The organism is Nocardia sp. NPDC005825 (assembly GCF_040630175.1).
Lineage (GTDB): Bacteria > Actinomycetota > Actinomycetes > Mycobacteriales > Mycobacteriaceae > Nocardia.
Map to the genome: position 1 here is coordinate 282,429 of NZ_JBEXXC010000006.1, position 115,343 is coordinate 397,771.

Sequence of the window (115,343 nt, forward strand, 5' to 3'; positions counted from 1 at the left end):
CTCGTACGTGGTGCCCGGCGAGGACGGTCCGCGCCGCGGCCGGACCGCGGACCCGGTCGACCGCGACGTCTCCGACTTCCCGCACGTGCTGGAGGGCAGCGATTTCGCGACCGTCGGGGAGATCTTCTCGGCCGCCGCGAACCCGGATCGCAAGAAGCCGTTCGACATTCGCACCGTGATGCGGGCGCTGGCCGACCAGGACCACGAGGTGCTGGAGCGGTGGGCGGGCATGGCCGACGCCGAGACCTCCGTCGTCTTCGACGCGCGTCTGGGCGGAATCCCGGTGTGCCTGTTGGGTATCGAGTCCAAGAGTGTGGGGCGGCGCGGCTTCCCCGCCACCGACGGACCCGACACCTACACGGCGGGAACGCTTTTCCCGCAGTCGTCGAAGAAGGCGGCGCGGGCGATCAACGCGGCCAGCGGCAACCGCCCGCTGGTGGTGCTGGCCAACCTGTCCGGCTTCGACGGCTCGCCGGAGTCGATGCGCAAGGTGCAGCTGGAGTACGGCGCCGAGATCGGCCGGGCCATCGTCAATTTCGACGGTCCGATCGTGTTCTGCGTGATCTCCCGCTACCACGGCGGCGCCTTCGTGGTGTTCTCGAAGACCCTGAACCCGAGCATGACCGTGCTGGCGCTGGAGGGCTCGTTCGCCTCCGTGCTGGGCGGCGCCCCCGCCGCGGCGGTCGTGTTCTCGGGTGAGGTCAGCGCGCGCACCGAGGCCGACCCGCGGGTGCGCGACTTCGAGCTGCGCGCGGCGAACGCCTCCGGCACCGACCGCGCCACCCTGACCGCGGAGCGCGACGAGCTGCGCTTCTCGGTGCGGGCGGAGAAGCTGGGTGAGGTGGCCGCGGAGTTCGACCGCGTGCACAACATCCAGCGCGCCGTCGAGGTGGGTTCGGTGGACGCCATCATCAGCACCGTCGAGATGCGCCCGCGCATCATCGCCGCCATCGAGGCCGGGCTCGCCCGCCGCTGATCGATCAGACGAGAAACGCCCCGGCAGTCCGAACTGCCGGGGCGTTTCTCGTGCTGTGGGGAAGCTCAGAAGCCGCGCAGGCGGTCCGGGGTGATGCGGACCGGGACGGAGTAGTCGGCGAAGAACTCTTCGCGGGTCATGCCGATCTCGACCAGGCCCTTGGCGTACTTCTCGACGTAGGCGTCGAGCTCGGCGGGGGTCGGGTCGGTGGTGTCGACGCGGGCGGGGCCGTTGAAGACCACGACCTGGCCGCCGCTGGCGGTGCTGTTGAGGTTCAGCGACACCCGCGGGTCGGCGGCGATATTGCGGAGCTTGGGCGTGCCGGGCTGGGTGAAGATCAGGAACTCACCGTTGGCCCACTGGAACCAGACCGGGTTGGGTTGCGGCGTACCGCTGGGGCTCACGGTGGTCAGCCAGACAATGCCATCCTCCGCCAGACGTTTGGTGACCAGGGCACCGAATTCGGTGTCGGTGTCGATGAGCGGCGAGGAAGCGGACATGCGGTCTCCTTGCGAGGTGTGGGTCGGTTCGATCCATGACGGTCAACGCCCCACTGTCCGTGGGCATTCCGCGTTTCAGACGATCTTTTCGGGCCACAGTCCGGTGCCGTCGGTGAGCAGCATGGCCTCGGCGACCGCCTCGTCGATGACCTGCCGGGTCTGCCGGTCGGTGGTGATGCGGGCGAACTCGGCCACCGAGACGCGATGGCCGGTGTCGGTGATGGCGCCCTCGCGGTCGAATTCGGCGGCGAACCGTTCGGGTCCGAGCGCGGTGCGGGCCCGGGCGGTGATGCGGTCGACGTCCATGCGCTCCCCGCTGGCCAGGGGCGCGCCGGTGGAGGCCCGCGCCTTGGTCGCCGCGCCGAGCAGGCGGGCGGCCCGCTCGTAGTCCTCGGTCATCGCCGCGGCCCCGGCCAGCCCCTCGACGGCCAGCGCGACGGCCCGGATGTCACCGGCGACGGAGGCGGCCGACAGGCTCTCGGTGTGCAGGGTGCGGGCGGCGTCGGCGTCGCCGCGCAGTTCGGCGATGAAGCCGAGTTCGGCCAGCACCAGCGCAACGCCGTTGTGGGCCTCGATGGCGGCGAGCCAGCCCAGCCACCGGTTGAGGTGCTTCTCGGCGTCCTCCAACCGGCCCTGGCGCCGCGCGCTCAGGCCCAGCCCGATCTCGGCGAACCCCTCCCCCAGCCGGTTGGCGTGGCTCACCGCGAGCCGCATGGCCCGGTGATGGAGTTCGTCCGCGGTCCGGAATTCGCCGCGCAGCAAGGCGATTCGCCCCAGTAGCGCGAGTTTGTGGGAGGTCTCGGTCCAGAGCCCGAGTTCCTCCACGATCTGCAGTCCCTCGTAGTGCAGGTCGTTGGCCTCGTCGTAGCGGCCCTCGAATTCGGCGAGCACCGCCAGCGCCTCGATGGCCTTGAGCCGGCCCCAGCGGTCGCCGACCTCGTCGAAGATGGCCGCGCTCAGCTGCGCGTGGTCTCGGACGGTGGCGAGGTCGCTGCGGGCGGTGTTCTGGGCGGCGCGCAGGCTCAGCGAGGCCGCGATGCCCCAGTTGTCGTCGAGGGTGCGGAAGGCGGCCAGGGCCCGGCCGACCCGGTCCTGGCTCTCGGGCAGCGCGCCCGAATACCACTGGGCGTAGCCGAGAAACCATTCGCTGCGCGCGAGCGCCCGCAGTTCGGCGTCGGTCTCGTCGCCGTCGAGCGCGGGTGAGGGGCTGACCAGCTGCCCGGCCTCCCCGATGAGCAGGGCCATACCGGCCCGCCAGCGCAGGATGGTCGCGCGTTCGACCGGCCGCAGCTGCCCGGCCATGGCGCTGACCGCGGTCAGGTAGCGGTGCGCCTCGATCAGCCGTCCGCGCAGGAAGCCGAACCAGATCAGCGAGTTGACCAGTCGCATGGCGAGCCGGGCATTGCGGCACACGATGGCGAAGTCGGCGGCCTTGCGGATATTGGGCGACTCCACGTCGAGCTGTTCGAGCCAGCGGCGCTGGTCGGGCCCGTGCAGTTCGGCGCTGGCGTGCTCACCCCGGTCGGCGTAGTGCATGGCGTGCCGCAACCGCAGCTCCAGCAGGGAGCCGGTGGCCTCGAGGTATTCGACGCAGTAGGCCGCGATCGATTCCAGCAGCCGGTAGCGGGGGCCGTGCCGCGATTCCTGCATGACCACCAGGGATTGGTCGACCAGCCGGGTGAGCACGGCGAGGATCTCGCCGTCCTCGCCGGGATCGCGGATGAGGGCGCGGGCGGCCGCCAGCGAGCAGTCCTCGGCGTGAACGGCCAGCCAGCACAGCACATTCCGTTCGACGCGCGACAGCGGCGCCCAGCTCCAGTCGATGGCGGCGCGCAGCGTGCGGTGCCGGTCCGGGGAGTCCCGGAAGCCGCCTTCGAGGACCTGGAAGCGCCGGTCGAGCTGGACGAGCAGTTCGTGCACCCCGAGTACACGTACCTTGGTCGCGGCGAGTTCGATGGCCAGCGGGATGCCGTCGAGGCGACGGCAGATGGCGATGATGTCGTGGATATTCGAGTTGTCGACCCGCAGACCGGGCGCCCGGGCGGCGAAGAGCTGGACCGCGCTGGCGGTGGCGAGCGATTCGGGTCCGGTGGGGTCGGCGGGCGGCAGGTCCAGGGGTTCGACGGCGCTGATCAGCTCGCCGCGGACGGCCAGGGGCGCGCGGCTGGTCGCCAGGATCCGGCAGTTCGCGGATTCGGCGAGGATCGCTTCCACCAGGTGGGCCGCCGCCTCGACGACGTGCTCGCAGTTGTCGAGCACCAGCAGGGCGCGGCGCGCCCGCAGGAACGCCACCACCCGGTCCACCGCGTTGCGGCCGGGCGACAGGGACTTGCCGCCCGATCCGGGTGGCGCGTTGACGTCTATGGTCAGCACCGAGAGCACCGCGTCCGCCAGCACTTCCGGCCCGTGCGAGCGGTCCAGGGCATCGAATTCCACCAGCCAGATGCCGTCCACGAAGCTGTCGACCAGGCTGTGCGCCACCGCCAGGGCGAGCCGGGATTTCCCGACGCCACCGGGGCCCACCAGGGTGACGAGCCGATCCGAGGCGATGTCGGCCCGCACCTCGTGCACCGCCGCGTCCCGCCCGATCAGCGCGTTGGGCGGGGAAGGCAGGTTGTGCCCGAAGGTGCGGCCCGCCACCAGGACCGGTTCGGGTTGCAGGTCGGCGCGCTGTTCGAGGATGGCGCGGTGCAGGTCGACGAGTTCGCGGCTGGGGTCGGCGCCGCGGGTCTCGGCGAGCAGGGCGCGCAGTTCGTTGAAGCTGTCGAGGGCGTCGGCGGCGCGGCCGGAGCGGTAGAGCGCGCGCATCTGGATGGACCGCAGGCGTTCTCGCAGCGGGTGTTCGCGGACCAGTTCGTTGATCTCGGCGATGAGCGTGCGGTGTTCGCCGAGTTCGAGGCGGGCTTCGACGAGTTCGCTGCGGGCGGCGATGCGGGTCTCGTTCAGCGAGGCCGAGCTCTCCTCGCCGAAGGGCAGGTCGATGAAGTCGGCGAAGGCGGGTCCGCGCCACAGCACGAGCGCCTCGCGCAGCAGGTCGGCCCGCACTCGTAGGTCGGTCGAATACTGCGCGCGCGCAACGAGGTCCACGAATCGGGTCGAGTCCAGCCGGTGCGGCTCCACCCGGAACAGGTAGCCGGCGGGGGTGGTGACGATGTGTTCTCGCCCACCCGGTTCGGCGTCTTCGAGGGCCCGGCGGAGCTGAGAAACCTTGGTGTGCAACGATCTTGTCGGATTGGTGGGCGTGGATTCGGGCCACAGGTCCTCGATCAGCCGGTCGGTGGAGACCGGGACCCCGACATGGGCGATGAGATCGGCGAGCAGCGCCCGCACCAGCGACTCCGGTATCGACACCGGGTCGCCCAGATCCGTAGCGACCTCCAACGACCCCAATACCGCGAACTGCACGACTCGATCCTATCTAATTCACTTTTCAATCAGGTGATCGGAAACCCTCACGGCCCCTGCGGAAGTGGGCCCGAAGCGAACCCGAAGGACCTTCCGACAGAATGGTCCCGAACGATCGACCAAGGCCACGACGGCGAGGGAAGGGATCGCCGCCAGGGGCCCGATTGTTCATGTCGTGCGTGTCACGATCGGCGTTAATGCGCGCCGGTCAGGTCTGGCCGCTCGGGCCTGGGGAGGACTCCGAGGCCGAGACCGACACCGCACCAGCGCCTCCATTGCCGTAGGCGCTCGGACAACAGGGTTCCGCCAGTGTCCCAGGACCCCTGCCGTTCCGCCGCGTACCCCCAGCGACCGCCCAAATTGGTTGGCGCCGTACGTGTCCGGAAACCGGACGTCCGTGATTCAGCACCGTCAGGGACCAAAGTACCAGGGGATATCGTGTTGTTCAGCCTTCTCGGACCGCTCGAGGTCCGGCACCAGAACCAGCCATTGCGACTCGGTGGCGTGAAACAGCGGGCAACCCTCGCGTACCTACTTCTGCATCCCAATACCGTCGTCCCGGCCAGCCGACTGCTCGACGCCCTGTGGCCCACCGAAACCATGCCCACCTCGGCCCGCAAGATCCTGCACAACGCCGTGTGGTCGCTGCGAAATCTGTTCCCGGAGGACAACAGTGGGCCGGTCGCGCTGATCCGGCGCCCGCCGGGGTACGTGCTCGAGGTCGACACCGACCTCATCGACCTGCATCGCTTCTACCGCCTGGCCGACAGCGGCCGCGCCGCGGCCCTGGCCGAGGACCTGGACACCGCCGCCGCTCGCCTGACCGAATCGCTGTCGCTGTGGCGCGGTTCACCGCTGTCCGATCTCACCGAGCACGGGGTCGACTGGCCCGAGCTCGCCGCCGCCGCGGACGCCCGGATGTCGGTGTCGGAGGACCTGTTCGAGATCGAGCTGGCGCGCGGCAATCACGCCCGGGTGGTGGACGCGCTCAGCGCGCTGGCCGATTCCGGGCAACTGCGGGAACGGTCCTGCGGACAGCTCATGCTCGCGCTGTACCGCGGCCGCCGCCCCTCGGACGCGCTGGCCGTCTACACCGCCTGGCGCAATGCCCTGATCGAGAACTACGGGCTGGAACCGGGTTCGGAGCTGCAGACGTTGCAGCAGGCCATCCTGAACCAGAGCCCGTCGCTGCTGCCGGACGCCGAACCGGTGCGGCCCGCGCCGGTGGTGGTGGTCGCCCCGGCCGACCGGGTGACCCGGTCGACGGTGCTGTCGGTCCGGATCGAGGCGGCTGGGCCGGACGCGGCCGAGGCCGACCCGACCATGGGCGAACGCTATCTTCCGGCGATCCGGGCGACCGCGGAGTCGTTGGGCGGCACGGTGGTCGGCGTCATCGGCTCCACGGTGATGACGGCGTTCCCGGAGCCGTGCGAGGTGGCCGAGGTGGTGGCCGCCGCGATCCGGCCGCACGAGTGGATCACCGCGGCGCGCACCGAGTTCGGGTCGCGGCCGGAGCCCCGGTTCCGGGCCGCGGTCGTGACCGGTGAGGCCGAAGGCCGTGTCCCCCGGGCGTATTCCGACCTGCGCACCTCGAGCCGTTACGCCGACCTGTTCGACGAATGCGACCGGCTGCTGCTCGACGCGCCCACCGGCTCGGTGACCGTGTGCGAGCGCACCCGTCGCGAGTCGGAGACCGTGATCCGCTATCGGCAGCGCCCGACCGGGCACTGGTACGCGGCGGGTCTGGAGGTCGCGGACGATTCCGAGGCCGAGATCGATCCGGATGTGCGGATGCTGCTGGGTCTGCGCGAGCGGGTCCAGCATCGGGCGGCGTCGCATCTGGTGGCGGTGGTGGCCCCGGCCGCGACCAGTGCCAGGCGGGTGGCGCGCGCGTTCCGCTCCACCGTGCGCGCGCAGAGCGATGCCGAGCTGATCCTGTGCGCCCGTTTCGGTGACGGGGATCGGCTCGACACCCATCGCGCGATGCTGGCCACCGCGTGCGGTTTCCAGGTGGGTGACGCGCCCGCGAGCATCGCGGCGCGGCTGGCCGAGGCGGCGGGTCATCCGCTGCGTCCGCCGGTGGCGGCGCGCAAGCTGGCCGAGGCCCTGTACCCGCTGGCGACCGGAACCCGGTCCGGCGATCCGGCGCAGGTCCGGCAGATGCTCACCGCCTGGACCGAATTGTTGTGCGCCAAGGCGGGTCTGGGTCCGATGACCCTGATCTTCGAGGACGCCCATCTGGCCGACCACGCCAATCTGGACTTCCTCGAGACCCTGCTCGACAGTGCCGAGTGCGCGCCGCTGCTGGTGGTGCTCACCGGTGAGGGTTCGCTGGCGCACGGCCGTTTCGCGCGCATCGCGGGCACCCGCGAGTCCACGCTCATCACCTCCGATCTGCGGCCCGGTCGCCGGCCCGCGCAGCGGCGGCGTCCGGCCGCGCTGCTCACCGCCACCGCCGACCGGCATCCGGCGGCCTTCGCCGCCAGCTGATCCGACCTGCCCTCCGCGGCAACCACACTCGACGAGGAAGTGACCTGATGACCGAATCGCTGTTGATCCGCCCGGACGACGCCCGCTATCGCGGGCTGATCTCCGGTTCCAATACCCGATGGGTGGGCACACCCGACTACATCCGCCTGGCCCTGACCACCGAGCAGGTCGTCGAGGCCCTGCAGCAGGCGGTCGACGACGAGCTGCGCGTGGTGGTGCGCAGCGGCGGCCACTGCGACGAGGACTTCACCGCCAATGGCAAGGTGCGGGCCGTCATCGACGTATCCGCCTTGGACGCCGTGTATTTCGACGCGCAGATGGGCGCGTTCTCGGTCGGCGCGGGCGCGACCCTGGGCCGGGTCTATTCGACGCTCTACAAGCGCTGGGGCGTCACGCTGCCCGGCGGCACCTGCCCGACGGTCGGCGCGGGCGGGCATGTGGCCGGCGGCGGCTACGGCGCGCTGTCGCGGCTGCACGGGCTGATCGTGGATCACCTGTACGCCATCGAGGTGGTGGTGGTCGACTCCGACGGCCGGGTGCGTCCGGTCGTCGCGACCCGTGCGGCCGACGACCCCCACCGCGACCTGTGGTGGGCGCACACCGGCGCGGGCGGCGGCAATTTCGGCATCGTGACCCGCTACTGGTTCCGCTCCCCGGAGGCCACCGGCGACGACCCGGCGCGCCTGCTGCCCGCCCCGCCCGCCGAGCTCATCGTCTCCGATGTCTCGTGGTCGTGGGACGAGCTGGACGAGGCCGGATTCGCCCGTCTGGTCAGCAATTTCGGGGCCTGGCACGAACGCCACTCGGGTCCGGAGTCCGCGCACCTGAGCCTGTACAGCCAGCTCAAGCTCCAGCATCGGTCGGCGGGCTCGTTCCGGATGAGCACCCAGATCGACGCCGACGAGCCCGACGCCGAGCAGACCATGGACGCGTTCCTGGCCGCGATGGCCGAGGGTACGGGCGCGACCTACACGGTCAACGACCGCAGCCGGGTGCCGTGGTTCTACGCGGTGAAGGAGTGGTTCGGCTTCGTGGAGGCCGCGGTGGCGCGCTGGAAGGTGAAGTCCACCTACATGCGCCGGTCGCTGCCCGAACCGCAGCTGGACGCGCTGTACCGGCAGCTGACCCGCGAGGACTACCCGCACCCGTTCGCCATGGTGGCCCTGGTCAGCTACGGCGGCCGGATCAATGCGGTGGAGTCGGACGCGACCGCGGCGGCGCAGCGGGATTCGATCATCAAGATGCTGTACGTGACCCTGTGGACGGATCCGTCGGAGGACGAGCGGCACGATCGCTGGATCCGCGAATGCTATGCCGACGTGTACGCGGCGACCGGTGGCGTGCCGGTGCCGGGTGAGGCGACCGACGGCTGCTTCATCAACTACGCCGACGCCGATCTGGCCGATCCGGCCCTGAACGACTCGGGCGTGCCGTGGCACCGCCTGTACTTCAAGGACAACTACCCGGCCTTGCAGGCCGTGAAGGCGAAATGGGATCCGCGCGAGGTGTTCTCGCACGGCCTGTCCATCCGGGCATGAAAAAGGTCCCGATGGGCGGCCACGCTGCCGCTCATCGGGACCCGGGTCAGCGGGACTGACCCCGATGCCGCCACGAGACGGGCGGCTGCTGTGTGGGCGCGGGCAGGGTCCAGGCCGCCGCCCGGACCGCCGCCGTTCGTCGCGCCGGTCGGGTGACGGCGGTCAGGGCCAGGACCAGGGCGACGAGTTCGTCGTCGCCCGGCCGGCCCGATTCCACGGCCAGCACCCCGGTCTCGCTCGCGAGTACCCCGGTCTCGCCGCTCATGCGGGCGGGTTCCCGTGCTTGCGGGCCGGGATGGGCGCGTGTTTGGCGGCGAGCATGGCCAGGCTGTCGATGAGCACGGCCCGGGTGTCGGCGGGGTCGATGACATCGTCGACCAGACCGCGTTCGGCGGCGTAGTAGGGATGCATCAGCTCCTGCTGGTACTCCTTGATCCGTTGCGCCCGAACCAGATCCGGGTCCGGAGCGGAACCGATCTCGCGCCGGAAGATCACCTGCGCGGCTCCCTCCGCGCCCATGACGGCGACCTCGTTGGAGGGCCAGGCGAAGGACAGATCCGCGCCGATGGATCGCGAGTCCATGACGATGTACGCGCCGCCGAAGGCCTTGCGCAGGATCACCTGCACCCGCGGGACGGTGGCGTTGCAGTAGGCGTAGAGCAGTTTCGCGCCGTGCCGGATGATGCCCGCGTGTTCCTGGCCGGTGCCGGGCAGGAAGCCGGGCACGTCGACCAGGGTGACGATGGGGATGTTGAACGCGTCGCAGGTCTGCACGAAACGCGCGGCCTTCTCGGAGGCTTCGATGTCGAGCACGCCGGCCAGCACGCAGGGCTGGTTGGCGACGATGCCGACCACCTCGCCGTCGAGGCGGGCGAAGACGCAGAGGATATTGCGGGCCCAGTGCGCGTGCACCTCGAAATACTCTCCGTCGTCGACGATCTCCTCGATGACGGCCCGCATGTCGTAGGCCTGGGTGGAGTCGGCGGGCACCAGGTCGGCGAGCGCGTCGTTGCGCCGGTCGGGTGCGTCGGCGGTCTCCACGGCGGGCGGGCGTTCGCGATTGTTGGCGGGCAGCAGCGAGATCAGGTAGCGCACCTCCTCGAGGCACTCCTCCTCGGTGTCGTACACGAATCCCGCGACGCCCGAACCGGAGCCGTGCACGTCGGCGCCGCCGAGTTCGTCGTGGGACACCTGCTCACCGGTGACGGTGCGCACCACATCCGGTCCGGTCACGTACATCTGGGAGATGCCGCGCACCATGAACACGAAATCGGTGAGGGCGGGCGAGTAGGCCGCGCCGCCCGCGCACGGCCCGAGCATCACGCTGATCTGCGGGATGACGCCGGAGGCGCGGACGTGGCGGCGGAAGATGCCGCCGTATCCGGCCAGCGCGGTCACGCCCTCGTGGATGCGCGCGCCCGCACCGTCATTGAGGCCGACCAGCGGCGCGCCCGCGGCCTCGGCCAGGTCCATGAGCTTGTGGATCTTCTCCGCGTGCGCCTCGCCGAGCGAGCCGCCGAAGATCCGGAAGTCGTGGCCGTAGGCGAAGACGGTGCGGCCGTGCACCTTTCCCCAGCCGGTGACCACGCCGTCGGTGTGCGGTTTGCGGTCGGCCATGCCGAAGGCGGTGGCCCGGTGCCGGCGCAGCTGGTCGACCTCGCGGAAGGTGCCCGGATCGAACAGCAGCTCCAGCCGCTCGCGCACGGTGAGCTTCCCGATCGAGTGCTGCCGTTCGGTGGCGCTCGGCGGGATTCCGTGCACGGCTTCGTGTTTGACGCCGTGCATTTCCTCGACCCGGGATCGCAGCCGCGCGGGCGCGATGGCGACGGGCCGTTCGACGAGTTCGGTCATCAGTGCTCACTCCGTTCCGGCGCCGGGAAATGGCCCGACTCGATGAAGAATTGGACGTAGGTGCGGAAGAGGTCGCCGGACACCGGCGGGCACCCGATGCCGGTGCCGGTCAGCATGGCCTCGGTCGCGGACACGTCGATGGCCGGGTAGAAGGCGGCGGTGTCGCCGATCATGGCCTCGAAGGCGTCGAGCAGCGGGACCAGGGCATTGTCGGTGTTCGCGCCGATCTCGGCGAGCCAGTCGGCCCGGTCGCGGTCCTCGATCGGATAGCCCATGGCCCGCAGCCGCTCGACCAGTTCGGGCAGTGCGACCCGAAGCGGGTTGTGCAAGTGGAAGGTTCGCTCGGCGGCGTCGGGGTTCGCGGCCAGGGCGACGATGGCCGCGCTGACGTAGTCGACCGGCGCCAGGTGGAAGTAGCCGTCGCCGACGGGCGGCACGGCCCGCGCCTGGATGATGCCCTTGAGGGTGAGCCAGACGAAGTCGCGGGTCTGGCAGGCGCCGTGGCGCTGGTCGCCGGAGATCACGTCGACGCGGTACACCGAGACCGGCAGGCCGCGGTCGCGGGCCAGTCCGATGTTCTGTTCGGCCACCCATTTGGTGCGCAGGTAGCCGCTGGGCAGCACCTCGGGCGGACCGGTCGGGTCGTCCACGGCCAGCGGCGCGCCGTCCGCGGGTGCGCCCGGGAAGACGCCGACGGTGGACACGTAGTGCACCGGGACCGTCCGGTGGCGGGCGGCAAGGCGCAGGATCTCCTCGGTACCACCGACATTGGCGTCGCGCAGCAGCGGGTAGGGCTGGAGCCAGTGCACGGTCGCGCCCGCGTGGAACACCACGTCGACCAGTTTCGCGAGGTCGTCGAAATCGGTCTCGGACAGACCGAGTCGTGGCGCCGCGAGGTCGCCGACGATGACCCGGACCCGGTTCAGGTCCACCTCGCCCGACACCCGGTAGAACTCCAGGTTGGCGATCAGCCGCTCGGTCGCGGCGGCTTCGTCCGCGCCGCGGATCACGCAGTGCACCACGGCCTCGGTGGTCGCCATCAGGTCGCGCAACATGAACGCGCCGAGGAATCCCGATGCGCCGGTGAGCAATACGTGGCCGGGATCGGTGGCGACGCGGACGACGGTGTCCGCGGGCCGGATGTCGTCGGCCAGGCGCACTTCGGCGGCGAAGTCGATGGCCCCGGTCGCGCCGTCGCCGGATTCGGCGAGGATGAACGCCGCCAGCGCCTCGGGGGTCGGGTGGTCGTAGGCGACGGTGGCGGGCAGCCGGGTTCCGAACGCGGCCTGCAGCCGGTTGCGGAATTCGACGGTGGCCAGCGAGTCGAAGCCCGCTTCGCTGAATTCCCGGGTGCTGTCGAGGGCTTCGGTGCCCTGGTGGCCGAGGACAGCGGCGGCCTCGCGCAGCACGAGGTCGAGCACCAGGGCGTGCTGTTCGGCCGGGGTGCGGCCGCGCAGCAGTTCGGTGATCGAGACGGCGGCCTCGGCATTGCCCGCCACCGCGCGCTGGGTGGGCAGCAGGCCCGAGAGCAGCCGGGTCGGCCGAGCCCGGATGGCGGACAGTTCCAGCGGGGTGGCCACGACCAGGGTCCGTTCCGATCCGGCGGCCGCGTCGAGCAGGGCCAGACCGGATTCGGCGGGCAGGGCCGGGAAGCCGCCGCGCGCGATCCGCTGCTTGTCGGCGTCGTCGAGGTGGCCGCTGATGCCGCCCTCCTGTTCCCACAGGCCCCAGGCGATGGAGGTGGCGGGCAGGCCGAGTCCGGCGCGGTGGGCGGCGAGCGCGTCGAGGAAGACATTGGCCGCGGCGTAGTTGCCCTGGCCCGGGCCGCCGATGATCCCGGCGACCGAGGAGAAGAGCACGAACGCGGTGAGTTCACGGTCGAGGGTGAGCTCGTGCAGCAGCCAGGCGGCGTCGGCCTTGGGGCGCAGGACCGCGGCCAGGCGGTCCGGGTCGAGGTCGCGCAGCAGGCCGTCGTCGGTGGCGCCCGCGGTGTGGACGACCGCGGTCACCGGGTGCGCGACGAGCACGGCGGCCAGGGCGTCGCGGTCGGCGGCATCGCAGGCGACGATGTCGACCCGTGCGCCGGCAGCCGTCAGCTCGGCCCGAAGCGCCTCCGCCCCCGGGCTTTCCAGGCCGCGGCGGCTGAGCAGCACGAGCCGGTCGACGCCGCGCTCGGTGACCAGGTGGCGGGCGAGCATCGCGCCCAGCGAGCCGGTGCCACCGGTGATCAGCACGCACTCCCCCGCCCACTGGGCCGGGGCGGGCAGGGCGACGCGGTGCAGTCGCGGCACGAAGACGCGGCCCTGGCGAATCATGACCTGCGGTTCCCCGGCCGTGACGACCGCGGACAGGGCGGCGGTCGAGGCCGGGTCGTCGTCGATGTCGGCCAGCACGATACGGCCGGGCAGCTCCGACTGGGCCGAGCGCAGCAGACCCCACACGCTCGCGGCGGCGATGTCGGTGGCCCCGGATCCCATGGCCCGCTCGGTCACCACGACCAGCGGTGCGGCGGTGCGGTCCTCGACGGCGATCCACCGCTGCACGAGAGCCAGTGCGCGCCGGGTGAGTTCGTGCGCGCCGAGTACCGGGTCGCCGGTCGTCGCGGCGCCGATCGGGGCCAGGATGGCGTCGACCGGCTTGTCCGCGGTGGCGGCCTCGGCCAGGTCCGCGAACAGGGTGGTCTCCCCCGCCTCGGGCAACCGCTCGGTGCCGGAGACCGCGCCCCAGCGGATGGCGCGAGCGCTGACGGCGGCGGGCATCCAGTCCACGGTGAAGGACATCTCGTCGATATCCGGCCGCGCCGCAATCGATTCCGCGGGTGCCGTCACCGCGCGCAGGGTGGCGACGGCCACGCCCGCCCGGTCGGCGAGCAGCAGCGTGGTCGAGCCGTCGCCGCCGGTGCGGGCCAGCACCCGCAGGGCCGTCGCACCGGTCGAGAACAGCCGGACGTCCCGCAGCTCGCGCACCGTCCCGGGGGCGACGGCGGCCAGCGCGGCGTCCAGCAGCACCGGATGCACCCCGAAAGCGGCTGCCCCGGCGGCGAATTCGTCCGGCAGCGCGACCTCGGCGTGGGTCTCGCCAACGGGCGCCGCGGGCGGCCATTCGGTGAGCTCGAAATCCGGTGCGCCGATGCGCAATCGGACGGTGCCGCGGGCGTGCGGGATCCACGGTCCCGAGGAGCCCGAGGCCCGGGAGTGGATCGACACCGTGCGGTCGCCATTGTCCAGCAGGCCGCCGACGCGGGCCTGGATGTGCAGGTCGGCTCCGGCGGGCATGGTCAGCGGGGTGCGAACGGTCAAGGCGGACAGTTCGGTACAGCCGAGTTCGTCCGCGGCGCGGGTGGCCAGTTCCACCAGGACGGCGGCGGGAACGGGCGCGCCCGGTTCGATCCAGCGCTGCCGCCGGGACAGGCGGCCGGTGGCGACGACGCCGTCGGCGGCGCTGTCGGCCAGGTCGACCGCCACCTCGAGAACCGGGTGGCCGAGGGCGGATCCGGTGCCCGCGGCCCCGATGGCGGTGTCGCCCGCCCAGTGCCGGGTGCGCTGGAAGGCGTAGGTGGGCAGGCTGATCCGGCGGGCGCCGGTGCCCGCGAACACCTGTTCCCAGTCGACCCGCACGCCGTTGGCGTGCAGGGCGGCGACGGCGGCGAGGGCGGTCTCGTCGTCCTCGGCGGTGCGGCGCAGCACGGGGATGGAGACGTGCGGGCGGTCCTGGAGGGTTTCGTCGACCAGGGCGCTGAGGATGGCGTCGGGCCCGATCTCCACGAACTTGGTCACCCCGGCCGCGGCCAGGGCGGCGACGCCCTCGGAGAAGCGGACGGTGCCGCGAATGTGGCGCGGCCAGTACGCGGGATCGGCGTGGTCGCCGGGGGCGGCGAGCGCGCCGGTCAGATTGGACACGATGGGCGTGCGGGCGGGCTGGAAGGTGAGTCCGCGGGCCACCGCCTCGAACTCGTCCAGGATCGGGTCCATGTGGTGGGAGTGGAAGGCGTGGCTGACGGCCAGGCGGCGGGAGCGGATCCCGCGCTGTCCCAGAGTGTCCGCGATGGCCGCCAGGTCCTCGGCCGATCCGGCCAGCACCACCGACGCGGGTCCGTTGACGCCCGCGAGGCTCACGCGATCCGAGAGCTGGTCGCGCACGGCGTCCTCGCCCGCGCGCACTGCGAGCATGGCGCCGCGCGGCAGCGAGTTCATGAGGCGGGCCCGCGCGGCGACCAGGGCGGCGGCGTCGGCCAGGGACAGCACGCCCGCCTGCTGGGCGGCGACGAGTTCGCCGACCGAGTGGCCGGTGAGGTAGTCGGCGCGAATGCCCCAGGACGCCACCAGCTTCGCCAGCGCGTACTCGACGGCGAAGAGGGCGGGCTGGGTGACGGCGGTTTCGTCGAGCCGCTCGCCGGAGGCGATCTCGTCGCGCAGCGGTCGGTCCAGCAGCGGGTCCAGGTGGGCGCAGACCTCGTCGAACGCGGCGGCGAAGGCCGGGAAGGCGTCGTGGAGGCGCAGACCCATGCCCGGGCGCTGGGCGCCCTGACCGGTGAAGACGAAGGCGGTCTTGCCGGTTCGGGTGGAGGTGGGGTCGGCGGTCAGACCGGCGAGCAGTTCCGCGCGGTCGCGGCCGACGGCGACGGTCCGGTGCTCCAGCTGGGTGCGGGTGGTCGCGAGCGAGTAGGCGATGTCCAGGTCCCGAGCGTCGGCGCCGGCGGCGAAATCCGCCAGCGCGGCCGCCTGCGCCCGGGCCGCGGCCGCGGACTTGCCGGACACCGGCCAGGGCAGCACCGGCAGCCGAATCGGCCGCGGCGCGGCGGATTCCGGCGACTCCACCGAATCCGGTCGCGATTCCCCAGCTTCCGGTGCGGGAGCCTGTTCGATGACGACGTGGGCGTTGGTGCCGCTGACGCCGAACGAGGACACCGCGGCCCGGCGCGGCGCCCCGGTCTCGGGCCAGGGCTGGGCTTCGTTCAGCAGGCGCACCGTGCCCGACGACCAATCCACGTCCGGGTTGGGCGTTTCCGAGTGCAGGGTCTTGGGCAGCACGCCGTGGCGGATGGCTTCGATCATCTTGATGACGCCGCCGACGCCCGCCGCCGCGACCGTGTGGCCGATATTGGATTTCATCGATCCCAGCCACAGCGGCCGCGCCGAGGTGCGTTCCCGGCCGTAGGTGGCCAGCAGCGCCTGGGCTTCGATCGGGTCGCCGAGCCGGGTGCCGGTGCCGTGGCCTTCCACGGCGTCCACCTCGGCGGCGGAGAGTCCGGCGTCGGCCAGGGCGGCGCGGATCACGCGTTCCTGGGAGGGGCCGTTGGGTGCGGTGAGCCCATTGGACGCGCCGTCCTGGTTGACCGCGGACCCGCGCAGGACGGCGAGCACCTCGCGACCGGAAGCGACGGCGTCCGAGAGGCGTTGCAGCGCGAGCAGACCCACGCCCTCCGACCAGCCGGTGCCGTCCGCGCCCGCGCCGTAGGACTTGCAGCGGCCGTCGGCGGACAGGCCGCGCTGCCGCGAGAATTCGATGTAGCCGCCGGGGTGTCCGTAGACGGTGACGCCACCGGCCACCGCCAGGTCGCATTCGCCGCGGCGCAGCGCCTGCGCCGCCAGGTGCACGGCGACCAACGAGGACGAGCACGCGGTGTCGACGGTGAGGGCGGGCCCCTCGAACCCGAAGGTGTAGGCCAGCCGTCCCGAGACCACGCTGCCCAGTCGCCCGGTCATGGCGTAGCCCTCGAGGTCCGGCGGCGCGGCCAGGTCGAGGTAGCTCTGCTCGCCGGCGCCGACGAAGACGCCGGTGCCGCTGCCGCGCAGCGATGTCGGGTCGATGCCCGCGGATTCGAAGAGTTCCCAGGCGGTTTCGAGCACGACCCGCTGCTGGGGGTCCATGCCGAGGGCCTCGCGCGGGGAGATGCCAAACAGTCCGGCGTCGAAATCGGTGGCGTGGTCGATGAATCCGCCGTAGCGGGTGGTCGAGGTGCCGATGTGCTCGGGGTCGGGATCGTAGAGGGCCGCGACGTCCCAGCCGCGGTCGGCGGGCCATTCGGTGATGGCGTCGGTGCCGGTGTCGACCAGGTCCCACAGCTGGGCGGCGGAGTTCACGCCGCCCGGGTAGCGGCAGGCCTGCGCCACGACCGCGATGGGTTCGGCCGACGCGGCTTCGAGTTCGGTGATGCGGCCCTTGGCCTTGGTGAGTTCGGCTGTGGCCCAGCGCAGGTACTCGACCAGTTTTTTGTCTTCAGGCATTGCCGGTGTCCTCTTTCAGCCCAGCTCGTGGTCGGAAATGCGGCCGAGTTCGCCGTCGATGAAGCTCAGGAGTTCCTCGGCCGAGGCGGTGGCGAGGTGTGCGTCGACGGCCTCGGTCGCGGGGTTCTCGGTGGCGGGGGTCGTCGCCCAGCGTCCGGCCAGCTCGCGCAGCCGCTCGGCGATCCGGTCGCGGTCGGCCTCGCCCAGGTCGTCGGCGACGCGTTCCCACCGGTCCAGCTCCGCCCACAGCACGTCGGCGGGGGCGGGCGGGCGCAGGGCGTTGAGGACGAACGCGGCCAGGTCGGCCGGAGTGGGCCGGTCGAAGACGGCGGTGGCGGGCAACGTGGTTCCGGTCGCCAGGGAGAGCCGGTTGCGCAGCTGCACCGCGGTCATGGAGTCCATGCCGAGTTCCTGGAACGGACGGTCGGCTTCGATGCTCAGGGGGTCGGCGATGCCGAGGACCGCGGCCAGCTGGGCGCGAACGGTGTCCACCACGGCGTCGAGCTGCCGGGTCTCGTCGAGATCGGCGAGCCGGGTCCGCAAGACCTCGGCGGTGTCGGCGGTGACGGCTGCCGGGCGAACCGGCGCGGTTCGCACTGTGTCGCTGCCGGTTTCACCGTCGATGCCGAGTTCCAGGGTCCGGAGTTCGACAGCTTCGGCGCTGAACACCGGGTTCCCGGCCGGATCGGTCAGATACGCGGTGACCGCGTCCCCGTCCACCGGTCGCACGTGGGCCCGGACCGCGTCCGCGCCCGTGGCGTACAGGCGGACGTTCCGCCAGATGACCGGTGCCAGCAGTGAATCCGCGCCGAGGGTGCTCGGCAGGGCCGCGTCCAGCAGTTCCGGGTGCAGGGCGAATCCGGTGGCCTGCACGGCCGATTCGGCGGGCAGGTGATGCTCGGCGGGCTGGTCGGCCAGCACCGGGGTGCCCGGATCGCCGCCGCGGGCCAGGGCGCCGGTGGCGATGGCGGTCCAGGTGCCGCCCGCGGATCTGGCCCGGATTCCCGCGGTGCGGCGGCCGGTGTCGTCGGCCGCGCCGATGACCACGTGCAGCTGGGCCTCCTGGCCCGCGGGGACGGTGAGCGGGCGGGTCAGTTCCAGCTGTTCGATGTGGTCCGCGCCGACTTCGTCGCCGGCCCGCAGCATCAGGTCGATGAGGACCGCGGGCGGGACCAGGGTGGTGGCGGGCGTGCTGTGGGAGGCCAGCCAGGGCAGCGCGTTCGGGTTCAGGCCGCCGGTGAGCAGCACGCTGTCGGCGTCGGGCAGGTGCAGGACGCCGGTCAGCACGGGGTGCTCGATCGGGTCGAATCCCGAGGTGGCGGTGGGAGCGGTCGGGTGCAGCCAGTACCGGTCGCGCTGGAACGCGTAGGTGGGCAGGGCGACCCGGCGCGCGCCGGTGCCGGTGAAGAACGCCTCCCAGTCGACGGTCGCGCCGAGGGAGTGCAGCTGCGCCACACCCGCGATGAGGGTGTGGGCCTCGTCGGTGTCGCGTCGTTGCAGGGCGATGGCGGCGGTGTCGGTGACCTGGTCGGCCAGCGGTGTGAGCACCGCGTCGGGTCCGACCTCGGCCAGCACGGTGACGTCGAGCGCGGCCAATGTGGTTGCGGCATCCGCGAACCGGACCGGCCGGCGAATCTGGTCGACCCAGTACCGCGCGGTGGTGGGCTCGGCGATCCGACCGGTGACGGTCGAGACGAACGGGATGGCCGGTGTGGAGTAGGTGACCGATTCCGCGACAGCGCGGAACTCGTCGAGCATGGGGTCCATCAGGGCCGAATGGAAGGCGTGGCTCACGGTCAACCGCTTGTGACGGCAATCCAGCCGAGCGACAACCGCCAGAACGGCGTCCTCCGGGCCCGACAGGACCACGGACTCCGGACCGTTCACCGCCGCGATCGACACCTGATCGCCCAGCAACGGAAGCACCGTCGCCTCCGACACCGAGACCGCGACCATCGCGCCACCCGTCGGCAGCGCCTGCATCAACGCGCCACGCGCGGCCACCAGACGAGCCGCGTCGGCGAGCGAGAGCACACCGGCCACGTGCGCGGCCGCGAACTCACCCACCGAATGCCCGGCGACGTAGTCGCAGCGAATCCCCCAGTGCGCCAGCAGTCGCGCCAAGGCGACCTCGACGGCGAACAGCGCGGGCTGCGCCATCCCGGTGCCGTCGAGACCGTCGCCGGTGGTGATCAGCTCGCGCAGCGACCGGCCCAGCAGCGGGTCGAGGTGCGCGGCGGCCTCGTCGAACGCGGCGGCGAAGACCGGGAAGCGTTCGTACAGGCCCATTCCCATGCCGAGGCGCTGCGCGCCCTGGCCGGTGAAGACGAAGGCGGTGCCGCCCGATCGCGCCGTGACCGGCAGGGTGTCGGCGAGCGCGGCGACCAGTTCCCCGGTGTCGCCGCCGACCACGGCGGCCCGGTGCTCGAAGGGGGTGCGTGCGGTGGCCAGCGAGTACGCGATATCCAGTTCCCGCCCGGTCGAATTCGCGAGGAACTCCCGCAGCCGGGCCGCCTGGGCGTCGACCGCGGCCGGCGTGCGGCCGGAGATCAGCCACGGCACCACCGGCAGTTCCAGCGAGACCGCCTGCGGCTCGGCCGCTTCCGGATCCGGGGCCTGTTCGACGATGACGTGCGCGTTGGTGCCGCCGAAACCGAACGACGACACACCGGCCCGGCGCGGTTGACCGGTCTCGGGCCAGTCCCGCACCTCGTTCAGCAGTTCCACCGACCCGGCGGACCAATCCACCTCGGGCGACGGGGTTTCCGCGTGCAGGGTGCGCGGCAGCACGCCCCGGCGCATGGCCTCGATCATCTTGATCACGCCGCCCACGCCCGCGGCCGCCTGCGAGTGCCCGAAGTTGGATTTGAGCGAGCCCAGCAGCAGCGGACGGTCCCCCGCCCGGTCGCTGCCGTAGGTGGCGAGCAGGGCCTGGGCCTCGATCGGGTCGCCGAGGCGGGTGCCGGTGCCGTGGCCCTCGACCGCGTCGACCTCGGAGGCGAGCAGGGCGGCGTCGGCGAGCGCGTCGCGGATGACGCGTTCCTGGGAGGGGCCGTTGGGCGCGGTCAGCCCGTTGGACGCGCCATCCTGGTTGACGGCCGAGCCGCGCAGCACGGCCAGCACCTCGCGGCCCTCGCGGCGCGCGTCGGAGAGTCGTTGCAGCGCGAGCAGTCCCGCGCCTTCGGCCCAGCCGGTGCCGTCGGCGCCCGCGCCGAAGGACCGGCATCGGCCGTCCACGGACAGACCGCGCAGCCGGGAGAACTCCACGAACGCCTGCGGCGTGGACATGACGGTCACGCCGCCGGCCAAGGCCAGATCGCATTCGCCGCGGCGCAGGGACTGCGCGGCCAGGTGCAGCGCCACCAGGGACGACGAGCAGGCCGTGTCGACCGAGATCGCGGGTCCTTCCAGGCCCAGCGAGTATGCCAGGCGGCCCACCGCGATGCTGCCCGCGCTGCCGGCGAACAGGTAGCCCTCGTGTTCGCCGCCGACGCCGGGGCGAGCGCCGTAGTCGGAGTACATCACGCCCGCGAACACGCCGGTCCGGGAGCCGCGCAGGCTGCGGGGCACGATGCCCGCGGATTCCAATGCTTCCCAGCCGGTTTCGAGCAGCATGCGCTGCTGCGGGTCGACGGCCAGGGCTTCGCGCGGGGACAGCCCGAAGAAGCCCGCGTCGAACAGGTCGGCGTCCATCAGGAATCCGCCGCCGCGGCTGTAGGACCGTCCGGCCTGTTCGGCGTCGCTGTCGAACAGGGAGCCCAGGTCCCAGCCGCGGTTGGTGGGGAATTCCGAGACCGCGTCGACGCCGCGGAACACGAGGTCCCACAACTGTTCCGGATCGGTGACGCCGCCGGGGTAGCGGCAGCCGACGCCGACGATGGCGATCGGTTCGTCGTCCCGGGCGGCCACCGTGGCCGTCGCCGCGGCCCTCGGCTTCGCGCCGACCAGCTCACCGGACAACCGCTCCGACAGGGTGGCGGGCGTCGGGTAGTCGAAGACCAGGGTGGCGGGCAGGCGCACGCCGGTGGCCTCGGCCAGCCGGTTGCGCAGTTCGACCGCGGTCAGCGAATCGAACCCGAGATCCTGGAAGGACCGGTCCGCGCCGACGGCACTGGAGCCCGAATGTCCCAGGACCGCCGCGGCATTGGTGCGGACCAGGTCCAGCAGGGCCGCGGCGCGCTCGGTCTCGGACAGCTGGGCCAGGCGGGCGGCGAAGCCGTCGCGCGGAGCCTTGCGGGCGCGGGTCGCGGGGGCCAGGCGGCGGAACATCGTCGGGACGTCGCCGGCGGACCGCAGGGCGGCGATGTCGAGGCCGGTGACCGCGAGCAGCGGGACGTCGAGGGCCGTGGCGACATCGAAGGCGTGCAGCCCGGCGGCGGTCGGCAGCGGCAGGACGCCGATGCGGCGGATGCGCTCGCGGTCGACGGCGCTCATCTCGTCGGTGATGCCGCTGGCCTGCTCCCACAGGCCGTAGGCGAGGGACACCGCGGGCAGCCCGAGCGAGCGGCGGTGCTCGGCGAGCGCGTCCAGGAAGGTGTTGGCGGCGGCGTAGTTCGCCTGGCCCGCCGTGCCGACCAGACCCGCCAGCGACGAGAACAGCACGAACGCACCGAGATCCAGGTCGCGGGTGGCCTGGTGCAGCGCCCACGCCGCGTCGACCTTGGGCCGCAGCACACCGGTGACCTGGTCGGGGGTCAGCGATTCCACGATGCCGTCGGCGAGCACGCCGGCGGTGTGCACGACCGCGTGCACCGGGTGCGCGGCGACGACGGCGGCCAGCTCGGCCGGATCGGTGACGTCGCAGGCCAGGATCGTGACTTCCGCTCCGTGCTCGGTCAATTCGGCCCGCAGGTCGGGCGCGCCGGGCGCGTCGGGTCCGCGGCGGCTCAGCAGCAGCAGCGAGCGAGTGCCGTGGGTATCGACCAGATGCCGGGCGAGGGCCGCGCCGAGGGTGCCGGTGCCGCCGGTGATCAGCACGGTCCCCTGCGTCCACGGATCGGTGTCGACGGTGGCGGCGCGGGCGCGGATGAGGCGCGGGACATGCAGCGCCCCGGCGCGAATCGCCACCTGCGGCTCACCGCTCGCGATGGCGGCATCGAGGGCGTCCCACGAACCGGGTTCCGCGTCGACGTCGATGAGGGTGAAGCGGTCCGGGTGTTCGGTCTGGGCCGCGCGGACCAAGCCCCAGGCTCCGGCCTGCGGCAGGTTCGCGGCGGCAGGACCGGCCGCGGACTCGGTGAGGAACACCAGACGGGAATTCGCGAACCGCTCGTCGAGGATGGCGGTGCGCACGACCGCGAGGGTGCGATGGACGACATCGTGTGCGGCGGAAGGAATCTCCGCGCCCTGGTCGGCGGCGGGCAGCTTGACCACGACGACGGCGGGTGTGCCGGTGACCTGGTCCAGCTCGGCGTATCGGGTCGCCACGCCCGGCACTTCGCCGACCGCCGCCCACCCGCCGCGATCCGATATCGCGGCGGGAGTGGGGATTTCGCTCCACTCCAGCTCGAACAGCGTCTGGTCCGCACCGGCGGCGGCCTGGGGGCGCAGGGCCAGGGCGTCCACGGCGATGAGGGTCGCGCCGGATTCGTCGGCGATGAGCATGGCGACCGCGCCGCGCCCGGCCGGGATGATCCGGACCCGCAGCGCCGTCGCCGGGAAGGCGGGGATCGTGACCCCGGACCACGAGAACGGCAGTAGCGCGGGCCGATCGGTGTCGGAGATGCCCGGGACCAGGGCGTGCGCCGCGGCGTCGAGCAGGGCGGGGTGCACGGTGAACCGGTCGGCCCCGGCGGCGTACTCGTCGTCGAGGACCAGTTCGGCGAACAGGTCCTCGCCGCGACGCCACAGCTTGCGCAGACCGTTGAACACCGGGCCGTACTCGTAGCCGTGGTCGGCCGCGCGATCGTAGGCCCCGGTGAGGTCGACCTCCTGCGCGCCGCGCGGGGGCCACTCCCCGATGACACCGGGGTCGATGCTCGGGTCGGCCTCACCCAGCAGGCCGGTGGCGTGCAGTCGCCAGTCCTGGCCGCCCGCCACGCGGGAACGGATCTCCACCGGTCGCTTGCCGTCGCCGTCGGCGGCGGCGACGCTGACCCGGATCGTCACCGGCTGATCGGTGAGTTCCAGGGGCGCGGCGATGGTGAATTCCTCGACCCGGGAGGGTTCTTCGGCGATTTCGGCGGCGGCCCGGAAGGCCAGCTCGAGCAGCAGGGTGCCGGGGACGATGGTGGAGCCGTCGATGGTGTGCTGGGTCAGCCAGGGCTGGGTATTGGGGTCGAGCACACCGGTGAGCAGCGCGCCGTCGATATCGGACAGGTGCAGGACGCCGGTGAGGATCGGGTGGTCGACCGGGTCGAAACCCGAGGCGGCCGAGGCCGTGTTCGGGTGCAGCCAGTACCGCTCGCGCTGGAACGCGTAGGTGGGCAGCGCGACCCGGCGGGCGCCGGTGCCGGCGAAGAACGCCTCCCAGTCGATGCCGATACCGTGCGTGTGCAGGCCCGCGAGGCCGCGGACCAGGGTGTCGGCTTCGGCGCTGTCGCGGCGCTGCAGCGCGATCGCGGGGGTGTCGGTGACGGCTTCCAGCAGCGGTGTGAGCACGGCGTCGGGGCCGATCTCGGCGATGGCGCCGACGCCGAGCCCGGCGAGCGTCGTCGCGGCGTCGGCGAAGCGGACGGCCCCGCGCACCTGGTCCACCCAGTAGTCCGCGCCCGCCGGCTCGGTGACCTGGCCGGTGAGCGTGGAGACGAACGGGATGGTGGACGGCGAGTAGGTGATGGTCTCGGCGGCCGCGCGGAACTGCTCGAGCATGGGGTCCATCAGGGCCGAATGGAAGGCGTGGCTCACGGTCAACCGCTTGTGACGGCAATCCAGCCGAGCGACAACCGCCAGAACGGCGTCCTCCGGGCCCGACAGGACCACGGACTCCGGACCGTTCACCGCCGCGATCGACACCTGATCGCCCAGCAACGGAAGCACCGTCGCCTCCGACACCGAGACCGCGACCATCGCGCCACCCGTCGGCAGCGCCTGCATCAACGCGCCACGCGCGGCCACCAGACGAGCCGCGTCGGCGAGCGAGAGCACACCGGCCACGTGCGCGGCCGCGAACTCACCCACCGAATGGCCCGCCACCGCACGGACATTCACGCCCCAGGAGCGCAGCAGCCGCCACTGGGCGACCTCGACGGCGAACAGCGCGGGCTGCGCCATCCCGGTGCCGTCGAGTCCTTCGCCGCTCGTGATCAGTTCCCGCAGCGAGCGGCCGAGCAGCGGGTCCAGCAGGGCCGCGATCTCGTTCAGGGCCTCGGCGTAGACCGGGAAGCGGGCCGCCAGTTCCGCGCCCATGCCGATCCGCTGCGCGCCCTGGCCGGTGAAGACCACGCCCAGCCCGCCGTCACCGGCGACGATGGGCGCGGTGTCGGCGGCGTCCGCGCCCGGCCACAGCACGGTGCGGTGCTCGAAGGCGGTGCGCGCGGTGGCCAGTGAGTAGGCGATATCCAGTTCGGTGGCGGGCGAACCCGCCACGTACTCACGCAGTCTGGCGGTCTGCGCTTCCACGGCCTCGGGGGTGCGGCCCGAGACGAGCCACGGCACCACGGGCAGTTCCACCGTGACCGGTTGCGGCTCAGCGGCTTCCGGTACCGGTGCCTGTTCGACGATCACGTGCGCATTGGTGCCGCCGAACCCGAACGACGACACACCGGCACGGCGCGGCTGACCCGTCTCGGGCCAGTCCCGCGGCTCGACGAGCAGCTCCACCGCCCCCGAGGACCAATCCACTTCGGGGGTGGGGGTTTCCGCGTGCAGGGTGCGGGGCAGCACGCCGTGCCGCATGGCCTCGATCATCTTGATCACGCCGCCCACGCCCGCGGCGGCCTGGGAATGCCCGAAGTTGGACTTCAGCGAGCCCAGCAGCAATGGCTGCCGATCGCCCCGATCGCTGCCGTAGGTGGCGAGCAGGGCCCGCGCCTCGATCGGGTCGCCGAGCCGGGTGCCGGTGCCGTGGCCTTCCACGGCGTCGACCTCACCGGCGGACAGGCGGCTGTCGGCCAGGGCCGCCCGGATCACGCGCTCCTGCGCGGGGCCCGACGGCGCGGTCAGGCCGTTGGACGCGCCGTCCTGATTGATCGCGCTGCCGCGGATGACCGCCAGGACTTCACGCCCCGCCGCCACCGCGTCCGACAAGCGTTGCAGCACCAGCAAACCAGCGCCCTCGGCCCAGCCGGTGCCGTCGGCGCCGGCGCCGTAGGAGCGGCAGCGGCCGTCCTCCGACAGACCGCGCAGGCGGGAGAACTCCACGAACGCCTGCGGCGTCGACATCACCGTGACGCCACCGGCCAGCGCCAGGTCGCATTCCCCGCGCCGCAGGGATTGCGCCGCCAGGTGCAGCGCCACCAGCGAGGACGAGCACGCGGTGTCGACCGAGATCGCCGGACCCTCCAGACCCAGCAGATACGCCAGGCGGCCCACCGCGATACTGCCCGCGCTGCCGGCGAACAGATAGCCTTCGAACTCCCCGCCCACACCGGGCCGCGCCCCGTAGTCGGAGTACATGAGACCGGCGAACACGCCGGTCTGGGTGCCGCGCAGCGCACGCGGCACCAGCCCCGCCGATTCCAAAGCCTCCCAGCCGGTTTCGAGCAGCAGCCGCTGCTGCGGGTCCATGGCCAGCGCCTCGCGCGGGGACAGTCCGAAGAAGCCCGCGTCGAACCGGTCCGCGTCGAGGAGGAATCCGCCGCCGCGGCTGTAGGACCGGCCCGCCTGCGCGGCGTCGCTGTCGAACAGCGAGCCCAGGTCCCAGCCGCGGTTGGTCGGGAATTCCGAGACCGCGTCCGCGCCCCGGGTGACCAGGTCCCACAGTCCCGCCGGGTTCACGACCCCGCCCGGATAGCGACATCCCAGTCCCACCACGGCGATCGGCTCGCGCATCGATTCCTCGACGGCGGCCAGCTGCTTGCGGGCCTGGTGGGAATCCGCGATCGCACGCTTGAGGTATTCGCGCAGCTTCGCCTGGTCGGACATCGGCCGCCGCCTTTCGGTTGAGGTCGGAAGAGGAAGGGAGGTAGGGGAATTCAGTCGAGCTCGTCGATGAGCGCGTAGAGCTCGTCGTCGGTCGCCGCGTCGAGATCGCCCTCGAAGCCGGTGTCGGCGGTGACCAGGCTCAGCAGTTCCCGCAACCGGGCCGCGATGGCCGCGGCCTGGCCGGTGGCGGTGTCGGTCAGCGCGGCCGTGATGGACGGGCGCAGGCCGTCGATCAGTTCGAGCACGGGCACTTCGGTGGTGCCGGTGTCGAATCCGAGCTGTCCGGCCAGGTGTTCGGCCAGGGCCGCCGGGTTGGCGTGATCGAAGATCAGCGTGGCGGGCAGCGCCAGGCCGAGCGCCTTGCCGATGTCGTTGCGCAGTTCGACCGCCATGAGGGAGTCGAATCCCAGCTCCTGGAAGGACCGGTCCCGGGTGACGGCGGAGTCGTCGTCGTGGCCCAGGGCCGCGGCGGCGCGGGCCCGGACCAGATCGGCGAGCGCCTGGATGCGCGCGTCGGGGTCGAGTCCGGCCAGCCGGGCCGACAAGTCCGGTGCGGCCGAGGCCGCCGCGGCGGCGCGGCGCGCCTTGGTGCGCACCAGGTCCCGCAGCGGTGCGGGCACCCCGGACTCGTTGGCGCGCAGGGCTTCCTGGTCGATTCGGGTCACCGCGAGCACCGGTTCCCCGGTGCGGACGGCGGCGTCGAACAGATCCAGGGCCTCGGCCGGGTCGAGGGGCAGCAGACCCGAGCGGGCGAGCCGCCGCAGGTCCACGTCCTCGAGGTGGCCGCTGAGTTCGCTGCTCCCGGCCCACAGGCCCCATGCCAGCGAGGTCGCGGGCAGGCCTTGGGCGTGCCGGTGTTCGGCGAGACCGTCCAGGTAGGTGTTGGCGGCCGCGTAGTTCGCCTGGCCGGCGGTGCCGAGCAGGCCGGCCACCGAGGAGTACAGGACGAAGGCCGAGGGCTGGTGGGCGAGGGTGAGTTCGTGCAGGTGCCAGGCCGCGTCGAGCTTGGGCCGCAGCACCCGGTCGAGTTGTTCGCGGGTGAGGGCGGTGACCACGCCGTCCTCGGTGAGGCCCGCGGTGTGCACGACCGCGCCGATGGTGCGGTCGCCGATGGCGGTGGCGAGCGCGGCGCGATCGGTCACGTCGGCGGCCACGATGGCGACCCGCGCACCGAATTCGGCCAGCTCCGAGCTCAATTCGGCCGCGCCGGGAGCGGCGGGGCCGCGGCGGCTGAGGAGCAGCAGGTCCCGGGCGCCGTGCTCGGCCACCAGGTGGCGGGCCAGCAGGGCGCCCAGGGTGCCGGTGCCGCCGGTGATCAGGACCGTGCCCCGCGACCAGTCCGGGGTCTCCCCCGCCACCTGCCGCATCCGCTCGAGGCGGGGCGCGAACAGTTCGCCGTCGCGCACCACGACGTGCGGTTCACCCGTGGCGGCGGCCTGGTCCAGGACGTCGCGCGAGCGTTCGGACTGGTCGATCTCGACGACGGTGACCCGGCCCGGGTTCTCCGCCTCCGCCGACCGGACCAGGCCGCGGATGCCCGCGTGGCCGAGTTCGCCCGCGGCGGTGACGATCGCGAGCCGCTGCCCCTCGGACTGCGCGAGCCAGTCGCGGATGGTCTCCAGGGTGGCGTGCAGCACGGCCTTGGGCGAGCCGGTGGGCGCTTCGATGATCTGCACCCCGACGCCGTCGCCCGCGGTCCGCACGGGCCGCAGTCGCGGCACGAGCAGCCCGTCCACCTCGGTGGCGGCCGTGACGGCGGTGCGGGCCCGCAGGACCAGTGAATCGACGGTGGCCACCGGCGCTCCGGCCGGATCGTCGGCGTGCAGCGATACCCGCAGCGCGTCGGCGCTGGCGTCCTCCACGTCGATGCGCACCCGCAGCGCGGTCGCTCCGGTCGCGTGGATCCGCACGCCGCTCCAGGCGAAGGGCAGCCACGACCGGGCCGACTCGTCGGTGACGCCGGGCAGCAGCGCGTGCAGCGCGGCGTCGAGCAGGGCCGGGTGCAGGTCGACGTGGTCGCCGTGCCGCGCCTCGGGGAGTTCGACCGCGACGAACCGGGATTCGTCGGTGCGGCGCACCCGCTTCAGCCCCTGGAACGCGGGACCGTACTGGTAGCCGAGGTCGTGCAGCCGCTCGTAGACGCCGGTGAGGTCGAATTCGGAGTCGTCGATCGCCCCGACCGTGCCCGCGCTGCGGTCCTCGGTGCGGGCGACCACGAATCCGCTCGCGTGCGTGACCCATTCGCCGTCGTCGCCGCGGCGCGAATGGACTTCGGCACTGCGGCGGCCCAGTTCGTCGGGCAGCCCGATGCCGACCTGGACGGTGGCGCCGCCCGGCGGCAGCACCAGCGGGGCGCCGATGGTGAGTTCGGCCAGTTCGTCGCAGCCGACCCGGCCCGCGGCGTGCAGGACCATGTCGACCAGCGCCGTGCCCGCCACGACCGGCAGGCCGTCGAGGGCGTGATCGGCCAGCCACGGCACGGATTCGACACTCAGGCGCGTGGTGAACCGGACCTCGTCGCGATTGGCGATCGGGACGGCCGCACCCAGCAGCTCGTGGTCGGCGGCTCCCAGGCCCAGACCGGCGAGATTCAGTGTCCGGCCCGCAGGTTCGAGCCAGTACCGCTTGTGCTGGAAGGGGTAGGTGGGCGCGGCCACCCGACGCGCGCCGGGGTACAGGCTGTCCCAGTCCACGCGATGGCCGCGCATACCCGCGATCGCCACCGCCGCGGTCAGGGTCTGCCGCTCCGAACGGCCGCGACGCAGCACGGGCGCGGCGAAACCGTCGGTGGCGGTGAGGGTCTGCTGCGCCAGCGCGGAGAGCACCCCGTCGGGCCCGATCTCCACGAAGTCGGTGACGCCGGCGCTCTCGAGGTAGCGGATGCCGTCGAGGAAGCGCACCGCGAGGCGGATGTGGCGGACCCAGTACCCGGGATCGGTCACCTCCTCCACCGTGGCCAGGGTTCCGGTGACATTGGAGACCAGGGGAATGGTCGGCGGCCGGAAGTCCAGATGCGCGATGGCGCGGTGGAATTCGTCGAGCACGTCGTCCATGTGCGGGGAGTGGAAGGCATGGCTGACCGGCAGCTGCCGCACCTTGCGGCCGCGTTCGCGCCACAGCTCGGCGACCGCGGCGGCGGCGTCGGCGTCACCGGAGATGACGGTCGAACGCGGGCCGTTGATCGCGGCGATCACCACGGCGTCGCCGTATCCCGCCAGGTCCGGGGCCAGCTCCGCCTCGGTGGCCTCGACGGCGATCATCGCGCCGTGCGAGCGGGCCGCCTGCATGAGCCGTCCGCGCGCCGAGACCAGCGTCGCGGCGTCGGCCAGGTCGAGCACCCCGGCCGCGTGGGCGGCGGCGACCTCGCCGATCGAGTGGCCGGTCAGGTAATCCGGTCGCAGACCGTGACTTTCGACGGTCCGGTACAGGGCCGTCTCGACGGCGAACAGCGCGGCCTGCGCGAAATGCGTCTGGTCGAGCAGCGCCGAGTCGGCGGAGTCCTCCGGAGCGAACAGCACTTCGCGCAGCGGGCGCGCCAGACCGGGGTCCAGCAGCGCGCAGATCTCGTCGAAGACGCCCGCGAAAACCGGTGAGGTCTCGTACAGTTCGCGGCCCATCCCGAGCCGCTGACTGCCCTGCCCGGTGAACAGCATGCCCAGCTTCCCGCGCGATCCCCGCTGCGCCCGGGCGACGGCGGTGTTCGGCCGGTCCGCAGCGATGTCGTCGAGGGCCCGGGCCAGCTCGGCGGGCTCACCGGTGATGGCGGCGCGCACATCGTGCCGCGCGCGTCCGGTCGCGAGGGTGAGGCCGAGATCGGCCGGGCGAGCGTCGGTGTCGGCCAGGTGGTCGCGCAGCCGGGCGGCGACCTCCCGCAGTCCGGCGTCGTCCTTGGCGGACAGGATCCAGGGCACCGGCTGCTCCGGGGCGACCGCGACGGCGGTCCGCGGGGCGGGCTGCTCGAGAATGACGTGCGCGTTGGTGCCGCTGACACCGAACGACGACACACCGGCCCGGCGGGGCTGCCCGGTCTCCGGCCACGGCCGGGCCTCGGTCAGCAGGCGCACCGCGCCCGAGGACCAGTCCACGTGCGGGCTGGGCGTTTCGGCGTGCAGGGTGCGCGGCAGCACGCCCCGGCGCATGGCCTCGATCATCTTGATCACGCCGCCCACGCCCGAAGCCGCCTGCGAGTGACCGATATTCGACTTCAGCGATCCGAGCCACAGCGGCCGGTCGGCGGCGCGGTCGCTGCCGTAGGTGGCGAGTAGCGCCTGCGCCTCGATCGGGTCGCCCAGCCGGGTGCCCGTGCCGTGCGCTTCCACGGCGTCCACCTCGGCGGCGGACAGTCCGGCGTCGGCCAGGGCCGCGCGGATCACCCGTTCCTGCGCGGGGCCCGACGGCGCGGTCAGGCCGTTGGACGCGCCGTCCTGGTTGACGGCGGTGCCGCGCAGCACGGCCAGCACCTCGTGCCCGGCGGCGCGGGCGTCGGAGAGTCGTTGCAGCACGACCAGTCCCACGCCCTCGGACCAGCCGGTGCCGTCGGCGTCGGCGCCGAACGCCTTGCAGCGGCCGTCGGCGGACAGGCCGCGCTGCCGGGAGAACTCGACGAAGGTGTTCGGGGTGGACATGACGGTGACGCCGCCGGCGACCGCGAGATCGCATTCGCCGCTGCGCAGCGACTGCGCGGCCAGGTGCATGGCCACCAGCGAGGACGAACAGGCGGTGTCGACCGTGATCGCGGGACCCTCGAAGCCGAAGGTGTAGGCCAGGCGACCGGAGATCACGCTGGACAGGTTGCCCGCCAGCAGCAGGCCCTCGAATTCGCCCGCCGCGCCCTGCACCCGGATGGCGTAGTCGTCGTACATGGCGCCGGTGAAGACGCCGGTGCGGCTGCCGCGCAGGGTCGCCGGGTCGATGGCCGCGTATTCCATGGCCTCCCAGGCGGTTTCGAGCAGCAGGCGCTGCTGCGGGTCGGTGGCCGTGGCCTCGCGCGGGGAGATGCCGAAGAAGTCGGCGTCGAACAGGTCGGCGTCGTAGAGGAAGCCGCCGTTCTTGGTCGAGGAGGTGCCCGGCCGTTCGGAGCGCGGATCGTAGAGCTCGTCCACGTTCCACCCCCGGTTGACCGGGAACTCGCCGATGGCGTCGACACCGTCGGCGACGAGCTGCCACAGGTGACCGGGTGTGCGGACGTCGCCGGGATAGCGGCAGGCCATACCGACGATCACGATCGGATCGTCTTGGGCAGCACGGGCTTTCACCGCCACCGTGGCGGTGGCGGGCTGCTTCGGCCGCAGCAGTTCCCCAAGGTGGGTGGCCAGCGCGGTCGGCGACGGGTGGTCGAAGACGACGGTCGCGCCCAGGGTGAAACCGGTCTCGGCGCCGATCCGGTTGCGCAGTTCGAGCCCGGCCAGCGAGTCGAAGCCCAGTTCCCGGAAGGCGCTGTCGGCGTCGAGGCCGGAGGCCGAATCATGGCCCAGCACGGCAGCGCTCACGCTCAGCACGTACTCCAGCAGCGCGTCGGCGCGCCGGTCGTCGGCGAGGGCGGTCATGCGGTCGGCCCAGGTGCCGCCCGCGGTCCGGTTCCCCCGGCGCACGGGTGCGCGCAGGATGGCCGGGGCGGCCGCGGCGGGCACGCCGTAGTCGATGGTCGCCGCGACCACGACCGGTTCGGGGCTGCCGAGCGCGGTGTCGAACAGCGCCAGGCCCGCCTCGACGGTCAGCGGCGGTGCGCCCAGGCGCTTCCAGCGCTCGATATCGGCGGCGGACAGACCCGTCCCCATGCCGACCGAGGTGTCCCACAGGCCCCACGCCAGGGAGCGCGCGGGCAAGCCGGCGGCGGCGCGATGGGCGGCGAGGCCGTCGAGGTAGGCGTTGGCGGCGGCGTAATTGCCCTGTCCCGCCGTGCCGATGGTGCCCGACAGCGAGGAGAACAGGATGAACGCGTCGAGATCCAGTGCGGCCGTGGCCCGGTGCAGCTGCCAGGCGGCGTCGACCTTCGGGCGCAGCACGGTGTGGATCTGCTCGGCGGTCAGCGTGTCGATCATGGCGTCGGCGAGCGTGCCCGCCGCGTGCACGACCACCCGCAGCGGACGGTCGGCGGGGATCGCGGCGAGGACCCCGGCGACGGCATTCGGATCGGCCATATCGGCGGCGAGCACCTCGACGGTCGCACCGGCGGCGCGCAGGTCGGCGGTCAGCTCCTCGGCGCCCGGGGTGGCCGGGCCGCGGCGGCTGACCAGCAGCAGGTGGCGCACACCGTGTTCGACGACCAGGTGGCGGGCGAACAGCGCGCCGAGTCCGCCGGTGCCGCCGGTGATCAGCGCGGTGCCGTCGGCGCGGATCGGGGCGTCGGTGAATTCGGTGGTGCGCGTGGCGACCCGGGGGATGTGCAGCGCGCCGTCGCGGACGGCGAGCTGGGCTTCCCCGGAGGCGGCGGCGCGGTTCGGCCAGTCCCCGATCTCGTCCCGCGCCGGGATGTCGAGCACCAGCACCCGTCCGGGGTGTTCGGTGGCGGCGACGCGGGCCAGGCCCCACACGGCGGCGCCGGCGAGATCGTCGACCCGCTCGCCCGCGGTGGTGGCCACCGCGCCGCGGGTGACGAGGACGAGCGGCGAGCTCGCCTCGGCCAGGTGGCGCTGGATCGATTCGGTGGCCAGGATCGTGGCCGCGTGCACCTGTTCGGGAGTGTCTCCGGGTTCGAGGACGAGGGTCTCGACTTCGGTTCCGGTGGACTCGGATTCAGGCAGCGGCTGCCAGGCCAGGGCGTACAGCGGCGGCCTGGTGACCAAGCCCGCGACGGCGGTGGGCCGGAAGTCCAGCGCCCCGATGACGGCGACCGGGGTGCCGTCATCGGTGGTGACGGTGATCTCGGCCGACGTCCGGCCGGTGCGGATCAGCCGGGCGCGCAGCGCGCTCGCGCCCGGAAGGCTCACGCGCACCGCGGAGAACGCGTACGGCAGCAGCATCTCCCGGAGCCCGGCGGCATCGGCCAGGTCCAGCACCAGCGGGTGCAGTACGGCATCGAGCAGCGCGGGATGGAGACCGTAGCGACCGGCCTCGTCGATGCGGGCATCGGGCAGCCGGACTTCCGCGAACAGCGCGTCGTCGGTGCGCCACCAGCGGGTCAGGCCACGGAAGGCGGCGCCGTACTGGTAGCCGAGGCCGGCGAGCCGGTCGTAGGCGTGCTCGATCGGCTCCTCGACGGCATCCGGCGCGGGCCACTCGTCGCCGAGGCCGGGGGCGGGCACGGCGGCGAGGTCGAAGAATCCGGAGGCGTGCCGCGACCAGGGCGCGTCCTCGGCGGTGCGGGCGTGGATCGTGAAGGGCCGCCGCTCGTTCGCACCGGCGGCCCCGGCGATCAGCTGCACCTCGACCGAACCGTCGAGCGGCAGTGCGGCTTCCACCACGACTTCGGACACCTGTTCGGCGCCCAGCAGATTCGCCGCGGCGACGGCGAAGTCCACGAAGGCGGCGGCGGGCAGGATCGGCGCACCGGCGATGACGTGGTCGCGCAGCCAGCCGTGTTCGGCGGTGGTCAGGGTGCCGCTGAAGAGCACCTCGTCCCGGTCCGCGCGGTCCACCCGGGTGGTGAGGATCGGATGTCCGGCGGCGGGACGCTCGGTGCCGCCGCGCAGCCAGTAGCTGCCGCGCTGGAACGCGTAGGTGGGCAGTTCGACCGTGGCCGACGGCGATTCGACCAGGGCGGTCAGGTCGGCGGGCGCGCCGTGAACGTGCGCGGTGGCCAGACCGGTCACGAAGGTGTCGTCCTCGGGGCGGCCGCGGCGGAGCAGGGGCACCGCGATCGAGGCCGGGGCCCCGAAGGATTCGCGGGCCATGGCGGTGAGCACGGCGTCGGGGCCGATCTCCACGAACAGCCGGATGTCGTCGTCCTCGAGCCGGCGCACGGCGTCCAGGAAGCGCACGGTGCCGCGCAGCTGACGCACCCAGTAGTCGGGCGAGGTGAGGTCGGCCTGCTCGGGCGAGAGCGCGGACACCACGGGAATCACGGGGTCGGTGAAGGACACCGACTCCGCGACGGCCCGGAACTCCGCCAGCGCGGAATCCATGTGCGCGGAATGGAAGGCGTGGCTGACCCGCAGCGTGTGCGTGCGGTGACCCGCGGCCCGCCACCGCTCGGCGACGGCCTCGGCGGCGTCGGTGTCACCGGAGATCACCACGGAGGCAGGTCCGTTCACCGCCGCGATGTCCACCGCGTACCCGTCGAGGGAGGCGGCGACCTCCTCGGCGGGCGCGCCGATGGCGATCATCGCCCCACCCGCTCGCGCCGCCTGCATCAGCCGACCGCGCGCGGCGACCAGCTTCGCGGCATCGGCCAATCCGATACCGCCGGCGACGTGCAACGCCGCCAGCTCACCGATCGAATGACCGGCCACCGCATCGGGAATCAGGCCCAGCTCGCGGCACAGCGCGGCGAGCGCCACCTCCACCGCGAACAGGGCGGGCTGGGTGTACTCGGTCCGGTCCAGGGCGTCGGCGTGGTCGCGAACGACCTCGCGCAACGGCAGCGCCAGCCACGGGTCGAAGGCCGCGCACACCTGGTCGAAGGCCGCGGCGAACGCAGGGAAGGCGGCGTAGAGCTCCTGCCCCATACCGAGACGCTGCGCGCCCTGACCGGTGAACAGGAACGCCGTGCGCACCGCACGGGCGGCCCGGCCCGAAACCAGCTGCGGCGCATCGGTTCCGGCACGCAGGGCAGCCAGACCGGCTCGGAAATCCGCGTGGGTGCGGCCGACCACGACCGCGCGTTCGGGCAGCAGCGCCCGGGTCCGCACCAGCGACTGTGCGAACGCGCCGATCGACGCGTCCGGCCGGGCGGCGAGGAACTCGTCCAGCTTGCCCGCCTGGCCGACCAGGGCCTGACGGTCGCGGCCGGACACCAGCCAGGCCACCGGCCCGGAGGCCGTCGCGGGGATCGTGGTTGCCGGGGAATCGGGTTCGGCCTCTTCGAGGACCAGGTGGGCGTTGGTGCCGCTGATGCCGAACGAGGACACGCCGGCGCGGCGCGGCTGCTCCCCGCGCGGCCAGTCGCGCGGCTGGGCCAGCAGTTCGACGCTGCCCGCCGACCAGTCGACGTGCGGGGTGGGCGCGTCGAGGTGCAGGGTGCCGGGCAGCACGCCGTGCCGCATGGCCTGCACCATCTTGATCACGCCGGCCACACCGGCGGCCGCCTGCGCGTGGCCGATATTGGATTTCAGCGATCCCAGGTACAGGGGCCGGCCCGAGTCACGCTGTGCGCCATAGGTCGCGAGCAGGGCGTCGGCCTCGATGGGGTCGCCCAGCGCGGTGCCGGTGCCGTGCGCCTCCACCGCGTCGACCGCGCCGGCGGTCAGCCCGGCGTCGGCGAGGGCCTCGCCGATCACGCGCCGCTGCGCGGGACCGTTGGGCGCGGTCAGGCCATTGGACGCGCCGTCCTGGTTGATGGCGGTGCCGCGAATGACACCGAGTACCCGGTGGCCGTTGCGGCGCGCGTCGGAGAGCCGTTCCAGCAGCAGCACGCCCGCGCCCTCGGCCCATGCCGTGCCGTCGGCGGCGGCCGCGAACGGCTTGCAGCGGCCGTCGGGCGCGAGGCCGCGCTGGCGCGAGAACTCCACGAACATGCCGGGATTGGCCATCACGGCCGCGCCACCGGCCAGCGCCAGGGCGGACTCCCCCGCGCGCAGCGAGCGCACCGCGAGGTGAATGGCGACCAGCGACGAGGAGCACGCGGTGTCCACGGTCAGCGCCGGGCCGAGCAGGCCCAGCTGGTAGGCGATGCGACCCGACATCACGCTGTTGGCGGTACCGGTCAGCACGTAGCCCTCGGTGCCCGCCGCTGGCGTGTGCATGCGCGGGCCGTAGTCCGAGACGGTCGCGCCGACGAAGACGCCCGTGCGCGAACCGGCGAGCGACTGCGGATCGATGCTCGCGTGTTCGATGGCCTCCCAGGAGGTTTCGAGCAGCAGCCGCTGCTGCGGGTCCATGGCCAGCGCCTCGCGCGGCGAGATGCCGAACAGGCCCGCGTCGAACTCGTCGGCGTGCTCGAGGAAGCCGCCGAGCCGCACGTAGCTGCCGCCGGGCCGGTCCCCGTCGAAGAGGGCCTCGTCCCACCCGCGGTCGGCCGGGAATTCGGTGATGGCGTCGATGCCGTCGGCCACCACCCGCCACAGGTCGTCGGGTCCGGCGATGCCGCCGGGATAGCGGCAGGCCATGCCGACGATGGCGATGGGTTCGTCACCGGCGGCCGTGAACGCCTCGGCCGCAGCGTCGTTCGCGGTGCCGGTGAGCGCGGCGTTCAGGTAGTCGATCAGGGCCGCGGGCGTCGGGTAGTCGAACAGCAGTCCGCCGGGCAGGCTCAGGTCGGTGGCGCGGGCGAGGGCCTTGCGCAGCTCGACACCGAGCAGGGAATCGAACCCGAGGTCACGGAAGCGGGCATGGTGGTCGACGCGTTCGGTGGCGTCGAAGCCGAGCACGGCCCGGATATGGCCGGTGACCAGCGCGTCCACGTCGATCCCCGCCATGGCGCGAGCGGCGACCGCCGCCTCCTCCGGCCCGGCGGTAGCCGTCGCCCGCGAGGTCGCCGCCGGAGCGACAGCTGGTACGACAGCACCGCCCAGCAACGGGTACCGGCGACGCTGGAACGGATACGTCGGCAGGTCCACGACCCGCGCACCGGACCCGGAGAACAGTGCGGGCCAGTCGATCCGCGCGCCCCGGGTGAACAGCTGCCCCGCCGCGGTCACGATGGTGGCGGGTTCGTCGCGATCCGGGCGCAGCGCCGGGACGGCGGTGATCCGCTCGGCGTCGACGGCCGCGTCGGCGATCATGGCCGAGCACACCCCGTCGGGGCCGAGCTCGAATGCCTGTGTCACGCCGTAGGTTTCGAGGGCCCGGACGGCGTCCATGAAGCGCACCGGCTGCCGGATGTGCTCCACCCAGTAGTCCGCCGACGCCCACTCCTGCGCGGGTCCCCCGGTCACCGAGGACACCGCCCGCAGGGTCGGCTGTGCGAAGGTCAGGGTCCGCACCACCGCCGCGAAATCGCCGAGCATCGGCTCCATGAGCGGCGAGTGGAAGGCGTGGGAGACATTGAGCCGCTTGGTCTTCCGTCCCATGGCGGTCACCAGGGCGGCGACCTCGACCGCGCCGGGCTCCTGTCCGGCGATGACGACCGCGCGCGGCCCGTTGACGGCGGCGATGCCCAGCTCGGGCAGTCCGGCCAGCAGCGGCGCAACCTCGTCCTCGGTGGCTTCCAGCGCGATCATGGCCCCGCCGCTCGGCAGCGCCTGCATGAGCCGTCCGCGCGCCGCCACCAGGGTGGCCGCGTCGGCGCGCGACAGCACCCCCGCCACATGCGCCGCGGCGATCTCACCGATGGAGTGTCCGGCGACGAAATCCGGTGTGATACCCCAGGATTCGACCAGCCGATACAGCGCCACCTGCAGCGCGAACAGCGCGGGCTGCGCGTAGCCGGTCCGGTCCAGGTCCTCACCGGTGGCGATGAGGTCGCGCAGCGGCCGGTCCAGGAGCGCGGCGATGGCGTCGAATTCCGCGGCGAAGACCGGGAATTCGCGGTAGAGCTCCAGGCCCATCCCGATCCGCTGACCGCCCTGGCCGGAGAACACCACCGCGAGCTCGCCCGGCTCGATCGAGCCGGTCACCAGCTGCGGGGCGGGCAGCCCCGCGGCGAGCGCCTCGAGCGCACGCTGGCGGGCCGGGCCGTCGCCCGCGGCGACCACGGCGCGGTGGTCGAACGTCGTCCGGGTGGTGGCAAGCGACCAGCCCACATCGGCGGGATCCCGCGCGGTGAGTTCCGCGAGCCGCGTCGCCTGGTCGGCGAGCGCTTCGGGCGTGCGCGCCGAGAGCACCCACGGCGCGACCGCGAGCGGACGGCCCGCCTCGGCCACCGGCTCGGTTGCCGGCGCTTCACCGACCACGAGGTGGCAGTTGGTGCCGCCCATCCCGAACGAGCTCACCCCCGCCAGCAGCGGCACGGAAGGCTCGGGCCACTCCGAAAGCTCGGTCTGCACAGCGAGATTCAGCTCACCGAACGGGATCGCGGGGTTCGGGTCCGAGAAGTTCAGGCTCGGCGGCAGCTGCCGGTTCCGCAGGCACAGCAGCACTTTGAGCAGTCCGGCCAGCCCGGCCGCGCCCTCCAGGTGCCCGATATTGGTCTTCACCGAGCCGATCGGCAGCGGCCGGGTCCGGCCCGACCCCAGTACCGCGCCCAGCGCGGCCGCCTCGATCGGATCGCCGACCGGCGTCCCGGTGCCGTGCGTCTCGACGTACTGGACCTGCGCCGCGGACACCCCGGCCCGCCGGTACGCCTCCCGCAGGACCCGCTCCTGGGCGGCCTGCCCGGGCACCGTGAGTCCCTCGGTCGCGCCGTCGTTGTTGACCGCGCTGCCGTGGATCACACCGTGGATGCGGTCACCGGCGGCGATGGCGTCGGCCAGTGGCTTGAGCAGCAGCGCGACCGCGCCCTCACCGCGCACGAATCCGTCGGCGCGCGCGTCGAAGGCGGCGGAGGTGCCGGTGGGCGAGAGGCCGCCGAAGCGCTCGGTCGCGACCGCGGTCGCCGCGGACAGGTTCAGGTTGACGCCGGCCACCAGGGCGGTGGACGCCTCTCCGGTGCGCAGGCTCTGGCAGGCCAGATGCACCGCCACCAGGGCCGAGGACTGCACCGAGTCGACGGTCAGGCTGGGCCCGTGCACGCCGAGGAAGTAGGAGACCCGGTTGGCGATCACGCCGCGGCTGGCGCCGGTCAGGCTGTGCTGGGTGATGGCGTCCTCGGGCAGGGTGCCGAGCAGGGCGGCGTAGTCGTCGCGGTGGGTGCCGACCAGTACCGCGGTGTCGCCGCCGCGCAGCCGCTCGGGCCGGGTGCCGGCGTCTTCCAGGGCCTCCCAGGCGAGTTCGAGCACCAGCCGCTGGCGCGGATCCATCGCGGCCGCCTCGCGCGGCGAGATCCCGAAGAAGGGTGCGTCGAAGCCCTCGACGTCGGCCAGGAACGCGCCGCGCCGCTCGGGACGGTCACCCGCCCCGGCGTACGCGGCGCGGTCGTCGGGCCAGGAGGAGATGGCGCTGGTGCCCGAGCTCAGCAGTTCCCAGAACTCGGCGGGGTTGCCCGCGCCGGGTAGGCGGCACGCGAATCCGATGACGGCGATCCCGGCATTATCGGTGGCGTTGTTGGAACTCAAAACGGCTCTCCCCCTTGCCTATTCGGCACGTGGTGTGGAAGTGACGCCATCAGAAGGCGTGATTTCAACGTAGCCGCGCGGTCGGAACAGGTTGGTAATCCGTTGGTAATTCAGTTATTTCGACCACATGGCGGTGCCGGTGGCCCGGTCCCGGATCTCCGCGTGCAGCGCGGCGACGTGCTCGTTGAGGAAGAAATGGCCCCCGCGAAACTCGCGCAACTCGAACTCGCCGTGCGTGTGCGACCGCCATTCGGCCATCTCGGCGACGGTGGTCTTGGGATCGAGGTCCCCGGTGAACGCCGTTATCCCGCAGCGCACCCGGGGCCCGCCGGTCCACCGGTAGCGTTCGATGGCGCGGTAGTCGCCGCGGATGACCGGAAGCACCATGGCGGCGATCTCCGGATCGGCGAGCGCGGCGGCGTCGGTCGCGCCCAGCCGGACGACATCGTCGAGCAGCTCCGCGTCATCGGCCAGGTAGGTGCGCTCGTCGCGGCTGGTGGCGGGCGCGCGCCGGCCGGAGACGAACAGTTCGGTGAGCCGGTTCCCGGAGCGTTCCAGTCGCAGCGCGACCTCGAAGGCGAGGATCGCTCCCATGCTGTGGCCGAAGAACGCGGTGGGCCGGTCCAGCCACGGAAGCAATTCCGCGGCAATGTGATCGGCGAGCCGGTCGATATCGTCGACAACCGTTTCGGTGCGACGTTCCTGGCGGCCGGGATATTGCACGGCGAGTACGTCGATTTCGGGTGCGAGGGCCCGCATCCATTGGAAGAAATAACTCGCGGATCCACCCGCGTACGGAAAGCAAACCAATCGGTGCGGGGCGTCGGGCGCCGGACCGAATCGGCGAATCCACGCGTTCGGAGAAGGGTTGCCGGACAGACGTTTTTCCATCACACGAATTCCCTTGTCGTATACCCAACGGTTTCGCGCCGGGCACCGGGGAGGGGTACCCGGTGCCCGGCGCGAACCGATCAGGAGGAGTGTCAGCCCATCAGGCCCAGCTGCTGCGACATCTCGAAGTTGTCGTAGCTGATGCGCCAGTAGCTGATCAGGCCGTCACGGAACTCGTAGGTGTCCATGCCCTCCAGATCGAACTTGCGCCCGGTGGCCGCGACCGGCTCCTCCGGGTGCTCCGGCGGCCAGCCGGAGATGCCGCCGGACAGGGTGCCCGTGCCGTGCCAGGGCACCACGATCCGATTGCCGTCCAGGGCCACCAGCGGCGCGCCGGTGGCCTCGAACCGCATGTCCGGGAACGCCTTGTAGGTGATCTGGGCGAAGAGGCGGAAGTCCTCGTGCCCCTTGCTGAACCGGCCGAACATGGCCGGGTCTTCGACCAGGATGTCGTCGGTGCACATGGCCAGCTGCGCGTCGATGTCGGCGGAGTTGACCGCCTTGTACCACGCGCCCATGAAGTCGCCGATGGCGTCGGCGGCGGGCAGCGCGCCGCCCAGCTCGGCGCGGGCCTTGCGGTAGCGGTCGTCGAAGTACTCGATCTTCTCGAGCGATGTCATCGGATGCCTCCAGGGTGATCCGGTAGTGCGGTCAGTTGTCGCCGCGAACGGCCAGGGCGTGGGTGAAGTGGCCGCGCGGATCCCACGTCGCCTTGATCTCCCGCAGGCGCGGCAGGGCGGCGCCGAAGTACAGCTCCTGCCACGGAATCGGCGCGGTGTGCAGCGCCGGGTCCAGCGGATCGGTGTCGGTGTAGTTCAGGACCGCGCCGTCGTTGGCGCCGCCCCGGCCCGGCACTCCACCGGTCGCGGCGTACACGTCGGCGTAGAAGCGGCGCAGCCAGGCCAGCTGGGCCGCGTCCTCCTCCGGCGTCGCCCACATCACGATGTAGAGCATCTTGATGATCGAATCACGCTGCGGGGACGCGGTTTCCGCGGCCTCGACGGTGTTGACGTGGCCGCCGTACCCGGCGATCTCCACCAGGGTGGCGGGGTTGTCGAACGCCGGATCGGTGAGATTGCGGTACAGGGCCGCCACCTGGTCGGCGGGCAGCGCGGTGCGCAGGTAGGCCGACTTGGCCTTGAAGCGCCCCTTGCCTTCCCAGCCGTCGCCGCCCAGATCCGCCCACGCGGTGACGTGGGAGATCCACTCGACCCGCTTGCGCGCGTCCACCCGGTAGGTGATGCCGGCGCCCTCGGCCATGGCGGCCAGGAACTCGTCGAGCAGCCGGTCGGCGTCCGGGGTGGCCGCGTCGATCTGCGAGGACATCAGGAACTCACCGGCCGAGATGTGCCGCGGCTTCAGGGCGCTGAACAGATTCACGTACGGCGAGTCGACGCCCGCGTGCTTCTCGTGCCAGGCGGTGAAGGTGGTGAGCAGCTTCCCGAAGGCGTCCTCGGTCAGCTGATCCCAGGACCAGACGACCTCGGACACGATCAGTTCCCGTGGAGCCGAGGGCAACTGGCCGGCCGGTTCGGTGCCCGTCGCGCCGGGCGCGCGCAGCCAGAACTTGGTGGCCAGCCCGTAGGTGCCGCCACCGCCGCCGGTGTGCGCCCACCACAGGTCCCGGTTCGGGTCGTCGGCCCGCCGGGTCGCCACGACCGTACGGGCCTTGCCGTCGGCGTCCGCGACGACGACCTCGACCGCCTCGAGGTAGTCGACGAGATGCCCGAACTGACGCGACAGCGGACCGTAGCCCGCGTTCGTCATCTGCCCGCCCAGCGCGACCGGCGGACCGATCCCGGCCGGGACGGTGACCTGCCAGCCGTCGTACAGCTTCTGGTACAGGTCGGCGGTGCTGACGCCGGGGCCCACCGCGAACGCGGACAGCTCGGCGTCGTACTCGACCGAATTCAGTTGCGACGCACTGATGATGACCTGGACATCGGGGTTGACGATCAGGTCCTCGTAGCACGCGCCACTGCTCTGCAGCGCGAACCGCACGCCGCGATCGAGCACGTGCTGCACCGCCGCCACGGCCTCGTCGGCCGTCTTGGGCAGCAGCACGTACTCGGGCGCGCCGCTCCATCGGCCGTTGAAGCTGGCCGCGAGCACGCCGTAGCGCTCGTCGTCCGGGGTCACCCGTTCGACGTCGAAGGTTTCGATCATGGTGTGCCTCTCCTTTCAGGCGATCGGCGCCAGGCGGGCGCCCTCCGCGTCGCGAATCTCGAGGCACACGTCGCGCAGGGCGACGATCAGCCGTTCGATATCGGACGTGGTGAGGTTGACCGACGGCTCGAACCGCAGGGTGTACACCGCGCTGGAGGTGGGGAAGGTGCGAATGCCGTACTCGCGCAACAGGAAACCGGACACGTAGTAGCCGAAGAAGCCACTGCCGTCGAGATCCCGCAGCACCTGCGAGTCCGCCTCGGCCAGGTTCGCGAACTCCAGTCCGGCCATCAGGCCGCGGCCGCGCACGTCCGCGATCACGGTCGGGAACTCGTCGCGCAGCCCGCGCAGCGCGGTCAGAAGTTCCGAACCACGTTGCGCCGCGGTGCGATACACCTCGCCGTCGTTCGCCTCGAGCAGGCCGAGCACCTTCTCCGCCATCAGGCAGGAGAAGCTGTCCTTGGCGAAGGTCGAGCTGTGCATCATCTCGAAGTCGCGCAGGTACCGCGACTCGCGCACCAGCAGCACCGCGGCCTTGGCGATGCCGCCGCCCAGGCTCTTGGCCATGGCGTAGTAGTCGCCGCGCAGGCCCAGGTGGCTGCTGGACAGGAACGCGCCGGTCCGGCCCATGCCGGCCTGGATCTCGTCGACGACCACCGGGATGCCGAGGTCGGCGGCGACCCGGTTGACGTCCTTGGCGAATTCCACCGGCACCTCGTGGATGCCGCCCTCGCCCAGGATCGGTTCCAGCACCAGGGCGCAGAACACCGGGAAGGACCGCGGCGTCACGCGCACCCGGCCGTCGGCGATCTCCAGGTCGTGCAGGTCGCGCCGCTCGGCGGCGACGATCTCGTCGAGCGCGCCGGGCTGGTCCATCGGGACGAACCGGGCCTGGGCGGCCAGCGCCGAGAACACCGACCGGTAGATCGGGTTGTAGGTGAGCTGGACGCTGCCCGCGAGCTTGCCGTGGAAGGATCCGACGGGGCTCAGGAACAGCGGCGTGCTCGCGAACAACGCGTCGTTGTGCGCGGTCGCCGCGGCCACCAGGGCCTCGACGTCGCCCGACGCCCGCCCGTCCGCGACGGCGGCGCGCGCGGCCTCGACATTGGCCTCGAGTTCGGCCCGCAGCCCGGCGATCCGCGCGAAGCGTTCGAACTCGGCGTGCTTCATGGCGGCCTCGATGGCCTCCGCACCGCTGTTGGCGAAGATCGCGAAGTAGTTCTCGTCGTCGTCCAGCTCCCGCCGGATGATCGAATTCAGCTGGGACACCACGCGATTGGCGTACGAGTGGCGGGAGAACTGGGCGTGGATCGGCGTCTGCGCGGCCAGCAGTTCGCGGGCGTGCTCGATCAGCTCGGGATTGCTGTGCCCGAGCAGCGTCGAGCCGTAACCGCCGACGAAGTCGAGAACGGCGATCTCCTGACCGTCCTTGCGGTAGTACAGGGTGTCGGCCTCACCGCGGGTGTACTCGACATCGAGCCCGGCCGTGGCCAGCACCCCGAGCAGATGCGGTTCGGCGTAGTCCTGTGCGTTCTCGATCGTGGTCATCGGCTCTGGACCTCTCCGGCGCGTACCAGGTTCAAGATCTCTCCCGCAACGGTTTCCGGCGCCTGCTGCGGCTGCCAGTGCGAGGTCTTCTCCAGCGTGACCAGCCGGTACGGGCCGGTCACGTGCTGAGCGGTCTCGGTGACCGCGAGCTTGCTGACGGCGGTGTCGGTGACGCTCCAGACGAAGGTCGTCGGGACGGTCACCGGGCCGAAGCCGAACGGCTCACCGAGCAGGTTGTTGGCGCGGTACCAGTTCAGCGCGGCCTCGAGCACGGCCGGGTCGCTGTGCTTGGTGACGTAGCGGCTCACCTGTTCCGGGGTCAGCACGCCCTCCCCCGCCTGGGCGAACCACGCCCACAGCTGGGCGGCGTCGTCGGCGAGGAACTGCGCGCCCGAGTCGGCCGACATGAGGAACTCGACGTACTGCGAGCTGTGCTGCTGCTCCTCGTCGACCCGGTAGGCGTGCTGGTAGGCGTCCAGGTGCGGGATGGCCAGCGCGACCAGGCTGCGCACCCGATCCGGGTGGCGCGCACCGAGATACCACGCGACCGCGGCGCCCCAGTCGTGACCGACCACGTGCGCGGACTCGACGCCCAGCGCGTCCAGGATGCCGAGCGCGTCGGCCACCAGGTTCGGCAGCGCGTAGTCGGCGACCTCCGCCGGCCGCGCGCCGTCGGAGTACCCGCGCTGATCCGGGGCGATGGTGCGCAGCCCGGCCTCGTGCAGGATGGGCGCCACCTCGTTCCAGGACTCGCGGCTGTGCGGGAAGCCGTGCAGCAGGAGCACGGCGGGGCCGTCGGCAGGACCGGCGGCGTCGACGTCGAAGGTGAACTCGCCCAGGCTGATTCGTTCCACAGTCATGACTACTCCGCGAAGATCTTGGCTTCGAGGGCGGGCTCGTGCAGCACCGTGGCGGGATCGGCCAGGCCGATGACGCGCTGGTAGGCACGCGACACGTCGCCGTCGCGGGCGGCCGCGTCCTGGACCTTCGCGATGAAGGCGTGCGCCTCGAGGATCTCCGGGGTGCGCTCACCCTGGACCTCGGGGTAGCTCAGGTCGGCGCCGATCGCCATGTCCCAGCAGCCGTCGATGGCCTCGGCGGCCAGATCGCGGAAGTAGGCCAGCGGGTCGATCTCGCCCTCGGCCTGGACGTGCTTGCGCAGCACGGCCGAACCCATGGCGGCGACCGTCATGCCCTGCGCGTAGCTGGGGTTGAAGCTGGCCACCGCGTCACCGATCACCAGGAAGCCGGCCGGGAAGGCGGTCATGCGCTGGTAGTGGCGGCGCAGGTTGGTGGGGAACTTGTAGGCGACCGGGTCGTTGAGCGGCACGGCCTGCTGCAGCGTCTCGTAGATGTCCGGCGCGGCAAGGGTCTTGATGAAGGCCAGGAAGCCCTCGGGATCGGTCGGCGGGTGGTCGCCGAGGATGCCGTAGGCGGTCACGATGGCGCGGCCGCCGTCGATCTTCTGGCAGATGCAGCCGCGCGGCACACCGGCCGAGGCGACGGTGTTGATCGAGATGTCGTCGCCGAAGGCCTCGTCCGGGATGCGGTAGTACCGGGTGGCGTACCCCATGCCGATCTTGTGCTTCTCCTCCTCGACGCGGCCGAACTCGAGGTCGTCGAGCCACACCGAGGCGCGCGAACCGCGACCCGAGGCGTCCACCACCAGGTCGGCGGGGATCAGGGTCTCGTGCGAGTTCTCCGGGAACACCCACACACCGGCGATCCGCTTGCCGTCCTCGACCACCTCGAGGCGGCTGATGTCGGACTGCTCGGCCAGCTCCACGTTCGGCAGCGCCAGCACCCGCTCGCGGATGTGGCCCTCGAAGAACGGACGGCTCGCGGTCAGACAGACCAGGCCCGAGTCGACCTGAACCAGCTTCTTGCCGTTGATGATCCAGCGCACGTCCTTGGACGCGTCGCCGATGGCCGCGCCGTCGGCGACCATCTTGTCGGTCACGCCGGGGAACAGCTCCTCGGCGATCTGCTGGCCGCGCGAGAGCAGACCGTGCAGGTGGTGGCCCTGCGGCAGGCCGCGCCGCAGCAGGTTCGGACCGGTCAGGTGGTCCCGGTCGACAAGGGTGACCCGCTCGTACTTCTCGGCGAGCACGCGGGTGGCGAACAAACCGGCGAGCCCACCCCCCAATACGACGGCGCGGTTCTCTCGGGTGGTCATGGCCTGTCTCCTCTGCTCGTACCGCTCGTGCCAGTGGCTCTCCGCCCGTTCGCGCGCGGCCACGGGGTGAACGTATCCACGGGCGGCTCACCGACCGGTCATCGTCGAGACACTGGACACGAATAGCGCTGGTACGAGCGGCTTTTCGAGGCCCGAGTCAGTCCGCGCGGCGCACGTCGAGCACCGCCTTGCCGGGCACGCGGCGGCTCACCAGGGCGTCGGCGGCACGCAGGTAATCGGTCCAGTCGCCACGCCAGCCGATGGCCAGATCCAGCTGCCCGCGCTCGGCCAGGCCGACCAGTTCGGCGAGCTCGCCGCCGAGCGGAGTGCCGATGACGAAGGTCTCGATCCGCGCGCGATCGACCCGGATGCGCGCCTCCTCGAAGTCGATGAGGGTCGGCTGTTTCGAGGCCTTGCCGACCGCCACCACCGTGCCGCCGGTCTCGAGCCGCAGATAGGCGTCGGCCAGCTGCTGGCCGCCGACATTGTCGACCGCGCCGAAGACCCGGCCGTGCAGGGCCGCGGGACCGAGGATCACCTCGCTCGCGCCCAGCTCGGCCAGCCCCGCGCCGCGGGCCGGACTGCCCACCGAGGCAACGACTTCCGCACCGGCCAGATGCGCGAGCTGCACCGCGAACCGGCCCACGCCCCCGGACGCGCCGGTCACCAGCACCCGGCGTCCGGCGATGTCGCCGAGCCGCCGGATCGCCTGCAGGGCGGTGACCGCGGCGACCGGAAGCGCCGCTGTCGCACCGATATCCAGGGTGTCGGGCACCAGGGCCAGCTCCGCGGTGTCGACCGCGCGCTGCTCGGCCCAGGCCCCGCCCCAGCCGAAGGTCACCACGCGGCTGCCCGCGGGCGGACCCGAACCGTCGGCCGCGGGGACCACGACGGTTCCGGCGGCGTCCCAGCCCGGAATGGTGCCGGTCGGCAGGTCCGGGACCCGGAAGGCGACCTCCCCGAAGTTGAACGAGAACGCGGCGACGTCGATCAGCGCCTGCGACGGTCCCGGCGTCGGGGCGGGGGCGTCGCCCAGGCGCAGCATGTGCGGGGCGGCCTGGTCGTGGACGAGTGCCTTCATCTTCAGTGCTCCTCTGCTCAGGGGATCGGCGGACATGGTCCGGGCGCACGGCCGCCCCGACTCCGTCCCGGCCGGGATCGGAAATCGGGGCGGCCGTAGCGAATTCAGTTATGGGGTGACTCAGCCCAGGGTCGGGTAGTCGGTGTAGCCGACGTGGTCGCCGCCGTAGAAGGTGGCCTCGTCGGCGGTGTTGAAGGGGCCGCCGGCCTTGATGCGAGCGTCCAGGTCGGGGTTGGCCAGCCACAGGGTGGCCAGCGCGACCGCGTCCGCCACACCGGATTCCAGCGCTTCCTTGGCGGCGTCGACCGTCGCGGGGAAGGCCTCGGGGGTGGCGTGCGGGTTGATGATGATGCTGTTGGCGAAGGCCGCGCGCAGCTTGGTGGTCAGCTCGCGGTCGCCGCCCTCCATGATGTGCACGTAGGCGATGTCCAGGTCGGACAGCTTGGTGAGCAGCTCGACGTACAGCGGGGCCGGGTCGGCCTCGACGATGTGGTTGAACGGGTTGCCGGGCGAGAGCCGGATACCGGTGCGGTCGGCGCCGATGGCCTGGGCGACCGCGGCCACCACCTCGGTGACGAAGCGGATCTTGTTGGCGATCGAGCCGCCGTAGTTGTCGGTGCGCAGGTTGGTGTTGTCGGCCAGGAACTGGTGCAGCAGATAGCCGTTCGCACCGTGGATCTCGACACCGTCGAAGCCGGCGGCGATGGCGTTGCGCGCGGCGGCCACGAAGTCGGCGATGGTGGTGGTGATGTCCTCGGCGGTCATCTCCCGGGGCTCCGGGTGGTCGATCATGCCGTTGGGGGTGAACAGCTGCTCACCGGAGACCACCGCGGACGGGGCCAGCGGCAGCGCGTTGTCCGGGTACAGCATGGGGTGGCCGATGCGGCCGCAGTGGGTCAGCTGCGCGATGATGCGGCCGCCCGCCTGGTGCACGGCGTCGGTGACCTGGCGCCAGGCCGCGGTCTGGGCCTCGTTGTGCAGGCCCGGGGTCAGGAAGTAGCCCTGGCCGATGACGCTGGGCTGGATGCTCTCGCTGATGATCAGGCCGGCACTCGCGCGCTGCGTGTAGTACTCGGCGGTGAGCTCGGTGACGAGCCCATCCAGGGTGGCCCGGTTGCGGGTCATCGGCGCCATCACCAGACGGCTCGGCAGCTGCAACTGACCGATCGAGACCTGCTCGAACAGAGTGCTCACCTTGTACTCCTTGCTGGATCGAGTCGCGCGCCGGACTGGTGCGCGCAGTTACTTGATTGGATCAAGCACCATGCTGGCACATGTGATTTATCCAATCAAGTACCTTCGTCAAGTCTTGGCTTAGAATTTTCTGCATGGCAGTACCGGCAGGTCCCGTGAGCACATCCACCGACGTCGAGCGCGTGATGTTCGAATTCGTGGACGCCTACAACCACGCCTTCGAGGACGCCGCCCGTGACCAGGGCATGAGCATGGCCCACGCCTGCGTGCTCGGCCGGGTCGGCACACCCCGCGGGATGGGCGAACTGGCCGAGGAACTCGGCTGCGACGCCTCCAACATCACCCAGATCGTCACCCGGCTCGAGGCCCGCTCCCTGGTCCTGCGCCAACCCGACCCCGCCGACCGGCGCTTCCGGCGCATCCAGCGCACCCCCGAGGGCGAAGCCGTCAACGACGCGTTCGAGGACTCCTTCGACTTCCCCCGCCGCGCGGTCGCCAATCTGACCCCCGACGAACAACAGCAACTGGCCGACCTTCTCCGTAAAGCACTCACCCCGCCCCGGTGACCACACCGGCGACGAACACACCGAACTCGTTGCGGCCCAACGCTACCCGTGGGCAAACACTCTGATCAACGCGTGATGATCTCACGCGCACCGCTCTGACCTGCGCGAATGCTCCCTGATGTCCCGACGATGACCGGGCGATGACGCTCGCGGCGATAGTTTCGCCGCGGACGTGTCGTGGACACGTCGGATACGGAAGCTGCACAAGGTATTCGGAGGCGCGCGGTGACCAGTCAGCAAGAGGACATCACAACCCGGGAACCAGCACCGGAACCATCGGGGGATGCGTTCGGGCACATCGAGGTTCGCGGCATCGACTTCGTTCCCCCGCAGGAGCGCCGCGGCACGCCGCGTGAACTGTTCACCATCTGGGCGGCGTCCAATGTCGCCTACATCTACATCGTGCTGGGCGGCACGGCGCTGCTGCTCGGCCTGTCGCTGTGGCAGGCGCTGGCGGTCGTGGTGCTGGGCAACCTGTTCTGGCTCGGCGTCGGCGCGCTCGCGGTCAGCGGCCCCGCGGCGGGCACGCCCAGCGTGGTGATCATGCGCTCCATGTTCGGCATTCGCGGCAACCGGCTCTTCGGCGCGGGGCTCAACTGGCTGATCGCCATCTCCTACGAGGCGATCAACCTGTCGTTCGGTTCGCTCGCGGCGTTCGCGCTGGCCGGGCATCTGGGCGTGACGGTGTCGACGCCGGTGAAGCTCGTCATCGTCGCGGTCATGGCGGTCGCGACCTTCACGATCAGCATCTACGGTCACGCGACGATCGTGCGGCTGAGCCCGTTCTTCACCGCGGCCCTGGTGCTCTGCTGTGTGCTGCTGGGCGTCTTCGTGTTCGGCCACGCCAAGTTCGATTACGTTCCCGCGCAACCGCTCACCGGGTCCTCGCTGTGGTCGGCGCTGCTGGTCGGGGTCGCGCTGGTCGCGTCGGCTCCGCTGTCGTGGACCGTCGGCGCGGACTACGCGCGCTACCTGCCGGAATCGGTGTCGAAGCGCGCGGTGATGGGGTGGACCGCGCTGGGCGGGTTCGTGCCCGCGGTCGCGCTGGGCGTCATCGGCGTCGTCGCCGGGACCAGCGTCGACATGACCGATCCCCAGACCTCGCTGAAGGGCATCCTGCCCGGGTGGTTCTACCCGGTGTTCCTGGCCGTGATCGTCGTCGGCGCGATCACCACCAATGTGCTCACCACCTACTCGTCCGGCCTGTGCCTGCAGGGACTCGGCGTGAAGATGCGGCGCTCGCAGACCGTGTTCATCGACGGCGTGCTCGGCGGCGCGATCACCTTCTACGCGCTGTTCGTCGCCGAGGACTTCCTCGCGACCCTGAGCCGGTGGCTGGAACTCACCGTCGTGGTGCTGGGACCGCTGGTCGCCATCTACGTGACCGATATCGTGTTGCGCCGCAACCGGTATGACGGGGTGTCGCTCAATGACGAGCACCCCGGCAGCGCGCAGTGGTACACGGCGGGCTTCAACATCGCCGGCGTCGCGGCCATCGTCTCCGGCGGCATCTCGGCGGGGCTGTGTATCCACACCACCTCGTGGGAGGGGCCGGTGGCCTCGGCCCTCGGCGGCGCGGACCTGTCGGCGCTGGCCGGACCGGCCGTCGCGGCCACCGTGTACGCGGTGCTCAGCCGCTCGCTCTACCGCTCGCGGATCGCGGCGGCCGAGATCAACGCGTGAACAACCGGCGGGTCGCGGGGCCTGTCGGTGACCGAAAAGTCGTGAAGGGAACCATGATTACCGAACAGAGTGCAGCGACCCGCCCACTACGCATTGCGATCGTGGGGGCGGGACCGGCCGGGATCTACGCCGCCGACGCCTTGATGAAATCCGAGGGGCACGCGGGGTTCGACGGGGTGAGCATCGACCTCTACGAGCGGATGCCCGCGCCGTTCGGGTTGATCCGCTACGGCGTCGCGCCGGATCACCCGCGGATCAAGGGGATCATCACCGCCTTGCACAAGGTGCTCGACAAGGAGCAGGTGCGGCTGCTGGGCAATATCGACTACGGGGTGGACATCACCCTGGCCGATCTGCGTCAGTTCTATGACGCGGTCATCTTCTCCACCGGAGCGAATGCTGACCGCGCACTGGATGTTCCGGGGATCGACCTGGACGGGTCCTACGGCGCTGCGGACTTCGTGTCCTGGTACGACGGGCATCCGGATGTGCCGCGGACCTGGCCGCTGGAGGCGGAGCGGGTCGCGGTGCTCGGGGTCGGCAATGTCGCGCTGGATGTGGCGCGGGTGCTGGCCAAGACCGGGGACGAGCTGCTGCCCACGGAGATTCCGCCGAATGTCTACGAGGGATTGAAGGCCAACAAGGCGCTGGAAGTGCACGTGTTCGGCCGCCGGGGTCCCGCCCAGGCCAAGTTCACGCCCCTCGAACTGCGCGAGCTCGACCACTCCCCCACCATCGAGGTCATCGTGGACCCCGAGGACATCGACTACGACGAGGGCTCCGAAGCCGCGCGCCGCACCTCCAAACAGGTCGACATGATCTGCAACACCGTGGAGCAGTGGGCCATTCGCGATGTCGGTGACCGCCCGCACAAGCTGTTCCTGCACTTCTTCGAGAACCCCTCGGAGATCCTCGGCGAGAACGGCAAGGTCGTCGGCCTGCGGACCGAACGCACCGCACTCGACGGCACCGGCAACGTGAAACCCACCGGTGCATACCGTGATTGGGACATCCAGGCCGTCTATCGCGCTGTCGGCTATCTCTCCCAGCCGATTCCGGGCCTGCCCTTCGACGAGGACAGCGGCACGGTCCCCAATACCGCGGGCCGCATCCCCGGCCTGGCCGCCACCTATGTCACCGGCTGGATCAAACGCGGCCCCGTCGGCCTCATCGGTCACACCAAGGGCGACGCCAACGAGACCATCGCGTGCCTGCTCGACGACGCCCCTTCCTTCATCCCCGCCGCCCGGCCCGACCCCGATGCCGTCATCGAATTCCTGGAGCGCAAGGGCATCCCGTTCACCACCTGGGCGGGCTGGTACCGCCTCGACGCCCACGAACGCGCCCTCGGCGAACCGCAGGGCCGCGAACGCGTCAAGGTCGTGGAACGCGACGAGATGCTGGCCGCCTCCGAACCCGGCAAGAAGACAGGAGCCGCTGTGCCGACCACGCGAATCACGAAGGTCCTCGTAGCCAACCGAGGCGAGATCGCTGTGCGCGTGATCCGGGCCGCCAAGGACGCCGGAATCTCCAGCGTCGCGGTGTATGCCGAGCCCGATGCCGACGCGCCGTTCGTGAAGCTCGCCGATGAGGCGTTCGCGCTGGGTGGGCAGACATCGGCCGAGTCCTATCTGGTGTTCGACAAGATTCTCGAGGCCGCCGCCAAATCAGGTGCCGATGCGATCCACCCCGGTTACGGGTTCCTCTCGGAGAACGCGGATTTCGCGCAGGCCGTGATCGATGCCGGTCTGATCTGGATCGGTCCGTCGCCGCAGTCGATTCGGGATCTGGGTGACAAGGTGACCGCGCGCCACATCGCCGAGCGCGCGCAGGCGCCGATGGCCGCGGGTACCAAGGACCCGGTGAAGAACGCTGACGAGGTGGTGGCGTTCGCCGAGGAGTTCGGTGTGCCGGTGGCCATCAAGGCCGCGTTCGGTGGTGGTGGCCGTGGCATGAAGGTCGCGCACACCATCGAGGAGATCCCGGAGCTGTTCGAGTCCGCGACCCGTGAGGCGATCGCGGCGTTCGGTCGTGGCGAGTGCTTCGTGGAGCAGTACCTGGATAAGGCCCGCCATGTCGAGGCGCAGGTCATCGCCGACCAGCACGGCAACGTGGTCGTCGCCGGTACTCGTGACTGCTCGCTGCAGCGCCGCTTCCAGAAGCTCGTCGAGGAAGCCCCCGCACCCTTCCTGTCCGATTCCGTGCGTTCCCAGATCCACGAGTCGGCGAAGCAGATCTGCCGCGAGGCAGGCTATTACGGCGCGGGCACGGTCGAATACCTCGTCCAGGGCGACACCGTCTCCTTCCTCGAGGTGAACACCCGCTTGCAGGTGGAGCACCCGGTGACCGAGGAGACCGCCGGAATCGACCTGGTGCGCCAGCAGTTCCGCATCGCCGAAGGCCACGCCCTGACCCTGACCGAGGACCCGGCCCCGCGCGGCCACTCCTTCGAGTTCCGCATCAACGGTGAGGACGCGGGCCGCGGCTTCCTCCCGGCACCGGGCCCGGTCGTCACCTACCGCGAACCGACCGGTCCCGGCGTGCGTGTCGACTCCGGTGTGGTCGAGGGCTCTGTCATCGGCGGCCAATTCGACTCCATGCTCGCCAAACTGATCGTCACCGGCGAAACCCGTGACCAGGCCCTCCAACGAGCAGCCCGCGCCCTCGCCGAATTCCAGATCGAGGGCTTGGCCACAGTCCTCCCCTTCCACCGCCACATCGTCACCAACCCCGCCTTCATCGGCGACGGCGAGAAGTTCGACGTCTACACCAAGTGGATCGAGAACGAGTGGGACAACCCGATCGAGCCCTACACCGGCGCTGTCGCCATCGAAGAGGACGAAGAGGCTCCGCGCCACAAGGTCATCGTCGAGGTCAGCGGCCGCCGAGTCGAAGTCTCCATCCCCGCCCAATTCTCCGCCTCCGCCGCTGCCGCCCCGGTCCGCAAGAAGCCGAAGCCCCGCAAGCGCGGTGGCGCGGGCGCGGGTGCCGCCTCCGGTGACGCCGTGACCGCTCCGATGCAGGGCACCGTCGTCAAGGTGGCCGTCGAAGAGGGCCAGTCCGTCGAGGCGGGCGACCTGGTCGTGGTGCTCGAGGCCATGAAGATGGAGAACCCGGTCACCGCCCACAAGGCCGGCACCATCACCGGCCTCACTGTCGAGCCCGGCAGCGCCATCACCCAGGGCACCGTCCTGGCCGAAATCAATTAGCCCCGGTGCGGCCCCGGCACACCAGCCGGGGCCGCACCCCCTCGAGAAAACCCGATTCCACTTCCAGCCCCCACCCTGCTAAAGTTCCTTCCCGCAACGACGTAGCAAGCGCCATTAGCTCAATTGGCAGAGCAGCTGACTCTTAATCAGCGGGTTCGGGGTTCGAGTCCCTGATGGCGCACCAGAAATACCTAACGCGAGGTCAGACCGCCGAGGGCGTCTTGGGCCGGGGCGTAGCCGGCTCGCGCGGATTTGAGGTATACGCGTTTCGCGGCGTCGGTGCGCCCGAGGGATTTCCATTGGTCACCCAGGGCTTTCAGCGCGACCATGTCGCCGTCTTGTTCCACCTCGCGGTACAGGGACTCGGCTCGGTCGCCCTCGCCTCGGGCCTCATGAACCGTTGCCAGGTGGACCTTTCCGAGAATGTGGCCATTATCGACGTAGCGGCGGTACCAGTAGGCGGCCTGGCTGAGGTCACCGGTCTTCATGCACATATGGCCCAGGGTCAGCATCGAGAGTGTTTCACCGCACTCGGCGGCCCGCCGGTACCAGCGTTCGGCTTCCGCTCGGGCGCCCCGGTTTTCGAGGAGTCGCGCCAGGAAGGACATGGACAGGGCGTCGTTCATCGCCGCGGCTTGGCGGAGTAGCCGTTCGGCTTCGCCGATGTCGCCGCGCTTCTGATGATCACGGGCCCGGGCCAGCAATTGGCTGATCTCGCCGCGCTTCCGTCCGGTGCCCGACGATCGTGAATTTTCCTTGGGGACTTCCGATTTCGACGATAGGTCCGGCGGTGCCGGGGCTGTGAGCATGGCCAGTGCGTGCGGGATGGACGGACGTGACTCCGGCCGTTTGTCCATCAGCCGGGTGATGAGCTGACCGAGTGGCCCGGCGTGCACCGGCGAGGGAACCGCACCGAACATGACCGCTTTCATGGTTCCGTGAATGGTGTCGCGACGGAACGGCGAAACCCCTTCCACCGCGTGGTAGAGCGTGACGCCGAGGGCGTACAGGTCACCGGCGGGTGTGTCGTCGCCGTCGACGCGTTCGGGTGCCATGTACTCGAACGAACCGATGAGCGCCTCCTTGGCGGTCAGCGTGTGATCGGAGTGGTGGCGGGCGGTTCCGAAATCGGTGAGCAGCACCTCGCCACCGGTGGCGAGCAGGATATTGCCCGGCTTGACATCGCGGTGGACCACGCCGGCGTCATGGGCGGCCCGCAGTGCCTGCAACAGGGCGGCGGCGACGGTGGGCGGCTTCCGCGACGTCGACCGGCCCGTCGCTGTCGATTCGCTGCTTCAACGATCGGCCGGACACCAGGCGCATGACGATCCAGGGCGTCCCGCTGTCGGTGACGACATCGAGGACACCGACGATATTCGGATGATCGCGCAGCCGACCGGCATTGCGGGCCTCACGTTCCGCCCGCGCGACCCGCTCCGCGTGCTGCGCGCTGGATTCGGCCTGCGGGAGCAGCACCTCCTTCACCGCGACATCCACCCGCGACCGCTCGTCGCGTGCCTTCCAGACGGTCCCGAATCCGCCACTGCCCAGCTTCTCGATCAACCGGTAGCGGCCGCCGAGAACCCAGCCCGGTCGTCCCAGCGAAGACATGACTGCTCCCAGCGGTTCTGCGCCCCAGCAACATTCGGAGTCAGTCAACCGTACTCGAATAACGGTGCCCACGGAGCCCGCAACCAGACGGTCAGATCGCCCTTGCGTCCATGAGACCCGACGGCACCGTAGACCTATCGGACGGGCAGTGGTTCAAGTCGTCTTACAGCGGTGGACAGAATGAATGCGTTGAAGTCGCGTGGCTCCCGCGGGGTCATGTCGGCATCCGCGATTCCAAGAACCCTGGCGGACCAGCGCTGACGTTCACTGCTGACCAATGGGATACGTTCACCGCAGGATTGGTGATCGGCGGCGGCAACGGGCCCTATTCGCCGATCTGACCGTCCAGTCGTTCTCGGAGCAGGTCGGCGTGGCCGTTGTGGCGGGCGTACTCCTCGATCATGTGCGTGAGGATCCAGCGCACGCTGTAGCCGTCATCGTCGGACTGGTGATCGCCGACCGTGTCGAGTGATTCACAACTGTCCACAATCTCCCGCGAGCGGGCGCATTCCTCGTGCCACAAGCGAAACGCCTCATCGACGTCCGCGTCATCGACGTCGAAGTCCACATCCTCCGACCGCTCGACACCCCAGTAGAACGCGGGCGCGTCCACACCCCCGAGCGTGCGGGCGAACCAGCCACGCTCCACGTCGGTCATGTGACGCACGAGTCCGAGCAGCGACAGCTTCGACGGCGACACCACCTGCCGCCGCAACTGTGCGGCCGACAGCTCCGAACACTTCCACGCCAACGTATCTCGCTGAAACTGCAGAAAACCGGTGAGCGTCTCGCGCTCTCCGGCAATCCGAGGCGTCTCGGCCCGCTGGCTCGACTTCATCCGGCCATTCTCGCCGGTCCGAGCACAACCCGCCCGAACCTTCCCGAAAATGCAGAACGGCCCGAGATCCCCTCGGGCCGTTGATCTTCGCCGCTACCTGACCGAGTTGGCCAGCTGATCGTCGAGTAGCTGCGCCGATAAAAGTCGGCCGACAAGGACCTGGAAGGTGCACCATCCGAGATCATCTCGGCCGGCCGAACGCACTGAACTGGCTCATTGAGAGCAGCCGAAGGCGATCGGGCATCAGGGCTTGGAAGTTCAGCCGACCGCGATTCATCGCAGGCACCGAACGCGCCGGGAGGATTCGACCCCAGCACCAAGATTTCACCAAAATTTTGGGCCGCTACGTGCGATTTCTACGCAGTTTTCTTCACGGTCTCAGGCCAGGCCCGATGGCAGACCATCGTCGTAGACCGCGAGGATGTCCGTCGCCTTCGATAGCGTGTCGACGATGGATTGAGCTGGGGCACAATACAACTCCGGATAGTCGATTTCACCGAGCTCGGGGTCGACGGGGAACGCAAGCCGTTCCGCATCCAAGGAGAACTCCGCCGAGATATCGGGCCGATTGCCACGCGGGTCCTGCCGATGCCAGCCCCCGTCGAGGTGCACCGCGACCAGACCGTGGAGCACGTGCCCGACACCGTGAGTCAGCCGCTGGTAGCACAGCGCGGTAGGGATCCCGTGTCCGCGCAGGACCGCGGCCAGCAGGTGAGACTTCGCATAACAAAGCCCAACCCGCTGTTCGAGCACCTCCGAAGCGCGCAGCGTCACCCGAGGATCGCGTGCGTCGAAGGAGTGCGAGACATTGTCCCGCACCCACTCGAACGCCTTCCGAGCGAACTCGACCTCCCCGTCGGCGCCGGCTCGAAGCTCCCGCCCCAGCTCGCGCACCGTCGGATGATCGACCTCGACGATCGAATCGCCCACCAGGAAGGCATCCGGGCTCAACGACGACACCAGCGAGAACGACATGATCGAACCCTAGAACGAACCCGAGACCAGCCCTTCGCCAGGCCGCCGACCGACCTTCGGCGGCGATATCCTGCCGATTTCGGCTCTGCGACGCTTTTGCGTAGGCAACTTCTACCAGATCGGCAGTATTCTGCCGATTTCAATATAGGCTCGGGTAGCCTAGATGAATCCGCACGGAATCGGCAGAATATTGCCGTTCTTATGGAGGTGATTCGATGACGGTGCTATCGAGCATCGGGGACGCTATTCACGCGGCACGTCGCCGTCATCGGCTGACGCAGGAGCAGTTGGCGGAGCTGGCGGGCACCTCCACGCGCACGGTACGCGAGATCGAGCACGGTAGCGGGTCGACGAGCATCGCCACTGTCGCCGCTGTGGCCGACGTGCTCGGACTCACCCTGGGGGTTGTCGGGTGAGGGATCTCGAGGAGCTTCGGCGGGTTGCCCGAGCGGATGTGTACAAGGCCGGTCGGCGCGCGGGTGTCCTGGAGCGGACAGCGGACGGTGGGACCGAATTTCGCTACGAGAAGGATTATCTCGCCGACGGAACGCCGTTAGCCACGACGCTCCCGCTCAGCCTGGATTCCGTGCGCAGCTTCGCGGGTGCGGTCCCGCCCTTCTTCGAAGGTCTTCTGCCCGAGGGGCATCGGCTCACGGTATTGCAGCGTGCGGTCAAAACCAGTATCAACGATGAACTGAGCCTGCTGCTGGCGGTAGGGGGTGATGTACCCGGGGATGCGCAGATCATCCCCGCTGGTCAGCAGCTCACCTACATTCCGCCATTGGTTGAGGGAGACTCGCCCGCAGAGCTCGAATTCGCGCGATTCGTAGACGAAATCGACACTCATGCGCTGCCGGGAGTTCAGCGTAAAGCCAGTGCGTCGATGATCAGTGTGCCGTTCTCGGCTCGGTATGGGCAGTTCATTCTCAAGCTCTCGCAACCGGAGTACCCCCATCTGGTGGAGAACGAAGCGGCGCATCTGAAAGCGGCGACGTTGATGAAAATCCCTGTCGCCGAGGCGAATCTGGTAACCGACCGCATTGGCGAAACCGGCCTGCTGGTGCGGCGATTCGATCGGGTGCACGAGGAGGGGTCGTGGCGACGCTTGGCGTTCGAGGATGCGACACAGGTGCTGGGCCTGCCTCCGGCGTCGAAGTATCAGCCCGATGCGGGCACCGTGGTCAACGCACTCGCGCGGATATCCGAGGCTCCGGCAGTAGCTCGTCGAAACCTCTACTTGCAGTTTCTCTTCGCCTGGCTCACCGGAAACGGTGACCTGCACGCGAAGAACATCGGTGTGGTCGAGGGGCCCGGCGGGAAATGGAGTATCGCACCGATATTCGACATACCGTGCACTCTGGTCTATGGAGATGACTCGATGGCGCTGCCTATCTCCGGCAGGACTCGCAAGTTGCGCTCCCGCGACTGGGCCGCGTTCGCCGCAGAGGTCGGACTAACCGAGCGAGCCGCGGTTTCGGCGCGCACTGTCGCACTCCGAGCGGCCGCAGCGGTTGATTACGCCGCCCTGCCGTTCTCGGGATCACCCATGAACAAGGTGGAGCGCGAACTGCGTTGGCGGCGTGCCGAACTCGGCCACTGAGCACCGAAACGCAGTCGCTCGCGCCGAACGGCCCGAGATCCCCTCGGGCCGTTGATCTTCGCCGCTACTTGACCGAGTTGGCCAGCTGATCGGCATACGGGGCGATGAACTTTCCGACGATGGGTAGCGGCGCACGCACACCGCCGGTGTTGTTGGCCTGAACCATCGCCATGATCCACACGACGAGCGCCAGGAGGCCGACTACGAGGCCGGCGAGGCTGAAGATGATTCCCAGGGCGCCGAGCAGGGAACCGATGATGCTCAGGGCGAAGTTGACCACAGAGACCGCGCCGAAGAACACGATCGACTGCGAGGCATGGAATTTCACATCGGGATCGTTCTTCCCCATGAAGAGGAAGAGGATGCCGGTGAGCCAGCCCAGCGCGTAGGACAGGATCGCGCTGGTCTTCTTGTCCAACCCGGTGGACTGCGGCTGGTTTGCGGGAGGCTGAGAAAATGTCATGCGGTAAGTAAATGCCGCAGACGGCCCCTACCGATCCCAACTTCAGAACGAACCTGCAGGTCACGGCCGGGCTGAGGGATTCTCGTGTTTCAGCCCCGCAGGGTGGCGATCGCCTTTTCGATGCGGCGTTGGCGGGTTTCGGGTTTCTTGGCGCTGTCGATGGCGTGGACGTGCTCGCGTTTGCGGCTGTGGGAGAGGTTGTCGTAGGCGGCGCGGGCGATGGGGTCGGCGTCGAGGGCTCGAGCGAAGTCGTCGGGCTCGACGATTTCGCGGGGTTCGGTATCGAGTTCGATCTCGACTTCCACTTCGTCGCCGATCTCGACACCCGCGGCCTTGCGGTTGGCGTTGCTGAGGCCGAGGAGGTTTCGGCCGCGGAGGATGGCCACTCGGCTCTTCCAGGTGTGGCCGTTGAGGGTGATGGTCACGGGCGGGCGGGCGCCGCCGCCGAGCGCTTCCACCACGTCGGGTGGAACCTCCAAGCCTCGCATGGGCTCCGGTGGCTCGACGATGGCTCGAAACTTCATGGTGGTTCTCCCGTTGTTCCGGCTCCGACGGCCGCTCCCATCTTCCTACACCAAGATCATCGCGGAGCCCCGGGCCGCTGCGTCCCGCGCCGCGCCGGGCACTCTCACCTCTGGATTGTGTTTTCCTGAGAACAGGGGCGGTGTGTGCGACAGTCGGATCGATGGTCGTCCCGTACCTGGGAGGAGTCGGCAGATGACCGATGATCACACGGTGGTCGGCCGGGTGGTCGCGATTCTGGACGCGGTCGCCGACGCGCCGGCACCGTTGCCGCTGCGCGAGCTGACCCGGCGGACCGGGATACCGAAACCCACCGTCCGGCGGATCGCCAACGACCTGGTCGCGCGGGGCATGCTGGTCCGCACCGAGGACGGCTACTGGGCCGGGTCACGGCTGATGAACCAGGGGCTGCAGTCCGCCTACCAGCAGCGGATGCCGATGACCGTACAGCCGTATCTGCAAGAGCTGCACTATGTTTCACGCGGAGAGATCGCCTGGTACGCGACGGTGCACGACGGCAGCCTGGTGACCGTCGGCGCCGCCTTCGGGCCGCGGTACGCGGCCGCCATGCAGCGCGGCTGGTGGCCCAACCTCGAGATGTTCGGCAACAGCGCGGTGCTGTTCGCCTCGGGGCGGCTGCAATTCGCGCACGCGCCGGACCGCGCGGACCGGGCGCTGTCCACCGGGTGGAGTCCGATGACGCCGCAGTCCGTGACCGATCGGCACACCATGACCGACCTGCTGAAACAGGCTTACGACACCGGATACGCCGAGGAACAGGAACAGGTCGCGCTCGGATACCGGTGCGCCGCGGCCGCATTGCGCGACGACGCCGGTCGGCTCACCGGCGTGGTGGGTGTCACCGGCTGCACGAACTCGGTGACCGCCGCCGACCTGCGGACCGCGCTGTCGAAATCAGCCGACGGTCTCGAACGCGATATCCGCGAGGTCGTCGGACGGGTCCCGGATCCCGCGACGGTGCTGCCGTCCTATCTACGACTCCGATCCGGGGTCGGATACACCTGGCCCGCCCTGCCCACGGCCACCCGAGTCACTGAATGACACGGTGTGGTGCGCTACCGCCCGGTGCGGCCGATACTCGTGCTGCGCAGCGCAATTCACCGCCGATACACCGGCGGCGACGGAAGCCGGTGCGCCACACCTGAGAATCCGGGGGGAGGTCACGGTGTCCATGACGACCGATAACGCTCTGGTGCAGTCCGTTTGGCCACTGATCGGGCGGACCGAGGAACTGCGCCGCGCTCGAGCGGCGGTGCGCGGCCCGCGAGCCGGGGTCGTGCTCGCGGGCGCGTCCGGGGTCGGCAAGAGTCGGCTGTCCAGGGAACTACTCGAAACGCTCTCGGGCCGCTACGAGGTGCGCTGGGCCGCCGCCACCGCTTCGGCCCGTTCGCTGCCGCTGGGCGTCTTCGCCGAATGGGTACCCGCCACCGCGGGCACCGATCCGATCCGACAGGTCCACGCCGTGGTGAACGCGCTGTCGGCGAGCCCGGAGAATCGGCCGGTGATCGTCGGCGTCGACGACGCCCACCTGGTCGATGATCTGTCGGCGCTGGTCCTGCAGCAGCTCGTCGATCGCCGAGCCGCCCGCCTGGTCCTCACCGTGCGCTCCGGGCAACCCGCCCCCGACGCCATCGTCGGGCTGTGGAAGAACGAACGGGTGGAGCGGCTCGAGGTGCTGCCGCTGGCCCGCGAGGAATCCGACCGGCTGGTGGCCCGTGTGCTCGGCCAGCCACCGGATCCGCCCACCGCACACCGGCTGTGGCAGCTGACCCGCGGCAATGTGCTGTTCCTGCGTCATCTGGTCGAGCAGGAACGGGAGGCCGGGCGGCTGCTGACCCGGCCCGGATCAGCGGTGTGGACCGGCAATCCGGTGATCTCCGGCACCCTCGGCGAACTGATCGACGCGCAGATGGGCTCGCTGTCACCGGAATTGGCGCTGGTCGTCGACAGCGTCGCGGTCAGCGAACCGGTCGACGCCACCGTCCTCGTCGACGTCGTCGACGAACTGGCGTTGGATCTCGCACTCGCCCGCGGACTGGTTCGCATCGACCACACCGGCCGCCGTGAACTGGTGCTCCTGGGACATCCCCTCTACGGGGAGATCCGCCGGGACCGCACCAGCCCGGCTCGGCTGCGACGCCTGCGCGGCCGGATCGCCTCGGCCGGCGGCACGGTCGCCGCCGACGGGCCCACCGCACTGGTCCGGCAGGCGCTCATGGCGCTGGACTCCGATCTGCCACCGGATTCCGGATTGTTCACCGCCGGCGCCGGCGCCGCGATGCAGCTGCTGGACGGTGCGGGCGCGGCCCGGCTCGCCGGAGCCGCGCGGGTGGCGGGCGGCGGCTACGACGCGATCCTGCTCGAACTGTCGGCCACCCAGTTGATCGGCTCCCCGGAGAACGTGGAGAGCCTGGTCGCCGACCTGGATCCGGACGAGATCGGCATCGGGCCCTGGGAAACCGCCGACCTGGTCGTGCGCCGGGCCGCCAACCTGACCTACGGCGCCGGCGAACCCGCCCGAGCCGCCGAGGTTCTCGCCGCCGCCCGCGCGGAACTCCCCGCCGCCTGCGCACCCGTGCTCGACGCGTTCGCGGCCGGAGTCGACGCCATGGCGGGCCGACTCCCCGCGGACACGATGGCCGGTCTGCCGGACCATCAGGAGCTCCCGGACTTCGCGCGCCTGACCGGACTGTGCGCGCTGTTGACGATCCACGCGTCGACCGGTGACGTCGCGGCGGCGGACGCCGTCGCCCAACGCGGCGCGCAACTGCTGAACCGGTCCGCCGCCGCGGCCCCGCTGGTGTTCTTCCTGACCTGGCATCACCTGCGCGCGCTGCTGCTCGCCGGACGGCTCGCGGCCGCCGACCGGATCGCCGAGCAGATCGAGATCCGTACCGTGGGGCTCCCCGCGCTGTTCGGCCGATTCGCCGTGCAGCTCCGCGGCCACGCCGATCTGGCCGCGGGCCGCCTCGGCACCGCCGTCCCCGCGCTGCGCCGGGCCGTGGACGTGTACGCCCGCGACGGTTCGAACGCGTTCGGGCTCATCGACTCTCGGATCGACCTCGCCACCGGGCTGGCCATGTCGGGACACGCCGACGAGGCCGACGCCGTACTCGCCGAGCTGACCGCCGAACCGAACCCGTTCCCGATCCTCGACCCGCCCCTGCTGCTGGCGCGGGCCTGGACCGCGGCCGCACAAGGGGCCAGCACCGTAGCCGTCGACACCGCCCAGGCCGCCGCGGGGCGAGCGGCCGAATTGCACACTCCCGCACAGGAAGTGGTCTGCCTGCAAGTCGCCACCCGATTCGGCGACCGGGGCGCGGCCGCGCGCCTGACCGAACTCGCGACCCTGGTCGGCGGGCCCCGGGCCGGCGCCGCCGCCGCGCACGCCCGGGCCTGGGCCGCCGGGGACGGTGAGGGACTGCTGGCCAGCGCGGCCGACGCCGAGGCGGGCGGCGACCGGGCCACCGCGATCGACGTCGCGGCGCAGGCCGCGGCGGTCTTCCGGCGCCGCGGCCTGCGTGGATCGGCGATGTCGGCCTTGGAACGCGCGCACCGGCTCGCCGACGAATGCGCCTTCGCCACACCGGCGCTCAACGCGGCGGACGACCGCTCGACTCGCACGGACCGGCAACGGGAGATCATCGCACTGGTCGGTGAAGGCCTCACCAACCGCGAGATCGCGGCCCAGCTGAACGTATCGGTCCGCACGGTCGAGGGACACCGCTACCGCGCGGCTCGCCGCCAAAGTATCGGCGCCACGCCCGGATTGGCGTAGTGGACTACCCCAGGCGGACCGCCGGACCGGATGCACCATCGAACGGTGAACGATTCGGTCGACCCACGCGAGGCCGCGCTCCGGCGGTTGCCCACCGCGTACTCGCTGGCGCTCCGGCTCCGCGAGGCCGGGGTGGAACCGGACCTGATCTGTGAATATCTCGGCATCGAACCCGAGGCGCTCGCCCCGCTGCTGGACATCGCGGAGGCGAAGCTCACCTGTGCGCTCCAACCGGACGGATCGACGGAGACGACCTGGGAATTGGAGTAGCGCACTACGCCAGCCCGCGGCGGCGCGGGCACGCACGATGAGGTCGGTCCCGTCCGAGGGCCACAGGACGAGGCGAAAGCGAGGCGGCGTGCTAGGACCGCTGCTGCCCGGCGATCCGGGCCGGATCGGGCCGTTCGTACTGCACGGACGGCTGGGCGCCGGCGGGATGGGCGTGGTGTACCAGGGTTTCGGGCCCGACGGCACCGTCGTCGCGATCAAGGTGCCCAAGCCCGAGCTCGCGCACGATCGCGAATTCCGCGCCCGCTTCCGGCACGAGGTGGCCGCCGCCCGCCGAGTGCACGGCGACTTCGTGGCCGAGGTCGTCAACGCCGACGTCGATGCGCCCCGGCCGTGGATGGCGAGCGCGTTCGTCGGCGGGGAACCCCTGCAGGACGTGGTGGCCCGCCGCGGGCCGCTCACCGGCAGCGCACTCGACGAGTTCACCTCCGGACTGGCGCAGGCGATCGCGTCGGTGCATCGGGCCGGCGTGGTGCACCGGGATCTCAAGCCCGGCAACATCCTGCTCACCCTCGACGGGCCGAAGATCATCGACTTCGGGCTGGCCTTCACGCCGGACAGCACCCGGATCACCGCGCCCGGCGTGGTGATCGGCACGATCGCGTGGATGGCCCCGGAGCAGTTCGGGGCCGGGGACGCGGGGCCACCGGTCGACATCTTCGCGTGGGGCACGTGCGTCGCCTTCGCCGCCACCGGCCGGATTCCGTTCAACGGCGAGAACGTCTCGTCCGTGATGGTCCGGATCGTGCGCGGCACACCGGATCTGGACGGGCTGTCCGGCAAGTACCAGAGAATGCTGGCGGTCAGCCTGAGCAAGGATCCGGAACTGCGGCCGACCGCCGAGGATCTGGTGACGGCCTTCGCGCGGCCGACTCCGCCACGCCGCCCGATGCCCGCCACGCCGCCGGATCATGTCCTGATCGATTCCAGCCCGAGGGATTCCGACCCGACCGAGCTGGCCGACCCGTGGCTCACCTACCTCGCTCCTTCCGATCTACCGGACACGGTCCCGGTTCCGCGCCCCCACACCACCCTCCTGAATCCGGCTCGCCGCACCGATCCCACCGTCGTGCACACCGACCCCACCGTGGTGCACAGCGACCCGCAACCACCCGCACCCGATCCCGCGGCGACCGTGCCGGCCACCGTCGTCACCGATGACGATCCGTCCCAGCCGATTCCGTCCCAGCGGCTGCGGCCCTCGCACGCTACCGACCGGTCGGGTGCGGCATCACGGCAGCGGGCTCGCCGCAGCCGGGTGCCGACTTACCTTCCCCTGGCCTGGATTTCGCTGATCCCGCCGCTCGGCCTGCTGTTCGGACCGGCGGCGCTCATCCAGGCGACCCGAGCCCGGGTGTACGCCCGCCGGGCGTATGCCGAACCGCCACAACGAGCCCGGCTCGCGACCCTGGTGGGCGTGGCCGGGCTGCTCGTCGGGGTACTGAGCGTCCTGGTGGCGCTCCGGCTGCTCACCGGCCACTGAATCGGCCGTGGCGTCACGGCGGGTCGTCAGCCGTGCATCGCGATCCCGAGAACCACCAGGATGATCAGGGCGGCCAGGGCCGCCGCCAGCAGCACCGGCACCAGCTTCGCAGCCCGCTCGGAAGCCTCGACCGGCAGGTCCTGGGATGCGGCAACAGGTTCCGCCACCGTGGTCATCTCCGCGAGGTGCGCGACGCGCATGGCGGGCGACCAGCGTTCGAGCAGCACCGTGTCGGTGCGCCGGAACGTGCCCCCGTCCGGACGCACCACCGACTGCCAGGCCCGCGCCAGCGAGCGCAGGTCGGCCGAGGTCAGCGCCGGCGCCGGTGAGGTCAGCAGGGCATCGATGGCTTCGAAATCCGACATCGGCAGCAGCTGGCCGAAGCGCCCGTAATCGATCCGGTCGGCCGCCAGATCCTCCGCGAGGCACCGGATCGCGAGCAGCGCGAACTTGAACAGGTCGGTGGTCGGCGTGAAGCCGTCCCCGTTCGCGTACTGCGGCCGCCAGGGCAGCGGATCCAGATTCGGCATCGCGGAATGACCGTCGATCAGGAACGAGTCGCAGTCCAGGAAGTAGTTGTCCGTCACGACCGGCTGCCCGGCGGGCGCGGCGCCGGTGACGAGAATATTGTTCGGCTGCAGATCACCGATCACGATCCCGTTGTCGTGCAGGAAGTCCAGATCACCGAGCAGCCGCCCGAGCCGGGCCAGCTTGTGCGGGAAGTCGTAGTACTCGAATCCGCGCCGCGTCGCCACCTGCTCCGGCACCGCCAGCCGGGTGAAATGCCGCGGCTTCCAGCCGCTTCCGGGATTGTGGAAGTAGCCGGCCGGGGCTTCGGGCAGTACCACGCCGACGATCTCGGCGCCGTCGGTGACGACGGCGCTCGGCCACGCGCACCGGGCCAGCAGTCGCTCGCGGTCCTCGGGGGCCAGCCGCCGCGGCCAGGCCACCAACTGCCGCAACCGGTCGCCATCCAGGTCGGCGCGGGCCTCGTCCCGGAATCGCTTGAATACCAGGTGGTCCCGATCCGGCACCGTGCACCGCCAGATCTCCGCCGCGCCGCCCTCCCCCAGCGGACCGCCGGGATCCAGGCGCAGGCTGCGCAGTCGGTACCACGCCTGGCCCTCGGTGGATTCGGCCGCAGTCATCGACACCCCGGCTATCGGCCGACCGGCCAGGCCGCGACGATCGTCCGGTCGTCGTGCAGGCCGGGCAGTTGGAAACCGACGATCTCGGCGAAGACGTGCTCGGCCGGCGCGGGGCCCGCGAGTTCGGGGAGAATCGTCGAAAACTGCTGCGGCACCAGTCGAATCGCGTCCGCCATACCGTCGCTCGCCAGCACCACCATGCGCCGGCCGGACAACACCTCGGAGCCGGTGACCAGCCGGTCGGCATTGCGCGGCAGCGACGCGGTGACATTGCTGACCCGGCCGCCGGACTTGGTGTCATTACGGGTCAACCAGCTCGTCGCCCCGGTACCGAGATCGACGGTGAGCGCGTCGCAGTCACCGACCGCCGCCCACAGCATCGGATAGCCGCCGGGACCCACCGGACCCAGCGCGGCGAAGGTCAAGGTGCAGGCCGGAACCGGGGTCCGCTTGCCCTCCGCGATGCCGTGCGGATCGCGATAGCCGATCTCGGCCGCCAACCGGGTGAGTTCCTCGGCGCCCAGATTGCGCGCGACCTCGGCGGCGACGTCGCGCGCCAGTGCGGACCATTGCGCGACCACATCTCCGGGGCGGTACCCGGGCACGCGCTTGTGCAGAGCCTCGATGGCGACGCGGCACGCCCGCTGCGCCGCGACATGCGAATTCTCCGCGGAACCGAGGCCGTCCGCGACCGCCAGGAAGACCCAATCGTGTTCCGGCGCACCGCCGATGGCGTACGCGTCCTCGCGGGTGTGCCCGGTTCGCGCGTGCTGCAATCCGACCTGGGTCGCGGCATAGACCTCGAAACTTCCGCTTCGACCGCGATCCACGGTCAATCCGCTGACACCGGAGGTGGTGACCGCCGCCAACTCGACCGGCCGGGCGGCCTTGGCGACCGGAGGCGGTTCGGCCACCGAAGGCCGCGGGGTCTCCCCGGGCACGGAACCGGAGGCCGGAGCCGGTCTCCGATCACCGATGGCGGACAACACCACTACCGCACCTCCGGTCAGTAGGGCAGCCGCAGCGGCCACCAGCGCCGCCGGGAGCAGCCCGCGGTCCGCGGTGCGCGGCGGGTCCGCCAGCACGAGCATCACGTCGCCGTTGTTGCCCGTTCGGCTCAGATACGCGGCCGGGTTCTCTCGAGTAGAGCTGATTCCGAGTGTCAGACACGGCACATCACGGCCGTTCGGCGGCCTATCCGACCGGTTCGGATTCGGAAAGACCAGTCCCACAACACCGCCGGGAAGCCCCGGAATCTCGCCCGCCGATGTGGTCGTCGGAGGCCGGCCGTTCGAATTGCTCTCGGTGGACCCCGCAGGCGGCACCGAGCCCGCCGGGCAACCGCTGACCGGGGGGCGACTCGCCGCGGCGGATACGGCGCTCTGGTCCACCGGTTTCGGCGAGGAATCACCGAGCCACTGGACGATCAGCGCCACCAGGAAGAAGCCGATCGTCGCGACCAGCACCACCAGCGACGTCGTGTGCACCCGCGCGAACCGCCACCGCAGGCCGGGTCGCCCCGGCCGAGTCATCGAATTCCTCACTCCAGCCGCCGCATTCCCGCGGGCGTACGGAACAGGAACGCGCCCTGTCCCACGCTGCTGCTGATCGAGAACTTGATGCTGTTGATGATGGCGCGCAACAGATCTCCCGGCGCCACGCCGCCCGTCGCCACACACGCCGCACCGACCGGGTCGATCGACCGCAGCTGCCGCACCGTGCCCTCGGTGACCTCACCGATGCCCAGGGCCACCACCACCGGCCGGAACGGATGACCCGGCGCCTCCAGCGCGTGCCGGACCGGCAGCCACACCTCGTCCCGCTGCAACTGGCCGTTGACCTGTGGATTCCCATCGGTCAGGAAGAACACGACCGGCGTGTAGGACTGCAGGCCCGCGCGGGCGAAACGCTGCTGATCATCGCGGAGCATCCGGTTCAGGAACGAGAACACCTGTGCGTAATCGGTCGAGCCCTGCCGCGGCAAGCGGGGTAGCGCCGGATCGGACCGCAGCGGGGTCAACGGGAGCACCGGGACCGGGGAATCACCGAACGCGATCACACTCAGATGCGCGGTGTCGTAGGTGGTCGGGTCGTCGGCGAGCACACCCAGCATGTCGGGCAACGACTGCTCGATGGTGTCCAAGGGCGTAATCGGCTGTCCCGGATTGAAATCCGGATCCCACATCGACCGCGAGACGTCGCACACGATGTAGAACGGGAACACCCGGCGGGCGCTGACACCGGCCTGGGTCACCCCGAAACGAGATTCGCTACGCATCACACCACCGCCGCCACGGCCTCATGCCCGAGTCGCCTTCCCGCGCCACTCGGCGCGCCTCGTCATCGACCATGCCCCCGATCACCCACGGCGGCAGAGGTAGCGGACTACTCGATTTCGGGACGGCGACTACTCCAGCCCGAACCGATCCGTGCCGACCGGCAGGCACCGGAAATGAAGTAGCGCACTACCTCCGTATCCGGATAGGGACAGACCCACCATGGGTCATGGCCGTGAACCGGCCAGGGGAGGAACCCGCGATGCCACAGGCGAACTCGCACCGCCGCCATCGGCGCCTCGACGGTGCCCGGCTGCTGCTCGCCGTCGTCGCGGTCCTGCTGTCCGTGGGCACCCGCGCGGTCGCGATCGCCGCTCCAACGACGACGCCCAGCTCTCCGTCGGTGCCGCCCCAGGGCGGCGGTACCCACGACGGACCGGGCCCGTCACTCATCGTCCCGGCGACCGCGCGGCGTGGAACCACGATCTCCGTTTCCGGCGAGAACTGGGTCTGTACCAGCGATCTCACGCTGACCACGAGTTGGTCGAGCAGCACCACCACGAAGGTGACGAACTACTCCTTCACAGCCCGTCTCGCGGTCTCCGATCAAGCGCCGCTCGGGCCGCAGACCGTCACCGCTACCTGCACCTACGTGCACACGCGAACGACCGCACCCGGCTATGCGGCACCCTGCTGCTCGGACACAATCACCCGCAGCGCGCCCATCACCATCCAAGTGGCGCACGTGGATCCACCCGTGTCGACCGGGTCCACAGGCGGCAACCACGGCGGAACGACACCACAGGTCGAAATACCGCCTCCGCCCACCTCGTCCAACGCGGACGGGCCCGAATCCACCCCGTCGGTCCCAGCGGCAGCCGTGATCGGCGTCGTCGCCGTGGCCGGAATCGCCCTGGCCTCGGTGATTGTCCGGCGCCGCCGACCCGCCGCCCCGGAACAGCTCTTCCGGCAGCCACCGCATCGGGCGCCGGTCCGGCAGCCGACGGTCCGGGTAGCCGTCTCACCGGATATGAACCCGCAGACGGGCATTCGCGAGATCGGCCGTCCGGCACGTCCGCTCACCGTCCACGTTCGCATGCACCTCGGCACACCCGAGGTATTCGTGAGGGAGCTGTCACGATGACCACCCCGTCGATCTCAGCCCGGACGGTGGCGCTCGGCTACTCGGCACCCGCCGCCGACGACCTCGCGAACTACCTGCGTTCCAGCGGAATCGACCGCATCGCGCTGAGCGGAGCGATCGCGATCACCGAGCCGCTGCGCACGGCGGCCCTCGCCGAGATCGCCCAGGCGATCGACGGCTTGCTCAATATCAGCCTGGCCCAGGTCGCGGTCGAGGGCTGGTGCCGCTACGACAAGCTCGCCTGCTGCTACCGGGCCGGAGTGGTCATGGCGTTGGTCGTCGAATGGCTCCGATCATCAGGAGACAGAACCTAGCGTCAGCGACAGACGTTGTCGTAGGGCAGGTTCGGCGCGTAGTACTGCCAGTCCTTTTCGGAGATCGCCGTGCCGAGCCGTTGGCAGGCTGCCGCTTCCGGATCGAGCAGCGTCGTCAGCGCGCCGCGGACATCCCAGACCCGAACGGTGCGGGGATCGCGCGAGACGAGATACCCGTCCAGCCGCAACCGCAACGCGTCCACGGTGCCCAGATGGCCGGGGAGCAGCACGGTGCTGTCCATGTTATCGGTCGGCGCGAGCATGACGTCGCGGCCCAGCGCCATGGTGAGTATTCGTGGGTCCAGGTTGAAGGCGGACGAGTTGAGCACTCGCTGGGTCACTTCCCGTAACTCCGGCATCAGGGGATCGGTCAGGTCGTAGATCTCGGTGGCAGAGTTCTCGGCGGTGAAGCTGCTGGTTCTCAGCAACGTGCGGCCGTCGGCGCTGATCGTCACGCGCCCGGCCGCCCCCGGCAGTTCCGTGAGCAGCCGAGGCTTGTCCGGTCCCCGAATGTCCCAGAGACCGGTACTGTCCGATTTGGTCACTGCGGCGAGCAATCGGCCATCCGGCGACACCGCGTAGACGGGGTGGGGCGAACCGCCGACCGGGACGTCGTCGAGCTTCCGAGGTCGTGCCGGGTCGGTGATATCCCACAGCTGTACTACGTACCCGAAGCCGCTCTCCTGCTCGACGGCCAGGGTTGTCCCGGCGTGGTCCATCCGCACGGTCATCGTGTGCGTGTTGGGATACGTCAGCCCGATTCGCGAATTCGTCGCGACCGACCCGACTTGTACCGGGGCGGCCGGGTCCGCGAGCGACCAGAGTGCGGTCGCGCCGTCTGCGCCACGCACCGCGACCAGATGACCGTCCCGCGCCATGCTCACATCGGCGGTTCCGTCGGCCTGCTCGGGAATTCGGCCGACCCGCACCGGGTGCAGCGGATCGGTCAGCCGCCACACCCCGAGCATCTCGGGTTCCGTGAGCGAGGATGGACCGTCGATGACCAGTGTCGTGCCGTCCGGACTGAAGTACCCGTCATTACCGAGGGCCTCGAACTCGGCCTCGACCGCTATCCCGGTGCCGCCGCCGAGATTCCACAGGGTCGTCCTTCCGCCCCGCCCGCCGGACACAAGCGCGCGGCCGTCCGCGGAGTAGGTCAGTGACCGGATCTGGCCCGTCAGCTCGGTGTTGAGGCTGCGTTCGACATGCGGGTGCAGCGGGTCACGCACGTCCCAGATCTGAACGCCCGCACCGCTTCCACCGACGGTCAGCGTGCGTCCGGACGGACTGAACTCCGCTCGGGTGGCGCTCGGGCCGATCACCCCGGTTGGTCCCGTGTCGGAGACGGTGCCCAGTGCCGTCGGCCGGGTGCGGTCCGCCAGGTCGATAAGGGTGACCGGAGCCCCGCGTCCGGTGAGCGCAATCAGGCGGTTGTCCGCGCTGAACGAGGCGAACTCCCGCGGTCCGCCGGTGATCATCGTGAAGGACGCCGGGTCGGTATCGATCGGTAAGGCGGTCGAGAACCGTGCAAGTCGCACAGGCACGGCAAGATTCCGGGTATCCCACAGAACGTACCCGGTGTCGTCGCCGGTGACGAGCATCGAATTGTCTTTGCTGAATCCGAGCAGCCCGCCCGGCATGTCCGATCGCGCGACCTCGGTGACCTGGTCGCCGATGCGGACCATGGTGGTCACGGAGGCGTTGTCGACGATCGTTCTCCGGACGCCGACTGTCCCGTCGGCGGAGACCAACGCGACCGTCCCACCGCCGTCGGCGCGGCTGAGGGCGGGACGCGCCGGATCGCTGATATCCCACCACTGGACATCGCGGTCACGCTGGTCGACCGGTCGCGTCTTGTCGTAGTCATTGCCGAATACCACAAGCGTGCGACCGGCCCGGTCGAACCGGAGATCGTCCACGTGCCGGACGCGGAATCTGCCGACCGGAGCGTTCTCCAGCTGGTGGCCGACGACCCGCCACAGCGCCACATGGCCGACCTCGTCGGCGGCCGCCAGCAGACCGCCGTCGGGGGTGAGCGCCACCGCTGTGATAGCGTCGTCGGCCTCCTGAAATTCGGGCATGACGACCGAGCCGCCGAACGGGCTACCGATCAAGGCCTTGGCCAGCTCCGCGTGGTTCCGATCGCTCGGCGCGATCCGCGCCGCGGCCAGTTGGAAGCTCAGCGCCGCACGGGGATTCGTCTCCGCATGGGCCTGCCCCAGCAGCTGCAGCTGACGCACGGCCGCCTCGTTGGCACTCGCGTCGGCCCGGTCGCGCTGATCGATCGCGGAAATCCAGCCCGCCACCGAGACCACGGTAAGCAGCGCCAGACCCATGGCCACGGCGAATCTCAGGCGGTGGCTGAACCTTTGCCTGTCTTGGCTGGCGTGCAGATACTCCTCTTCCGGCTTGTCGAGCCGTACCCCGCTGTCGCGCAACCGCAACGCCGAGTCCAGCGCCGGACCGGACAGCAGCAGGCTCGGGTGCCTGCGGGCCTGCCACTCAGCGGCCCGGCTGCGGACCCGCTGCCGCTCCCGCAGCCCCGCCCCGTACTGGTCGATCCACTCCTGCAACAGCTTCCAGGCGTCCAGCAGGGCGTCATGGATGAGGAATACGGCGCCTCGATCGACGCCTAGCAGCCGGGCTCGGACAAAGACGTCGAGCACCCGCGGGTCAGGCCGGAGATCGTCCAGCGCGACGACCCGGCCGGTGCGCCGCAGCTCGCCGTCCAGCGGGACCAACGCCAGAAACAACTGGCGTGCTTCCGCTTTGCCCGCCGCGTCGAGCGCGGCGTATACGGCGTCGGCGCTCCTGGTCACCGCTTTGTCGATGCGGCCTGCCCGGATGTAGTCCGCGGCGGTGAGTATTCGGCCCCGGCGCACCCGCCAGGTCTCCATCAACGCGTGGGACAGCAGTGGCAACACCTCCACCGAGCGGCCCGAGCGCGGCAGCGCGTCGGAAAGGACGATCTCGACGAGGTCCTCCCCCGTCACGAAACCGGCTTGCGCAGCAGGCTTTTCGACCACCGAGCGGAGATCGTCGGGCGTCATCGGCGTCACTTCGACGGCCGCCCTGGCCGCCGGGCCGAGCGCCGGGTAGCGCAGGCAGCGCCCGAGAAAGTCGGATCGCAGGCACACCACCGTCATCCGGGCGACATCGGCCAGCGCCGTCAGCTCCTCGATGAACACATCGGCGACGGCGAGGTGGTGAATGAAAACGTCCTCGAACTGGTCGACCACCACGGCGATCGGTGTCGTGGCGCAGGTTTCGCGCAGCCGGGCGGGGTCGGCGAGCAAATCATCGACGGCCTCCCGGGAAACACGAAGGGCCCCGGCAAGTTCGGCGCGCAACGCCGCCAGCGGATCGGGGCCGGGCGCGAACGCGACCTGTCGCCAGGCCTCCGATCCGGGGAGCTCCCTGCCCTTGTCGAGCAGCGGCAGCAGTCCTGCGCCGAGTATCGAGGACTTTCCGACGCCGGACGCGCCGGTGAGCACGATCACGTCGGTGGCGCGCGCGGCGATGGCCGCGGCCAATGCGGCCGTCGTCTCGGCGCGCCCGAAAAACCTTGGCGCGTCGCTCTTCTCGTACGCGGCCAGCCCGAGATACGGATTGACGGCGTCGGCGGTACCCGAGTCCGGCTCCGGCTCCGGCTCCGGCTGTCGGTGCGCAGGGTTGTTCGCGATGACAAGTCGCCCTGCGTTGCCACGGAATTCGATGCCGATCCGGGGCTGATGGGGATCCTCGTCATGCAGCTTGCGATCGAGTAGCTCGGTCAGGCGAGCGAGCGTGGTCAGCGGCGGGCCGTTCGGATCGCCTGCGGCGAGGAGCTGTAGCAACGCGCCGGTGAACACGGTGTGCTCCGCGCCGTCGCGGACCAGCGCGGGTCCCCACGGCGTCGCGGACACCAGCAGCAGGCCGTCGGAGATATCGGAGCCGAGCCTGGCCCGGCCGGAGTAGCAGCAGTCGAGCACCACGAGCACCGTGCGCGCCGTCGACGTGGCCAGCGCCGCCGGAATGGCGGAGAACTCCAAAGCCTGACTGGCGGGGCGGCTCTTGGTGATGTCGACGGTCGCCACCGTCGAGAGGAACAGCTCGCCGCCCGCGATCAGCCCGTGCCCGACGAAGTAGATCAGCAGGACATCGGTCGCCGCGGCAGCGATGGCCCGGATGACCGCATCCAGCATGACCGGATCGGGCGGATCGAGGACGACTCGGATGTTCGCCGAGGAGACGTCGCACGAATCCAACAGCCGCCGTTCGAGTTCCGCCAAAGACGTACGCACGGCCGGGACGTCGGACAGCTTCGGACTGTCCGTGTGTTCGGTGCCGATGAGCAGTACGCGTGTGCCTGCGCCGCTCAGTCCGGTCATGACTCGGTGTCGTCGCTGTCGGGTGGGTCGAGTTGGCCGATCAGCTCGGCGAGCGCGGCAGGGAGCTCGGCATCTTTGAGCCGCTTGATCCGCTTGGCTGACAACGTTACTTCAGTCTTCTTGTCGGTTCGCCTGATGCCGATCTCGATGTCTGAGGTATAGAAGCGCAGAAAGGCGAACAACGCGGTGGCCAGCGGCACCAGCGTCTGCGGCTGTAGCGCGATCTGCAGGCCCTCCAGCATCGGTCCCAAAGTGCCCTCAGGGGCACGCTTTTCGAGCAGAGTGACCCGGCCGCGCCACCGCGCATCGTTCAGTAGCTCGGTGTTCAGGTCGCGGAGTGCGTCCGCGCCTCCCGGCTGGGTTGATCCGACGAGAACGTCCATGTGCCTATCCCTCCACCGCCTCGACAACCAAGGATGTCGCATGTTCCCGTCAGTTGTTACACACTCGCGCAATCTGCTGTCCGCCGGTGGAATGACCCCGCGCTTCGATGAGCGACGAGGGCTCCGTCCTGATCTCCGAGTCTTTGTGCCGCCGATCTACGCGTCGACAGCACACGCAATGCATAGCGCCGCATGATGCCAGTGACGCTAGCCCGTGGTTGGCTGACCACCAAGATTCATCTCACCGCCGACGGCGCCGGTCGCGGCCTGGCCGTGCTGCTTACGCCGGTCAACCAACGACTCCCTGCTGCTGCCGTCGCTGCTCGACGCGGTGGTTGTGCCGCGACTGGCCGGTGGGGCGCGCAGCCGCGCCATCCGGAGGTGGTGATCGCCGACCGCGCCGACTCGTCGGCGTCGAACCGAACTCTGTTGAACCGCAAACGCATCCAGACCATGATTCCCGAACGCCGGGACTAGGGCGTCAACCGCAGACGCAAGGGCCGCTCAGGTGGGCGTGCACCGAGCTTCAATGCCGAGATCTACAAACGCCGCAATGTCATCGAACGCGCCTTCAACAGGACCAAGCACTGGCGGGCGGTGGCCACACGCTACGACTGTGAGGATGATCGGGTGCCGCCCTGGGCGGTGGTCTGACCCGCGCTACGACTGGCCGTCGGGGCCTTGAGTTTGATCTGTCGACCACTGTCCGGGGCGGCGCTTTCCGCCGCCTGACCAGGTCGGATGTGTCCCGATAGGGGCCTTGCTGCTGACACGGCACCATCACAGTCCTGACCATCGATGACCCGGTCCGGCGTCGGCCAGCCCAATCCCGAATCCGCCAGGAGACAGCCGACCGTGCTAAACATGCCGCAAGACGACCACTCCGACGAGACGGTGGTGCTGGGTGTCGATACCCACAAAGATGCCCACGTTGCCTTCCTGATCGGAGTTCGAGGAAATTGCCTGGCACACAGCAGTTTCCCGACAACAGCCAACGGCTACCGGCAGTTGCTGGCCTGGGCGACAACCTTCGGCACCCTGCGCCGCGCAGGGGTGGAAGGCACCAGCTCCTACGGCACCGCGCTGACCCGCTACCTGCAAGAAGCTGGCGTGCGTGTTGTCGAGGTCAACCATCCCGACAAGGGAAATCGGCGCCGCCGCGGCAAGACCGACGCCATCGACGCCGAGGCGGCTGCAAGAGCGGTGTTGTCGGGCCGCGCGGTCGCAGTCGCCAAGACGAGCGACGGGCCGGTGGAGATGGTGCGGATGCTCAAGTCGACCAAGGAATCGGCGATCAAGTCTCGATCGCAGGCCATCAACCAGCTCAAAGCCGTTGTCGTGCGCGCCGATCCGGCATTACGGGAGTCGCTGGCCGGGTTGAGCAACCCTCGACTCATTCGGCGTTGCGCCGATCTCGATCAGACCGTCCCGACGACGACGGAGTCGGCAGCTGCTTACACGCTGCGGTCTCTTGCCCGTCGAATCCTTGTCCTGACAGAAGAAATTGACGATCTCAACGTTCAGATCACCGCAACCATCGCTGCGTTCTGCCCTGCACTGCTCGACTGCTATGGCGTCGGGCCCGATACCGCCGCCGCCCTGCTCATCGCCGTCGGCGACAACCCCGAACGCCTCCACAACGAGGCATCCTTCGCTGCCTTGTGCGGCGTTAGCCCCGTCGAGGCATCCTCGGGAAAATCCAGGCGCCGCAGGCTCAATCGAGGCGGCGACCGCCGCGCCAACTCCGCTCTCTAACGATCGTCATCGCCCGCTTGCGCTGGAACGCCCGCACCCGCGACTACGTCGCCCGCCGGCAGTCCGAAGGCAAGACTCGCCGCGAAGCAATCCGATGCCTCAAACGCTACGTCGCACGAGAGATCTATCAGATCATCACCGCACCCAGCCCGAACACCCTTCCGCTGCGCACAGCGGCTTGACAATCCATAGGGGCATCAAGCTGCTCCGCGCCGCGGATCGCACCCGCCGCGGCGGCGGTTCCGAGAAGGTCCCGCTGCTCGAACACGAAATCTCACACACGTACCACCCGGCCCTCGAGGTGTACGTGGACGACCAGCAGGTCAGCCGATTCGAGATCACGGTCGACATCTCGCTGCGCGTGCTGCCGCTCGAGGCGACCGTCCGCGGCGGCAGACTGGTCGAACTCGGCCCCGGCGACTGCACGGCCACCGTATCGATCGGCACGCCGGACCTCGGCCCGATCCTGGTGCGAGACCACACATTCCAGACTTCGAGGGCCTTCGACCTCCGCCGCCCGATAACGCTCTCGGGTCCGAGCCCACGCACCGGTACTCCCCGCCCGCGGTAGCGATCCGAAAATCTAGCAACGCTAGACAGGCCATGCGATCAATGTTACCGTTGCTCCAGAATCTAGCGCTGCTAGATTCAAGGTAACCGACGAGGAGTAATCGCCATGAGCTTCACCATCAATGAACAGAAGTTCCTCGCTGAGGCCGGGCTCGGTCGACTGGCCACGGTGTCGCCCGACGGGGTCGTCCAGAACAACCCGACCAGCTACCGGGTCAACGCCGACGGCACCATCGATATCGGCGGGATGCGAATGATCGCCACTCGAAAGTACCGCAATATCCAGGCCGGCAGCCGCGTGTCATTCGTTGTCGACGAACAGGTTTCGCTGGACCCGTACGAGATCCGCGGCGTCGAGGTCCGCGGCACCGCCGAGACGATCGAGGACGTCGAGCCCCCGTTCCCGATCCAGGAACGCGCCATCATCCGCATCCACCCCGAACGCATCATCTCCTGGGGCATCGACGGCGGCTCCTTCGACTTCACCAGCCGCGCCGCCGAGTAATCAGGCGCAGAGGCGATCCCCTGGCTGCCCGGCGGGGACGGGGGTTGGGTAGAACAATCCAGCGGCTACTTCCACCCTGCCCCGCCGAACACGCCGCAATCCCCCGGCCCGGGTCAGCCCGGCCCCTGGATCTACTGACAGACTCTCGTCATAACCCGGCCATCGCCGAAGGACGACAGAACCAGTAATGCCGCATCGACCGCGGAGTTGACGAGACAGGGATTCCGTGGAGCTGCGCGAGATCGAGATCTTCTTGACGCTGGCCGAGGAACTGCATTTCGGGCGGACCGCCGAACGGCTCAAGGTCACCCCGGCGCGGATCACGCAGGCGATCAAGAAGCAGGAGCGGCAGATCGGCGCGCTGCTGTTCGAGCGCACCAGTCGCACGGTGCGGCTCACCTCGGTCGGCGAACAGCTGCGCGACGATCTGCGACCGCTGTTTGAAGGAGTGGAACGCAGTGTGCGGCGCGCCAAACAGGCCGCCCGGGGGCACACCGCGGTCCTGAAACTGGCCCTGCTGCCGTTCAATCTCCCCGAATTCCACATCTACTGGAACGAATTCCGCGCCCGCCATCCGCAGTGGGAGCTCCAAGTCCACCGGCTGCCCTACACCGACGTCTTCAGGTCCCTGCGCAACGGCGACTTCGATGTGATCGCCGTGTGGGGCCCGGTCCCCGGCGACATCACCCTCGGCCCAGCCCTTTTCAGCGACAGTCGCGTACTGACGGTCAGCAGCGATCACCCCCTCGCCGACCGCGACACCGTGTCGGTCGAGGACTTCGCCGACTACCCGCACTCCATGTCGCCCGGCAACCCCCGGGAATGGGAGGAGACCTACCTCCCCTTCACCACCCCCGGCGGCCGCCCCATCCACCGCCTGCGTCCCGTCACCAATGTCGACGACCTCATCGAATGGGTCCTCAACGGCGACATCGTCCACCCCTTCCCCGCCCACGTCACCGAGTTCTGGAAGATGTCGCACGTCCGCTTCATCCCCGTCCCGGATATCCCGCCCCTCACCTACCACCTGTGCTGGCGCGCCGACGCCGAAACCGAACCCATCCGCGCCCTGGCCCGAGTCCTCACCGACCTGCGCGACTCCTAGCCAGCGATCATCAGGGCCGGACACCAGCCCGCCCTGCCTCGGATGGGGATCGGCGTCCCGTCACTCCCAGGCGAAGCGGGGCTGGTCGAAGTGGTCGACGCGGGTCGCGCGGCCGTGCAGAGCCACTTCGCGGAACTGGTGCAGGATCGCGGCGGTGGGGGCGTGCAGGTGGCCGCCGAGCATCGGGAGCTGGATGGTGGGGCGGTCGGAACCGGGGACGGTGGCGAAGCGCGGGTCCACGTCGAGTTCGGCGAGTGGGATCCAGTGCACGGAAGCCACTTCGGCGGGGTTCGGGGCGAGGGCCGGCGGATCGGCGACCCAGGCCACGACGGGGGTCATGATGTAGCCGGAGCGGGTCGGGTAGTCGTCGAGGAGGCCGAGGACGGCCGATCGGGGCAGGGCGATACCCAGTTCCTCGTGGAGCTCGCGCAAGGCGGCGGCCTGCGGGTCCTCGCCCGGGTCGAGTCTGCCGCCGGGGAGGGCCAGCTGGCCGGCGTGGGCGCGCAGGCTCGGCGCGCGCTCGGTCAGCCAAATACCCTGCTCCGCACCGCGATCGACGATCGCGATCAGGACCGCGGCGGGCTTGCGGCCCTCCGGGTCGACGGTCCGGCGGGGAAACGCGTCCATCGCCTCGGCGACCGCTGCCCGCAACCGATTCGCGGGCACATCGTTCCAGCGATATCCGCTGCGATCTTGATCGACGGCCATTCGCCGAACCTAGATCGCGGCGGCGGGCAGCGTCAAGCAGCCAGTATCGTTCCGGCATGCGTGATTTCGGGATGGGATTTGCCCAGTTCTTGGCGGGGCAGCGGTGGGTGGCCCGGCATCGCCGGGAGTACGGGCTGGGGCTGGTGCCCGCGCTGATCACGCTGGTGATCTACGGGGCGGCGCTGGTCGGGGTGATCGCCTGGGGCGGGGACGTGACGGAGACGCTGACGCCGTTCGCGGACGGGTGGCCGAGTCCCTGGCTGGGGTTGTTCCGCGGGGCGCTGATGGTGGCGTTGATCGCGCTGGCGGTGCTGGTGGCGGCATTGACCTTCACCGCGGTGACCCTGGTGATCGGATCGCCGTTCTACGACGTGATCTCCGAGCGGGTCGACCGGTCGGTCTCGCCGGACGGGAGCGCCCCGGAATCAGGGCTGTCCTGGTGGGTCGAGTTGTGGATATCCGTGCGGGACAGCGCTCGAATCCTGGTGCGGGCCATGCTGTGGGCGGTGCTGCTGTTCGTGCTCGGGTTCGTGCCCGTCATCGGGCAGACGGTGATTCCCGTGCTGGCGGTGTTCGTCACCGGGTTCTTCCTGACCCAGGAACTGACTTCGGTTGCGCTGCAACGGCGCGGGGTACACCTGAACCAGCAGATGGCCATGCTGCGGTCCCGCAAGACCGTGGCCTGGGGCTTCGGCGCACCGCTCGCGGCAGCGTTCCTCATCCCGGTGGTGGCCGTGTTCCTCATGCCCGGCGCGGTCGCCGGGGCCACGCTGCTGAGCCGCCAGCTGCTGGGAGAGCCCACCCGGACCTGACCCCGCCGCTCACAGGGTCGAGAGGGCGAAGGCGGTGAGGAATCCGGCGACGGTGACCAAACCCGTGACCAGGTGGGCGTTCTCGAAGGCCTCGGGAATCATCGTGTCGGCGATCATGGTCAGGATCGCGCCCGCCGCCAGCGCGATGATCGCGGCCAGGACGGACGCGGACAGCACGTCCGACAGGGTGAAACCGAGCATGGCCGCCGCCGCGCTGAGCACGGCGATGCCGCCCCACAGGCCGAAGATGTAGGCGGGAGTGCGGCCCGCGCGGCGCATGCCGGTCGCGCTGGACAGACCCTCGGGGATATTGCTGATGAACACCGCGGCGACGGTCGCGACGCTGACCGCTCCGCCGGAGGCGATGCCCACACCGATGATCATCGATTCCGGGATGCCGTCGAGCAGCGCGCCCAATGCGATCGCGGTGCCCGAACCTTCCTGATCGGCCTCCGAAGGCTGTTGATCACCAGACCGTTTGCGATGCCGAGCGCCACGCCGGGCCAGCGCGCTGTTCGCGCCGGTGTACAGCACAGCGCCGGCCAGCGCGCCGACAGTCGTGGGCACCAGGCCGCCGCGCGCGTGCGCCTCGTCGATCAACTCGAACGAGACCGCCGACAGCAGTACGCCGCTGCCGAACGCCATGATGGTCGCCACCAGCTTGGCCGGAACCTGGACCAGGTAGCCCAGACCCGCGCCCATCACCAATGCCGCGCCCGCGAGCAGCCCCCAGCCACCCGCCTCGACCACAGTGCCCATGTCCAGTGACTACCACCGGATCCGGCCCGACGGTGCGCGACCGGCCGATGGGTGACTCAGCTCGTGACGACGGGCAGGGACTGCGCCTCGGCGAACGCCGCCATGTCGACCATGCGGCGGGCATTGGACAGCGCGGTGATGGTGCACACGCCCAGCGCGCCCGTGCGGTCGTAGAGGGTGGCGGTGGAGACCGCGATGCCGTTCGCGGACACGTGATCCCGGGCGTGCACGCCGATCTCCGGGCCCTCCGGCAGGCGCGAGAGGGTCATGGTGACATCGGTGTTGATGTAGCCGACGCCGGCGGTGCCCCAGTTGCACACCAGGTTGGTGGTGTCGGCGGCGAAGGCCGCGCGCTCGAACGGGGTGATGGCCTCGCCCGCGATCAGGGGCGGGACATTGTTCCAGGCGGCCTTGCGGTGCGGGTTCACACCGGAGGCGAAATCGTGGGTCCAGTCGGCGGATCCGGACTTGAACAGCGGCGGCGCGCCCTCGGGACGGTCGAGCCGCTGGTCGGGGACCGGCAGGTCCTGGGTGGGCTGCCAGATCTCGCCGGGCGGCTCGGCCGCCGCGATCAGGAATTGGACGGTGGCGCGGGCCCGGACCTGGTCCTGCTGGACGATCGAGGCGTCGACCACGCGAATGCGGTTGCCGTCGCGCACGATCGAGCTGTGCAGTTCGATCGGCTCGTTCAGGACCGGACTGAACATGTCGACGGTGAAACGGGCCGGCACGAACTCGGGCCCGAGGCTGTGGGTTTCGAGCTCGTGGGCCAGCAGTCCGCAGACGGCGGTGCCCGCGAGCTGGCTGGAAGACCAGGCGCTGACCGCCATGCGGGTCGCCGTGTAGCGGCCGTCCTCCCGAGTGAAGAACGCGGTCATGGGGCCTCCCCTACCTGGTGATGATCTCCCAAATTAGAACACGTGTCAGAAACGCGAGGGAAGGCGCGCGTCCCGATGAGCGAGCAGCGGGCGGGTCAGTTCACCCAGGGCGGGTTCACCACGGTGCCGTCGAGCAGCTCGCCGGTGAAGCCGACCGGGGCCGTGACCAGCACCTCGGCGGGCCGGTCGGACGGGTTGTCCAGGCGGATGACCGAATCCGCGGGCGCCACGCCCGCATCACCGGCGGCGAGTCGCGCCGACTCCCCCTGAATGGTCAGCGTGATCGAGCCCCCCAGCACCACGAAGCCCTCCTCGCGGTGAATGCGGTGCGCGACACCCTGGGTGCCGGGCGCGATCTCGAGGCGCCACACGCACAGCTCGCTGCTGCCGACGCTGGGGCGGATCAAGGGGGTGAAGCGGGAACCGTGCATCTCGTGGGACTGGATATCGGCGGCGTGGACGACTGGCATGGACACTCTCCTTTAGTCAAGCAGCTTGACTATATAGTCAAGCTTGTTGACTTCTTTGTCAAGTGCCAAGATCTCAGACATGCCCGGACCCGCACAGGACCTGCCGCTGCTGCTGCTCGCGGCCGCCGCCGAGGTGACCGACGCCATCAACGACGGCTGCGTGGCGGCCGGGTTCACCGACATCCGTCCCACCCACGGCTTCGCCTTCGTACGCATGGCGCCGTCCGGGGCGACGGTCGGCGAGATCGCCGAACACCTGGACGTCACCAAGCAGGCGGCCAGCCAGCTGGTCGACGAACTCGTCAAAAAGGGCTACGCGCAGCGCAATCCGCATCCCACCGATGCCCGCGCCAAGCTCATCACGCTCACCGAACGCGGCTGGGCCTGCACCCGCGCCGCCGACGCCGCCGCGACCCGATTCACCGAGCAATGGGCGGCGACTCTCGGGGTCGAAGCGACGGTGGGGCTGCGCAACGCCCTCGCGCGCGTGGTCACGCCGGGCCGCGTGCGCCCCTCGGCCTGGTGACCGATCCGCGTGGCACTCAGCCCAGTTCGAGGGTGGTCGCGCCGAACACCCGATCCAGCCGGAAATCCCGCACGGGCCCGGTGTACATGCGCGCGGTCTCGAAGGACGGCGTCAGACCGGCCTCCTCCATCAGGCGCACGGCGGGCTCGTTGACCAGCGGAACATCCACCGCCAGTGGCATTCCCGCCGCGTGCGCGGCCAGGGCGGCCAGCAGCTGACGCGCGTCGGCGGGCGTATCCGCGAACAAGGGCCCGACCCGCAAGGTGTCCCGGGCCGGGCGCAGGACGGCGTACCCGGTGAGCGTGCCGTCGACAATGCGGGCGAACGTCCGATGTCCCGGCTCGTCGAGCCAGGCGGTGAGAAATGCCGGGCGATCCGCCGGATAGCACGCGGAGTCGTACGGCAGCAGTTCCGCCGTATCCGCCGGGGAGAGCGCCGTCACCGCGTTATCGGGCAACGGCAGTCGTGGCACGCCGATGAATCGCGCGCTGCTGTAGGCGAGTTCGAATCCACTGCGCCGATAGTTGTCCTGCTGCGCGGGCACCCCATCCAGGCCGACCACCCGGTTTCCCGCGTGCTTCAGCCCGGCGTCCCAGGTGGCCAGCCCGAATCCACGCCCGCGCAGCTCCGGCCGCACCAGATAGAAGCCCAGGAAGGCGTAATCCGCGCCGTAATTGACGACCGAGACCGCGGACGCGGGTTCCCCGTTCACCCGCCCGAGGAAGAACCCGTCGGGATCCTGCGCGAAATACGAGGTCGTATCCCGCCGCCCCGGATTCCAGCCCTCGGCGGCGGCCCACTCCACCACGGTGGCCCACTCCCCCGGCGTCGCCCGGGAAACGACCAGATCATCGATGCGCACGGTCTCCGGCATACGACCAACGGTAGTCGCAAAACCGCTGCTACTCGGCAGGATTCGCGGAGCCCGGCACAGAGCGACAGCGGCGCGGGCCGGTCGCGGCGGTGAGGCCCCGAGCGGGCGGCCGATCGGGGTCGGAACTCCGGTAGGGTCGGTACGTCATGGCCCGCGACCTGCGAGGTTGCGCGGAGTTCGAGGAAGAGATGGCCGACTACGCACATTCCGATCACGCCAGCCGGAGCCGCAAGGAGAAGGCTCGGCGGCTGGCCGCGTATGTCTGGGCACGCGGGATCAGCGGGGACGAACTGCTCGAGCTCCCGGTAGCGCAGCGGCGGAAACTGGCCCGCGCGGCGGACACCAATCCGCCCAGCACCGAGGAGACCTGGCAGGTGGTGGCCCGGCTGCTCGGGGAGAAGGACGCGTGGGCGGCCCGGAATCCGGGGCATCCGGCGGCCGTGCGCGATCACGCGGACGAGAAGATCCTGTGGGTGAAACCGCCGGTCAAGCCCTGGGAGTAGCGGAAAAACCGTCGCCCGTGAACTCTTGACAGTAAGAAATGAACCAGGGTTCACTGCTTGAGTGTCCCCCGACTACGAGAACCACGCCGGCACCCGACCGGCCGCCTGGCGCGACGACCTGACCGGTGGCGACGACTCGCTGTTCGCTGGCCGCCCGGAACCGGTGAACGAATACACCGGACGCACCCTGACCTACGAGGTGACCGGCCGGATCGCGCGCATCACCTTCAACCGGCCCGAGCGCGGCAATGCCATCACCGTCGACACCCCGATCGAACTGGCCGCGGCCGTCGAACGCGCGGACCTGGATCCGCGGGTGCACGTCATCGTGGTGAGCGGACGCGGCAAGGGCTTCTGCGGCGGCTACGACCTGTCGATCTTCGCCGAGAACGGCCTCGAACCGGCCGAGGGCGCCCAGCCCGCCGAGGGCAGCGTGCTCGATCCGGTCGTGCAGGCGCGCAATCACAATCCCTGGGCCACCTGGGATCCCATGGTCGACTACGCCATGATGTCGCGCTTCAACCGCGGCTTCTCCAGCCTGCTGCACGCCAACAAGCCGACCGTGGCCAAGGTGCACGGCTTCGCCATCGCGGGCGGCACCGATATCGCGCTGTTCGCCGACCAGATCATCTGCGCCGACGACGCCCGCTTCGGCTACCCGCCCACCCGCACCTGGGGCATCCCCGCCGCGGGCATGTGGGCGCACCGCGTCGGCGACCAGCGGGCCAAGCGCCTGCTGTTCACCGGCGACAGCCTCAGCGGCAAACAGGCCCTCGAATGGGGCCTCGCCATCGAGGCCCCGCCCGCCGACGAACTGGACGCGCGCACCGAGGAACTGCTGGAACGCATTTCGATGGTGCCGATCAACCAGCTGGTCATGGCGAAGCTGGCCCTCAACAGCGCGCTGCTCAGCCAGGGCGTGGCCAACTCCGGCATGGTCAGCACCGTGTTCGACGGGATCTCACGGCACACCCGCGAGGGCTACGCCTTCCAATTGCGCTCGGCCACCGCCGGTTTCCGCGAGGCCGTGCGGGAACGCGACGAGCCGTTCGGCGATTGGAAGCGCGCGCAATTCGAGAAGCCCGCGGGCGACCCGAAACCGGCCGAGCCCGAGGCGTAGTCGGGCCGGGTCGGCGACCCCGCCGGTCGCGGCTCAGCCGATCCCGTCCGGATCCGTGCGCTCGACCTCGGCGACCACGCGGTCGGCCAGCGAGCGCACGGCCTTCGCCTCCTCGGCGGTCATCTCGTCGATGAACAGCCGACGCACCAGCTCGACATGATTCGGCGCGGCGGCCTCGAGGGCGGCGCGGCCCGCGTCGGTGAGCCGGATCTCGCGGCCGCGGGCGTCGTCGGCGGCTTGGCAGCGGTCCACCAGGCCACGGGTCGCCATCCGGGACAGATGCTTGGACAGGCGACTCTTGTCCCAGCAGATCTCCGCGCCCAGTTCCTTGGCGCGCAGCTGGCCATCTGCCGCGGACAGCGCGACCAGCACTTCGTAGTCGGAGAACGACAGCCCGTCCCGGGTCAGTCCGGCGGCGATCGCCGAGTCCAGGCGTTGCCGCATGCGGATGAAGGACTGCCAGGTCGTCTGTTCCTCATCGGTCAGCCAGCGCGTCATGACTTCCATGGTATCGGGAAATAGTTGACATGGACACCATGACAATCCTCAGGAAGTTCACGGAGAATCCGTGCCACCCCCGGGATGCAACCTTCGGTACAGTACTGACCGTTCGATTTGCGTAGTTCTGGCGGAAATCGTCAATGCCCGAGCGCATTTCGGTCAGGACGAATGAGACACATAGTGGCAGAAGAGGTTCCGGCATTCGGGGTAAATCCCCTAATTCACCTCTATGCATAGCTCATCCGGTTGACAATGCAACGTTGCGCCAGAACACTCGGGCCAGCTAACCCTAACCGCGCCGACATTGAGGAATACATGAACGTTCGCCGGCTACTCGTCACCGCCAGCGTCGCGGGCCTGACGACCATCGCAGCCCAGACTGTCGCCACCGCCGATGTCATCACCGGATCCGCCGGTACCGGATCCTCCGCCATCGACACCGGTTCGGCCGCCACCGGCTCCGCGGGTCTCAGCCAGACCGGCTCCGCCGGCGGCCCCGTGTACCAGAACTGCGACCAGGCCCGCGCCGCCGGCGCCGCTCCGCTGTTCCGCGGCCAGCCCGGCTACAGCCCGCACCTGGACCCCGACGGCACCGGCATGGCCTGCCCGACGGTGTGACCCAACTCTCGGGACCCTCAGGGGTGAACCCCTGAAACCCCACCGAGGCGCGTGGCCCGGTCCGGACGGACCGGGCCACAGTTGTCCCCGGCACGAAGAAATGTGGCCCGGTCCAATTGGACCGGGCCACATTCGTGTTCGGGTTCCGGGTCGCCCCCGGTCCGGCTGACGCTCAGCGGCGGAAGATCTTCACCACGACCAGAGTCGCGATCAGGGCGCCCGCGCCGATCAGGCTGTATTTGATCTTCGGCTCGTTGATCTTGGCCACCAGGGACTGTTTGGCATTCTCCGCCAGCCGCTGGGGGTCGGCGCGTACCGCCAGCTCGTCGAGGGTGCTCGCGAGCCGGTTGCGTGCGGCTTCGATCTCCCGCTCGATCGCCTCGGTATCTCTCGCCACGTCACACTCCTGTCTGAAAGCCGCGCGGAATCCGCGGCGCCGTCGAATCGGGGCCGCTCGCGCGCGACGCACGCGCAGGCGAGCCGACCTGCCGAGAGTGTATCGCCAACACCGGCTCGAGCCCGTCGACTAGCGTGGCGGCATGACCGAGAATCACCGACTCAGTCCCGGGGACACCGCGCCCGCCTTCACCCTGCCCGATGCCGACGGCAAGGACGTCTCGCTGTCGGACTACCGCGGCCGCAAGGTGATCGTGTACTTCTACCCGGCCGCCAGCACTCCCGGCTGCACCAAGCAGGCCTGCGATTTCCGCGACAGCCTGGCCGATCTCGACGGCGCGGGCATCGACGTCATCGGCGTCTCCCCCGACAAGCCGGCCAAGCTGGCCAAGTTCCGCGACACCGAACAGCTCACCTTCCCGCTGCTGTCGGATCCGGAGAAGGAGACGCTGGCCGCGTACGGCGCCTTCGGCGAGAAGATGATGTACGGCAAGAAGGTGACCGGTGTCATCCGCTCCACCTTCCTGATCGACGAGAACGGCAAGGTCGAGGTCGCCCAGTACAACGTGAGGGCCACCGGCCACGTCGCCAAGCTCCGCCGCGATTTGTCGGTCTAGGCGGATACCTCCGCCGAACACACAGCGAGCCCCGATCCGCACCGCGGACCGGGGCTCGTCAGGTCAGGACTTCAGGGTGCGATCTGCTAGACCTTGGGCATCATCTGGGCGGCCCATTGCAGCATCATGCGCCAGTGGTTGTCCCACCAGGAGGAGAACTCCGCGGTGCCCGGTGTCGGCGGCGCGAGTTCGCCCGGGAACAAGCCGGATTCGCCCGGGGAGCCCGCGGTGCGGGTCGGGGCGGGGATGATCGACTCCGGGCTCGAGGCCATCGCGGACTCCGGCTCGGCCTTGATCAACGGCCGCGGCTTCCCGCCCGAACGCGCCGGGCCCCAGTTCAGGGTGGCCGGGTCGACGGTCACCACATCGCCGGGCTGCAACTCGGTCGCGGGCTGCGGGTCCGCGTTCGGGGACACACCGTCCTCCCCCGCCACCGGGCCGATGGGCAGGCCGTCGGCCCCGAGGGCGGAACCCGAGTCTTGGCCGGGGACTGCCGCGTCACCCATCCGGTGCTCGCCGTCGTGCCCGTCGGCGGTGACCCGGGAATCGGTGAGGACGGGCTCGGGCACCTTCTTGGACTCGCTGCCCGAGGCGAGGACGCCGCCCACCACCAGGCCGCCCGCCAGCACGCTGGCCGCCGCGAACAGCGCCGCGGAACCACGGGCCCGGCGAATGCGCTCGGCCACCTCCCCCGCGAATTCGGCCTCGGGCAGGGCGGTCAGCGCGGCGCCGAGGGCCGGGGCGGCCGCCGCCACCTGGCAGGGGATCACGGGCGCGCCGAAGCCGGACTCCAGCGCCGCCACCACGGCCGATTCGGTTGCGGCGGAACCGATCAGCACCACCGCGTCCGGCTTCACCCCGGCCGCGTCGAACTGGTCCCAGGCGGCGGTGACCGCGGAACGCATGGCGTCGTCGGTGGCCGCGCCGCCGGTCAGCGTCACCGCGGCGAGCACCCGGGCGCGGTCCGGCGAGATGAGGGAGAACGCCTGGAAGCCGGGCACCACCTCGCAGATGGCGAGGTCCTCGAATTCGTCCACCCAGGTCATGGCTCGTGCCACCGCCAGGTGCGCGGCCTTGGCCGAGACCAGCGAGGCGTCGTGCCAGGGACCGGCGGCCAGCTTGGTGACGATGGCGCGCCGCTCGGCGGCGTCACGGTAGGTGACGGCCGCGCCGATGATCTCCCGATCCGCGCCGATCTTGTCCGCGATGTCCTCGAGCGCCGTCTCCACCGCGACCGCCAAGTCGGCCTTCGCATCTCCGCCGATCGGCAGGACGCGCTCGAGCACCACGCGCTCGGTCAGCTTGTCGCCCGTGTCGGCGAGGGCCACGGCGCGCACCGTGCCGCGCTCGGTGGCGACGCCGAGCGTCACCGCGGTACGGGCAGGGGTAGAAGCAACCACAATCAGCCTTCCAACGTCGACGTACAGGCGAAGATCACGCGGTCGAGAGAGGAGAACCGAGGACGAACCGGGTTCGAAAGAGGCCGGGCCCCTTTCGACGGAGAACCGCAGCTGAGAGGCAGCTGCGATGATTCTTCGGAGCCGACGACGGCTCGGATGGGTCGGATTCGGTGACACACGAACTACCGCAGCGTGTCATGCGCGTGTCGTAACCCGTAGGCTGTTGAGCGTGGAAGCACGCACGGGAACCAGGTCGGCGCGACGACCGGACCCTGCGTTGGAGCTGCAGGACGACCCGCAGGAGCTGATGCCCCGTCGCCGCCCGACGCAGGAACGATCCAAGCGCAAGTTCGACGCCCTGTTGCAGTCCTCCCGCGAATTACTGGTCGAGGTCGGCTTCGAATCGTTCACCTGCGAAGAGGTCGCGGCCCGCGCGGAGGTGCCGATCGGCACGCTCTACCAGTTCTTCGCCAACAAGTACGTCATCGTCTGCGAGCTGAATCGCCAAGACCTGGTGGCGGTTTCGCAGGAGCTGGCCGACTTCCACGGCGAGATCCCGTCCATGGACTGGCTGCGGCACATGACCCAGCTCGTCGACCACCTGGCCGACCTGTGGATGACCGACCCCTCCCGGCGCGAGGTGTGGCTGGCCATGCAGTCCACCCCGTCCACCCGGGCCACCGGCGCGATCCACGAAAAGGAGTTCGCCGAAGCGGTTTCGCAGATGCTGCGCCCGCTGATGCCGCGCACCCCGCGCGGCCGCCGCTCCATGATGGCGCAGGTACTGGTGCACGTCGTGTACTCGATGCTGAACTTCTCGGTACAGGACGGCTTGGCCCACGAGGACGCCGTCGCCGAGCTCAAGCGCCTCATGGTGGCGTATCTGCTGATCGCGGAGAAGGAATCGCGATCCGGCGGGCAGCGCACCACCTTCGATCCGGAGTAGCGCGCACCCGCGATCCGCGTCAGTCGCGGATCAGATCGGCGATCTCGCCCGGATCCTCGAGCACCACCATGGCGGCGGCGGTGTCGCCATCGTGGGTGAGCGACAGGTGAACTCGCGCCCGCGGCAGGAATTCCGCTGCCAGCCCGTGCAATTTGATGCTGGGCCGCCCCCAGGCGTCGTTGACGACCTCGATCAGCGGATACGGATTGTCGCCGATCTGCGGGCTGCGGGCGAAGCGCGATGACGCCCACGCCTTGATGACCGCCTCCTTCGCGGCCCAGCGGATGGCGAAGCTGCGTGCCGGATCGGTGCCCTTGCTTTGGCAATAGCGCCGCTCCCCAGCGGTGAAACTCTCCCGGAGCATGGTGGTTCCGGTGCGTTCCATTTGCTCGGCGAACTCGGAGATGGTGACCAAGTCCAGGCCGATACCCAGGATCGTCACAGTGCGGGACTCCTAGATTCCTCGTAGTGCAGTCGAATTGGCTGCGAACATACCAGCGGACCTACGGCACCGTAGGCTCCGCGCGTTTCCGTCGGATCACCGACATGGAACGGCGGGCCCGCGTCCCGGTGCTCGCGCGGAGCACGGGACACGAACCCGCCGTGTCAGACCTGCCGTGAGCTACATTCCGGCAGGCCGGTCATTGCGGCCTAGCGGCACGCCGGTCCCTGCGGCGCCGTCACGTAGACGGCGTCGGAGCCCAGCCGCGCCTGCTGCGAGAGCAGCATGTCGGCCTCGAGCTGCCGCGACTGCTTGGCCGGGGTGCCGTCGCCGCCCAGGCGGCGGTCGGCGGGCCGCTCGTACATCGGAGCGCCACCGCACATCGCCTCGGCGAAGCGCTGACGGCCCGCGAGCTGACGCTCTTCGGCCTTGCGCTGGTAGGCCTCTCGCGCCTCGGCGTCGGCGATGGCCTCCACGAAGGCCTGCGGGTGCACGATGGCGACCAGGCCGGAGACGTGGCCGAAGCCGAGCGAGGTGACCAGACCGGCCTTGAGCGGGAAGCGATCTCCCACCGTCAGCGCCTCGCGCAGCCACACCAGGTGCGGGTACTGGGCCATCTTCTCGTCCACGCAGTCGAGGCTGCGGTTGGGCGGGATGACGCCCTGCTCGAGCACCTGGCACAGGCCGATCATCTGGAACGCCGCCGCGCCGCCCTTCGCGTGACCGGTGAGGGTCTTCTGCGAGATGACGAACAGCGGAGCGCCTTCCGAGCGCCCGATCGCCGAGGCCAGCCGCTCGTGCAGCTCGGACTCGTTGGGATCGTTTGCGGCGGTGGAGGTGTCGTGCTTGGAGATGACCGCGATCTCGTCGGCGCCGACGCCCAGCTTGCCGAGTTCCTTGGCCAGCTTGGACTCCGGGCCACCGCGGCCCGCGCCCAGGGCGCCCAGGCCCGGAGCCGGGATCGAGGTGTGCACGCCGTCGGCAAAGGACTGCGCGAACGCGACCACGCCCAGCACCGGCAGACCCATCTCCAGGGCCACCGAACCGCGGGCCAGCAGCACCGTGCCGCCACCCTGCGATTCCACGAAGCCGCCGCGGCGACGATCGTTGGCGCGGGAGAAGTAGCGGTCGCTGATGCCCTTGGCGGACATGACGGCCGAGTCGGCGGTGGCGGACATGTCGCCGAAGCCGACGATGCCCTCGATGCCGAGATCGTCGTAACCGCCGGCCACGACCAGGTCGGCCTTGCCGAGCTTGATCTTGTCCACACCCTCCTCGACGGAGACCGCCGCGGTCGCGCAGGCCGCGACCGGGTGGATCATGCCGCCGTAGGAGCCGACGTAGCTCTGCACCACGTGCGCCAGGGCGACGTTGGGCAGGGCCTCCTGCAGGATGTCGTTGGCGTGCGGCTCACCGAGCAGGTTGTCGATGTAGAGCGAGCGCATCGACGACATGCCGCCCATACCGGTGCCCTGGGTGTTGGCCACCATGGCCGGGTGCACCCAGCTCATCAGTTCGGCGGGGCTGAAGCCGGAGCTCAGGAACGCGTCCACGGTGCAGACGATGTTCCACAGCGCCACCCGGTCGACCGAGCTCACCATGTCGGCGGAGATGCCCCACTTGGTGGGGTCCCAGCCGGTGGGGATCTGGCCGCCGACGGTGCGGGTCAGCTTGGCCTTGCGGGGCACGCGAATCTCGGTGCCCGCCTTGCGCGTCACCTGCCAGTCGCCGGTTCCGGCGACCGGGGTGACGACCGTCTGCTCCGGGTTGGCGGCGAAGAAGGCGCGGGCCTCGGCCTCGGTGTTGACCACGAAGGACAGGTCCTTGTCCAGGAACACCGAGGTGAGCAGCGGGGCCGCGTTCTCGATCATGGCGCCGTCGTCGCCGTAGCGGCGGACGCCGCAGCGCTCCACCACGGTGTCGTGGTAGCGGTCGGCCAGCTCGGATTCCTCGACGTACTCACCGGATTCGGTGTCGTACCAGCCCGGCTTGGGGTCGTTCTCCCAGGTGACCAGGCCGGTGGTCCAGGCCAGCTCCAGCACGCCCGCGGCGGAGAGCTGGTCGGAGACCTCCATCTCGAAGCGGGTGCGCGCCGAACCGTAGGGGCCGAGCTCGCCCGCGCCGACGATGACGACCATGTCGTCGAGATCGGCGGTGACCGAACCCCATTCGGGGGTGACCAGCTTGGAGCTCAGGGTCGGCGGAGCGGGCAGGGCCGAAATGGTCGAGCCGTCAACGCCTTCGGAGTCGGCGGCCGCGGCCTCGGCCTGCTCGCGCGCCTCCTTGGCGAGGGCGGGCAGATCCAGCTTGGCCCCGGCCAGACCACCGGTGAGGTCGATCTGCTGCGGTCCGGACGCGGTCACCACTCGGGCCCGCGAGGTGCACCACTTGAGCAGCTCGTCGGCCATCTGGATGGTGGACCAGGTCTGCACGCCGGCCTTCTCGACGGCCTCGACCAGCGGGTCGTTGCCGCCCATCAGGCCGGTGCCGCGCACCCAGCCGATCAGCGCGTGCACCAGGGTGACCCGCTCGGACCAGGAGGTCTCCGCACGCCACTTGGCGACGATGGCGTCCAGGGCGGCCTTGGACTCGCCGTAGGCGCCGTCCCCGCCGAACATGCCGCGGTTGGGCGAACCCGGCAGCACCACATGCAGTTTCGCGTCCACGTCGTGGTCGGCGCCGATGGCGGACAGGCCGCCGATCAGGCGTTCCACCGACCACAGCAGCACCCGCATCTCCATCTCGGCGCGGGCGCCGGCGTCGGAGAGGTCGCCGGCCACGCGGGGCGCGGCGAACGGCAGCAGCAGGGTGGGGGTCATCGCCTCCTTGACCAGGATCTTGGCGCCACCGGCATTGTCGACCTGTTCGGTGCCGACCCAGTCGATGAGCGCGTCGATGTCGGTGTAGGAGGCCATGTTCGCCGGAACCACCCACAGCGCCGCGCCCTTGCGGGCGTTGTCGCGGTAGAGCTGCTTGTAGAAGCCCAGGCGGTCATCGTCCAGCTTGGAGGTGGTGACCACGACAGTCGCGCCACCCGCGAGCAGCCGGCCGGTGGCCGCCGCCGCGATGGAACCCTTGCTGGCGCCGGTGATCACGGCGATGTCGGAGGACCAGACGCCCGGCTCGGCCGAGCCGAGCGCGGCCTCGGCGATGGCGCCGTAGACGCCCGCCAGCACCGAGCGGGCCTCCTTCATGGCGCGGTTGCGCCACCAGGTGGCCTGCGCCGCAACGGCTTCACCGGCGCCGAGGTAGCCCTCGACGGCGGGTTCGGCGGGCAGCGAGCCGTCGTTGCCGAACCACAGGCGGGCCAGATCCTCACGGGCCGAGGCCCACCGGTCGTCGATCAGGACGGCCTTCTTGGCGTCGAACGCGGGGGCGACCAGACGCGGCCAGTCCGAACCCAGTTCGGCCGACACCAGATCCACCAGGGTGTCCTCCGTGGCCTCCGGCGCGGACGCCTGCTCGGCGTGGCCGAGGGACTCCAGGATCACCCGGGCGGCCTGCGCCAGCACGCCGTCGCGGCCGGTGATCTGCTCGGTGAACTCGCCCAGCGCGGCGGCGTCGACGGTCGCGCCGCCCGCACCGCCACCGGCGGAGGGCATGGAGACCGCGACTCCGCGGCGCGCGGCCACGGACTGCACGGCGGCGTCGATCGCGGCGTCCACGGACGCGGCGTCCGACAGTCCGCCCGCCACCAGACCACCCAGGTCGCCACCGCGGACCGACTGGCCCTCACGGGTGCCGAGGGATACCTCGGCGGTGACGTGGCTGGCCCAGCCGTCGCCCAGACCCCAGGTCTTCTTGACCCGGTCGGCGATGGCCGCCGGACGCTTGCCGGACGGGCCGAACACCTTGCGCAGGTGGTCGCCGATGGAGTCGGACAGCACCGAGCCGAACGGCTTGTAGGTGCGGGCCAGGCGGTCGACGGTGTTGGACAGCGCGCCCATGTCGGCGTCGGCGGCACCGTCGATGGCGCCGAGCGAGAGCTCCGCGCCGAGGTCGACGAGCAGCTGGTTGCGGCGCGAGGACACGCCGTCGCACAGGCCCTCGATGGTGTCCACCGGGCCGATCTGGTCCATCCGCAGCTTGGTCCACAGCGCGATCAGCACGCGGGTGGCGTCGGCGGCGGAGAACGCGATGTCGTCCGGGGTCGGGCCGCCGGTCGGCACGGCCACGGGGGCCGGGGCGGCGACAGCGGCGGGAGCCGGTGCGGTGGAAGCGGTCTCGGCCGAGGTCTCCTCCGGCTCCTCCACGGGGGCCGGGTCGTTGTCGGTCGAGTAGACGATGCCGCGCTCGCGCTCGATATTGAGCACCTCGACGACGGCATTGCCGAACTGCGGCAGCTTCAACGTGTTCGAGGCCAGGTTCGCCACGGTCGGCGTCGCGGCCAGACCGATCTCGACGAACCGCTCGACGCCCACGCCGCCGTGCTCCACATCGGTGAACAGCAGGTCCTGGGTCTCGATCCAGCGGACCGGGCTGGCGAACTGCCAGGCCAGCAGCTCGACCAGGACCACGCGGCACAGCTCGACGCGCTTGGCCTCGGAAGACCAGTCGGCCCAGTTCGCCAGCACCTCGGCCAGCGGCTCCGACGGCACCAGATCCGCGATCTCCTGGACGAATTCACGGTCCAGGTTGAACGGCTTGGGCACCAGGTTCGGAATGTAGCGGCCGATCAGCAGCTCCGGCTGCAGGTCCGCGGGCAGCAGGTCGAGCAGCTTGGTGCGGAACTCCGGCACGCCGGCGCGCAGCACGGTCGAGTGGAACGGCACGTCGATGCCCGGGATGAGCACGAACGCGCGCTTGCCGCCGGTCTCGGCGCGCAGACGCTCGATCTCGTCCTCGAGCGCCTCCATGCCCTTCACCGTGCCCGCGATCGCGTACTGCGCGCCCCGCAGGTTCAGGTTCACGACCTCGAGGAACTCGCCGGCCTGCTCGCCCAGACCCTTGACCCAGCCGATGACCTCGTCGTCGGCGATGCCGATCTGCGAGGGGCGGATGGCGGCCATGCGGTAGTCGCTGCGGCCCTGGGCATCCCGGGGCACCAGCTCGTGCATGGCCGAACCGCGCTGGAACACGACCTCCAGCACCGCGTTCAGCGGCAGCACGCCCGCCGCGGCGGCGAGGGCGTTGTACTCACCGACGGAGTGGCCCGCCAGCATCGCGCCCTCGATGAAGGCGCCCGCCTCGCGCAGCTCGGCGACCTGGGCCACACCGAGGGTGGCCATGGCCACCTGGGTGAACTGGGTCAGGTGCAGGACGCCCTGCGGGTGGCGGTATTCCACGCCCCGCGCCTTGAGGTAGGTCGGGTTGTCGCGCACCACGGCCAGGATCGAGAAGCCCAGGGCCTCACGGGTGTGCTTGTCGGCGCGGTCCCAGATCTCCTTGGCGGCCTTGGACCGGGTGCGTGCGTCCAGGCCCATCCCCTTGGCCTGAATGCCCTGTCCCGGGAAGGCGTAGACCGTCTTCGGCGGCGCGATGCGGCCGGTGGCGGTCATCACCAGGTTGCCGTCGATGCGGCAGGAGACCTCGACGATCTCCGAACCGTGGTCCACCGCAACGCGTTCCACGCGCACGTCGATCTGCGCGCCGAGGCGGACCATGCCGAGGAAGCGGGTGGTCCAGGCGGTGATGGTGCGCGGCGGCACCTTGTCGCCCAGGTCGATCGCCGACACGGCGTGCTGGGCGGCGGCCGAGAGCCACATGCCGTGCACGATCGGAGTGCCCAGACCGGCCAGGCGGGCGGCGTTCTCGGAGGTGTGGATCGGGTTGAAGTCACCCGACACGTGCGCGAAGGCGCCCATGGCGCGCGGGGCCACCAGGGCCACGTCGCGGCGGCGGCGACGCGGGGTGTCGGTGGCGTCGTCGGACAGCGAGCCGGCGGCGCGCGGCGGGTCGGACAGCTCGGCCTGGCCGGTGCGGCCGCGAATGGCGAAGCGCTCCACCAGAGTCGCGACGGCCGGGGTCTCCAGGCCGTGGTCGCGCATGACGCCGACGGTGACCTTGACCTCGACGACGCGGCCCAGGTCGGTGTCGAGCACCTCGGCGGACTCGGCGCGGACCGCGAGCACGGCGTGCTCGGCGGGCAGCGCGCCCAGCAGCTCGATCTGGTGGTCGAGGTGGACCAGGTCCAGCATGCCCTCGATGACGGAGTGCGAGTCCGCGGTGCGGGTCGCGCCCAGGACCGCGAAAACGGCGGGCCAGCAAGCGCCCACGAGCACGTCGGGGGCGGTGCGGCCAAGGGTGGACAGGCTGTCCGGCAGGCCCGCGCCGGTGACACCGGCGTGGTCGGCGATCAGGTCCGGGCTCCAGGCCAGGTTGACGTGCGCGACCTGCGCGCCGTCGACCATCTTGACCTCGGGCAGCGACTGGCCCGCGGCGACCGCGAGCAGCGCCGACATGGCGGCCTCGGCGTCGTCCTCGGTGACGACCGGCGCGCCGCCGTTGTACACGGAGACCGGGACGGTCATGCGGATGCGGACGGCGTCCGTGCCCAGCAGCGGGACCGCCAATTCCAGGTAGGCGCAATCACTCTCGGGGCCGTCGGTGGCGGAGAGAGTGGCGCCGGTCGGCGGGTGCTTGGCGCCCTTGCCGTTCATGACCCACTCGTCCAGATCGCCGAGGCGGTGGACGGGGTTGACGGTGGTGCGGCCGGCCCACTGCACATCCGGTGCGGCCAGCACGATGTCGAGCAGTCCGCCCGCGACCTCGGTGCGGCGGCGGCCGTCCACGGCGGCCGGGACCACGCCCGCGCGCACCAGGGCGAAGGCGGTGTCCTGCTCGAAGCGGTCGAGGAGTTCACCGACCGGCTCGTCCACGCGGGTGATGCCCGCGACGGCGACGGTGCCGGGGATGATGCAGACCTGGTCGGCGGTGTAGCGGGCATCGTGGGCCTGCCACAGCGAATCCGAACGCCACCAGCGGCGCACGTCCTGGTCCACGACCGGGACGAAGTTGACCGGCTTGCCCGGAATCTTGCACAGCGACACGAAGAACGGCACGTCGGCCGGGTGCAGCACGGTGTCGGCGGCGGCCGGGTATTCGGTCTTCAGGGTGCAGATGGCCTGCACCGGGGTCTCGAAGTCGGAGTCGTCGGCGAACAGGGTGGCGATCTCGCCGCGGTCGGCCGGGTTGAGACGGGACTCGGTGCGGCGCACCATCTCCGCGAACCGGTCGCGCCAGGTGATGTCGAGCCAGACCGAGCGGGTGGCGTCGGCGATGGCGTCGGCGAAGTCGGCGCCGCAGTCGAAGTCCTTGCGGCGGTCCAGGCCCACGGCCAGCTCGACGTAGCGCTCCAGCCACTCCAGGTAGGTCATGGTGGCGACATCGCCGAAGTACGGCTTGGCGGTGCCGTCGAGCGCCGCGATGATCTCGGCGCGGCGCGCGGCCACGGCGTCGGCGTCACCGGCGACCTCGTCCAGCAGGCGGCCGGTGCGGGAGGCGGCGTTGTCGATCTCGTGGATGTCGGCGCCCAATTGGCTACGGCCGGAAGCCATGCCGCCGACCGCGGTGCCCGCGCCGACCCAGTCGGGGGTGCCGGGGGTGTCGACCAGCAGCTGCTTGACCTCGGGGGCGGTGGTGGCCTCGAGGGTCGCCATGGCGGCGGTGCCGACCAGGACGCCGTCCAGCGGCATGGCCGGGTAGCCGTGCTGCTGCGACCAAGCGCCGGTGAGGTATTCGGTGGCGCGCTCGGGCGTGCCGATGCCGCCGCCGACGCAGACCACGACATTGTCGCGGCCGCGCAGCTCGGCGTAGGTGTCGAGGAGCAGGTCGTCGAGGTCTTCCCAGGAGTGGTGACCGCCGGCCTTGCCGCCCTCGATGTGCATGATCACCGGGTAGCCGGGGACCGCGTCGGCGATGCGCAGCACGGCGCGGATCTGCGCCACGGTGCCGGGCTTGAACGCCACGTGGGTGATGCCGACCTCGGACAGTTCCTCGATCAGGCCCACGGCCTCTTCGAGTTCCGGGATGCCGGCGGTGACGATGACGCCGTCCAGGGGCGCACCGGCGGTGCGGGCCTTCTGCACGATGCGCTTGCCGCCCAGCTGCAGCTTCCACAGGTACGGGTCCAGGAACAGCGAGTTGAACTGCACCGCGCGACCCGGCTGCAGCAGGCTCTTCAGCTCCTCGACGCGGTCGGCGAAGATCTGCTCGGTGACCTGACCGCCACCGGCCAGCTCGGCCCAGTGGCCGGCATTGGCCGCGGCCGCAACGATTTTCGCGTCGACCGTGGTGGGGGTCATGCCCGCCAGCAGGATCGGCGAACGGCCGGTGAGGCGGGTGAAGGAGGTCTCCACCACGACGCGGCCGTTGGGCAGGCGGATCGGCTTGGGCGCGAATTCGCTCCAGGCCGGGGCGACCTCGGGGGCCGCGCCGGGGGTGAACAGGCTGCGCTGGCCCGGGCGGGTGGAGGCGGCGAGCACACCGACGCCGGTGCCCTTGAGCGAACCGGCGGTGAGACGGGTCAGCAGGTCGCCGGGGCCGAGGTCGAGGATCCACTGCGCGCCCGCGGTGACGGTCTCGTCGACGATGCCGACCCAGTCGATCGGGTCGACCAGCACTTCCTGGGTGAGGGTGGCGGCCAGGTCGGCGTCCAGGCCGCACTGCTGGGCCCAGCCGCGGACCAGGTCCACGGTCTCGGCGAGCGCCGGGTGGTGGAAGGCCACCTCGACCGTGATGTCCTCGAAGACGGGGGCGAAGACCGCGCCGCCGCGCTTCTTGGCGTCCCGCTCGGCGGCCTGCTCGGCATTGATCTCGGCGGCGCGCTGACGGACGCGGTCGAGCTGGGCGACCGGGCCGCTGAGCACGGCGCGACGACGGCCGTTGCGGATGGACAGCACGGCGGCCTTCTCCGGCGCGACACCGGTCATGACCTCGGCGACAACGGCTTTCAGGGCCTCGGGCTCGACATTGGAGACCGCGACCATCGGGGACTTCTCACCGATCGGCAGCAGGCCGCGGCGGCGGGCGACGAGGCTGGCGGAGGCGCCGATCAGCTGGGCGATGGCCAGCAGTTCGGCGTCACGCCGGCCGTGCGCCTCAGCGGCGGTGGCGGCCAGACGGCCCTGCGAGTGGCCGATGACGGCGGTGGGCGCGTGCGCGACGATGTCGAGGCCCTGCAGGCGCAGCGCGCGCAGCGCGGCGATCTGGGTCAGGAACACACCCGGCATGGAGACGGCGGCGGAGCGCAACACCTGCGCTGACGGCGCTCCCGAGACCTCCCCCTGCTCCGGGTCGGCGATTTCTTCTTCCAGCATCCACGCGATGGGGTCGAACCCGACCGGCCGGACCACGAGCAGCTGCGCCGCAATCGGTTCCAGCGCGGCGGCGGCCTCGTTGACCAGCGTGGTCAGTTCGGGCTCGAGCGCGGAGTCACGCCCGATCTCCTCCAGCTCGGTGAGCCACTGCGCGCCCTGGCCGCCGAAGGCGAGCGCGTACGGCGCGCCCTCCAGCAACCGGTCCAGCAGCGACGACCTGATCCCGCTCTCCCGTGACTTCCCCGCCGCCCTGGACTTCGATCCGGTCCCGGTGCTCTCGTTGATCGTCAAGACGTTCGACTTCCTTCTCCTGGCGGCCCGCCTCCACAGGACTGGACCGCGCTCACGGTGCGCAGGTATCCCTCCGGCCCGCAGGCCCTGGTAGATGCCGAGGATCGCACAAAATCATGAGGATCTCCTCATGTTTGACCCGCCGACCAGGCGTTTACCGCCGAGTATTTCTGCACGCCCGTACCAGAATAATCAGAAACATGACCCTCCCTCATGTTTGAAGCCGCTGGTGAGCTCGGTTACGCCGATGTAGGAAACGTGAGCCTCCCTCACATTGGCAGTTATTAAATCGTTATAATTGCAGGTGAGGTTACCGACCAGTACGCCACACGTCCCCGATGCTTCGCGATCCCCGTTAGACCCGGTAAAGTTTGGACGGTCGTACCGTTAGCGCGAGTGGCGAAATTGGCATACGCGCCAGATTTAGGTTCTGGTGTCCTAGGACGTGCGGGTTCAAGTCCCGCCTCGCGCACACATTCCGCAGTCCCGGCCGAGCTCGGCCGGGACGTCCGCTTTGCCCAATTCCCAGGGATAGCCAACGATCTCCGCAGACCATGCCGCAACCATCTGGCAAACCCTTTGCGGCTTTCGTCCGCACCTGTCCGGTCCCACCCCCTCCACGACCGGAAAAGACCTTCCGTCGCGAACTTTCCCCGGCTGGAATATCGGGTACCGAATAGCCTTACCCGCACCCAGATTCGCAACCGAAGGGCGTTCCATGCGAGTTCCATCCCGCACCTCACGACGCGGCCGTACGCGGCGCTCGGCGGCCGTTCTGGCCACGGCGCTGATCGCGGCATCGTTCGGCACGGGACTCGCGCCCGCGAGCGCGGATCCCGGACTGATGGAAGTGATGCTGGTCGGCAGTAATTGGGAGGGGACCGCCGACATCATCAGGGCCCGTGGCGATTTCGCGAAGATCGGATCGATCAACCTGATCCCCGACAAGGACGAGCGGCTGCGCGAGATCTATCTGAATCCGGTGCGGCTGGCCTACTTCCTCGGGATCCGGGTGACCGTCGGCGAGGGGCACGACCAGTACGTCGACGACATGTACACGACGCCGGACGGGTCGGCGGTGGTGGCGTCGCGGCCCAGCTTCGCCGACGTCGTCTCCATCGACAGCGCGACCGGAAAACTGAAGTGGCGGTTCGCGGTCGCGGGCAATCGCGCCGATCACATGGCGGTGTCGCCGGATGGGCGGCAGGTCGCGGTGTCGGCTTCGACCGGCAATGTCGTGCATGTGCTGGACATCGAGACCGGGGTCGAGCTCGGGCGGTTCCCGACCGGTGACAAGCCGCACGAGAACGTCTTCGCCAAGGACGGAACGATCTGGAATATGGCGATCGGGGATGTGAACACGCCGTTCGACGATCCGCTGCTGGACTGGACGAAGGGCGATCGCAAGATCACCGTGGCCGACGCCGGCACCTATCGGGTGGTGAAGACCATCGATATGCGGGAGCGGCTGGACGCGTTCGGTCGCAAGGATCTGTCCGACGCGATCCGCCCGGTCGCCTTCCTGCCCGACGAGTCGAAGCTCTACTTCCAGGTGTCGTTCTTCAACGGCTTCCTCGAATACGACGTGGCGGCCGACAAGATCCTGCGGGTCGCCGAGCTGCCGAAGAATCCGGCCACCAGCCCGGACCGCACCACGTGGGTCAACGACTCACGCCACCATGGGCTTTCGATGGACCCGGCAGGAACGAAGCTGTGCGTCGCGGGAACCATGGACGACTACGCCACCGTCGTCACCCTCTCCGATCTGTCGACGGGTCCGCTGGTCCCCGCCGCCAAGCCGTATTGGGCCACCGTGAGCGGCGACGGGAAGGCGTGCGTTATCTCCGAGAGCGCCGCCGACCAGGTCACCGCCATCGACTTCGCCACCGGCGCGAAGATCACCTCGGTGCCGGTCGGCGACCATCCGCAACGCGTCCGCCTGGGACACCTTCCGGCGGACTGGAAGTCGCCGACCGCTACCCGGTGAGGCGGGCCGGCGGGCCTTCGAGAATCGCCCGGCGGACCGCGGACAGCGCCACGGCGCGGTGGGGCAGGCGGAGTCCGCCCGGTTCGGGCTCGTCGGCCCAGTGCCAGCCGCCGGGCTGGTCGCTGGTGGGCAGCATGATTCGGGTGCCGGGCGCGGGGAGCGTCACCGAGTAGCCCTGGAGGAAGGTGCGAAGCCGCTGGGGCACACGATGATTCGGGAGGGGCGGGGCGACGAGGAAGGTCCAGCGGCGGTCGCGCGGGTCGGCGATCACGGGCGTGGACGGGAGCTCGGACAGGCGGTCGAGGACCTGACGGCCGAGCGGTTCGGGGAGGGTCAGGGCTTCGACGGCCGCGCCGAGGGTGAGCAGGGGCCGGTCGGCGTAGAGCTCGACGGGTAGGCCGTAGCGGGCGCGGAGCACGTGGGCCGATTCACGAGGGGAACAACACGATTCGAACATCGGGACCTCCGGACGCACGGTGGGGGTGCACCCGGTGCCGAAGGTGTCCGCGGTCCGTGGCCGACGCGAGGGCATGAACGGAGGTGTCGCGTCGAGAGCGGACACCGGGCGAAGTGGAGGCTCGACGACCGGCACCGGGTGCGAGGAATAGTCTCGTGATCGACGGTGCCGGGGCGGTGACGCGGCGATGGCGTTTCGATGACCGACTGTAAAGCTGTGTCCCCCAAGTTCGGTGCGACTCCGGTGAGATGGCTCACCGTCCGGGCAGCGGGTCGGGAGCTTCGGCCGCGACGCGCACCGGCGGAAAGGCTTGTTCCGCTTGGCGATAGAGGGATTCGAGCGGCAGCGGAGCACGACTGGCGGCCAGGACCTGGTTGCCGGTGTAGCCGGCGAAGACGTCGCCGTCGAGCATGGCCCGGTACGGGAAGGCCGCGCGGATATCGTCCAGATGGTGGCGGGTGCCGACCAGATTCAGCAGATAGAGGCCGTCCCGGCGCAGGACGCGGGCCGCCTCGGCGGTGAAGGCGGGGCCGGTGATCCCCTGGGCGATGCGCAGGCCCTCGAAGGCGTCGGCCACCACCAGGTCCGCGGAAGCCGTTGGCAGGGTGGCGATTTCGGTCAGGCCGTCGCCGAGCCGCAGGTCGAGCCCGGGTACCGAGCGCAGGCCGAGGCATTCGTCGACGAATTCGGCCAGCGCCTCGTCGGCCTCGATGACCAGGTGGCGGGAGCCGGGCCGCACGGCCGCGAGATAGCGCGGGAAGGTGCAGCCGCCCCCGCCGACGTGCACCACGTCCAGGGGTGCGTCGGCGGGTTCCAGGGAGTCGACCACGTACCCGAAGTAGCGGACGTACTCGAGTTCGAGATAGGTCGGGTCGTCCAGGTCGATGTAGGACTGGGCGATGCCGTTGACGGTCAGCAGCCACCCGCCCGGCCGTTCCGCGTCGGCGCGTAGCTCGGCGTGCCCGAACCGCACGTCCCGTGACCGGTTACTCATCGGTACATGATCGCAGGACCGAAGCCGGTTCCCCGCAGCGCTGCCTCGGGGGACCCGCCGGAGCCGAGCCCTACTTCTGGATCAGCTTGTGCTTGAGCTGCTCGATGGTCTGACCCTTGAGCCCCAGCCCGTCCTTCAGGTACTTGTCGACCGAGCCGTAATCGGCGGTGAGCTGGTCGATTCCTGCCTGCAGGAAGCTCGCCTCGACGCCCAGCAGCGGCTGGTAGACGGCGGCCGCGCCGGCGCCCTTGGCGGCGGTGATCTGCGCGAGGGTGGCCGCGATGGACTTCGCGGAGTACTCGTTGGTGAGCAGGTAGTCGTTCATGATGGTCTGCTGGTCGACGCCCGCGAGGCTGAGCAGCAGGTAGGACGTCCAGCCGGTGCGGTCCTTGCCCGCGGTGCAGTGGAACACGGCCGGGCCCTGCTGGTCGGCGAGCTGGGTCAGCAGGTCGGCGAAGCGGGCGCGCTCGTAGGCGCCGGTGACGAACTGCCGGTTGAGGGAGCGCATGGCCTCGCGGGCGGCCTCGGGGCTGGTGAGGTTGCCCATGGAGCCGGACAGGTCGCCGCTCAGGATGGAGATGTTGACGTAGGAGGTGCCGCTCGGCAGGCGGTCCGGCTTGGCCGCGATCTCGCCGCTGGTACGCAGGTCGAAGGCGGTGCCGAGGTGCAGACCGGTGAGGGTCGCCAGGTCGGCGTCGTTGGGGGTCAACGCGTTCGAGCGGTAGAAGACGCCCTTGTTGACGTGGTGGCTGCCCTGCGCGTCGTAGCCCGCGCCGGTGCCGGCGACGTCACGGAAGTTGTCGACGCTGGCCAGGCGGGGAGCGTCGGCGACCTGATTCTGGCTGGGCTTGGCGACGGCGGCCGGCAGCGCCGACAGCTCCCCGCCCGCCAGGTTTCCGAGCAGCGGGCTGACCAGCAGCCCGCCGCTGAGCGCGACAACGACGGCGGTACGACGCCACGAAACTGACAACTGACTCACTCCTAATCGCGTGTTGATCGCCGAAAGATCTACGCGGGCGGAGTGAACCGGCGGAAACCAGACAGAGAACAGTCCGGCCGGTCTCGTTCAGTGGGACATCCCCTGATGTCGGGCCGAATCGATGCCTACAGGGCTTGCGGTGCCGCGAAGTTGCCCATGTTCCCCGAAGCTTTGGGAAAACCACTCATTTCAGTCGCCTGACCTGCCTAGACTGCCCGCATGGAGGTCCACACCCGGCAGTTGCAGTACTTCGTCGCCGTCGCGGAGGAGCTGAGCTTCACCCGCGCCGCGCAGCGGCTGCACATCTCCCAGCAGGGCCTGAGCACCCAGATCAAGCAGCTCGAACACGATATGGACGTCACCCTGTTCGCGCGGACGACCCGCCAGGTGGAGCTGACGGCCGCCGGGGCCGCGTTTCTGAAGCATGTCCGAAATGTGTTCGCCGCCTTGAGTTCCGGACTCGAAGAGGCCCGCGCGGTGCATCGTGGCGAACACGACCGGCTGGTCCTGGGCTGCCTCGAGGGTGCGGCGCTGACCCTGACCGAGCCGATCCTGGCCGCCTTCCGGGCCGAGCACCCCGAGGTCACCATCGAACTGAGCCACTTCACCTACGAGACCCCGTCGGCCGGACTGGCGAACGGCGAGGTGGATGTCGCGTTCGTGCGCCGCCCCTTCGTGGACGACGGCCTGCGCTTCGAGCCGCTGTTCCGCCAGCCCCTGATGGCCATGCTGCCCGCCCGCCACCGCCTGGCCGCCCGCACCGAGGTCAGCGCCGCGGAGCTGCTCGACGACCCGATCCTGGCCTCCGGCCCCGCCGACCCGGTGTGGAATGCCTTCTGGCGCTTGGAGTCCCACCGCGACGGCCGCTCCGCTCCGGCCGTCCACGCGGTCAAGACCCTGCTCGAGGAGCTGCACCAGGTCGCGACGGGCACGGGCATCGCCATGACCGTCCCGTGCGCCGCCTGGATCAAATGGCCTGGCGTGCGCGTGATCCCGGTGATCGACGCCGCCCCGAACGAGGTCGCGGTGTGCTGGCGCGCGGGCAGCCGCAGCCCGCTGGTGCGTTCGTTCGTCGAGGTGGCCCGCCGGGTCCGCGACGAGAACCCGGATCTCGTCGCCCGCCTGCAGGAGCGCCAGCACGCCGCGCCCGCGATGTCGTCCTGAGGCAAGGGGTCCCGGGCCACGGCGGCCGCGCAACAGCCGTGGCCCGGGAGTCTTGTCAGCTTCCGATCAGGTTCTTCAGGACACCGGTGAGGATGTCGGTGACCGAACCGGTCGAGCTGAGCTGGTTGTCGGCCGAGCCGAGGCCGCTGTCGCCGAGGCTGCCCAGTACGGCCTCGCCGGGATTGGCGGCGCGTGCGGTGAAGCAGGCGGTCAGGTTCGGGCGGTCGGTGCCGACGCCGACCGTGCCGCCCACGCCGATGCCGCCGCTGACCACGCGCTGACCCGCCGAGACGGTATTCGGCACCAGGTAGGTGAAATTCGCGGTGACCGGGTTGCCGGAATTGACGAACCATCCGGTGCTGTTGACACTCCACCCGCCGCCGTTCGGCTCGGCGGTGACATCCTCGGTCTGCTGGCCGCGCCCGAAATGGTACGCGGTGACCGACGATTTGATCGGCCTGCCGAATCCCGGAGGGGCGTAATCGGTGATCGAATTGACGTACGGATTGCCGATGCTCGTGGTGCCCACGACGATCTTGTAGGTGATCTGGGTGCCGGCCGCCGCGGTGGAGGCGCTCACGTATTTGTCGTAGGTGTGGGTTATCCACACGGTCGACCAGTCGTTCTTGGTGTCGTGGCCGGACTGCTCGCACGCGGCGGGGGCGGTGTCGGCGGCCGCGGTCCCGGCGCCGACGGCAATTCCCGCACCGGACATGACCAACGCGACCGTCGCCAATTCCGCGGTGAGTTTCGAAAATTCGTTCATGATTCCCTTCCCGCTGTTCCGCGAGAAACGCTAGAGCACAACCGAATCGGACTGAAATCCGAATTCGCGATGCATTGACAACCTCCCCTTGTCAATCGGCGGAGATCTACTGTTTCCCTCTGGGACGGCTGTGCCACTAGGTTTTCGGTGCACGCTCCACGAGAGGTTCGACATGCCATTGCGAGGCCGCTTCCTGGCCCCCGCCGCCGCTGCGGCGCTCCTGTTCACCGGTATCGCCGCCCAGACGCCGGAGGCGGCCGCGGCACCGGGCGGGTGGACCCTGCCTCAGCTCACCGTCTCGAACGGCGTGATCACCGATGTCACCGGTCGCACGGTGTTGTTGCGCGGCACGAATGTCAATCAGCTCAACGACTACGCGCAGAACGATCAGCCGCTGCCGACCGCGGCGCCGCTGGATCACACCGACTTCGAGCAGATGGCGGCGCTGGGCTTCAACGTGGTGCGGCTGAATCTGGCCTGGTCCGCGCTGGAACCGACGCCGGGCGCGTTCGACCAGGCGTACCTGGCCCGGATCCACACGGCCGTGAACGACGCCAAGGCGAACGGCATCTACACAGTGCTCGACATGCATCAGGACGCGTGGGGCAAGGCCGTGGGCACGCCGAAGGGCCAGGGCTGCCCGATCTTCATGAAGCCCGGCATCGGCTGGGACGGCGCGCCCGCGTGGGCGACCCTCACCGACGGCTGGACCACCTGCAATTTCGGCGGGGTCCGGGAGACCGCGCCGGCGGTGGCCCGCTCCTTCCAGAACTTCTACGACGACACCCAGGGCATCCAGGGGCATCTGGTGAACACCTGGGCCAAGCTGGCGGCGGAGTTCAGGGACGAGCCCGCGATCGCCGGGTACGACCTGCTCAACGAGCCCAATCCCGGTCTGCGCGACCCGTTCTCGGCGGCGGACCAGCTCGGCAAGTTCTATCAGCGGGTGATCGCGGCCATCCGGCAGGCCGAGCACGGCAGCGCTCCGCATCTGGCGATCTTCGAGCCCAGCGCGATCTGGTCGGCCCTCGGCATCGACGCCACCCCGCCCGCGAAGTACATCACCGATCCGCTGGCGGTGTTCTCCCCGCACCTGTACAGCGAGTCCATCAATGTCGTCAACGCCTTCCCGAGCATCGAGCTGGGCTTCAAGATCGGCTTGGACGCCGCCGCCAAGTACAAGGCGCCCCTGTGGACCGGTGAGTGGGGCTGGTTCGGCGACCCGAGTTCCGATGCGCCCAAGGTGGATCGGTTCATCGACCAGCTCAACGCGAATCGCGTGGGCGGCACCTGGTGGGCGTGGAAGCAGGCCTGCGGCGATCCGCACAGCGTGCGCGACGGCAATACCAACAAGGTGCAGGGCAACCTGAATCGCATCGACTGCCCCTCCGGCGTTCCGCTGGGTCTGACTCCCGGCTACGCCCGCCCGGTGTCGCGCGCGTATCCGCGCGCGGTCCCCGGCACTCTCTCCACCGTGACGGCGAACGGTTTCACCGGCGCCGGGACCGGTCGTGTGGAAGCCTGGTACCCCGGCACCGCGCGCCCGAATGTCCAGTCCACCAACGTTTCCGACCTCACCCTCACCCAGGTGGAGGGCGGCTGGCAGCTGACCGGCACCACGGTCGGCTCCTACTCGATCAAACAGTCCTGACGGGGCCCGCTCCGGCGCTCCCCACAGTTAGTAGGTCTTCTGTGTCTTCACGCAAGCAGTTCCGCACCGATTCCGCGGCCGTGGCCATGGCCGGTCTCATCGCGCTGGGCGCGGCCCTGGGCGCCGCGCCCGCCACCGCGCAGCCGAGCGATATCGCCTCCGGATCCGGTTCCGGCTCCGGGAGTTTCGGCTCCTCGGGCTCGGCCGATTCGGGTTCGGCCAACGTCGACGACCCGGTGTCCACACTGCCCGCCCCCGCCGTCACCGCCATCCGGCTGGACGGGGCGCGCAACTTCCGCGATATCGGCGGCTATCGCACGACGGACGGCCACACGGTGCGCTCCGGCGTGGTGTTCCGCTCCAACCGCATCGACAAGCTGACCGACGCCGATCTGGCCACGCTGGTCACCGCCGGGGTGAACCTGGACGTGGACCTGCGCAACGGTTCCGAGCGCAGCAGCGCGCCCGACCGGGTGCCGACCGGCGCGACCTACAAGGTCGCCGACGTGGTCAGCTTCGACAGCGGCATCGGCTTCCACGAACTCCCGCCGATCACGCTGGGCCGCGCGGTGATCGACGGGCTGATCAACGACTCCTCGAACATGGGCCAGTCGATCGGCTACCCGTTCATGGTCAACTTCCACGGTTCCGACGTCGCCTTCGGCACGCTGCTGCGCTCGATCGCGGCCAACAACAGCGGCGCGACGATGTACCACTGCATGTCCGGCAAGGACCGCACCGGCTGGGCGACCGCCGTGCTGCTCACGCTGCTCGGGGTGCCCCGCGATGTGGTGAACGCCGACTTCCTGGCCAGCAACACGCAGCTCGGCGATCCGAAGGCAGTCGAATTGTCCTGGCTGCACTCCGCTTTCGCCGAAGTGGACCGGCTCTACGGCAGTGTCGACAAGTACGTGCGCGAGGGGCTGGGCCTGGATCAGGCCACGATCGACGCGCTGCGTGCGAAGCTGCTGGTCTGACCCGGCGGGTCAGCGCAGGCACCGCTCGTCCGCGATCTCCTCGCACAGCGCGTGGGAGATCGCGGCGGCTTCCTCGCGCGCCCACACGCCGAAGCCGGGGTAGCACAGGTCCGTGCCGGACATGCAGTCCCAGCAGGCATTCGCGCCGCGCGGCGGGCGGACCGGGAACAGCATCACGATGAAGCGCTGCGGCACAGCGGTTTTCCCGACCACGACGCGCCGATAGCCCTGCGGCACGACCAGCGAGCCGGAAGCCGTGGTGGCGAAGTAGACCTCGGCGAACGCCGAAGCCCGGCGCCACTTCTCGGCGGTGGCCAGTTCGCGGGCGCCGAAGAGGTGGATGTTCCCGAAGCGCGACCAGCCGTCGCAACAGCGCAGGAAGTCGCGGTAGGAGGCGTCGAAGGAGACGCCCAGCCGCTGCTCCGCCGCGTCGATCTCGGCGTCGGTGGCGGGCGGATTCGGGGCGGCCGACAGGTCCGGTTCGCCGAGGCGCTCCGCGACGTCACACTGCAGGGTGAACAGCTTGCCCACCAGGGTATTCCAATTCGTCACAGGCTTCCTCCGCTGCCGGATCGCTCAGGAACAAATGTGCAAGGGAACCGGAGCGCGAATGGGATACTGAATACTTCCTATTCCGGCCGCGGTGAACGCCCGGTAAACGGTAGTGCATCACGGTGCGGAAGAGAAATCATTCCGCGGCGGCGATTCACAACCCCGATTTGTCAATGACCGTGGCGGCTTCCGGAAAAGCTTCCGGCTGGATGGAACGCCAATCTAGACTGCGCGCCATGGAAGTTCACACCCGCCAGCTGCAATACTTCATCGCTGTCGCGGAGGAGCTGAGTTTCACCCGGGCGGCGCAGCGATTACACGTTTCGCAGCAGGGTTTGAGCACCCAGATCAAACAGCTGGAACACGGGATGGACGTGGTGTTGTTCTCCCGCACCACCCGCAATGTCGAACTGACCGCCGCCGGTGCGGTCTTCCTGCGCGATGTGCGGGGCGCGCTGACCGGACTGGACGTGGCGGTCGAGCGGGCCCGCTCGGTGCACCGCGGCGAACAGGACCGACTGGTACTTGGCGCGCTCGAGGGGGCGGCACTGACCCTGACCGAGCCGATCCTGTCGACCTTCCGGCAGCGCCATCCGGGGATCACCGTGGAGTTGCGGCACTTCACCTACGAGGATCCCTCGGCCGGGCTGGCCAGTGGGTCGGTGGATGTCGCATTCGCCCGCAGGCCGTTCGTCGATGACGGCGTGCAGTTCGAGACCCTGTTCTCCGAGCCACTCATGCTGATGGTGCCGACCACACATCGACTCGCCGAGCGCGAGCAGGTGTTCGCCCACGAGTTGCTCGATGAACCGATCCTCGGGGCCGCCACCACCGACCCGGTGTGGAACGCGTTCTGGGAGTTGAACTCCTACCGCAGCGGAACCCCGGCGCCGGTGGTGTCCCGGTCGAATTCCCTACTGGAGGAACTACACAAGGTCGCGACCGGTGTCGGCGTCGTGCTGACCGTGGCCTGCGCGCGCTGGATCCCCTTCCCGGGCGTACGCCTGCTGCCGATCGCCGATGTCCAGCCCAATGACGTCGCGGTCGGCTGGCGCACCGCGCACGAATCCGCCCTGGTCCGTTCCTTTGTCGAGGTCGCCCGGTGCGTTCGCGACACCCATCCCGAACTGGTCACCCAACTGGAAAAGCCGGATTTCGCGGATTGCACTGTGCCGCCCCACCTCTGATTGACAATCGAATCTTGTCAAAGTTCGAAAAACACTGATTTCTCCTCGATTTCCTTGCGAACTAACGTTTCTCAGCAATCGTTGAGCAAGAGAATTCGAGGACCGATGAGGGTTTTCACCGTTCTACTCCTGGCCGCTGGGCTGCTGATAGCACCTGCCGTTCATCTCGAACCGGTCGCGCAGGCCGCGCCCGCCGGTCTCAAAGGCCCGCTGAACACCCGCGGCCGCTACATCGTCGACGAGTCCGGCAATCGGGTGAAGCTGAAGTCCGGCAACTGGCACGGTTCCAGCGGCACCTGGACCGGCAGCGGCGACGACGAGGATCCGGCGAACAATTTCTCCGAGGAGACCGGGCATCGCGCCCCGCTCGGCCTGGATCGGGTGCCGCTGGACAAGATCGTCGGGGACTTCAAGGAGCTGGGCCTCAACAGCATCCGGCTGCCCTTCTCCAACGAGATGATCACCGACAGCCGTCCGGTCAAGGGCCTCACCGCCAATCCGGCGCTGAACGGGCTGAAGCCCTTGGAGGTCTACGACCGGGCGGTCGCGGCGCTGACCGGGGCCGGGCTCGGCGTCATCCTCAACAACCACACCACCTCGACGCGGTGGTGCTGCGCGGTGGACGGCAACGAACGCTGGAATTCCGGGCAGGACACCGCGAAATGGGTGAGCGACTGGGCTTTCATGGCCGCCCGCTACAAGGGCGATCCGGGCGTCATCGGCGCGGATCTGCGCAATGAGGTGCGCCGCGACACCTGGGACAATCCCAACTGGGGCATGGGCGACGACCACGACTGGGAGGCCGCCGCGCACGAGGCGGGCGACCGGATCCTGACCGGCGCCAACCCGAATCTGCTCATCATGGTCGAGGGCCTCAACTGGATGGGCATCCCCACCGACCTCACCTGGCACGAGCGCCCGATGCTGAAGCCGGTCAAGACGCTCTCGGAAACGCTGGTCCGGTCGCACAAGGTCGTGTACGCGGCGCACTTCTACGGTTACATCGGCCCGAATCACACCGGCGGCACCGGCATCAGCGGCGGCGAGACCCACGATCCGCGCTTCCGCGACATGTCCCGTGGTGACCTGTTCAAGTCCATGGACGAGCTGGCCGGGTCCATCGCGACCACGCCGGACAAGCACTTCACCGCGCCGGTCTGGGTGAGCGAGTTCGGCATCGGCAAGGGCGCGACCGGCGCGGACCAGGCGTGGTTCCCGAATATGGTCGACTACCTGATCGACCGCGACCTCGACTTCGCGTACTGGCCGATCGTCGGTTTCCAGCATCAGGACAAGGGCAACGACTGGGGTCTGCTCCGCTATGACACCGACGGCAGCAAGCGCAGCGTGATGGACAGCGACGACTGGCGGGGCGCGCACGTGCGGCGGCTGCTGGCCGCGGCCGGGCAGACCGGGCAGGTCGCACCGGTCCGCAGCTGGTCGATGCTCAACGCCATCCACGACGACCACAACGCGTCGCTGCGCGCGGCCGCCGACTGGGATTCGGGTGCGCACAAGCTGGTCTGCCCGGACGACCAGCGGCTGATCGGCATCAGCTCGCGCGGGCAGGGCGGCCTGTGCACCGACGCTACCGAGGGTGACCTCTGGCAGCCCGGTACCTCGGCGACCAAGGTCTCCAGCGAGAAGGTGACGACGGACTGGGCGGGCGGCTTCACCAAATACCAGTGCGCCGAAGGGCAATTCATGATCGGTTACAGCCTGCGCGGCGACGGCATGTCCGCCATCTTGTGCGCCCCCGCCCGGCGCGCGCTGGCCGGAGCGGGCCGGACCGTGTGGGACGACCGCGGCGACAATCGCCCGGCCTCGGGCGAGGGCGGCGACTACGCCAGCGGCTGGTACAAGGGCCAATGCACCGCCGACGAGTACGCGGCGGGCATCGCGTTCTCCTGGGCCAACGCCCGCGGCGGGCATCCGGACGCCCTGTACTGCCGCAAGCTGAAGTAGCGGCCCACGGTTGACATACCCCGGGAGTTCCAAATACCGTCAGTATTTGAATTCCTGGGGTATCCAACAAGGAGGTTGGGATGGGCACGCGGCGGCAGCCTCGGATCGTGATCATCGGGGCCGGCGTGTCCGGAATCGCGACGGCGATAACCTTGCAGCGCAAGGGATTCCACGACTTCGTGATGCTGGAGAAGGGCTCCGACGTCGGCGGCGTCTGGCACTGGAACCGCTACCCGGGCCTGACCTGCGACGTGCCCTCACAGCTGTACCAGTTCGGGTTCGCGCCGAAGCCGGACTGGTCCCACATCTTCGCGCCGGGGCCGGAGATCCAGGGATACCTCGCCGACGTGGTCGAGCAGTACGGGCTGCGGCCGCACCTGCGGGTGAATTCGGAGGTGGTCGCCGCGACCTTCTCCGGGTCCGAATGGCAGGTGGAGACGGCTGACGGGAGCAGCTACACCGCCGATTTCGTCATCGCCGCCACCGGTGTGCTGCATCATCCGGCCGTGCCGAACATTCCCGGCCTGGGCGAGTTCACCGGCCCCATCGTGCACACCGCGCGCTGGGACGACACCGTCGAGACCGACGGCAAGCGGATCGCGGTGCTCGGCACGGGATCGACCGGCGTCCAGGTGGTTTCGGCGCTCCAGCCGAAGGCGGAGCGCATCACGCATTTCGTGCGCAGCCCGCAGTGGGTGATCTGGGCCCCGATGTGGCTACCGCAGCCCGCACTGGTGGGCGCGGCCCTGAAGCGCCTGCCACAGGTGAATCGCGCGCTCTACCAAGCGGGCATGACCGGCGCGCGACTGTTCACCGACGTGGTCACCCGGCCCAGCTGGCGGCGGCGCGCGGTGCAGGAGTACGCGCGCATGAGCCTGCGCACGCAGGTCACGGAACCGGGCCTGCGGGAACAGCTCACCCCCGATTACGAGCCGCTGTGCAAGCGTCAGGTGCTGTCGGGCACCTACTACCGGGCCCTGCGCGCCCGCAATGCCGAGCTGGTCACCACGGGCATCGACGCCGTGACCCCGACCGGCATCCGCACCGCCGACGGCCGTCACCACGAGGTCGACGTGATCGTGCTGGCCACCGGCTTCCGCGCCCACGACTACATGCGGCCGATGAATCTGACCGGCCGCGACGGCGTCTCGATCGACGACGCGTGGGCCAAGGGACCGCGCGCCTACCGGATGACCGCCATCCCGGGCTTCCCCAACCTGTTCACCGTGCTGGGCCCGCACTCCCCCACCGGCTCGATCCCGCTGCACCACGCCGCCGAGGTGACCGCGCGCTACATCACCCGCTGGATCCAGCGGTGGAGCGCGGGCGAATTCGACACCGTGGAGGTCACCGAGGCGGCGACCGACCGCTTCGAGTCCGAGGTGGCCGCGGCCATGGGCCCGACGGTGTGGAACACCGGCTGCAACTCCTGGTACTTCACCGAGGGCGGCAGCATCGACCTGCTGCCGTTCGACCGCGCCACCATGGAGTCGATGCTGGCCGAACCGGATCCCGCGGACTTCAATTTCCAATAATGAGCAAATCTTCAGTTACCATCGTCTGATTGTTGCCCGCGCGTTCGTCTACCAGGGCGGAGATACGCCATGATCGGACAGCACGAGTTTCGAAGACCCGTTCGCACCCTCGCTCTGACACTTGGTTTCACGGCATTGACCTGCGCACTATCCGCCACTGTGGAGGCCCGGCCCCGGCACGACTGGGACGCCGTGGTCAAGTGCGAGGCGAACGGGGACTGGACCGCCGACACCGGAAACGGGTACTACGGCGGCCTGCAATTCAGCCCCAGCACATGGCGGGCATACGGCGGCAGGGGGAATCCGGCCGATGCCACCCGGGAGGAACAGATCCGCGTCGCCGAACGCGTCCTCGCCCGGCAGGGTCCGGGCGCCTGGCCCACCTGCGGCGCCTTCCTCTGAACCGCTACCGAGCGGCCTTGGTCCGGAAGACGATCCAGCGCATGGACGCGTACATGAACAGCCCCTCGCCGAGACTGCCCACGATGCGGGCGATCCGGTAGTCGACGCCCAGCGCCGCGACGCCGCTCGTCACGCCGAGGATGAACGCCAGGTAGTTCACGACCACCACCACGATGTAGCGGGCCAGCTGGGGGCCGACCGCGGCATGCGATTCGAAGTTCAGGACCCGGTTCAGCAGGTAGCTCAGGCCGAAGGCGGCGCAATAGGCGACCGTCACCGCGACCGGGAGCGGCGCGACCGGGTGCAACGCGGTGAGCAGCAGCAGGTCCACGCCGAAGGTGAAGGCGCTCACCAGCAGATAGCCGACGAAGGTGGGGGCCACGAAGCGGCGCAGCCGGGCCGGCAGTAGCGCGACCGACCCGTCGCACAGCGCGTGGAACCAGCGCACCACGCGCGCCGGTCGCGGCTGTGTCTGCATACCCACCCGGCCACCCTGACACCCCCGCATGTCCCGAAGATGATCAGTGGACCAACTTCGGCTGGCCGATTCGCCATCGACAACCTGTCCTTGTCAATCGCTCGGAAATCAGTGTTTCCGCGCGATCTCGCTGTGCCATAGCATCCTTCGGCGCGTCCCCGAGACCTCGACGGGACGTGAGTCGGAAGTGTCGACCGACATGCTGAATGGAGATTCCTGATGGGGCGTGGATTCGGAACCGCGAATCGGCGGAAGGTGCTGGGCGGC

The 115,343-nt window shown here is 70.1% G+C and carries 77 protein-coding genes, 2 tRNA genes and 2 pseudogenes (2 of these 81 cut by a window edge); 39 read left to right on the plus strand and 42 right to left on the minus strand.

Translation table 11 applies throughout. The features are described from left to right. Nucleotides 1-976: the end of a carboxyl transferase domain-containing protein gene (locus tag ABZ382_RS19150; RefSeq protein WP_357090491.1), read on the plus strand. Its footprint begins 4,496 nt before the window's first position; the window shows 976 of its 5,472 coding nt (coding positions 4,497-5,472); the start codon falls outside the window, past its left edge; the stop codon is at nt 974-976. A 65-nt stretch (nt 977-1,041) separates the two neighbouring features. Here ABZ382_RS19150 and ABZ382_RS19155 read toward each other — a convergent pair whose 3' ends face one another. Both ABZ382_RS19155 and ABZ382_RS19160 read right to left on the minus strand, forming a co-directional pair. Then, entirely contained in the window at nt 1,042-1,476 is a 435-nt protein-coding gene (locus ABZ382_RS19155) for a TIGR03667 family PPOX class F420-dependent oxidoreductase (RefSeq protein WP_357090493.1), read from the minus strand. 75 nt (nt 1,477-1,551) lie between these two features. Continuing rightward, on the minus strand, nt 1,552-4,881 hold the full coding sequence (locus ABZ382_RS19160; RefSeq protein ID WP_357090495.1) for a BTAD domain-containing putative transcriptional regulator: 3,330 nt from the start codon (nt 4,879-4,881) through the stop codon (nt 1,552-1,554). 438 nt (nt 4,882-5,319) lie between these two features. Here ABZ382_RS19160 and ABZ382_RS19165 point away from each other — a divergent pair, with 438 nt between their 5' ends. Both ABZ382_RS19165 and ABZ382_RS19170 read left to right on the plus strand, forming a co-directional pair. After that, on the plus strand, nt 5,320-7,371 hold the full coding sequence (locus ABZ382_RS19165; RefSeq protein WP_357090497.1) for an AfsR/SARP family transcriptional regulator: 2,052 nt from the start codon (nt 5,320-5,322) through the stop codon (nt 7,369-7,371). A 47-nt stretch (nt 7,372-7,418) separates the two neighbouring features. Continuing rightward, nucleotides 7,419-8,909, plus strand: a complete 1,491-nt coding sequence (locus ABZ382_RS19170; RefSeq protein WP_357090499.1) for an FAD-binding oxidoreductase — start codon at nt 7,419-7,421, stop codon at nt 8,907-8,909. A 46-nt stretch (nt 8,910-8,955) separates the two neighbouring features. On the opposite strand, the gene ABZ382_RS19175 is transcribed toward ABZ382_RS19170, so the two are convergent. The 13 genes from ABZ382_RS19175 to ABZ382_RS19235 all read right to left on the minus strand — a co-directional run bounded on the left by ABZ382_RS19175 (nt 8,956) and on the right by ABZ382_RS19235 (nt 48,257). Further along, nucleotides 8,956-9,174 carry an acyl-CoA carboxylase epsilon subunit gene (locus tag ABZ382_RS19175; protein WP_357090501.1) on the minus strand — a complete coding sequence of 73 codons (219 nt, stop codon included), beginning with the start codon at nt 9,172-9,174 and terminating at the stop codon, nt 8,956-8,958. Beyond that, nucleotides 9,171-10,760: an acyl-CoA carboxylase subunit beta gene (locus ABZ382_RS19180; protein ID WP_357090503.1), complete on the minus strand. Its 1,590-nt coding sequence runs from the start codon at nt 10,758-10,760 to the stop codon at nt 9,171-9,173. The genes ABZ382_RS19175 and ABZ382_RS19180 overlap by 4 nt, the downstream gene beginning before the upstream one ends. Beyond that, the gene (locus tag ABZ382_RS19185) at nt 10,760-16,987 is read right to left on the minus strand and encodes a thioester reductase domain-containing protein (RefSeq protein WP_357090505.1); all 6,228 of its coding nucleotides are present in this window, start codon (nt 16,985-16,987) and stop codon (nt 10,760-10,762) included. Before ABZ382_RS19185 ends, ABZ382_RS19180 begins: the two co-directional genes overlap by 1 nt. Nucleotides 16,988-17,002: 15 nt before the next feature. Continuing rightward, the gene (locus tag ABZ382_RS19190) at nt 17,003-26,011 is read right to left on the minus strand and encodes an SDR family NAD(P)-dependent oxidoreductase (RefSeq protein ID WP_357090507.1); all 9,009 of its coding nucleotides are present in this window, start codon (nt 26,009-26,011) and stop codon (nt 17,003-17,005) included. A gap of 50 nt (nt 26,012-26,061) precedes the next feature. Further along, a complete protein-coding gene (locus ABZ382_RS19195; protein ID WP_357090509.1) occupies nt 26,062-39,201 on the minus strand; it encodes a type I polyketide synthase in 13,140 nt (4,379 codons plus the stop codon). 114 nt (nt 39,202-39,315) lie between these two features. Next, the gene (locus ABZ382_RS19200) at nt 39,316-40,092 is read right to left on the minus strand and encodes an alpha/beta fold hydrolase (RefSeq protein ID WP_357090511.1); all 777 of its coding nucleotides are present in this window, start codon (nt 40,090-40,092) and stop codon (nt 39,316-39,318) included. Between the two features lie 92 nt (nt 40,093-40,184). Then, entirely contained in the window at nt 40,185-40,712 is a 528-nt protein-coding gene (locus tag ABZ382_RS19205; protein WP_357090513.1) for a nuclear transport factor 2 family protein, read from the minus strand. 31 nt (nt 40,713-40,743) lie between these two features. Then, a complete protein-coding gene (locus tag ABZ382_RS19210) occupies nt 40,744-42,258 on the minus strand; it encodes an FAD-binding oxidoreductase (protein WP_357090515.1) in 1,515 nt (504 codons plus the stop codon). 15 nt (nt 42,259-42,273) lie between these two features. After that, a complete protein-coding gene (locus ABZ382_RS19215) occupies nt 42,274-43,806 on the minus strand; it encodes an aminotransferase class III-fold pyridoxal phosphate-dependent enzyme (protein ID WP_357090517.1) in 1,533 nt (510 codons plus the stop codon). Next, nucleotides 43,803-44,666, minus strand: a complete 864-nt coding sequence (locus ABZ382_RS19220) for an alpha/beta hydrolase (RefSeq protein ID WP_357090519.1) — start codon at nt 44,664-44,666, stop codon at nt 43,803-43,805. Before ABZ382_RS19220 ends, ABZ382_RS19215 begins: the two co-directional genes overlap by 4 nt. 2 nt (nt 44,667-44,668) lie before the next feature. Continuing rightward, a complete protein-coding gene (locus ABZ382_RS19225) occupies nt 44,669-45,982 on the minus strand; it encodes an FAD-dependent oxidoreductase (RefSeq protein ID WP_357090521.1) in 1,314 nt (437 codons plus the stop codon). Nucleotides 45,983-46,139: 157 nt separating this feature from the next. Then, the gene (locus ABZ382_RS19230; protein WP_357090523.1) at nt 46,140-47,063 is read right to left on the minus strand and encodes a zinc-binding dehydrogenase; all 924 of its coding nucleotides are present in this window, start codon (nt 47,061-47,063) and stop codon (nt 46,140-46,142) included. A gap of 120 nt (nt 47,064-47,183) precedes the next feature. Beyond that, on the minus strand, nt 47,184-48,257 hold the full coding sequence (locus ABZ382_RS19235) for an alkene reductase (RefSeq protein ID WP_357090525.1): 1,074 nt from the start codon (nt 48,255-48,257) through the stop codon (nt 47,184-47,186). A 134-nt stretch (nt 48,258-48,391) separates the two neighbouring features. Between ABZ382_RS19235 and ABZ382_RS19240 the strand changes: the two genes are divergently transcribed. The 5 genes and pseudogenes from ABZ382_RS19240 to ABZ382_RS19260 all read left to right on the plus strand — a co-directional run bounded on the left by ABZ382_RS19240 (nt 48,392) and on the right by ABZ382_RS19260 (nt 53,899). Then, complete coding sequence (locus tag ABZ382_RS19240) at nt 48,392-48,823, plus strand: MarR family transcriptional regulator (RefSeq protein ID WP_357090526.1); 432 nt, start codon at nt 48,392-48,394, stop codon at nt 48,821-48,823. Between the two features lie 225 nt (nt 48,824-49,048). Beyond that, nucleotides 49,049-50,506, plus strand: coding sequence for a cytosine permease (locus ABZ382_RS19245; protein ID WP_357090528.1), 1,458 nt, complete (start codon nt 49,049-49,051; stop codon nt 50,504-50,506). 53 nt (nt 50,507-50,559) lie between these two features. After that, nucleotides 50,560-51,087: pseudogene (locus ABZ382_RS19250) on the plus strand (FAD-dependent oxidoreductase); the annotation flags it as partial. 816 nt (nt 51,088-51,903) lie between these two features. Continuing rightward, complete coding sequence (locus tag ABZ382_RS19255; protein WP_357090741.1) at nt 51,904-53,715, plus strand: acetyl/propionyl/methylcrotonyl-CoA carboxylase subunit alpha; 1,812 nt, start codon at nt 51,904-51,906, stop codon at nt 53,713-53,715. A gap of 108 nt (nt 53,716-53,823) precedes the next feature. Further along, nucleotides 53,824-53,899: transfer RNA gene (locus tag ABZ382_RS19260), tRNA-Lys, on the plus strand. Between the two features lie 7 nt (nt 53,900-53,906). Here ABZ382_RS19260 and ABZ382_RS19265 read toward each other — a convergent pair. Together ABZ382_RS19265 and ABZ382_RS19270 are read right to left on the minus strand one after the other, a co-directional pair. Beyond that, nucleotides 53,907-54,944 carry a serine/threonine-protein kinase gene (locus ABZ382_RS19265; protein ID WP_357090530.1) on the minus strand — a complete coding sequence of 346 codons (1,038 nt, stop codon included), beginning with the start codon at nt 54,942-54,944 and terminating at the stop codon, nt 53,907-53,909. Continuing rightward, complete coding sequence (locus ABZ382_RS19270; protein ID WP_357090532.1) at nt 54,919-55,326, minus strand: protein kinase; 408 nt, start codon at nt 55,324-55,326, stop codon at nt 54,919-54,921. Before ABZ382_RS19270 ends, ABZ382_RS19265 begins: the two co-directional genes overlap by 26 nt. Nucleotides 55,327-55,436: 110 nt before the next feature. Between ABZ382_RS19270 and ABZ382_RS19275 the strand changes: the two genes are divergently transcribed. Further along, entirely contained in the window at nt 55,437-55,667 is a 231-nt protein-coding gene (locus ABZ382_RS19275; RefSeq protein WP_357090534.1) for a DUF397 domain-containing protein, read from the plus strand. Here ABZ382_RS19275 and ABZ382_RS19280 read toward each other — a convergent pair. Both ABZ382_RS19280 and ABZ382_RS19285 read right to left on the minus strand, forming a co-directional pair. Next, nucleotides 55,652-56,164, minus strand: coding sequence for a DinB family protein (locus ABZ382_RS19280; protein WP_357090536.1), 513 nt, complete (start codon nt 56,162-56,164; stop codon nt 55,652-55,654). The genes ABZ382_RS19275 and ABZ382_RS19280 overlap by 16 nt on opposite strands. 378 nt (nt 56,165-56,542) lie before the next feature. Next, a complete protein-coding gene (locus tag ABZ382_RS19285) occupies nt 56,543-57,139 on the minus strand; it encodes a transglutaminase family protein (RefSeq protein WP_357090538.1) in 597 nt (198 codons plus the stop codon). A gap of 215 nt (nt 57,140-57,354) precedes the next feature. Between ABZ382_RS19285 and ABZ382_RS19290 the strand changes: the two genes are divergently transcribed. Beyond that, nucleotides 57,355-57,555, plus strand: coding sequence for a helix-turn-helix domain-containing protein (locus ABZ382_RS19290; RefSeq protein WP_357090539.1), 201 nt, complete (start codon nt 57,355-57,357; stop codon nt 57,553-57,555). Beyond that, nucleotides 57,552-58,739, plus strand: a complete 1,188-nt coding sequence (locus ABZ382_RS19295) for a HipA domain-containing protein (RefSeq protein ID WP_357090541.1) — start codon at nt 57,552-57,554, stop codon at nt 58,737-58,739. The genes ABZ382_RS19290 and ABZ382_RS19295 overlap by 4 nt, the downstream gene beginning before the upstream one ends. Nucleotides 58,740-58,803: 64 nt before the next feature. Here ABZ382_RS19295 and ABZ382_RS19300 read toward each other — a convergent pair whose 3' ends face one another. Next, the gene (locus ABZ382_RS19300; protein WP_357090543.1) at nt 58,804-59,157 is read right to left on the minus strand and encodes a DUF4870 domain-containing protein; all 354 of its coding nucleotides are present in this window, start codon (nt 59,155-59,157) and stop codon (nt 58,804-58,806) included. A gap of 134 nt (nt 59,158-59,291) precedes the next feature. Beyond that, nucleotides 59,292-59,726 (minus strand): YdeI/OmpD-associated family protein, encoded by a 435-nt coding sequence (locus ABZ382_RS19305; RefSeq protein WP_357090545.1) that lies wholly within the window; start codon nt 59,724-59,726, stop codon nt 59,292-59,294. Nucleotides 59,727-59,919: 193 nt separating this feature from the next. Between ABZ382_RS19305 and ABZ382_RS19310 the strand changes: the two genes are divergently transcribed. From ABZ382_RS19310 to ABZ382_RS19325, 4 genes are all read left to right on the plus strand, one after another. Continuing rightward, complete coding sequence (locus ABZ382_RS19310) at nt 59,920-60,786, plus strand: helix-turn-helix domain-containing protein (RefSeq protein WP_357090547.1); 867 nt, start codon at nt 59,920-59,922, stop codon at nt 60,784-60,786. Nucleotides 60,787-60,916: 130 nt separating this feature from the next. Next, the gene (locus ABZ382_RS19315; RefSeq protein ID WP_357090549.1) at nt 60,917-63,523 is read left to right on the plus strand and encodes a LuxR family transcriptional regulator; all 2,607 of its coding nucleotides are present in this window, start codon (nt 60,917-60,919) and stop codon (nt 63,521-63,523) included. A 30-nt stretch (nt 63,524-63,553) separates the two neighbouring features. Then, the gene (locus tag ABZ382_RS19320) at nt 63,554-63,793 is read left to right on the plus strand and encodes a hypothetical protein (protein WP_357090551.1); all 240 of its coding nucleotides are present in this window, start codon (nt 63,554-63,556) and stop codon (nt 63,791-63,793) included. Between the two features lie 88 nt (nt 63,794-63,881). After that, on the plus strand, nt 63,882-65,294 hold the full coding sequence (locus ABZ382_RS19325; RefSeq protein ID WP_357090553.1) for a serine/threonine-protein kinase: 1,413 nt from the start codon (nt 63,882-63,884) through the stop codon (nt 65,292-65,294). Nucleotides 65,295-65,320: 26 nt separating this feature from the next. Here ABZ382_RS19325 and ABZ382_RS19330 read toward each other — a convergent pair whose 3' ends face one another. From ABZ382_RS19330 to ABZ382_RS19340, 3 genes are read right to left on the minus strand one after another with little or no spacing between them, the layout of a single operon-like run. Beyond that, complete coding sequence (locus tag ABZ382_RS19330; RefSeq protein ID WP_357090555.1) at nt 65,321-66,442, minus strand: hypothetical protein; 1,122 nt, start codon at nt 66,440-66,442, stop codon at nt 65,321-65,323. Nucleotides 66,443-66,453: 11 nt separating this feature from the next. Continuing rightward, entirely contained in the window at nt 66,454-67,974 is a 1,521-nt protein-coding gene (locus tag ABZ382_RS19335) for a protein phosphatase 2C domain-containing protein (protein WP_357090557.1), read from the minus strand. An 8-nt stretch (nt 67,975-67,982) separates the two neighbouring features. Next, the gene (locus ABZ382_RS19340) at nt 67,983-68,720 is read right to left on the minus strand and encodes a VWA domain-containing protein (protein ID WP_357090559.1); all 738 of its coding nucleotides are present in this window, start codon (nt 68,718-68,720) and stop codon (nt 67,983-67,985) included. A gap of 260 nt (nt 68,721-68,980) precedes the next feature. Between ABZ382_RS19340 and ABZ382_RS19345 the strand changes: the two genes are divergently transcribed. Further along, entirely contained in the window at nt 68,981-69,862 is an 882-nt protein-coding gene (locus ABZ382_RS19345) for a hypothetical protein (RefSeq protein ID WP_357090561.1), read from the plus strand. Next, entirely contained in the window at nt 69,859-70,176 is a 318-nt protein-coding gene (locus ABZ382_RS19350; protein WP_357090563.1) for a hypothetical protein, read from the plus strand. The genes ABZ382_RS19345 and ABZ382_RS19350 overlap by 4 nt, the downstream gene beginning before the upstream one ends. 2 nt (nt 70,177-70,178) lie before the next feature. Here the strand turns inward: ABZ382_RS19350 and ABZ382_RS19355 are convergent, their stop codons facing one another. Together ABZ382_RS19355 and ABZ382_RS19360 are read right to left on the minus strand one after the other, a co-directional pair. Then, nucleotides 70,179-74,546 carry a hypothetical protein gene (locus ABZ382_RS19355; RefSeq protein WP_357090564.1) on the minus strand — a complete coding sequence of 1,456 codons (4,368 nt, stop codon included), beginning with the start codon at nt 74,544-74,546 and terminating at the stop codon, nt 70,179-70,181. Beyond that, nucleotides 74,543-74,929 (minus strand): hypothetical protein, encoded by a 387-nt coding sequence (locus ABZ382_RS19360; RefSeq protein WP_357090566.1) that lies wholly within the window; start codon nt 74,927-74,929, stop codon nt 74,543-74,545. The genes ABZ382_RS19355 and ABZ382_RS19360 overlap by 4 nt, the downstream gene beginning before the upstream one ends. Before the next feature lie 192 nt (nt 74,930-75,121). On the opposite strand from ABZ382_RS19360, the gene ABZ382_RS19365 reads away from it, so the two are divergent. The 5 genes and pseudogenes from ABZ382_RS19365 to ABZ382_RS19385 all read left to right on the plus strand — a co-directional run bounded on the left by ABZ382_RS19365 (nt 75,122) and on the right by ABZ382_RS19385 (nt 78,864). Continuing rightward, a complete protein-coding gene (locus ABZ382_RS19365) occupies nt 75,122-75,406 on the plus strand; it encodes a hypothetical protein (RefSeq protein ID WP_357090568.1) in 285 nt (94 codons plus the stop codon). A gap of 387 nt (nt 75,407-75,793) precedes the next feature. Further along, nucleotides 75,794-76,866: pseudogene (locus ABZ382_RS19370) on the plus strand (IS110 family transposase). After that, nucleotides 76,863-77,255: a hypothetical protein gene (locus ABZ382_RS19375; protein ID WP_357090570.1), complete on the plus strand. Its 393-nt coding sequence runs from the start codon at nt 76,863-76,865 to the stop codon at nt 77,253-77,255. Before ABZ382_RS19370 ends, ABZ382_RS19375 begins: the two are co-directional and overlap by 4 nt. A gap of 105 nt (nt 77,256-77,360) precedes the next feature. Then, a complete protein-coding gene (locus tag ABZ382_RS19380) occupies nt 77,361-77,759 on the plus strand; it encodes a PPOX class F420-dependent oxidoreductase (RefSeq protein WP_357090572.1) in 399 nt (132 codons plus the stop codon). A 226-nt stretch (nt 77,760-77,985) separates the two neighbouring features. Further along, complete coding sequence (locus ABZ382_RS19385; RefSeq protein ID WP_357090574.1) at nt 77,986-78,864, plus strand: LysR family transcriptional regulator; 879 nt, start codon at nt 77,986-77,988, stop codon at nt 78,862-78,864. A 60-nt stretch (nt 78,865-78,924) separates the two neighbouring features. Here the strand turns inward: ABZ382_RS19385 and ABZ382_RS19390 are convergent, their stop codons facing one another. Continuing rightward, complete coding sequence (locus ABZ382_RS19390) at nt 78,925-79,572, minus strand: CoA pyrophosphatase (RefSeq protein ID WP_357090576.1); 648 nt, start codon at nt 79,570-79,572, stop codon at nt 78,925-78,927. A gap of 56 nt (nt 79,573-79,628) precedes the next feature. Between ABZ382_RS19390 and ABZ382_RS19395 the strand changes: the two genes are divergently transcribed. Beyond that, a complete protein-coding gene (locus ABZ382_RS19395) occupies nt 79,629-80,384 on the plus strand; it encodes an EI24 domain-containing protein (RefSeq protein WP_357090578.1) in 756 nt (251 codons plus the stop codon). A 9-nt stretch (nt 80,385-80,393) separates the two neighbouring features. Here ABZ382_RS19395 and ABZ382_RS19400 read toward each other — a convergent pair whose 3' ends face one another. From ABZ382_RS19400 to ABZ382_RS19410, 3 genes are all read right to left on the minus strand, one after another. Continuing rightward, on the minus strand, nt 80,394-81,143 hold the full coding sequence (locus tag ABZ382_RS19400; protein WP_357090580.1) for a ZIP family zinc transporter: 750 nt from the start codon (nt 81,141-81,143) through the stop codon (nt 80,394-80,396). Between the two features lie 56 nt (nt 81,144-81,199). Then, nucleotides 81,200-82,021: an acyl-CoA thioesterase domain-containing protein gene (locus ABZ382_RS19405; protein WP_357090582.1), complete on the minus strand. Its 822-nt coding sequence runs from the start codon at nt 82,019-82,021 to the stop codon at nt 81,200-81,202. 95 nt (nt 82,022-82,116) lie between these two features. Beyond that, nucleotides 82,117-82,491: a cupin domain-containing protein gene (locus ABZ382_RS19410; protein ID WP_357090584.1), complete on the minus strand. Its 375-nt coding sequence runs from the start codon at nt 82,489-82,491 to the stop codon at nt 82,117-82,119. 79 nt (nt 82,492-82,570) lie between these two features. Between ABZ382_RS19410 and ABZ382_RS19415 the strand changes: the two genes are divergently transcribed. Next, nucleotides 82,571-83,017, plus strand: a complete 447-nt coding sequence (locus tag ABZ382_RS19415) for a MarR family transcriptional regulator (protein WP_357090586.1) — start codon at nt 82,571-82,573, stop codon at nt 83,015-83,017. A gap of 16 nt (nt 83,018-83,033) precedes the next feature. Here ABZ382_RS19415 and ABZ382_RS19420 read toward each other — a convergent pair whose 3' ends face one another. Continuing rightward, on the minus strand, nt 83,034-83,891 hold the full coding sequence (locus ABZ382_RS19420; protein ID WP_357090588.1) for a GNAT family N-acetyltransferase: 858 nt from the start codon (nt 83,889-83,891) through the stop codon (nt 83,034-83,036). Nucleotides 83,892-84,079: 188 nt separating this feature from the next. On the opposite strand from ABZ382_RS19420, the gene ABZ382_RS19425 reads away from it, so the two are divergent. Continuing rightward, a complete protein-coding gene (locus ABZ382_RS19425; protein WP_357090743.1) occupies nt 84,080-84,394 on the plus strand; it encodes a hypothetical protein in 315 nt (104 codons plus the stop codon). Between the two features lie 61 nt (nt 84,395-84,455). Further along, nucleotides 84,456-85,514: a crotonase/enoyl-CoA hydratase family protein gene (locus ABZ382_RS19430; RefSeq protein ID WP_357090590.1), complete on the plus strand. Its 1,059-nt coding sequence runs from the start codon at nt 84,456-84,458 to the stop codon at nt 85,512-85,514. Between the two features lie 33 nt (nt 85,515-85,547). Here the strand turns inward: ABZ382_RS19430 and ABZ382_RS19435 are convergent, their stop codons facing one another. Then, the gene (locus ABZ382_RS19435; protein ID WP_357090592.1) at nt 85,548-86,012 is read right to left on the minus strand and encodes a MarR family winged helix-turn-helix transcriptional regulator; all 465 of its coding nucleotides are present in this window, start codon (nt 86,010-86,012) and stop codon (nt 85,548-85,550) included. Between the two features lie 318 nt (nt 86,013-86,330). On the opposite strand from ABZ382_RS19435, the gene ABZ382_RS19440 reads away from it, so the two are divergent. Then, nucleotides 86,331-86,633 carry an excalibur calcium-binding domain-containing protein gene (locus ABZ382_RS19440; protein WP_357090594.1) on the plus strand — a complete coding sequence of 101 codons (303 nt, stop codon included), beginning with the start codon at nt 86,331-86,333 and terminating at the stop codon, nt 86,631-86,633. 172 nt (nt 86,634-86,805) lie between these two features. Here ABZ382_RS19440 and ABZ382_RS19445 read toward each other — a convergent pair whose 3' ends face one another. Further along, nucleotides 86,806-87,030, minus strand: coding sequence for a DUF3618 domain-containing protein (locus tag ABZ382_RS19445; protein WP_357090596.1), 225 nt, complete (start codon nt 87,028-87,030; stop codon nt 86,806-86,808). 142 nt (nt 87,031-87,172) lie between these two features. On the opposite strand from ABZ382_RS19445, the gene bcp reads away from it, so the two are divergent. Next, a complete protein-coding gene (gene bcp, locus ABZ382_RS19450; protein WP_357090598.1) occupies nt 87,173-87,646 on the plus strand; it encodes a thioredoxin-dependent thiol peroxidase in 474 nt (157 codons plus the stop codon). An 86-nt stretch (nt 87,647-87,732) separates the two neighbouring features. Here bcp and ABZ382_RS19455 read toward each other — a convergent pair whose 3' ends face one another. After that, on the minus strand, nt 87,733-89,046 hold the full coding sequence (locus tag ABZ382_RS19455) for a hypothetical protein (protein ID WP_357090600.1): 1,314 nt from the start codon (nt 89,044-89,046) through the stop codon (nt 87,733-87,735). Between the two features lie 307 nt (nt 89,047-89,353). Between ABZ382_RS19455 and ABZ382_RS19460 the strand changes: the two genes are divergently transcribed. Next, a complete protein-coding gene (locus ABZ382_RS19460) occupies nt 89,354-89,992 on the plus strand; it encodes a TetR/AcrR family transcriptional regulator (RefSeq protein WP_357090745.1) in 639 nt (212 codons plus the stop codon). A 19-nt stretch (nt 89,993-90,011) separates the two neighbouring features. Here ABZ382_RS19460 and ABZ382_RS19465 read toward each other — a convergent pair whose 3' ends face one another. Continuing rightward, entirely contained in the window at nt 90,012-90,434 is a 423-nt protein-coding gene (locus ABZ382_RS19465; RefSeq protein ID WP_357090602.1) for a holo-ACP synthase, read from the minus strand. Nucleotides 90,435-90,643: 209 nt separating this feature from the next. After that, nucleotides 90,644-99,982 (minus strand): fatty acid synthase subunit beta domain-containing protein, encoded by a 9,339-nt coding sequence (locus ABZ382_RS19470; protein WP_357090604.1) that lies wholly within the window; start codon nt 99,980-99,982, stop codon nt 90,644-90,646. A gap of 390 nt (nt 99,983-100,372) precedes the next feature. Here ABZ382_RS19470 and ABZ382_RS19475 point away from each other — a divergent pair. Further along, nucleotides 100,373-100,454 (plus strand) — tRNA-Leu (locus ABZ382_RS19475). Nucleotides 100,455-100,700: 246 nt separating this feature from the next. Next, nucleotides 100,701-101,969 (plus strand): YncE family protein, encoded by a 1,269-nt coding sequence (locus ABZ382_RS19480; protein WP_357090606.1) that lies wholly within the window; start codon nt 100,701-100,703, stop codon nt 101,967-101,969. Here ABZ382_RS19480 and ABZ382_RS19485 read toward each other — a convergent pair. The 3 genes from ABZ382_RS19485 to ABZ382_RS19495 all read right to left on the minus strand — a co-directional run bounded on the left by ABZ382_RS19485 (nt 101,959) and on the right by ABZ382_RS19495 (nt 104,390). Then, nucleotides 101,959-102,531, minus strand: coding sequence for a hypothetical protein (locus ABZ382_RS19485; protein WP_357090607.1), 573 nt, complete (start codon nt 102,529-102,531; stop codon nt 101,959-101,961). The two genes, ABZ382_RS19480 and ABZ382_RS19485, sit on opposite strands and share 11 nt — an antisense overlap. Before the next feature lie 148 nt (nt 102,532-102,679). Further along, on the minus strand, nt 102,680-103,420 hold the full coding sequence (locus ABZ382_RS19490; RefSeq protein ID WP_357090609.1) for a fused MFS/spermidine synthase: 741 nt from the start codon (nt 103,418-103,420) through the stop codon (nt 102,680-102,682). 70 nt (nt 103,421-103,490) lie between these two features. Beyond that, nucleotides 103,491-104,390: a tyrosine-protein phosphatase gene (locus ABZ382_RS19495; protein ID WP_357090610.1), complete on the minus strand. Its 900-nt coding sequence runs from the start codon at nt 104,388-104,390 to the stop codon at nt 103,491-103,493. 228 nt (nt 104,391-104,618) lie between these two features. On the opposite strand from ABZ382_RS19495, the gene ABZ382_RS19500 reads away from it, so the two are divergent. After that, the gene (locus ABZ382_RS19500) at nt 104,619-105,563 is read left to right on the plus strand and encodes a LysR substrate-binding domain-containing protein (protein WP_357090612.1); all 945 of its coding nucleotides are present in this window, start codon (nt 104,619-104,621) and stop codon (nt 105,561-105,563) included. 55 nt (nt 105,564-105,618) lie between these two features. Here the strand turns inward: ABZ382_RS19500 and ABZ382_RS19505 are convergent, their stop codons facing one another. Further along, nucleotides 105,619-106,329: a hypothetical protein gene (locus ABZ382_RS19505; RefSeq protein ID WP_357090614.1), complete on the minus strand. Its 711-nt coding sequence runs from the start codon at nt 106,327-106,329 to the stop codon at nt 105,619-105,621. Between the two features lie 172 nt (nt 106,330-106,501). On the opposite strand from ABZ382_RS19505, the gene ABZ382_RS19510 reads away from it, so the two are divergent. Together ABZ382_RS19510 and ABZ382_RS19515 are read left to right on the plus strand one after the other, a co-directional pair. Beyond that, nucleotides 106,502-107,980, plus strand: coding sequence for a cellulase family glycosylhydrolase (locus ABZ382_RS19510; protein ID WP_357090616.1), 1,479 nt, complete (start codon nt 106,502-106,504; stop codon nt 107,978-107,980). Nucleotides 107,981-108,021: 41 nt separating this feature from the next. Next, nucleotides 108,022-108,957: a tyrosine-protein phosphatase gene (locus ABZ382_RS19515; protein WP_357090618.1), complete on the plus strand. Its 936-nt coding sequence runs from the start codon at nt 108,022-108,024 to the stop codon at nt 108,955-108,957. Between the two features lie 9 nt (nt 108,958-108,966). On the opposite strand, the gene ABZ382_RS19520 is transcribed toward ABZ382_RS19515, so the two are convergent. Further along, nucleotides 108,967-109,509 (minus strand): SMI1/KNR4 family protein, encoded by a 543-nt coding sequence (locus tag ABZ382_RS19520; RefSeq protein WP_357090619.1) that lies wholly within the window; start codon nt 109,507-109,509, stop codon nt 108,967-108,969. A gap of 236 nt (nt 109,510-109,745) precedes the next feature. On the opposite strand from ABZ382_RS19520, the gene ABZ382_RS19525 reads away from it, so the two are divergent. The 4 genes from ABZ382_RS19525 to ABZ382_RS19540 all read left to right on the plus strand — a co-directional run bounded on the left by ABZ382_RS19525 (nt 109,746) and on the right by ABZ382_RS19540 (nt 114,598). After that, on the plus strand, nt 109,746-110,696 hold the full coding sequence (locus ABZ382_RS19525; protein ID WP_357090621.1) for a LysR substrate-binding domain-containing protein: 951 nt from the start codon (nt 109,746-109,748) through the stop codon (nt 110,694-110,696). A 105-nt stretch (nt 110,697-110,801) separates the two neighbouring features. Then, nucleotides 110,802-112,661, plus strand: coding sequence for a cellulase family glycosylhydrolase (locus tag ABZ382_RS19530; RefSeq protein ID WP_357090623.1), 1,860 nt, complete (start codon nt 110,802-110,804; stop codon nt 112,659-112,661). Nucleotides 112,662-112,741: 80 nt separating this feature from the next. Further along, a complete protein-coding gene (locus tag ABZ382_RS19535; RefSeq protein WP_357090625.1) occupies nt 112,742-114,196 on the plus strand; it encodes an NAD(P)/FAD-dependent oxidoreductase in 1,455 nt (484 codons plus the stop codon). Between the two features lie 69 nt (nt 114,197-114,265). Beyond that, nucleotides 114,266-114,598 carry a transglycosylase family protein gene (locus ABZ382_RS19540; RefSeq protein ID WP_357090627.1) on the plus strand — a complete coding sequence of 111 codons (333 nt, stop codon included), beginning with the start codon at nt 114,266-114,268 and terminating at the stop codon, nt 114,596-114,598. A gap of 4 nt (nt 114,599-114,602) precedes the next feature. On the opposite strand, the gene ABZ382_RS19545 is transcribed toward ABZ382_RS19540, so the two are convergent. Then, nucleotides 114,603-115,076 carry a GtrA family protein gene (locus tag ABZ382_RS19545; RefSeq protein ID WP_357090747.1) on the minus strand — a complete coding sequence of 158 codons (474 nt, stop codon included), beginning with the start codon at nt 115,074-115,076 and terminating at the stop codon, nt 114,603-114,605. A 219-nt stretch (nt 115,077-115,295) separates the two neighbouring features. Here ABZ382_RS19545 and ABZ382_RS19550 point away from each other — a divergent pair, with 219 nt between their 5' ends. Next, nucleotides 115,296-115,343 carry the 5' portion of a phosphocholine-specific phospholipase C gene (locus ABZ382_RS19550; protein ID WP_357090628.1) on the plus strand. 2,247 nt of this gene lie beyond the right edge of the window, so 48 of the gene's 2,295 nt are visible here — the first part of the coding sequence; the start codon lies at nt 115,296-115,298; its stop codon lies beyond the right edge, outside the window.

Excerpts from the sequence above, each read along its gene's own strand:
- ABZ382_RS19155 (WP_357090493.1), bottom strand. The coding sequence starts at position 1,476 with ATGTCCGCTTCCTCGCCGCTCATCGACACCGACACCGAATTCGGTGCC.
- ABZ382_RS19170 (WP_357090499.1), top strand. The coding sequence starts at position 7,419 with ATGACCGAATCGCTGTTGATCCGCCCGGACGACGCCCGCTATCGCGGG.
- ABZ382_RS19175 (WP_357090501.1), bottom strand. The coding sequence starts at position 9,174 with ATGAGCGGCGAGACCGGGGTACTCGCGAGCGAGACCGGGGTGCTGGCC.
- ABZ382_RS19180 (WP_357090503.1), bottom strand. The coding sequence starts at position 10,760 with ATGACCGAACTCGTCGAACGGCCCGTCGCCATCGCGCCCGCGCGGCTG.
- ABZ382_RS19185 (WP_357090505.1), bottom strand. The coding sequence starts at position 16,987 with ATGCCTGAAGACAAAAAACTGGTCGAGTACCTGCGCTGGGCCACAGCC.
- ABZ382_RS19190 (WP_357090507.1), bottom strand. The coding sequence starts at position 26,011 with ATGTCCGACCAGGCGAAGCTGCGCGAATACCTCAAGCGTGCGATCGCG.
- ABZ382_RS19200 (WP_357090511.1), bottom strand. The coding sequence starts at position 40,092 with ATGGAAAAACGTCTGTCCGGCAACCCTTCTCCGAACGCGTGGATTCGC.
- ABZ382_RS19205 (WP_357090513.1), bottom strand. The coding sequence starts at position 40,712 with ATGACATCGCTCGAGAAGATCGAGTACTTCGACGACCGCTACCGCAAG.
- ABZ382_RS19210 (WP_357090515.1), bottom strand. The coding sequence starts at position 42,258 with ATGATCGAAACCTTCGACGTCGAACGGGTGACCCCGGACGACGAGCGC.
- ABZ382_RS19215 (WP_357090517.1), bottom strand. The coding sequence starts at position 43,806 with ATGACCACGATCGAGAACGCACAGGACTACGCCGAACCGCATCTGCTC.
- ABZ382_RS19220 (WP_357090519.1), bottom strand. The coding sequence starts at position 44,666 with ATGACTGTGGAACGAATCAGCCTGGGCGAGTTCACCTTCGACGTCGAC.
- ABZ382_RS19225 (WP_357090521.1), bottom strand. The coding sequence starts at position 45,982 with ATGACCACCCGAGAGAACCGCGCCGTCGTATTGGGGGGTGGGCTCGCC.
- ABZ382_RS19230 (WP_357090523.1), bottom strand. The coding sequence starts at position 47,063 with ATGAAGGCACTCGTCCACGACCAGGCCGCCCCGCACATGCTGCGCCTG.
- ABZ382_RS19240 (WP_357090526.1), top strand. The coding sequence starts at position 48,392 with ATGGCAGTACCGGCAGGTCCCGTGAGCACATCCACCGACGTCGAGCGC.
- ABZ382_RS19255 (WP_357090741.1), top strand. The coding sequence starts at position 51,904 with ATGCTGGCCGCCTCCGAACCCGGCAAGAAGACAGGAGCCGCTGTGCCG.
- ABZ382_RS19270 (WP_357090532.1), bottom strand. The coding sequence starts at position 55,326 with ATGTCTTCGCTGGGACGACCGGGCTGGGTTCTCGGCGGCCGCTACCGG.
- ABZ382_RS19275 (WP_357090534.1), top strand. The coding sequence starts at position 55,437 with ATGAGACCCGACGGCACCGTAGACCTATCGGACGGGCAGTGGTTCAAG.
- ABZ382_RS19280 (WP_357090536.1), bottom strand. The coding sequence starts at position 56,164 with ATGAAGTCGAGCCAGCGGGCCGAGACGCCTCGGATTGCCGGAGAGCGC.
- ABZ382_RS19285 (WP_357090538.1), bottom strand. The coding sequence starts at position 57,139 with ATGTCGTTCTCGCTGGTGTCGTCGTTGAGCCCGGATGCCTTCCTGGTG.
- ABZ382_RS19290 (WP_357090539.1), top strand. The coding sequence starts at position 57,355 with ATGACGGTGCTATCGAGCATCGGGGACGCTATTCACGCGGCACGTCGC.
- ABZ382_RS19305 (WP_357090545.1), bottom strand. The coding sequence starts at position 59,726 with ATGAAGTTTCGAGCCATCGTCGAGCCACCGGAGCCCATGCGAGGCTTG.
- ABZ382_RS19310 (WP_357090547.1), top strand. The coding sequence starts at position 59,920 with ATGACCGATGATCACACGGTGGTCGGCCGGGTGGTCGCGATTCTGGAC.
- ABZ382_RS19315 (WP_357090549.1), top strand. The coding sequence starts at position 60,917 with ATGACGACCGATAACGCTCTGGTGCAGTCCGTTTGGCCACTGATCGGG.
- ABZ382_RS19320 (WP_357090551.1), top strand. The coding sequence starts at position 63,554 with ATGCACCATCGAACGGTGAACGATTCGGTCGACCCACGCGAGGCCGCG.
- ABZ382_RS19330 (WP_357090555.1), bottom strand. The coding sequence starts at position 66,442 with ATGACTGCGGCCGAATCCACCGAGGGCCAGGCGTGGTACCGACTGCGC.
- ABZ382_RS19335 (WP_357090557.1), bottom strand. The coding sequence starts at position 67,974 with ATGACTCGGCCGGGGCGACCCGGCCTGCGGTGGCGGTTCGCGCGGGTG.
- ABZ382_RS19340 (WP_357090559.1), bottom strand. The coding sequence starts at position 68,720 with ATGCGTAGCGAATCTCGTTTCGGGGTGACCCAGGCCGGTGTCAGCGCC.
- ABZ382_RS19345 (WP_357090561.1), top strand. The coding sequence starts at position 68,981 with ATGCCACAGGCGAACTCGCACCGCCGCCATCGGCGCCTCGACGGTGCC.
- ABZ382_RS19350 (WP_357090563.1), top strand. The coding sequence starts at position 69,859 with ATGACCACCCCGTCGATCTCAGCCCGGACGGTGGCGCTCGGCTACTCG.
- ABZ382_RS19355 (WP_357090564.1), bottom strand. The coding sequence starts at position 74,546 with ATGACCGGACTGAGCGGCGCAGGCACACGCGTACTGCTCATCGGCACC.
- ABZ382_RS19360 (WP_357090566.1), bottom strand. The coding sequence starts at position 74,929 with ATGGACGTTCTCGTCGGATCAACCCAGCCGGGAGGCGCGGACGCACTC.
- ABZ382_RS19365 (WP_357090568.1), top strand. The coding sequence starts at position 75,122 with ATGATGCCAGTGACGCTAGCCCGTGGTTGGCTGACCACCAAGATTCAT.
- ABZ382_RS19380 (WP_357090572.1), top strand. The coding sequence starts at position 77,361 with ATGAGCTTCACCATCAATGAACAGAAGTTCCTCGCTGAGGCCGGGCTC.
- ABZ382_RS19390 (WP_357090576.1), bottom strand. The coding sequence starts at position 79,572 with ATGGCCGTCGATCAAGATCGCAGCGGATATCGCTGGAACGATGTGCCC.
- ABZ382_RS19395 (WP_357090578.1), top strand. The coding sequence starts at position 79,629 with ATGCGTGATTTCGGGATGGGATTTGCCCAGTTCTTGGCGGGGCAGCGG.
- ABZ382_RS19400 (WP_357090580.1), bottom strand. The coding sequence starts at position 81,143 with ATGGGCACTGTGGTCGAGGCGGGTGGCTGGGGGCTGCTCGCGGGCGCG.
- ABZ382_RS19405 (WP_357090582.1), bottom strand. The coding sequence starts at position 82,021 with ATGACCGCGTTCTTCACTCGGGAGGACGGCCGCTACACGGCGACCCGC.
- ABZ382_RS19410 (WP_357090584.1), bottom strand. The coding sequence starts at position 82,491 with ATGCCAGTCGTCCACGCCGCCGATATCCAGTCCCACGAGATGCACGGT.
- ABZ382_RS19415 (WP_357090586.1), top strand. The coding sequence starts at position 82,571 with ATGCCCGGACCCGCACAGGACCTGCCGCTGCTGCTGCTCGCGGCCGCC.
- ABZ382_RS19420 (WP_357090588.1), bottom strand. The coding sequence starts at position 83,891 with ATGCCGGAGACCGTGCGCATCGATGATCTGGTCGTTTCCCGGGCGACG.
- ABZ382_RS19425 (WP_357090743.1), top strand. The coding sequence starts at position 84,080 with ATGGCCGACTACGCACATTCCGATCACGCCAGCCGGAGCCGCAAGGAG.
- ABZ382_RS19435 (WP_357090592.1), bottom strand. The coding sequence starts at position 86,012 with ATGACGCGCTGGCTGACCGATGAGGAACAGACGACCTGGCAGTCCTTC.
- ABZ382_RS19440 (WP_357090594.1), top strand. The coding sequence starts at position 86,331 with ATGAACGTTCGCCGGCTACTCGTCACCGCCAGCGTCGCGGGCCTGACG.
- bcp (WP_357090598.1), top strand. The coding sequence starts at position 87,173 with ATGACCGAGAATCACCGACTCAGTCCCGGGGACACCGCGCCCGCCTTC.
- ABZ382_RS19460 (WP_357090745.1), top strand. The coding sequence starts at position 89,354 with ATGCCCCGTCGCCGCCCGACGCAGGAACGATCCAAGCGCAAGTTCGAC.
- ABZ382_RS19480 (WP_357090606.1), top strand. The coding sequence starts at position 100,701 with ATGCGAGTTCCATCCCGCACCTCACGACGCGGCCGTACGCGGCGCTCG.
- ABZ382_RS19490 (WP_357090609.1), bottom strand. The coding sequence starts at position 103,420 with ATGAGTAACCGGTCACGGGACGTGCGGTTCGGGCACGCCGAGCTACGC.
- ABZ382_RS19500 (WP_357090612.1), top strand. The coding sequence starts at position 104,619 with ATGGAGGTCCACACCCGGCAGTTGCAGTACTTCGTCGCCGTCGCGGAG.
- ABZ382_RS19505 (WP_357090614.1), bottom strand. The coding sequence starts at position 106,329 with ATGAACGAATTTTCGAAACTCACCGCGGAATTGGCGACGGTCGCGTTG.
- ABZ382_RS19510 (WP_357090616.1), top strand. The coding sequence starts at position 106,502 with ATGCCATTGCGAGGCCGCTTCCTGGCCCCCGCCGCCGCTGCGGCGCTC.
- ABZ382_RS19525 (WP_357090621.1), top strand. The coding sequence starts at position 109,746 with ATGGAAGTTCACACCCGCCAGCTGCAATACTTCATCGCTGTCGCGGAG.
- ABZ382_RS19530 (WP_357090623.1), top strand. The coding sequence starts at position 110,802 with ATGAGGGTTTTCACCGTTCTACTCCTGGCCGCTGGGCTGCTGATAGCA.
- ABZ382_RS19535 (WP_357090625.1), top strand. The coding sequence starts at position 112,742 with ATGGGCACGCGGCGGCAGCCTCGGATCGTGATCATCGGGGCCGGCGTG.
- ABZ382_RS19540 (WP_357090627.1), top strand. The coding sequence starts at position 114,266 with ATGATCGGACAGCACGAGTTTCGAAGACCCGTTCGCACCCTCGCTCTG.
- ABZ382_RS19545 (WP_357090747.1), bottom strand. The coding sequence starts at position 115,076 with ATGCAGACACAGCCGCGACCGGCGCGCGTGGTGCGCTGGTTCCACGCG.